Source organism: Cronobacter sp. EKM101R, assembly GCF_963888145.1.
GTDB lineage: Bacteria > Pseudomonadota > Gammaproteobacteria > Enterobacterales > Enterobacteriaceae > Cronobacter > Cronobacter turicensis.
The window spans coordinates 55,350-169,788 of record NZ_CAWPHW010000042.1 but is presented as its reverse complement, the minus strand read 5'-3'; the positions used below and the strand labels follow the sequence as shown (position 1 = coordinate 169,788).

Sequence of the window (114,439 nt, the reverse complement as noted above, 5' to 3'; positions counted from 1 at the left end):
AAAGGGGAAGCAGACGCTTCCCCTTCTTTTTACCTGCGGCGCAGATGAGCGCTTAGCGCATCGTTACAAACTCTTCCGCGGCGGTCGGGTGGATGGCGACGGTGTTGTCGAAGTCTTTTTTGGTCGCGCCCATTTTCAGCGCCACCGCAAAGCCCTGCAGCATTTCGTCCATGCCGAAACCGATCCCGTGAATGCCGACGATTTTCTCCTCCGGCCCGACGCAGACCAGCTTCATGCGGCACGGCTGGCGGTGCGTGGTCACAGCGGTGTACATCGCGGTAAACGACGATTTATAGATTTTCACCTCCGCGTCGCCATACTGCTCGCGCGCCTGCGGCTCGGTGAGCCCGACGGTGCCGATGGGCGGGTGGCTGAAGACCACGGTCGGGATGTTGGTATAATCCAGATGCTCATCCGGCTTGTTGTTAAACAGGCGCTCGGAGAGGCGACGGCCTGCCGCGACCGCGACTGGCGTCAGCTCCACCGCGCCGGTATTATCGCCGACGGCGTAAATACCCGGTACGTTAGTGTTCTGGTATTTATCAACGACGATATAGCCTTTTTCGTTAGTTTTAACGCCCGTTGCCGCCAGGTTAACGTTGTCGGTTTCCGGTTCGCGGCCAATCGCCCAGATCAGCGCGTCGACGGTTTCTGAACGGCCATCTTCCAGGCGCAGCGTCAGGCTGCCATCGCTGTTTTTCTCCACGGCTTTCGGCGTCGCATGGGTATGCAGCTGCGGGCCTTCGGCCTGCATCACTTCCACCAGCGTTTCGGAAAGCATCGGATCGAACGTGCGCAGCGGCGCGTGCTTACGCACAAACAGGTGCGTCTTTGCGCCCAGCGCGTTGATAACGCCCGCCAGTTCGACGGCGATATAGCCCGCGCCGACGACCGCCACGCGTTGCGGCATCGCCGACAGCGCGAAGAAACCGTCAGAATCGATACCGTATTCCGCGCCCGGAATATCCGGATGGCTCGGACGGCCGCCGGTCGCGATCAGGATATGATCGGCGGTGATCCGCTCGCCGTTCACTTCAACGGTATGCGCGTCCACAAAGCGGGCGTAACCCTGAATCACATCGACGTTATTCTTGCCCAGCACGTTGTCATACGACGTATGGATGCGATCGATATACGCGGTGCGGCTCGCCACCAGCTTCTGCCAGTCAAAATGATTGACGGTGGTGTCGAACCCGTAATCCGGGCCGTAAAGATGGATAGCCTCGGCGATTTGCGCGGCGTGCCACATGATTTTTTTCGGTACGCAGCCCACGTTGACGCAGGTGCCGCCCAGCGCTTTGGCTTCAATCAGGGCGCATTTCTGGCCGTACATGGCCGCACGGTTGACAGAAGCGATACCGCCACTGCCGCCGCCGATGGCGAGGTAGTCGTAGTGTCTGGTCATGGCTGTTACCTTTTAATAATGATGCGAATTAACGCGATTGTAGTCCTGACGAGCCAGGGTTCCACCTATAGCTGCGATTACTCCGGCACAACCCATTTAAGCGTCGTGTGGCCGGTGCCCGCCGGAACCAGCGCCTTATGCAGCCACGGCAGCAGCGTCGCCATTTGCTGCTCAAGCTTCCACGGCGGGTTGATAACCACCATGCCCGAGGCGGTCATGCCGCGCTGATCGCTGTCCGGGCGTACCGCCAGCTCGATTTGCAGAATGCGGCGGATGCCGGTGGATTCCAGATCGTTCATCATACGCTTGATTTGGTTGCGTAATACTACCGGATACCAGAGGGCATAGACGCCCGTCGCAAAGCGTTTGTAGCCTTCGTTGATTCCCTGAACCACCGCCTGGTAGTCGGTTTTGATTTCGTACGGCGGGTCGATCAGGATCAGGCCGCGGCGCGAAGCGGGCGGCAGCTTCGATTTCAGCTGCTGATAACCGTCGGCGCGCTCGACGCGGGCGCGTTCATCTTTCTGAAATTCGCCGCGCAGCAGCGGGAAATCGCTCGGGTGCAGCTCGGTCAGTTGCAGGCTGTCCTGCGGGCGCAGCAGCTGGCGCGCGATAAGCGGCGAGCCGGGGTAGTAGCGCAGCTGGCCGCTGCGGTTGAAATGCGATACCGCGCTGATGTATGGCTCAAGCTCGGCGGGCAGATCGTCCCGCTGCCAGATGCGCGCGATGCCTTCAAGATATTCCCCCGTGCGCTCGGCGTGTTCGCCGCTCAGCAGATAGCGCCCGGCGCCCGCGTGGGTATCCAGATACAGAAACGGTTTGTCCTTCTCTTTGAGCGATTCAATGATCAGGCTCTGGACGGTATGTTTGAGGACATCGGCGTGGTTGCCGGCGTGGAAGCTGTGGCGGTAACTGAGCATGGAGGATGGGTTTCCAAAAGGCGTAAATGAACATCGATTTTGGACAGTATACCGGAAAGTGGGCGCTTACGGGATGTGCTGTCGTTGCGGGTAAAGCCCAGCGCCAGGCATTGAAATTAACTACACTAAACCCCATGCTACAAGACATTGTCGCTGCAAGATGCGCTTAACAACACTAATCAGGACGCGCTTATGACCAATCCATTACTGACGCCTTTTGAACTGCCGCCGTTTTCCTCCCTTAAACCCGAGCATGTGGTGCCAGCCGTGACAAAGGCGCTGGAAGATTGCCGCGCGCAGGTGGAGGCGGTAGTCGGCCGCGGCGCGCCTTACAGCTGGGAATCGCTCTGCCAGCCGCTGGCGGAAACCGACGACCGACTGGGCCGTATTTTCTCGCCGGTCAGTCATCTGAACTCCGTGAAAAACAGCCCGGAGTTGCGCGAAGCCTATGAGCAGACGCTGCCGCTGCTCTCTGAATACAGCACCTGGGTGGGTCAGCACGAAGGGCTTTACCAGGCCTATCGCGATTTACGCGACGGCGAGAACTACGCGAAGCTCGACACCGCGCAGAAAAAAGCGGTCGATAACGCGCTGCGCGATTTCGAGCTTTCCGGCATTGGCCTGCCGAAAGAGAAGCAAAAACGCTACGGCGAAATCGCCTCGCGTCTCTCTGAGCTTGGCTCGCTCTACAGCAATAACGTGCTGGACGCGACGCAGGGCTGGACGAAGCTGATTACCGATGAATCCGAGCTTTCCGGGATGCCGGAAAGCGCGCTGGCGGCGGCGAAAGCGATGGCCGAAGCCAAAGAGCAGGAAGGCTTCCTGCTGACGCTGGATATCCCAAGCTACCTGCCGGTGATGACCTACTGCGACAACCAGGCGCTTCGCGAAGAGATGTACCGCGCCTACAGCACGCGCGCCTCCGATCAGGGGCCGAACGCGGGCAAATGGGACAACACGCCGGTGATGGAAGAGATCCTCGCGCTGCGTCACGAACTGGCGCAACTGCTGGGCTTTGACAGCTATGCCGACAAATCCCTTGCCACCAAAATGGCGGAAAACCCGCAGCAGGTGCTGGATTTCTTAACCGATCTGGCCAAACGCGCGCGTCCGCAGGGCGAAAAAGAGCTCGCCCAGCTGCGCGCCTTCGCCAAAGCGCACTTCAGCGTCGACGAGCTGCAACCGTGGGATATCGCGTACTACAGCGAAAAACAGAAGCAGCATCTCTACAGCATCAGCGATGAGCAGCTGCGCCCGTATTTCCCGGAAAACAAAGCGGTTAATGGCCTGTTTGAGGTGGTGAAGCGCATTTACGGCATCAGCGCCAAAGAGCGCAAAGATATCGACGTCTGGCATCCTGACGTGCGCTTCTTCGAGCTGTATGACGAGAGCGGCGAGCTGCGCGGCAGCTTTTACCTTGACCTCTACGCGCGTGAGAACAAGCGCGGCGGGGCGTGGATGGATGACTGCGTCGGCCAGATGCGCAAAGCGGACGGCTCGCTGCAAAAACCGGTCGCCTACCTCACCTGTAACTTTAACCGCCCGGTGAGCGGCAAACCGGCGCTGTTCACCCATGACGAAGTGATCACGCTGTTCCATGAATTTGGTCACGGCCTGCACCATATGCTGACCCGCATCGAAACCCCAGGGGTGGCGGGTATCAGCGGCGTGCCGTGGGATGCCGTCGAGCTGCCGAGCCAGTTTATGGAAAACTGGTGCTGGGAGCCGGAGGCGCTGGCGTTTATCTCTGGTCACTATGAAACCGGCGAGCCGCTGCCGCAGGCGCTGCTGGATAAAATGCTGGCCGCGAAAAACTACCAGGCGGCGATGTTCATCCTGCGCCAGCTGGAGTTCGGTCTGTTCGATTTCCGTCTGCATGCGCAGTTCAGCCCGGAGCAGGGCGCGAAAGTGCTGGAGACGCTTGCGGAGATCAAGAAACAGGTCGCCGTGGTGCCGGGCCCGACCTGGGGCCGCTTCCCGCACGCGTTCAGCCATATCTTCGCGGGTGGCTATGCCGCTGGCTACTACAGCTACCTGTGGGCCGACGTACTGGCGGCGGATGCGTATTCCCGCTTTGAAGAAGAGGGGATTTTCAACCGCGAAACCGGGCAGGCGTTCCTTGATAACATCCTGACGCGCGGCGGCTCCGAAGAACCGATGGAACTGTTCAAGCGCTTCCGCGGCCGCGAGCCGCAGCTCGACGCGATGCTGGAACACTACGGCATCCAGGGCTGACAATACGCGTGAACATTTGTCTTATTGATGAAACAGGCGCCGGAGACGGCGCCTTATCTGTTCTGGCGGCCCGCTGGGGGCTGACGCACGACGCGGATAACCCGATGGCGCTGGTGATGACGCCTGCGCATCTTGAACTGCGCAAGCGCGACGAGCCAAAGCTTGGCGGGATTTTTGTCGATTTCGTCGAGGGCGCGATGGCGCACCGGCGTAAGTTCGGCGGCGGACGCGGCGAGGCGGTGGCGAAAGCGGTCGGCATTAAGGGCGGCTACCTGCCGCAGGTGGTGGACGCCACGGCGGGGCTTGGACGCGACGCGTTCGTGCTGGCGTCGGTGGGGTGTCACGTGCGGATGCTGGAGCGTAACCCGGTCGTCGCGGCGCTGCTGGACGACGGCCTGGCGCGCGGCTATCAGGATGCGGAGATCGGGCCGTGGCTGCGCGAGCGCTTACAGCTTATTCACGCCTCCAGCCTGACGGCGCTTGACGCGATAACGCCGCGCCCGGATGTGGTCTATCTCGATCCGATGTTTCCGCATAAGCAGAAAAGCGCGCTGGTGAAAAAGGAGATGCGGGTGTTTCAGTCGCTGGTGGGGCCGGATCTCGATGCAGACGGCTTGCTGGCGCCCGCCCGCAGGCTCGCCATGAAGCGCGTGGTCGTCAAACGCCCGGATTACGCGCCGCCGCTCGGCGACGTCGCGACGCCCAACGCCGTAGTGACGAAAGGCCACCGGTTTGATATCTACGCAGGCACGCCAGCCTGACAACGATTGGCTTCAGTGTGGCGCTGCCGGACGGCAGCGCCTTTTTCACGGTTAAAGGCTTCGTAGGGCGGGTAAGCGTCGCGCACCCGCCGCCACCCTTACGCTTCTTCGTCGTCGCGCAGCGGGACGATCAGCATATCGATATGAACGGTGTTGATGAGCTGACGGGCGGAAGACATCAGCTTGCTCCAGAAATCCTGATGATGTCCGCACACCACCAGATCCACATCGTATTTCTTAATGGCGTCGACCAGCACCTGACCCAGATCGCCGCTGCCGCTCAGGGTTTCGGTAATCGGATAGCCCGCATTGGTGGAAAGCTCAGTCAGCGCGTGGTGCGTCTCTTCAGAGATACGCTTCTGCATGTCGCCCAGGTTAACGTCGATCAACCCGGTGTAAAGATCGGAATAATTCACATCGACATGAATCAGAGAAATTTTCGCGTTGTAGGGACGCGCCATGGATACCGCTTTATCTACCAGTACCTTACTTTCAGGGGACAGATCGACCGCGATAAGAATATGTTTATAAGCCATAGTGTTACTCCTTCCATAAGATGTCGATGACCAGTGGACTGGATGGCGCAAGCTACCTGCGGCGTCATCCCCGTGCCCGCGTCCTGCGTACCACAATCGCGGGAACTCATTCCGGCGTAAAGACTTAGTGCTAAAGCTAATTTTACCTTATAGCGCCCTGGTACATCCGTCAATCCGCCGGGGTCGCATACATTTAAGCGGAAAATGGGTCAGCAAGCGTTGATAAGGATTAACGATGTGGTAAAAAAATTACCGGATCTCCTACACTATTAAAAAAGCCGTTCGGGTGAATAAATGTGAACCCGATCGACTTTCACGCATGCACGCTTCACAGAACAGTCTTTCAGGTATTGGGGAGCCATTGCTTTCCAGGCGAGTCGTCGGGGGGAAGGTATGATCAGCACCGTCGCGCTGTTTTGGGCCTTATTCTTGGTTTGCGTTATTAATATGGCGCGTTATTTCTCATCGTTACGCGCGCTGCTGGTGGTGCTACGGGGATGCGATCCGCTGCTGTATCAGTATGTGGATGGCGGCGGCTTTTTTACCGCGCATGGTCAGCCGAGTAAGCAGATTCGCCTCGTCTGGTATATCTACTGGCAGCGTTATCTCGATCATCATGACGACGAATTTATTCGCCGCTGCGAACGTGTGCGCCGCTTGTTTATTTTGACCAGCGCCTTATGCGGGTTGGTGATTATTAGCTTAATCGGCCTGATGATTTGGCATTAAAAAAGCGGGTCAGTTTCCTGACCCGCTTCTTACCGTTCACGCCAATTCGCTTATACGAAACGCAACGCAATCCAGTACAGCACGCCTGAGAGCAGGATAGATGCCGGCAGGGTGAAGACCCATGCCATCAGGATGCTGGTAACGGTTTTGCGCTGCAGACCGCCGCCGTCGACGATCATGGTGCCCGCGACAGACGATGACAGCACGTGCGTCGTGGAAACCGGCATACCGGTGTAGCTCGCGATGCCGATGGACACTGCCGCCGTCATCTGCGCCGACATGCCCTGTGCGTAGGTCATGCCTTTCTTACCGATTTTCTCGCCGATGGTCGTCGCCACGCGGCGCCAGCCAATCATCGTACCCACGCCAAGCGCCAGCGCGACCGCCATGATTATCCATACCGGCGCATACTCGATGGTGCTGAGCATGTCGGCTTTCAGGTTCTTCAGCAGACGCTTATCGTCCGCGCTGGTTTCTTTGAGCTTCGCCACTTTATCGGTGGTGTCAGAGATGCACAGCATGATGCGGCGCAGATGGCTGCGCTGCTCCACGGTCAGCTTGTCATAGCTGTCGATATTGTTAAGCATCGTTTTGGCGCGATCCAGCGCCACGATGGCGCGGCTGGCGTCGCAGTGGAACTCCTTCGGATTATCCGTCGGGTTCACCTGCTCCGGCGTCGGGATCACCGGCTCTGTGCCTGCGACCTGACGCAGCGCCGCCGGGTGCTGCTGGAAGTACGTTTCAACGTTGCTGATAGCATCGCGGGTGCGGGTGATGTCATAGCCGGAGGCGTTCATGTTCACCACAAAGCCCGCAGGCGCCACGCCAATCAGCACCAGCATAATCAGGCCGATGCCTTTCTGACCGTCGTTCGCGCCGTGCGAGAAACTCACGCCGATAGCGGAGAGGATCAGCGCAATGCGGGTCCAGAACGGCGGTTTTTTCTTACCGTCTTTCTTTTCACGCTCGGCGGGCGTCAGATGGATGCGGGCGCGTTTTTTGGTGCCGTTCCAGTAGCGACGCAACAGGAACACCAGGCCGCCCGCGAACACCAGGCCGACAATCGGCGAAATGATCAGGGAGCCGAAAATGTTCAGCACTTTCGGGATATTCAGCGCATCCACCACAGAGGTGCCGGTCATCAGGGCGTTGGTGAGGCCAATCCCGATGATAGCGCCGATGAGCGTATGGGAACTGGACGCCGGGAGGCCCAGATACCAGGTGCCAAGGTTCCAGATAATCGCGGCCAGCAGCATGGAAAAGACCATCGCCAGGCCATGGGCGGAGCCTACGTTAAGCAGCAGATCGGTCGGCAGCATATGCACAATCGCATAGGCTACGCTTAAGCCGCCAAGCAGAACACCGAGGAAGTTAAAGAGAGCCGCCATAGCCACCGCAAGCTGCGATCGCATAGCGCGTGTGTAGATAACCGTTGCGACTGCGTTTGCCGTATCATGGAAGCCGTTGATAGCTTCATAAAACAGTACAAATCCCAGAGCAAGCAATAGTAACAGGCCAGTGTGTAAATCCAGCCCGGCAAACAAATGTAGCATAGGACGTTACGCCATTTTGAGGACATGAACGCGGCGCATTATCTAAGACAACGGCGGCGTGGGCAAAGTGAAATATAGACTTTTTTTAATCGGTGTCACTGAAGCGCCAATTTCACTAAAGAGATTACCTTTTAAATTCAATTTATTAGAATTTGTAACAGGGTTTTGTCTGGTGCGACCAGAGAGGAAACTTTACAATTCGCGGCCTTAACGGCAATGAGGAAGGGTTGTGGAACAGTTTGATGCCATCATCGTAGGGGCGGGCGCGGCAGGATTATTCTGCGCGGCGCTGGCAGGGCAGGCGGGGCGCCGGGTGTTAGTGCTGGATAACGGCAAAAAACCGGGGCGTAAAATCTTGATGTCCGGCGGCGGACGCTGCAATTTTACCAACCTCTACGTTGAGCCAGCCGCTTACCTCAGCGCCAATCCGCACTTCTGTAAATCGGCGCTGGCGCGCTACACCCAGTGGGATTTTATCGATCTGGTGGGCAAGCATGGCATCGCCTGGCATGAGAAAACCCTCGGGCAGCTTTTCTGCGACGACTCTGCGGAACAGATCGTCGTCATGCTGATGGCGGAGTGCGACAAAGGCGGCGTGACCGTGCGGCTGCGTAGTGAAGTGCTGGAGATCGCGCGCGACGACAGCGGTTATACCCTGACGCTCAATGGCGGCGCGGTGCAGACGCCGAAGCTGGTCATCGCCAGCGGCGGTCTGTCGATGCCGGGCCTCGGCGCCACGCCGTTTGGCTATAAAGTGGCGGAGCAGTTCGGCCTGAAGGTATTGCCGACCCGCGCGGGCCTGGTGCCGTTTACGCTGCATAAGCCGTTGCTTGAGCAGATCCAGACGCTTTCCGGCGTCTCGGTGCCTGCAGTGGTCACCGCCGATAACGGCACCGTCTTTCGCGAAAGCATTCTCTTTACCCATCGCGGGCTTTCCGGCCCGGCGATTTTGCAGATCTCCAGCTACTGGCAGCCGGGGGAGTGGGTCACCGTTAACCTGCTGCCGGATACGGACGCCGGGGCGTTTCTCGACGAACAGCGCGTCGCGCACCCGAATCAGAGCCTGAAAAACACGCTCGCCATGCTGCTGCCGAAGCGGCTGGTGGAGTGCCTGCAAAGCCTCGGGCAACTCCCGGATGTGACGCTGAAACAGCTCAACAGCCGTCAGCAGCAGGAACTCCTGGAGACGCTGCACGGCTGGCGCGTCCAGCCCAACGGCACCGAAGGCTACCGCACCGCGGAAGTGACGCTTGGCGGGGTGGATACCCACGAGCTTTCCTCCCGCACCATGGAGGCGCGCAACGTGCCGGGGCTCTATTTTATCGGCGAAGTCGTGGACGTCACCGGCTGGCTGGGCGGTTATAACTTCCAGTGGGCCTGGAGCTCTGCCTGGGCCTGCGCCCAGGCGCTTGCCGAATAACATCCTCAGTAGAGATTCTGCGGCGTGAAAATACCGCGCTGGCGTGGAAAGCGCGGCGGCGCGGGCATGCCATCCAGCGCGTCGAGAAAGGCGCTCGCCCACCACTGATTATCATACTGTCGCACCTGCGTGAGCAGCGCCGCATGGCGCTGTTTTCGCTCCGCCAGCGGCATCGCGAGCGCCGAATGCAGCGCTTCGCTAAGCTCGCTGGCGTCATACGGATTGACCACCATCGCGCCTTTCAGCTGCTCCGCCGTGCCGCTGCACTGCGAGAGGATCAGCACGCCCGGATCGGCGGCGTCCTGCGCCAGGACATAGGCTTTCGCGCTCAGGCTCACGCCTTCTGACAGCGGCGTAAACAGCGCGGCGCGGGAGCGTGCGTAAATCCCGGCGATAGCGCGCCGGTTCAGCGCGTCGTTATGCAGATAATTCACCGGAAACCAGCTCAAATCGCCAAACGCGCCGTTCACTTCGCTGCAAAAGCGCGCCAGCTGCCGCTCAAGCTGCGGCGAGAAGTGCGGGTACTCTTTCGCCGGGTCGCTCAGCTGCAACAGCGTGACGTCGCGCAGGTATTGCGGATGGTTGTTCAGCAGGTTACGCATGGCGTCGATACGGTAGTGAATGCCGCTGATATCGTTTATCACATCGTCGCTGACGATAAGCTTACGCGAATATAACGCGCCGTTTTTTGGGGCGAGCGGCGCGTGGCGCGTCGGGCGATGCGTCGCCACGCCGCAGGGAAACACGCCGACGTTAATAATGTGGCCGTTGACCCGAAGCGTGGTGGCGGACAGCCGCTCCGTGCGGTAATGGCGCATCACGCACAGCAGGAAATTATTCACATCGCTGCCGGACTGAAAGCCAATCAGATCGTAGTAAAAGAGCGAGCGCATCAGCCAGTCATGCTCCGGCAGCGTTCTGAACACATCGCCTGGCGGGAACGGCTGATGCAAAAAGAAACCACACGGGTTCAGCAGTCCCGCTTCTTTCAGGCCGCGTCCGAGGGGGATCAGGTGGTAATCCTGCACCCAGACGATGTCATCCGGGCAGATCTCCTCGGTCGCCATCTCCGCCACCGCCTCGTTCCACGCTTTATAGGCGCTGAACGCGCTTTTCTGGTGTGCAGCGAGATCGGGGCGGTTATGGAACACCGGCCACAGCGCCTGATGCACGTAGCCGTGGTAGTAACCGGCGTATTCCGCAGGCGACATATCCCAGCGCTGGCGCGTATAGCCCGCCGTTTCCCGCATCGCGATGCGGCGCGGTTCCCCGGCAAGGCCGACAGCGCCGCTCCAGCCCATCCACAGGCCGCCGCGCTGGCGCATGATGTCGTGCAGGGCTTCCGCCTGCGCATCGGCGCCGTGCGGCACGCCGCAGCGGCTGGATATCATGACTAAGCGAGACATGACTCACCTCTTTTTTCCGCGTGATTAATGGTGGTGGGCGCGTATTTCCGCGTCGGTAACTTCACTTTCGAACCGGGCCAGCTCCTGACGTTTGCAGGCAAGCCAGGCGTCGCTGAACGGCGCGCCCAGCTGTTGCCGAAGCCAGTCCGCCTCCTGAAAACGCGCGAGCGCGTCCGGCCAGAAGAGCGGCAGGGCGGGCAAATCCGTATTCATGCCCGCCTCTGGCAGGGGTAAGGGGCGATCAAGGCCATAGAGAATGCCCGCGAGCGCCGCGGCCGCCACGAGATACGGGTTGGCGTCGGCGCTCGCCAGCCGGTATTCGATGCGCTGACGGGTCGGGTCCGCGCAGGGCAGGCGCAGCGCCGCCGAGCGATCGTTATAGCCCCACGAAGAAAACAGCGGTTCGTTCAGGCTCTTACGCAGCCGCCGGAAGGCATTCGCGCCCGGCGTCACCAGCGCGACGCTTGCGGGCATCAGCGCCAGCAGGCCGCTCAGGCTGCGGCGCATCATTACGTTCGGAGTGCCCGCGTCGCCCGTGAAAAGGTTATTGCCCTGCGCGTCGTTCAGGCTGATATGAACGTGCAGGCCGCTGCCTGACAGTCTGGCGTGCGGTTTGGCCATAAAGCTTGCGCGATAGCCCTGTTTTTCCGCCACCTGATGCACCAGCCGTCGCGCCGCCAGCACCCGATCGCACATCTCCACCACGCGTGGGGTGTGGTTAAAATTGAGTTCGAACTGGCCCGCTTCCGCTTCCGCCACGATGCCGCAGACAGGCAAACCCTGGCGCCGCGCTTCGGTTTCCATCGCCTCCAGCAGCGCGCTGTCGCGGCCCGGCATGTCGATATCAAAACAGCGCGACGTTGGCGGCGCGCCGTCCTGCGCCTGCAGATAAAACTCCACCTCCGGCGCGATGACCGGATAGATGCCGCGCGCGTGGAACTGCGCCAGCAGGCGCTCCAGCACGACGCGCGGCTCCAGCGCGCAGCCTGCGCCGTCAGGGTCTTGCATCGCGAGCAGTAACTGGGCGTGATGTTCCGGATCGCTTGCGCAGGGGCGCAGCGTGCCGCTGACCGGCAGGCAGAGCCTGTCCGGCTCGTGCCGGGCAACCGCGCTTTCAACAACGAGCCCCTCGGTATCCATGGCATACACCGACAGCGGGAAATAGCAGCCCTGCGCCAGCGCGCGCAGGCTCTCGGCGCTGATGCGCTTGCCGCGACGGCAGCCATTCAGATCGTGCAGATAAATATCGACGTGGCGGGTATGCGGATATTCACGCAGGTAAGCGTCGGCTTCCTGGCGAAAGGAAACCGGCGTGCCGTGCGGCGCGCCCGCCAGCATCCAGGTATTAAGCAACGTAGAGAACATAATCGGTTCCTGACCGGAAGGCGCCACTGTCGGGCTCAGGGGTTTAAACCAGGGAGTAAGGGCAAAGGAGAACATAGGTCACGCTTCTTGTGAGCCGCTCGGGCGATGGTCAAAGGCTAGCGTTTTCCGGCAGGCGGCGGTGTAAAAATCCCGTAAAAAGAACGGCCTGGCGTATAAAAATGGCGTTTATTCTTCGGCGAATGAATGGGTTGCGCAGCGCGTGTCGGGGTCGATGAAAGAGGAGTAACAAACGAATGTAGTGAGAGTCGATAGTCTGTTTTATCGCCAGCCGTTAACGTTGCGCCCCGTCAGAGGAAGCACATACGGAGCGCACTTCCTGACCGGGTAAGGAGCAACAACACGAGACGGTAACGATCGCGATGCGTTTTTTAATGATGTTTTTTTATTTTACCTCACTGCTTGCAGCCCCGGCCTTCAGCGCCGCGCTGCCCCCGTCCTGGCATTATCACGATGCCGCGCCGGGCTTCTCCTCTCGCTTGCACACCGCCACGCCGCAGCACCCGCGGCTTAAACACGCATTGTTAAGCCGTTATGCGGGCTGGAAAGGCACCCGCTATCACTTAGGCGGCACGACGCACCGCGGCGTCGATTGCTCCGCGCTGATGCAGCATCTGTTTGCTGAATCGGCAAGCGTTTCACTGCCGCGCACGACCTTGCAGCAGCTTAAAAAGGGCAAAGCGGTAAGAAAAACGGCGCTGCAACCGGGCGATCTGGTGTTTTTCAGCACCGGCCCGCGACAGCGCCACGTGGGGGTTTATATCGGCGATGATCAGTTCATCCACGCCTCGAAAGAAAAAGGCGTGACCATCTCCAGCCTCAGCAACGGCTACTGGCGCGCACGTTATCTCGCGGCGCGGCGCGTGGTGTGATTCGTTAAAGCGAGGCGAGCGTCAGGGATTCGAGGCGTTTGCCGATATCCTTGCACGGCACGCAGGCGCAAACCGCTATCTGTAAATCCTCAACGCGGCAATCACTGAGAAAAACGCCTTCAGGCGGCGTGAGAATAGCTGGCGCCTGTAAGAGTTCCCACACGGCGCCGCCTCGCTGTTTGAGAAGCGCTTCACGCCGGGTCCAGCATTGCCAGAACGCCGGCAGCCTGGCTTCCTCAGGCAGCGCGGATAACATCGCCTGCTCCTCTTCGCTGAATATCGCGCGTGCCAGCGATGGCCAGCTCCGCCGCGGGCGGATCCTTTCGATATCGCAGCCCACCGCTCCCGCATCGCTAAGGGTCAGCGCCACAACGCCATCGCTGTGGCTCAGGTTAAAGGCCAGCTCCGGACGGTGCGGCAGAAAAGGTTTGCCGTGGGAGTCTGTTTCAAGCGGCGGCAGCCCGCGCGTACCGACAGCCCAGGCCAGCATCACTCGTCCGGCAAGCCAGCTCGCCTGACGTTTGCCCGACGGCTGTTGCGCGCGCAGGGCAGGCGACAGCCAGCGCGCAACCGCCTGAGGGGTACTGAGCGGGGGGATGTCACCGATAATGACGCGCAGCACGGTTAAGACCAGCGACGCAGTACCAGCGAGGTATTGATGCCCCCAAAGGCAAAGTTGTTGGTCTGGATAAATTCGCAATCGATAGCGCGTGACTCGCCCATAATGTAATCAAGCGCGCCGCACTGCTCATCGGGCTGACGCAGATTAAGCGTTGGCGCAAACCAGCCTTCTCGCATCATTTCAAGGCTCATCCAGGCCTCCAGCGCGCCGCAGGCCCCCAGCGTATGGCCGAAATAACTTTTCAGCGAAGAAAGGGGGGTGTGCTCGCCAAACACGGCGGCGGTCGCCTGCGATTCGGCGATATCACCCCGGTCAGTCGCGGTGCCATGCGCGCAGATATAACCGATATCACGCGCGTCAAGTTCCGCCATTTTCAGCGCCCGTTCAATGCAGATCTGCATCGTTTCCCGCTGCGGCTGCGTAATATGCGCCGCGTCGCAGTTGGTGTAAAAGCTCACGATCTCGCCATAAATGGTGGCGCCGCGTGCTTTGGCATGCTCCAGCTCTTCCAGGATTAACGTCCCGGCGCCTTCGCCAATCACCAGGCCGTCGCGGTCTTTATCGAACGGCGCGGGCGTGGTTTTCGGCGCATCGTTGCGCTGGCTGGTGGCGAACAGCGTGTCGAATACCGCTGCTTCGGATGGGCATAACTCTTCCGCGCCGCCTGCGACCATCACCGTCTGGTAACCGTGGCGAATCGCCTCCCAGGCATAACCAATGGCCTGGCTGCCGGAGGTGCAGGCGCTGGATGTCGGGATCACGCGGCCTTTCAGCCCAAAAAAGAGACCGGTATTGACGGCGGTGGTATGCGGCATCATCTGTACATAGGTGGTGCCGGTAATATTGTTGGTGTGCTTTTCCGTCAGCATGGTGGCGAATTCACTCACCGGGCCAGTACTTCCTGTGGAAGATCCATAGGCGATGCCGGTTTCGCCGTTGGTCAGGACGGGGGCGTCAAGCAGGCCCGCCATCTCCAGCGCCAGCTCCGTTGCGCGGGTCGACATCAGCGAGACCCGGCCCATGGAGCGAATGCGTTTGCGGGTATAGTGCTCCGGCGTGACAAAATCGTCGATCGGCGCGCCCAGCAGCGTATGCAGCCCGTCGTAGACCTGCCATTCCGGCATTTTACGCACCGCGTTTTCGCCCGCCTTCAGACGCTGCGCCACGCTGTGCCAGGTTTCGCCAAAGGCGGTAACGCCCGCCATACCGGTAATCACGACGCGGCGCATCATAACATGCCTCCATTGATGGAAATGACCTGGCGGGTAACGTAGCCTGCGATATCTGACATCAGATAGCTGGCGAGGCCCGCGACTTCTTCCGCCTGCCCCATACGTTTCATTGGAATGATGCTCATCGCCTCTTTTAACGCGGCCTCTTCCATCTCAATCATGCCGGTGTCGATAAGCCCCGGCGCGATGCAGTTGACGGTAATTTTGCGTTTCGCAAGCTCGATGGCCAGCGCTTTGGTCGCGCCGATAATGCCCGCTTTAGCCGCGCTGTAATTGACCTGTCCACGGTTGCCCATGATGCCGGACACAGAGGAGACGGTGACTATTCTTCCCCCCTGACGAGCGGCGATCATCGGCATAATGCAGGGCTGCACCACGTTATAGAAACTGTCGAGGTTGGTATGGATAACGTCGTCCCAGTCGCTGTCGCTGAGCGCCGGGAAGGCGGCGTCGCGCGTAATACCCGCGTTGCTGACGACACCATACCAGGCGCCGTGTTGCGCCATATCGGCTTCAAGCGTCTCGCGGCACGCCTCACGCTGGCTCACGTCGAAACAGAGCAAACGGCCTGCGCCGCCTGCCTCGATAATCTCGCGCAGCGTCTCCTGCGCGCCGTGTTCATCACGGTGATAATGCACCCCGACGGTAAAACCATCGGCAGCCAGCTGACGAGCAATCGCCCGGCCAATGCCTTTGCTGGCCCCGGTAACCAGAACGGAACGACTCATGTTGGGGCTCCCTGAGAAAATAGCTGGTTCAGCTCGGCGCTATCCGGCTGAAAGGTGTTAATGCGCCCGCGGGCGAAGCAGATCTCGCCGCAATGAATCGTGGCCTCGAAGCTGCCAAACTTTTCATCCTGCAAAAGCAGCGTGACGTCGATATCAAGGGTGCTGCCATGCGGGAATGCGCTGTGCTGGCATTGCAGATCGCGTGCGCCCAGAATCATGCCGAGCGCGATGCCCGGTTCGCCGCGCGAAATACGATGCCAGCCCGACCATACGCCCACCGTCTGCGCCATCAGTTCCATCGCATACCACGCGGGCAATTCGCCTTCCGCCGTCAGAAACGGCGCCAGTACCCCTTGCGGCGATACCGTCACGCGACAACGTGCCAGGTTTTCGCTGACGGCAAGGACGCTTTCCAGCAGCAGCATTGGCGTTTCATGGGGTAAATAGGCGCCAGGCGCCAGGTAAGGGGTCACGACATCCTCCCGAATAACAGGCTGGTATTATTCCCGCCAAAAGCGAATGAGTTAGAAAGCACGTAAGGCCGACGCAGTGGCGCAGGGGCATGCAGAATGCCGCAATCGGGCAGCGTTTCATCGGGCGAATAACGTGCAAAATCTTGTGATGGCAGCGGCAGCGAACGCGCCAGGATAAGCGCGCTTATGACCGCTTCGCAAATCCCGGCGGCGCCCAGCGTATGACCGGTGAGGTGCTTGGTCGAACTACAGGGCACGCGGTTGCCGAAGATCCTGTGCACGACGCGCGATTCAATTTTATCATTGAGCGGCGTGGCGGTGCCGTGCAGGTTGATATAGCCGATATCGTCCGGGGCCAGCCCTGCTTCGCGCAGCGCCTGGTCGATAGCGCGAATGGCACCTTCGCCTTCCGGATGCGGAGCGGAAATATGATAGGCGTCGCTGGATTCGCCTGTACCGAGCAGCGCAATAGCCTGCGGCTCGGCCGTCAGCAGCATGAGTCCCGCGCCTTCGCCGATGGTAATGCCGCAGCGGTCGCGGCCAAAAGGCTCGCACAGGCGCGCGGAGAAAGACTCCAGACTGTCGAAGCCATTCACCGGCATCCGGCTTAACGTATCGGCGCCGCCGACGATAGCGACGTCCGCAAGCCCCGCGTTAATCAGTCGCTTACCGCTGATAACCGCTCTGGCGCTTGAGGAGCAGGCCGTGGAAAGCGTAAACGCCGGGCCATGCAGACTCAGCCACGCGGCAAGAAACCGCGATGGATCGCCTAACTCTTGCTGATAGTAGTGCCAGTCGGTCGCGTCGCCTTCGTTCAGGTGAGCTTCCAGGTGTCGGTCGCTTTCATCCAGGCCAGAGGTACTGGTGCCCAGCACGACGGCTACCCGATCGCGACCGTAGCGCGCAATCGCCTCGTCAACCTGCGGCTGGATTTGCGCCAGCGCCGCCAGCAGGAGCTGATTATTGCGGGAGCGGTGCGCGCGAAACGCATCCGGGACAGGCGGCAGCGGGCCTTCAACGCCGCCCAGCACGGCCTCCTGGTCTTGCTGCAGCCAGCCTTTGCGCGCTTTCATGCCGGGTACGACGCCGCTTTGCAGGCTTGCCGCAGTTTCATCAAGCGAGGTGCCGAGCGCGCTCACCATGCCCATGGCGGAAACGTAAATCATCTCAGTCGTCCAGATATTGAATCGTGATGTGATAGTGGAAGACCTTCTGCTCAATACTGATGGGCTCACGACGTGTGCCGCGTTGCAGATAGGTAATCTGTGTCACCACGTGCCCGTTGTTATCGCGCAGCTCGCGGCGTAAACCCCGATCTTCCAGCGTCCAGCCTGCCGGTAAGCGGGAGCGCCAGGCGTCAACCGGCCAGTGGCTCAGCATAATATCGGCCAATACCTGGCTTGCAGGCGGCAACTGTGGAACGACGATAGATTGCTCGGTGTGGATGCCGCGACTGTCGTAAGTGGCCAGAAACAGGCGAATACCGACGGACGAGAGCCCCGCCAGCGTGATTTTTTCATGGTCGGCATTAAGCATCACCAGCAGCGATTGCTTTTGTCCGTTGAACTCGCCTGTCAGCAACTGCTGGCTGCTGACGGCAGGCGTTATGCCCGGCGGCGGCAGCGTGACGCGCACGCCCGGTTTCAGCCATGCCTGCGGATGCGGGTCATTCTGCCCGTCTGAATGGGGCGCGCATCCGCCAAGCAGTGATAACGCGAGCAGCATGCCCGCCTGCCAGAGGCTATTTTTCATCGTGATTTTCTCGCTTTGCGACGTTCCGGCATGGCCAGAGGAGATAATAAAAAGGCGACAAAGATGCCGCTGCACAGCACCGTGCCGAAGCCGCTAATCGCCTGTGTGGCGCTGAAGACCAGCATGCCCAGCGTCAGCAGGGTGGTGATCATGGCAAGCGTAATGGCGACCAGAGAGGTCAATGGCGTACCGCGCGGGTTGCTGAAAAAGAGCGTGTAGTTAATGCCAATGCCCAGGACCAGCACCAGCGCCAGCAACGAAAAGATATTCAGCGGCTGACCGGTAAAGGCGAGCGCGGCCAGTCCCGCGCCCAGCGAAAGCAGCGACGGCAGCAGGCTTATCAGTCCTTTGCGCCATCCCAGGCGTATCACGGCGCCGAGCGCGATAATAATTAACGCCACGCCTAACAGGCCTGTCAGCACATGGCGGTAGAGCGAAAAGAGCGCGTCAAACGACGCTTTCCGGTCTACCCAGGCGGCGCCGGGCTGACGCGCCGCCAGCGTGCTTAACGCCGCGCTGTCGCGCACGCCGTCCACGGGCACCAGCGCGCCGCTGGTGCCGTCGGGCAGCGTCAGCCACATCAGACGCCAGCCTTCGCTGGCCGGGCTGGCGAGCCACGCCTCAAGCGTTACGGGCATCGCGGACGTATTGATGGAGGGAACCGTAATGCCCGTCTGCGAAAGCGTGGCGTTGATGGTCGGCGCGGCGGCCTGGATCAAGGCCAGATCGCGCTGCTGGCGGGCGCTGGAATTTATTGGAATCAGACGGTATTGCGTCAGTAAACCTTCCTTCCGCGCTTTTTCCAGCACAGGGGCGAAAGCCTCCATACGCTGCAAGGTTTCTTCCGGCGTCCTGCCATAGATAACGAACCATTTTTGATCGCTGCCCTGGCCTGTGAGCGCGGCGATCGTTTTCTCCTGAGCCAGTAAACCCGCCGGAAGCGCCTGCAACTGCGCGATATCATCATCGACGCGCAGCGTGGCGATCCCGGCGGCCGACAGCAGGGCAATGACAACCGGCAGCCCGACAATAAGCCGCTTATCGCGCCGCCAGGCGGCAAGCGCGGGCAGTAGCAGCGATATCGCGGGCGCCGGGCGCACTGGCAGACCCCGGCACAGCAGCGGATGCCAGAAAATCACCGTCAGGCAGGAGGCGCTCAGCCCGACGGCCGCGAACAGCGCCATCTGACGGATGCCCGGGAAGGGGGCAAGCATCATCACCAGGTACGCCGCGACGGTGGTCAGCAGCGCCTGCAACAGCGTTTTGCCGACCTTCGCCATGCTTTGCTGCGCCGAGGCCTCCTGCCCGTGGATCATCCTTTCGGTCAGATAATAGAGCGTGTAGTCCGCGGAGATGCCGATAATGCTGACGCTCATGACCAGCGTCATCAGGTGCAGTTCGCCGAAAACCAGCAGCGTCACGGCGCTACCCGCCAGCGCCCCGGTACCGACAGAAAGCAGGCACAGCACCAGCGGGCGCAGCGAGCGAAAGGTCGCCACGATAAGCGCAATAACGCCAAGGATGGTCGCCAGCCCTAACGTAGAGACATCCTGTTTCGCCTGCTGGCTGGCGTAATCGCTATAAAACGCCGTGCCGCGCGAGAGCACATCGGCATGGGGGAACGCGGCTTTCAGCGCCTGCTCGCGCGCTTTGAGTGTGGTGACTATTTCATGCGTCTGGCGCATATCGAAGGACGAGCCGGCCAGTTCGCCATGCAGCAGGTACCAGTAATTGCCCCGATCGTCCTGCGCCGTCAGCCAGCCCTGCATCAGGCGCAGACGGCTGGTATTTTGCGCCATGGCCATTTGCGCGCCGCGCACCAGCATCAGCGGGTCGTTTTGTAACTCTTTGCCGCTAACGCCAGAAAACGCCGAATAGAGCTGCGACAAAATCCATTGCGCCTGCGCTTCGCCGCCCTTTTCCAGGCGGCTGCGGGTTTGCGCATCCAGATTGCCGTTGCGGTGTTGAAAGAAAAACGCGCCCCATGCCTGCTGCTGAGCGGCATCCATCGGGCCTTTGACGTCGCGCAGAAAGGGCTGGCGACGCAGCTCGTCCAGCCAGCGTTGCGCCACCTGCGGGTCCGGCGTTTTTCCTGGGCTGACCATCCACACCACCTGGCGGTCGAGACGCTGCATAAAGCCGTCATGCAGCGCAGGCGGGATCTCGCCTAATGTCTGTTGCGGCAACAGCGCCAGCACGCTGCTGTTAATACGCGCGTGCGGCAGCAGCGCACAGAGCGTTGCCGCCAGCAGCAGACAGAGGCCAAGCCAGGCCCAGGCGAAACGCCGTGGGTATTCAGAAAGCAAAACGTTGACGTTCATCATCGGTCAGTGTCGCAGGCTCAAGGCGGTGCTGGCTAAAGACGATCCCGGTCTGGTCGCCTTGTTTGTCAGATAAGTTAATGGTTTCCAGATAATCGCGTCCTTTCAGTTCGATAGAGGCGAAAATTTTATCCAGCGGGGTCGTGACGGGCGTCAGCATTAGCCGCCAGCGTCCCTGACCGTTGTCCTGAAAATCGATGCGGAAATTCTGCTCCAGCACCTGTCGATCCGCCTGAAAAAGCGCGCGGAGCAGGTGATTGAACTGGAACATCTGCGGGTTGTTTTGCGCCGTGACGACCTGCGGCGGCTGGTCGTTGATTTGCTGCGCCATCCGCGCGTCGTCCAGCAACAGGGTCATCGGGAAGGGGCGCGTCTGCCGCCAGAGCAAGCCTTTATCGCGCGCGATAATCATCTCGCCCTGCGAACGCAGCGGCTGAGGCATATCTTTAATGGTGCGGGTTTGTTCGAAATGGGCGCGAACAACCGGTTGCTGCGTAAAACGCTGCTGGAGTTCATCAAGCGTCACGGCGCTGGCGAACGGCCCGCAAAGCAGCAAGAAAAGCGGCCAGAATCTCATAATGTCACTCCCATTCGCTCGAACAGAATGGCCGGGCTGACGAAACACAGCTCCCGGCTCGCTTCTTCAACAGCGACCTGAATGGTGTAGCCCGTCGTGGTGCGCTTATGGGTTTGCGCATCGAAAATCGTGTAACCGATACGCAAGCGGTTTTCATACTCTTCGATGACGGCGCGTACCCGGATGCGTTGCTCAAAGGTCAGGGCATCGCGATATTTCACCCGCGTATCAACGACCGGCCATACGTAGCCGGAGGCTTTCATCTGCCGGTATCCATAATTGAACTGGTTAAGTAACGCCTCGCGGGCGATTTCAAAATAGCGAAAGTAGTTGCCATGCCAGACCACGCCCATTGAATCGACGTCGTGAAAAGGGATGGCGAGCTCCACTTCTGCGGTGAAACGCGGATCGTTTAACACGTTAAGACTCCTTTTTCCGGTCATCCGCCGCGTCGGGCAGGCGCCAGAAATCATAAAAGTTGAACCATTCGAGCGGCGCCTGAAGCGCGTAATGCTCCAGGCGTGCGGCATAGTGGTCAACCGCGTCCTGTAGCGCCTGCTCGCGCTGGCCGCGCGGCAGCTTCAGCGGGTCGGCGAAAGGCTCCAGGAACAGATGCAGTTTTCCTTTAAGATGTAGCGCGAAGACCAGATCGACCGGGCAACGGAGCGCGGCGGCGAGGATGAAAGGCCCCTGAGGAAAAGGCGCGGGCTGGCCCATAAACGCGCTCCAGATAACGCGCCACTGGCCGCCGCGCTGCGGATTCACCGCGATGCGATCGCCGACGATCGCCACCCATTCGCCGCGATCGAGTTTTTCTTTCAGCAGCATCGCCGTGTCGGGGCCGATATCCGTTACAGAGATGAGATTGACCCCGGCGCGCGGCGCGACCTCTTCCATGATTTGCTTAAAACGCTGCGCATTTTCGCTAAAAACCAGCGCATTAATAACGAGATTGCCGTGTCGTTCCGCCAGCGCGCGGCAGGCTTCGACATCGCCCAGGTGCGAGGCCAGCAAGAGCCGTCCCCGTTGGGGCGTTTCGGCGATCGCCTCCTGCGCTTGCGGCGAAATAACCACCTTGCTGCCAGGGCGTAATTCACCGCGCCAGCTGGCGATTTTATTGAGCATGGCCTCGCCGAAACGTAAAAAGTGGCGATAGCTGCTAAGCGGCTCCGGCGCGTTCTGCTGGCGCATCGCCAGGGTTTGTTGAACGCGGGAAAGCCACTGGCGCGATGCCTGACGGGCCTCACCGGCGCTGAGCCAGTACACGGCCACCACGGGGCGCAGCAGCGCATCAAACGCTCCGCGTCCCAGAAGGCGCCAGACCGCGATCATAATGCGCATCCCCAGCAAGCCTTTTCTTTCCTTCTGGCGCGCCCAGTGTTGCTGGCGTCGACGCCATAACAGCCCCGGCGCGCGCGGCAACATGCCGAAGAAAAGGCGCGTATGCATCCAGGAGATCCGGCAGTTATCGCGCAGCGCATCGAAATGCGATATGCCATCCTGCGGATAGGTGACGCGGGTGGGAATAAAGTACGTGGGATGGCCCCGCCAGTAGAGGCGCACCATGATCTCCGTATCGAAATCCATCCGTTTGCCGGGCGGATGGCGCTGCGCCAGCGCGAGCGTCGGCGCGATCGGATAGACGCGAAATCCACACATGCTGTCTTTCAGGGAGAGCGACAGCGTTTCTATCCAGACCCAGACATGCGTGACCCAACGCCCGTAGCGCCGGGCGCGCGGCATCGAGGCGTCATACACCGGATGACCGGAGATCAGCGCGTCGGGATGGCGTTGCGCCAGCGATAAAAAGGCCGGGATATCTTCAATGGCATGCTGTCCGTCGGCATCGACTTGCACCGCGTGCGTAAAACCCTGCTGCGCGACGTGGCGCAGCCCTTCCATCACCGCGACACCTTTGCCTGAATTACGGGCGAGACGCACCAGCGTCAGCGAGGGATAGCGTTGCGGCAGCTCGTCCAGCGCGGCGCGCGTGGTCTCATCGCTGCCGTCATCAATGATGAAGCAAGGCAGCGCAAAGGGCGCCAGGCGCTGCAACACCTTTTCAATCAGGCTGCCATGGTTGTAACACGGGATCACCACACACGGACGAAAGGAAGCGGCAGTCAGCGACATAGCTTGATTTTCCCGCTGCTGGAGAGAATGCGCGCGTCGCCCGCCAGCCGGTGATAGCTGAAGCTCAGCACGCCGCGCGCCTCATTCCAGTCGAGCGAAAGCAGGACATCGCAGCCCGGCAGTAGCGGCGCCTGAAACTTCACATTCTGAATGCCATGAAACCGGTAGCCGGGCGCAACGAGTTCAGCGGCATAGCGCATGACCCAGTCCAGCTGCGCCACGCCTGGCAGCAACGGCTGCACCGGGAAATGCCCTTTAAACCAGAAAAGCGTGGGATCAAGGCGCAACACGATGTCAGCCTGCGCGGGCGACGGCTGGTGTCGTTGGATTTCAGGAGGGGTCATGAAAGAGTTCCTCTAATTGCGCATAGACACGCTTGTTCATACTGTTGACCGGAATTTCATCCACGATGCGCCAGTAACGGGGGATAGCGACGGGCTCAAGCCACGGGAGCAGAGCGCGGCGCCATGACAGCTCAAGCTGTTTGCCGGTGCTGTGCTGTTGCTGGCGAGCGCCTTCGCCATTGAGGACGACCAGAACCCCGACGCCCTGACGGCCGCCGCGCGTGACCGGCAACGCCGCGACCTCATGGATGCCCTCAATCATGAGCATCCGGCGTTCTATATCGCTTAATGAAACTCTTTTTTCTTCGATTTTAACGACACGCCCCTGGCGCCCCGCCAGATGAAACTGTCCGCTCTCCAGCACATGGAGCGCATCGTCCAGCAGCAGCCCTTCGCGCTCGGGAATGATGTCTGAGAACACGCGCCAGCATGCCTGCTCTTGCCTGAGGACGACGCCCGGAAAAGGCTGCCAGGGAGCATCATCCTGCGCACGGTAGCGCCACGCGAGCACCCCCGTCTCGGTACTGCCGTAGATCTCATCCGGCGTGACGTCAGTCCAGTCCACGGTATGCTGAACATCCTGCCAGGGCAGCATGCCGCCTGCGGAAATAATCAACGACAGCGACGGCGCGACGAGCTGTTTATCGAGACGTTTAAGGAATGCCGGGCTGCTGATAAAGGCGTATGTGTGACCGCAAGGCAGCGCGGCAAGCTGCTCGGCGTAATAGAGCATCGCGGTATGCAGCGGCAGACCAAGCGCCATGGGCAACATGATGCGAAATGTCAGGCCATAGAGATGTTGCGGCACGACCGACGCCACCACGCGACATCCTTCCAGGCGATGCGCGAAGCGCTGCGCCAGCAAAGCGGCTTCGTTATCAAGACAGGCGACGGGTTTGCGTACCCGCCGCGGTTGACCGGTCGATCCGGACGTGAACAGCTCGACATAGCTGTCCGGCGTTAACGGCGGCAGCGCGGGCGGCGGCGCGTCATCCGGCGTGCCTGCCGCAACGATAAGCGTCGGGCCGCCCCAGTCCATCGGATGATCGGTCAGAATGCCGCTGAATAACCCGTGCTGCTCCCGTAATACCGCGATGCGGCGATGGCCCGGAATGACCGGCACCTTACCCGCATGGAGCGCCGCCAGCAGCGCGGTAGTAAACAGGTAGCTGTCTTCAAAGCAGAGCGCCCAGCGTTCGCCAGGCTGCGCCAGCAGCGTCTGCGTGAGTCGTGAAACGTCAGTGCGTAATTGCCCCAGCGTCCATTCTCGTTCGCACGACCAGGCGACAACGGTATCGTCAGGCCGCGGCGCGCTCAGCCACTCGGCCACAGGCAACGTAGAGGAGGTCATACGGCGCTCCGCTGAATAATACGACGACGCACCAGCCATTCACCCGCCATCAAAAGCCCCATGAGCAGATAAGCGATGGCGCCGTTCCAGAGCGTCCATAGCGACATATCGCCAGCGAGGCAGGTAGCGGCGGCTATCGCGCCGTTGAAAATAAAAAAGAGGCACCAGATTTGCGTGACCCGACGGGTGTAGCTCACGGCGCGCGGAGGCAGTTCAGGGTCGCGCAACCGCGCGAGGCGCTCGACCAGCGGCATACCGCGCCAGAGCGAACCGCCGAACAGCATCAGCATCACCGCATTCACCACAACCGGATACCACAACAGGAGAGCGTGCTGTCTGAGCGTGAGGCTCGCGAGGCATAACGCGATACCCGCGAGCGCGACGCCGGCGGACATAAAGCGTCCCGGCCCGGCAAGCCGTCGCGCCTGATACAGCCTGGCCACCAGCAACAGCGCCATCACCGGAATCATCCAGCGCATGATGTTAAGCCTGATGCCGAGCAGGATAACGAAAGGCCATGCCAGGGTGAGGACCACCGTCACCGGGGCGCTCACGCGACGCAACGCTGTCAGGATACCGGTCATGCGCGCTTATTCTTCGCTCAGCAGACGCTCAACCGCGTCCACCACATCCTGAACGGTGCGGACGGATTTAAAAATCTCCGGCTTAATTTTTTTGCCGGTCTTTTTTTGCAGATGGACAACCATATCCACTGCATCAATGCTGTCCAGCTCCAGGTCTTCATACAGTCTGGCCTGCGGGGTAATGTCCGCCGGATCGATTTCGAATAATTTGACGAGGAGGCCGGAAACTTCCTGATAAATAGCGTGTTGATCAACCATAACAAACTCGTTTTATGCGCGTTGTGAATGAATAAAGGACGCCAGCGAGGCGACAGAGAAAAAGTGCTGCCGCATCTCTTCGCTTTCTGCGGAAAGCACAACGCCGTACTGGTTTTTGACCGCCAGACCTAACTCAAGCGCATCGATGGAATCGAGACCCAGACCGTCGCCAAAGAGGGCCGCATCGGTTTCGATATCCTCGGCGCTCAGTTCTTCCAGATTGAGCGTGTTGATAATCAGATTTTTAATTTCAAGATAAAGCGCTTGCATCGTTGTGGATTCCTGCCAAAGGTGGGGTTTGCTGTGATAACTGGTACAAGAGATGGCGGTTGAGCTGACGAGCCGCCAGCGCAGGCTCGAACGCCTCCTGAGCCTCACAAAACTCTGCGGTATTGATTCGCTCGCCGACCATGACCCTAAACTGCGGCTTGTGCGCCGGCACGTGATACCATTTGCTCTGCTTATCAAGCAGATGTTCGCTGCAATGAATCGTGACCACTCGCAAGTCGGCACGGCAACGCACGGCGATATTGGCCGCGCCGCGTTGCAGCGTCATGGGCTCGCCAACGCGGGTACGAGTGCCTTCCGGGAAAATGAGCAGCGTATCGCCGTTGCGCAGACGTCTCTCGCTTTGCGGCAGCAGACGGTCAGCCTGGCTATTAATCAGGTAATCCGCCGCCCGGATAACGCCGCTGACAAACGGGTTACGCAGCAGATCGCCTTTTACGAGGCAGTCGGTTTCCGGCATAACGGACGCGATGAGCACGTAATCAATCAGCGTCGGATGGTTGGCGACCACCAGACAGCCGCGCTCTTCGCGCAGCGTCTGCGCGCCGTCAATCGCGTAATCCAGCACGCCTACAGCCTTCGCCACGCGCAGAAAAAAGCGGAAACTGGCGGCGATGCTGCGTCTTGCAATACGTCGCCGCCGCTGACTGTCTCGCTCTGCAAGATTAAGCAGATTGAACCAGACGACGGACAGCAGCAGACCGCCTGCGCCAAATAGCGAAAAACAAAAGCCGGTCATCAGCAAACGCCAGAGCCAGTCGAGACGCGCCAGCAGGGTATTCATCGGCGGCTCCAGTGCCAGAGCATCCGCTCGCCCTGCAACGTGAATTCTGACTGGTCGCGCAGACAGTGACGCAAAAATTGCAGGCTTTGTGAAAGCGCCGGTTCCGGGGCAGGCGCACAGGGTTGCGTCTGGCAGCGCAGTGCGTCGCCGGGTTCAATCACCAGCGCGACGGCATAGGCAAAAATCGGCATATTTTGCGGGACGCGCCCGTGATAAAACTCAGGCAGCGCGCCATCGAAATCGACCATCAGAACGCGCTGATAGCCTGCCTGCATCAGACACATAACTTCGCACAGCCCTTGCTGAAAGGTATCGACCCCTGCCGAGAGCGACGACGAGACCAGAGGCTGGCTGGCGGCAATGGTGAGATTGCCGACGGCTGAGTTATGGACCGACATGGCGAAATCGGTTGGGGAGAGCGGCTGTCGGGACGCAAGCGACGTCAGAATGCGGAAATTACGCTCCAGTTCGCCATGGCGGCTGGTAAAGAGGACGGCGTCAATGGCATGACGGCGCAGCATCGTCAGACCGCACTCTACCGCCAGACGGCTGCCGGAGGCGAGGCGACGCGCGGTCATCATCGGCAGGGCGGTCAGCTTCGCCTGCGGCGCTGTCGGATCGATAGCCTGGCAGCCGTGCGCCCAGTCTGACCACTGAGTCGGTTCGCTGAGCCCCGGCGCTCTCGCCTGCCAGTCAACAAGGTTTAATGCAAAGTTCATTCACGCGCTTCCGCCGCACACTGTTTTTTTCTGACTCAGAAGCATCAGGAAAAGGGTGCTGCGACCATTTTACTGTGACTCAAAATCATCGGTGACGTCTCAGGTTTTCTGGCATATCAATAAGGTATGCCCGGTACCGAGATGGTCGAGTTGTTGTTTAACGTGAAAACCTGCCGCCTCAAGCCAGGCGGTAAATTTCACGACGCTATAAAAACGGCTGTTGCCGTTTGCCATACAGGTGAAGTAAAGCGAAGACGCGTTCAGACTGAACGAGGCCGCCTCAAACTTCTGCGCATCCCAGAAGAGTTCCATGACGCATAAATGGGCGCCTGGCTTCATAACGCTGGCGACGCGCGTCAGCATGGCGACAATCTGCTCGGGTGAGAAACAGTCCAGAAACTGGCTCATCCACCAGATATCCGCGTCGCCCGGCAGCGGCGTGGGCGTCAGCATGTTCGCCGGGTGAAAATCGATACGATCCGCCATCCCCGCCGTGCTCACCGCTTCACGCGCCAGCGCGATTTGCTCCGGCAAATCCAGCAGCGTTACGTGTACATCTTTGTTATATCGGCAGCAACGCAGCGCCCATTTACCGGTATTTCCGCCTACGTCATAAATTAAATTTGGGTTCAGGGCGAAAACGTGCGGCAATACGGCGTCAAACGCGGCGTCAGAGTAGTAATGATCGAAGGCGAACCAGCTGCTTTTCGCGGGCTCCGGCAGTTGCGACAGCGCCGGATAAATCGTCGGCCATTCGCCAAAGACTTTCAGGCCTTCTGGCGTGCCTTTTTCCAGGGCGTCGCGCAGGTAATAAAGCCCCTGATAACAGACGTCCTGCGTAAAATCCATGTTGACCCGCGTCATGGCGTCATGCAGCAGAAAATGGCCGGTTTTAGCCAGGAAATAGCGATCGTCGCGTTCGAAAATAATGCGGCCGCTCAGACCCATATCCAGCAGAAGACTGATAGCGTAAGGGCTTAATGCGCAGGATTCGGCAATCTCATCCAGCGTCGCGCCCTGGCGGTTTTTGCCATCGAGAAACGCAAGAATGCCGGAATCGCGAAGGTTGATCGCCGCCTGAAAGAGCATGGGTGCAAACGCAATACGCTGGGCTTCCGTAATCGCTTCCAGCGCGCTCAGAGAATCACTGTTGTAATGAGCGGACACAAAACTTTCCTTAGTATTTCACGCAGAAAAAGCCGGAGCCCGCAGGCCCGGCTTACGTCATAAGCGATTAAAGATCCGCACCCGTGGAGAGATTCAGCTGGATGTCTTTATCGAGGTTATTGACCCAACGGTTATAGTTTTTGTGGATTTTGCCGTCGCTTGCTTTGAGGTTCATGCTGCCGACGTAATTGATGGAATAGCCGTTGGCACTGTAAGGAATACGAATTTCAGCGGAGTGATCGCGGTTTTTCAGGCGACCAGTAATCACACCCGGGCCTGCGTCAGTCATCATCCATTCACGCTGTTTCCCGGCTTTCAGGATAGCGGTGCGGACCTGCTGCGCCGTGTGCGTGCCGCTCACGGTGGACTGAATATTATCGACAGGCGCCGTACGCGCGCAGCCTGCCAGAGCGCCCATGACCGCCAGCGCGGCGACCCATTTAGTGACCTTTTTCATACAATCTCCATATTTCATTTATGAGTAACGCAACAGGGCGACGAGACGCTGTGTTGGTCCCGCCACACAAAATTTCGCCAGCACTCTGCTGGCGTCGCCGTCTGGCGTTAAGGTCGTTCAGTAAATTATCTAAAAAGGCGGGCTATCTTCTGGCAACGAGGCGGGCGATAAGACGTCCGGTGTGACGTAAGATGCTATTACTTTTTAAAATCAGAATTTACTTATTTTTATAAATAGTAAAATAATGTTTACGCGTAAGCAATAGCCTGTCGTTAATAACGCTTTTTACCGCAAGGTTTTTGTAAGGTGCTGTTTTTTATAGAGTAGATGAGGGTTTTTTACTGCGGAAGGGAAACGCTGACGGGAACGGCATTTAAAAACTCATTGATTGTTCAAGAAAATAATAACTATAAAAAACATTTGTGAAACAATTGAAACTAATGCATTTGAATGTATTTGAACGTGAAATGTAATTCACCGAAATAATTTACAGACGCTACACAAAATTAGCACATGAAAAAGCGGGCGCTATTTTGCCCGCTCGCAATCCAGTCATCCCTTCTCTGATACGTCAGCCGTACTACCCGGGTAGCCGCGTTTTCGGGCGACCGGGGCCAAGAAGGACGGCGATTTTGCTGCCGCCGTGCGTGGTTTCCATCCAGATTTTACAGACGCTGGTAAGCGGCACCGAAAGCAGCATGCCGACCGGCCCGAGTAACCACCCCCAGAACAGCAGAGAGAGGAACACCACCATCGTGGACATCCCGAGGCGATGGCCCATCATGCGCGGCTCCACGATATTCCCCAGGATCATATGCACCAGCAGGAACAACACCCCCACCATGACGACTTCATACACGCCATTGAACAGTAGCGCCTGGATCATAGGCGGTATTGCCGAGAGCACCGCGCCGATGTTGGGAATGTAATTGAGCAAAAACCCAAGCACGCCCCACATCAGCGCGAACTGGATGTCGAGCAACGTCAGGCCGAGCCAGATGATCACGCCGGTCCAGAGGCTGATGAGCGTTTTTAACGCCAGATAGTGGCTGACGCCTTTTAACGCCCGATGTAGCCCGGCGATGTGCAGTTGCGGGTTAGCGAGCGCGAAGCGCAGCTTATAAGGCACGTGGCGCACTTCAAACAGCATGAAGACGACGGTCATCACCAGCAGCACGGCACTGGCCATCGCGCCGGAGAGCTGCGTCATCAGCGTGGTGGCGAAGGTAACCATCTTGTCGGAATCCATGCGCTGTAGCATACGCTCCGGCGAAAGGTGCAGGTGCATGAAGGGTACCATTTCCTGTAGATGCAGGAGTTTTCGCGTCAGTTCCTTATTATATTTCGGCATTAACGCGATAAATTCATTAAATGACGCCGCCAGTACGCCCAGCAGCAGCGTCAGGCCTATCAGCATCACAAACACGACGATAGTTATCGCGACAGGGCGGCGAAAGCCCCGGCGCATAAACCAGGTCACCAGAGGGTTGAGCACTATAGCCAGAAACAGCGCCAGCAGCAGCGGCACAATCACATCTGCCGCGGCGTGAATGCCAGCCAGAATAATGACCAGCGCCGCCAGCTTTTGCAGCATATGCAGGCCGACTTTATCTTGTTGGGGTTGGGGTCGTTGTGGACCAATCATAACCAATTCCTTTTATGAGGGCTTTCTTAGTGTAGTGTGGAACCGGCATTGCGCCGCAGGGAGGAAATCTGAAACGCGGGCGTTTCCGTTGAAGGAAATTTCAGGTTTATACTGACGCTACCGCTGTTGCCAAAAAAGTGAAATGTCATGCCGGATGTCTGCGCCGAACCCGCGTTAAGCGGCCTGCGGCTGAACCTGAAAATCGTCTCCATTGTTATCTTCAACTTCGCTACCTTTCTGACTATCGGTCTGCCGCTCGCGGTACTGCCGGGCTATGTCCATGATGTGATGGGGTTTAGCCCGTTCTGGGCGGGGCTGGTTATCAGCCTTCAGTATATCGCCACGCTGATAAGTCGTCCTCATGCCGGGCGTTACGCCGATCTCTGGGGACCGAAAACGGTAGTCATTGTCGGCATGTTCGGCTGTCTGCTGAGCGGCGCGAGCTATTTTCTGGCGTGGTGGAGCGGCGGCTTGCCGCTGGCGTCGTTGGCGCTGCTGTGTCTCGGGCGTGTGGTGCTGGGTTTTGGACAGAGCTGCGCGGGCACCGGCTCGACGCTCTGGGGCGTCGGCGTGGTCGGTTCGACGCATATCGGCAAAGTGATCTCCTGGAACGGCGTCGTCACCTACGGCGCGATGGCCGTGGGCGCGCCGCTCGGGGCGCTGCTGTACCGGCTGGGCGGCCTGCCGCTGGTGGCGGGCGTTATTATGGGCGTGGCGCTGCTCGGGATTGTATTGGCGCTGCCGCGCCCGGCCGTGAAGGCGAGTAAGGGCAAACCGCTGCCGTTTCGCGCGGTGCTCGGCAAGGTCTGGCCGTTCGGCATGGCGCTGGCGCTTACCACCTCCGGCTTTGGGGTGATCGCCACGTTTATCACGCTGTTCTACCAGGCCAAAGGCTGGGACGGCGCGGCCTTCGCCCTGACACTCTTCAGCGGCGCGTTTGTCGGCACGCGTTTGTTATTCCCGAATGCGATTAACCGGCTGGGCGGCATTAACGTGACGCTACTCTGCGGCGTGGTGGAAACGCTTGGGCTGCTGTTGGTTGGGCTGGCGGTGGATCCGTGGATGGCGAAAGTGGGGACGTTTCTCGCTGGCGCCGGGTTCTCGCTGGTGTTCCCGGCGCTCGGCGTCGTGGCCGTGAAAGCGGTGCCCCAGAGCAATCAGGGCGCGGCGCTCGCCACCTATACGCTGTTTATGGATTTGTCGCTCGGGATAACCGGGCCGGCGGCAGGCGTGCTGATGGCCTGGGCGGGCGTACCGGCGATTTATCTGGCGGCTGCGGGGCTGGTGTTGCTCGCTATTCTGTTAAGCGCGCAGTTAAAAAAACGGCCCGCCCCGTAAAGGGCAGGCCGCTGTTGTAAGCGCGTTTTTACCGCGGATTACTTCACCACGATGGTGTTGATGATGTTCTCTGCGGTGCTCTGCGCCTGCTGCTGGTTATCGGCAGGCAGCGTGATTTGCAGGGTCAGCAGTTTGTCATCAACATTGCCCAGCACCACGGAGGAGTAAGCGGTCTGGCCTTTGGCGGAGATGACGGTATCAAGCTGCTGCATCTTCTGGCCTTTGATTTCAATCGCTTTATTGGTCACGACCTGCAGTTGCGGGTCGCGGGCGCGCTGCTGATCTTCCAGACGCTTCGCCAGCACTTCCAGCGATTCCTGGCTTTTCTCGCCGACGATGACGATCACGGCTTTCTGGCCGGTCTGATCGGAGTAGACATGCATGTTGTTCGCCTGGGTGCCCACTTTACCGCTCTGATCGGTCATATCCGCCGGCAGGGAGAAGCTCAGTTTGCCGTCCAGCAGACTGACCGGCTGCCCGGAGGCTTCGCTCTGTGAGGCACCGGCGCTTGCCGGCGCGTTGCTGTCTTTGTTGTCGCAGGCGGCAAGCCCCATCACCAGCAGGCCAATACCGACATATTTCACCAGATTGCGCATTCACTTATTCCTTTACAAGAGACGGTCAACACGACCCATCTCTGCATCTTAACACAAGAAATTCCGCGAACCTTTACCCGCGCTGTAGCACGCGGAAATCGGATTTATCCGCCAGCTTTTTCAACAGCATATTCAGCAGCACGCCATACATCGGCAGGAAGAACACCAGGCTGATAAGCACCTTAAAGGTGTAATCCACCAGCGCGATTTCCATCCAGTGTTCGGCCATGAACGGGTCCGGGCTGCGCCAGAACGCGATAAAGAAGAATGACAGCGTGTCGCTGACGTTGCCGAGCAGCAAGGACGCGCCCGGCGCCAGCCACCAGCGCGGGCTCTGACGCAGACGATTAAAGACATGCACGTCGAGGATCTGCCCCAGCGCATAGGCCATAAAGCTGGCGGTCGCGATGCGCGCGACGAACAGATTAAAGTGCGACAGCGCGCCAAATCCTTGCCAGCTCCCCATATAAAACAGCGAGGAGATCACATAGGAGACCAGCAGCGCAGGCACCATCACCGCGAAAATAATGCGACGAGCCAGCGGCGCGCCAAAAATGCGCACGGTCAGATCGGTGGCGAGGAAAATAAACGGAAAGCTAAACGCGCCCCAGGTGGTGTGAAAACCAAAGATGGAGACCGGCAGCTGCACCAGATAGTTACTGGAGGTGATCACCAGCAAATGAAACAACGAAAGCCAGACGAGCGCGTTGCGGCGCTGACCAGACGTAAACGGAGTCATATTGTGACCTTTTTGTTAGTTGGGGTGAGGGAACCCAGTTCATCTTCATGCTAAGGCAGACGCGGCGCGTTTGCGCAAAGCCGCCGCATGATACTGCTTTGTATCGTCATTGCAATGGTTAATTTTAACGCAATCGTTCACATGAGTTGCGTCACGAAAAACGGGGGGTAAACTAAGGCGGTTTTTCACAACCCCGAGAGAAGCATGACCGATCTGTTCGCCAACCCTGACCATACCCTGGACGCCCTCGGGCTGCGCTGCCCTGAGCCGGTAATGATGGTGCGTAAAACCGTGCGCCATATGCAGCCTGGCGAAACGCTGCTCATTGTGGCCGATGACCCGGCGACGACGCGCGATATCCCTGGCTTCTGCCGCTTTATGGAGCATGAGCTGGTGGCCTCGCACACCGAAACGCTGCCGTATCGCTATTTGCTGCGTAAAAATCAGTAATTCCTGCCGTAAGCCGCCATCATGCGGCTTTCTGAACTCACGTCACATTCTTTTTAAACCCTTGTTTCAGAGTTGTTGCTTTTGTGAGGCGCTTCACCCCGGCTTTACAGGACGTCGTCTAGTTTATAACCGACAAATCAAAACACCGTTTTATAACGACCCTGTCCTTATCCTCTGGAGCGACCCGATGAAAAAGCGATTTATCCCGGCGTTTGCCGGTCTTTGCCTGTCCACCGCGTCACTGCTGTTTGCGCCCGCTCTGCATGCGCAAGTGATTAAAGCGGCCGATGTTCACCCGCAGGGGTATCCGAATGTCGTCGCCGTGCAAAACATGGGTGAAAAATTAAAACAACAAACCAACGGCGAGCTGGAAATTAAAACGTTTCCGGGCGGCGTGCTGGGCGATGAGAAGCAGATGATCGAACAGGCGCAGATGGGCGCAATCGACATGATCCGCGTTTCAATGGCGCCAGTCGCGGCGATTTTGCCGGAGATCGAAGTGTTTACGCTGCCGTATGTGTTTCGTGATGAAGACCATATGCATAAGGTCATTGATGGCGATATCGGCAAGCAAATCGGCGATAAACTCACCAGCAACCCGAAATCGCGGCTGGTCTTTTTAGGCTGGATGGACTCCGGCACCCGCAACTTAATCACCAAAAACCCGGTCGTGAAGCCGGACGATCTGAAGGGCATGAAAATTCGCGTACAGGGTAGCCCTGTCGCCATCGGCACGCTGAAAGCGATGGGCGCGAACGCCGTGGCGATGGGCGTGAGCGAAGTCTACAGCGGCCTGCAAACCGGCGTTATCGACGGCGCTGAAAATAACCCGCCGACCTATATCGCTCATAACTACCTGCCGGTCGCGAAGCATTACACCCTGAGCGGCCACTTTATCATTCCCGAAATGCTGCTCTACTCGAAAGTGAAGTGGGACAAGCTCAAGCCCGAGCAGCAACAGAAAATCCTGACGCTCGCCCGCGAGGCGCAGATGGAACAGCGTGAGCTGTGGAATGCCTATAACAAGCAGGCGCTCGACAAAATGAAAGCGGGCGGCGTGCAGTTCCACGACATCGATAAGGCGTATTTCGTTACCGCGACCGCCCCGGTGCGCGACCAGTATGGCGCGAAGCATCAGGACCTGATGAAAGCCATCGCCGACGTCAAATAATCGCTTACGCCGGGCTGGCCCCGGCGTCTCATCCTCTGCGGAGTCTTTATGTCCCGATTCTTTCTGGTCTGGATGGATCGCCTGTACCTGCTCGCCATGATGGTGGCTGGGTTCGCGCTGTTGATCATGACAGTCGTGATCCCGATAGGGATTTTCTCGCGTTACGTGCTTAACCGGGGGGAATCCTGGCCTGAGCCGGTCGCCATTATCTGCATGGTGACGTTTACCTTCATCGGCGCGGCGGTAGGCTACCGCGCGGGCTCGCACATCGCGGTAAACATGCTGACCGATCGCCTGCCGCCGTTTGCGCAGCGGGTCTGCGCGCGCGTGGTCGATCTGCTGATGCTGGTCATCTCGCTGGTGATGTTTTACTACAGCGCCCTGTTGTGTATGGAGCTGTGGGAGCAGCCCGTCGCGGAATTTCCGGTACTGACCTCCGGAGAAAGCTATCTCCCGCTGCCCATCGGTTCAGCGGTGATGATTTTGTTTGTGATCGAGCGGCTGCTGTGGGGCTCTCAGGAGAACCGTCCGGTCGTGCTCATTGGCAACCATAGCTGACGGAGAACACCATGGACGCATTTATCTTACTGGCCACGCTGGCCGTGCTACTGGCGCTGGGGATGCCGGTCGCTTTCGCGGTGGGCCTGAGCGCCATCGTGGGCGCGCTCTGGATAGATCTGCCGCTGGAGGCGTTGATGATCCAGATAACCAGCGGCGTCAACAAATTCACGCTGCTGGCGATCCCGTTTTTTATCCTGGCGGGCGCGATTATGGCCGAAGGCGGCATCGCCCGGCGGCTGGTTAACTTCGCCTATCTGTTTGTGGGCTTTATCCGCGGCGGGCTGTCGCTGGTAAATATTGTCGCCTCGACGTTTTTCGGCGCGATTTCCGGCTCGTCGGTGGCGGATACCGCGTCCATCGGCAGCGTGATGATCCCGGAGATGGAAAAAAAGGGATACCCGCGCGAATACGCCGCAGCGGTCACGGCGAGCGGCTCGGTGCAGGCGATTCTTATCCCGCCCAGCCATAACTCGGTTATCTATTCGCTGGCGGCGGGCGGCACCGTGTCTATCGCGACGCTGTTTATCGCGGGGGTTTTACCAGGACTGCTGCTGGGGATGAGCCTGATGGTGCTTTGCATCGCCTTCGCCCGGCGGCGCGGCTATCCGAAAGGCGAGCGGATCCCGCTGAAGCAGGCGCTGAAAATTTTCATCGATGCGCTGTGGGGACTGATGACGGTCGTGATTATCCTGGGCGGCATTCTCACCGGCGTGTTTACGGCGACGGAATCGGCGGCGGTGGCCTGTCTGTGGGCCTTTTTTGTGACGATGTTTATCTATCGCGATTACAAATGGAATGAGCTGCCGAAGCTGATGTTCCGCACCGTGAAAACGGTGACGATCGTGATGATCCTCATTGGGTTTGCCGCGGCGTTCGGCGCGGTGATGACCTATATGCAACTGCCGACGCGCATTACGGAGTTCTTTACGACGCTGTCGGATAACAAATACGTCATCCTGATGTATCTCAACGTTATGCTGCTGTTGATTGGCACGCTGATGGACATGGCGCCGATCATTTTGATCCTGACGCCGGTATTGCTGCCGGTCACCAATCAGCTCGGCATCGATCCGGTGCATTTCGGAATGATCATGATGGTGAATCTCGGGATCGGGCTGATTACGCCGCCGGTGGGGTCGGTGCTGTTTGTGGCGAGCGCCGTGAGCAAGCAGAATATCGAAACCGTGGTGCGCGCCATGCTGCCGTTTTATGGGGTGTTGCTTGTCGTGCTGGCGATGGTGACCTACATTCCGGCCATTTCGCTCTGGCTGCCGCGGATATTAGGGATGATGTAAGGGCGATGGCGGGTGTTCAGGTTGAAGTGGCGGGTGCACTTCGTTTACCCGCCCTACAGCTGGTCTGGATGTGGGGAGTTGGTTTTGTAGGGTGGGTAAGCGTAGCGCACCCACCGTGTTTGTTCCCCGTCAGCCGCGCTTACGCAACAGCCTTAACGCATTGGCGGTTACCAGCACCGTCGCACCCGTATCGGCCAGCACGGCCAGCCACAGACCGGTCAACCCAAGCAGCGTCGTCACCAGAAAAACGGCCTTTAACCCCAGCGCAATCGTGATGTTCTGGCGAATATTGCGGTGCGTGGCGCGGGCAAGCGCGATCATCTCCGGCAGCGCCGCCAACCGGTTGTGCGTCAGCGCCGCGTCGGCGGCTTCCAGCGCCACATCGGTGCCGCTGCCCATCGCAATACCGATGGTCGCGGCTTTCATCGCCGGCGCGTCATTGATGCCGTCGCCCACCACCGCCAGCGGCGCGCGGGCGTTGAGCTCATTGACTGCCGTCACCTTATCCGCAGGCAGCAGCCCCGCGCGATAGTCCATTCCCAACTCTGTGGCAATTGCCGCCGCCGCGCGCGGGTTATCGCCGGTCAGCATCACACTCCCCACGCCCAGCGCCCGGAGTTTCTCCACCGCGTCGCGCGCGTCGGCGCGTTGCGTATCGCGCAGCGCCAGCGTGCCGAGAAGCCGATCGCTTGCGGTCACCACGATCACCGTCTGGCCCTGCGCTTCCTGCTCGCGGATGCGCGCCTGCCACTCCGCGGGAAGCTCAATAGTCACTTTATCCGGCGCGCTGATGCGAAGCAGGCGGCCCTCCACCTGCGCTTCAACCCCGGCGCCCGCCAGCGTGCGCTGCGCACCGGCGCGCAGCGTCGCCACGCCGCGCGCGTTCGCCTCGCGCACCACCGCCTGGGCCAGCGGATGCGTGCTCCCCTGCTCAACGGCTGCGGCGTACGCCAGCAGCGCGTCGGCCTCCAGCCCGTCGACCGGATCGATTGCCGTCACTTGCGGCGTGCCCGCCGTCAGCGTGCCGGTTTTATCGAAAGCTATCTGCTCAACGCGCCCCAGCGCCTCCAGCGCGGCGCCGCCTTTAATCAGCGCGCCGAAACGCGTGGCGGCCGCCAGGCCCGATGTGATTGCCGCAGGTGTGGAAATCACCAGCGCGCACGGACAGCCAATCAGCAGCAGCGCCAGCGCTTTGTAGATCCACGGCAGCCAGGGCGCGGCAAACAGCAGCGGCGGGATAAGCGCCGTCAGCAGCGCCGCCGCCATAATGACGGGGGTATAAATACGGCTGAAGCGATCGATAAAACGCTCAATCGGCGCGCGTTTTGATTCCGCCTCTTCAATCAGATGCAGAATACGGTCAATGGCGCTGTCGCCGGGGCGCGAGGTCACCTCCAGCGACACCAGACGATCCACGCTGGTGGCGCCTGCGGGGACTTTTTCACCCGGCTGGCGCTCAACCGGCAGCGATTCGCCGGTCAGCGCGCTCTCATCGAAACTTGCTGCCGCGGCGAGCAGCTTGCCATCGGCCGGTAGCCTGCCGCCCGCGGCTACTTCAATCACATCGCCGGGCCGGAGTTCGCTTATCGCGACGGTTTCACGCGCGTCGCCGCGCAGGCGCACCGCCGTTTCGGGGCGCAACGCCACCAGCGCGCTGACGCCGCTGCGCGCGCGATTCGCCGCCCAGCCTTCCAGTCGTTCGCCCACCAAAAAGAGCAGCAGCACCATCGCCGCCTCTTCGCTGGCGCCGATAATCAGCGCGCCGAGGGCGGCCACGCTCATCAGCGTTTCAATGGCGAACGGGTTACCGCTGCGGATAAGACGCCAGGCCTGACGCGCGACCGGAAACAGCCCGACCAGCGTGGTGAGAGTAAACGCGATGCGTCCCGCCAGCGGATGGAACTGCTCCAGCGCCCAGCTCAGCGCCATAAAGACGGCGATAACGATAATCGGCAGGTTTTCCCGCAAGCCTGACGTCGCCGCCGGGGCAGGCGCATGGGCGTCGCGCAGCGTATAACCGGCGGCGCGTACCGCCTGTTCGATGGCCTCGCGCTGAGAGGCGGGCGCGTCCACCACCAGTTTTTCGGTTGCGAACAGCACCTGCACCTGACGCACCTCGGGGACCTGGCGCACCGCATTTTCCACTTTGCGGGCGCAGGCGGCGCAGTCCATACCGGCGACCTGCCAGCTTAGCGCGCCTGTTGTTTCTATCGCAGGCGACGTTTCGCCGTCTGCGCGTTCACAACAGGATGCCGCGCTGATGGCAGGCTTTTGCGGCGCAGGCGTCAGCGTCATTTTCGCGAATTGCGGCGTGGCGTGGGGCTTTTCAGAAGGGGTGCGCATGGCGTCCTCCGGTAATGATAATTTTCTCATTACCGGAGCTTACACTCTGGAGTCGACTCCAGAGTCAAGAGAATTGTGGGCGGAATTTCACCGCCCGTCGTTCAAAGGTACAGCGAGCGGACAATCATAAAGTGGCCCGCGAAATAGCAGGCGGCGGCGATGGCGCTGTCCGCAGTAAAGCGCTTACGGTAGTGGCTGCCGAGCCAGACAATCGCGTTCAGCAACAACAGCACGGCCCCGACGAAGCCGGAGAAGCTGGTGTCTATCGGACGGAAGAAATAGAGTTCCCCCGCGAGCCAGACCATCACCAGCGTCATGCCGATATAGGTGCAAATCGGCCAGCGGAGATCGCCAAGGCGGGTCCAGATGGTCGCGATCAGCGCTGCGCCTATCACCAGCAGCGCCAGCGGCAGCGGCCAGAAAAAGGAGAGCGTCATCTGGCTGGCGAACCAGACGGTATAAAGCAGGTGCGACAGGAAAAACGCCCCGAAGGCGTACAGCAACTGCTGGCGCGGCAGCAGCATGAGCGCGTCGCCTGCGAGCGTCGCCACCAGACCCGCCAGCACCAGATAACCCGTTGGGCTCGCGAGCGGCGCCTGCCAGCCCAGCAAGAGTAACAGCAGCAACGTTAATGGCTTAAACAGCCAACGTTGCCAGGTCGCGCCGCGGTAAGACGCATCGACATACAGCCAACCGGATAAAAAGACAGCAATAAACGACCAAAGCATGATAAGTCCCTGATTCAGTTATTGTAACGTACGCACGCAGCGCACGGCCCTTGATTTCAGTCTAGTGGTCAGACGGGCGGGATGACAACGCCTGGCGCTGCGGGGTATTCTTAAAAAGAGATAAGCCGCCGGGATCTGTCATGAGTAAGCCACCGCTTTTTTTCATTATTATCATTGCGTTAATCGTCGCGGCCGCCTCATTTCGCTATGTGCAGCAGCGGCGCGAGAAAACAGAAAATGACGCGGCCCCGGTCACGCAGCAAAACGTGGTGGTGGCCAGCAAGCGGGAAAAACCGGTTAACGGGCGGCGTTCGCGTGAGCAACAGGTTGCGCCGCCTGCGCAAACCGTGCGGTATGAGGCGACGTTTCGCCCACAGGAAGGCGGGGCGGAGATGCGGTTTCGGCTGGATGAGGCTCATTATCACCAGCTGACGGTCGGCGACCGGGGACAGCTGGTGTATCAGGGGACGCGGTTTATGGAGTTTGTCCCCGCGCCCGCGCGTTAACCTGGCATGGCGGGTGCGCGTCGCTTACCCGCCCTACAGAAATAACCTGCCCGCGCGTTAACGCGGCTTCTTCTGGTTTTTTTGCCAGGCAATCAGTTCAAATACGCCGAAGATAAAAATACGCGCCTGCTGGAAACGGCTTAACGGCGGGGCGTCTTTGGGCTGCGTGGCGCGCAGCAGCGATAATTGCAGAATATGCATGATTATCATGAAAAATAGCGCCACGTTAACGAAAATATTCAGCGGACGCGGGAACGGCTGGATCAGATTCAGTACCAGAAAGCCCCACACGCCCAGCATCAGCAGGCGCCCCAGATTAATCAGCATTTTGCTCTCCTTGTGATTCGCGCAGATAAAGCCGGTACGCCACCTGGCCCGCCACTTTTTCGCGGTGCAGTTGCCAGCTGGCTGGCACCGGCGGCAGGCCGTTTTCCACTTCGCTTTCAACGTATATCAGCGCCTGCGGCGCCAGCCAGCCGCGCGTCTCCAGCAGGTTTAGCGTCTCTTCCAGCAGCCCTTTGCGAAACGGCGGGTCAACAAACACGATGTCGTGCGGCTCGCCATTCTGGCTCAGAAAATTGAGTGTGTTAGTGTTCACTACCTTGGCAGCGCTGGATTTGAGCGTAGCAAGGTTTTTCTGAAGCTGCTGCGCGACGCCGCGCTCCATCTCCAGAAGCGTGGCGTTGGCCGCGTAGCGGGAGAGCGCCTCCAGACCCAGCGCGCCGCTGCCAGCGAAGCAATCCAGGCAGCGCGCGCCGACCAGATACGGCGCCAGCCAGTTAAATAAGGTTTCGCGCACGCGGTCAGTGGTGGGGCGCAGGCCGGGGCTGTCCGGCACCGGCAGCTTCCTGCCGCGCCACTGTCCGCCAATAATGCGGATCTGGCCGCTACCCGAGGAGGTTGGTTTCTTCATTATGCTCACACGCTTTTCTGTTCAGGCTGCTATTCTAGCGGCGCAAACGGGCGGGCGAAACCTCCGTGCGGCGGTATGCCGCCCCGGCGGGAAAGTGGTAGACTAACTTATTCATTCGCAATTTTTTTCAGTACCCTGAGCCAGACGACGGGACTGCGCCATGTATTAACCGCGAGGAGTGCATTCGCCAATGGCAAAAGAGAAGAAACGTGGCTTTTTTTCCTGGCTGGGTTTTGGCCAGAAAGAGCAGGCAGAAACTGAAGCCGAACAACAAAAAGTAACAGAACAACCCGCGGCGACAGAAGAGCGCGTTGAGCCTGACTCGCAGACAGCGGCTGATGAGACCCCCCATTCCCTGGCGGAGTCTGAAAAATTCGCCGATGAGGTGGTGGCCGTCAGCGAAAGCGTGGTGCATGAAGAGCAGCAGGCTGCGCAGCCGGAAACGGTCGAGACGCCGGTTCAGCCAGAGCCAGCGCTGAAAACGGAGCCGGAAGCTGTAAACCCGCCGGTTGCACAAGCTGAAGAGTGGCTGCCGGAGCAGGAAGAAAACCGCGCGCCGGTAACGCTTGCGCCGGAGCCTGTCGCTGAGCCTCAGCCCGAAACGGTTGCGGAAACGATCGTCGAAGAAGACGTCATCGAAGAAGCGGCGGCTATTGAAGCGCCCGTTGTGGAAGAGGCGGCGGTAGCGCCTGCGGCGGCTGACGCCCCGTACGATGAAGACGAAATTGCAGAAGACGCGCCGGTTAGCGAAGAAGAGCTGGCTGCGCTGGCGGCTGACCCGGAAGCGGCGCTGGAAGTCGAGCCGGAAGCCTCAGAAGACGTCGCGCCGGTGGTGGAGCAGGAGAAGCCGACCAAAGAAGGTTTCTTCGCGCGTCTTAAACGCAGCCTCCTGAAAACGAAAGAAAATCTCGGTTCCGGATTTATCAGTCTGTTCCGCGGCAAAAAAATCGACGACGATCTGTTCGAGGAGCTCGAAGAGCAGTTGCTGATTGCCGACGTAGGCGTGGATACCACCCGTAAAATCATCGCCAACCTCACCGAAGGCGCGAGCCGTAAGCAGTTGCGCGATGCCGAGGCGCTCTACGGCCTTCTGAAAGAAGAGATGGGCGATATCCTCGCTAAAGTGGACGAGCCGCTGAGTGTCGAAGGGAAAACGCCGTTTGTTATCCTGATGGTCGGCGTCAACGGCGTAGGTAAAACTACCACCATCGGCAAGCTGGCGCGTCAGTTCGAGCAGCAGGGTAAATCGGTGATGCTGGCGGCGGGCGATACCTTCCGCGCAGCCGCGGTCGAGCAGCTCCAGGTCTGGGGCCAGCGCAATAACATTCCGGTTATCGCGCAGCATACCGGCGCGGATTCCGCCTCCGTAATTTTCGACGCCATCCAGGCGGCGAAAGCGCGCGGCGTAGACGTGCTGATTGCCGATACCGCCGGGCGTTTGCAGAATAAATCGCACCTGATGGAAGAGCTGAAAAAAATCGTCCGCGTGATGAAAAAGCTCGACGAGAACGCGCCGCATGAAGTGATGCTGACTATCGACGCCAGCACCGGGCAGAACGCCGTCAGTCAGGCGAAGCTGTTCCACGAGGCGGTAGGGCTTACCGGCATTACGCTCACCAAGCTGGATGGCACCGCGAAAGGCGGCGTGATCTTCTCGGTGGCCGATCAGTTTGGCATTCCGATTCGCTACATTGGTGTGGGCGAACGTATTGAAGATTTGCGTCCGTTTAACGCGGGCGACTTTATTGAGGCACTTTTTGCCCGAGAGGATTAACCATGATTCGCTTTGAACATGTCAGCAAAGCCTATCTCGGTGGGAGACAAGCGCTGCAGGGGGTGACTTTCCACCTGCGGCCTGGCGAGATGTCATTTCTTACCGGCCACTCCGGCGCCGGTAAGAGTACGCTGCTGAAGCTGATTTGCGGTATCGAACGGCCGAGCGCCGGGAAAATCTGGTTCGGCGGTCACGATATCAGCCGCCTGAAAAACCGCGAAGTGCCGTTTCTGCGTCGTCAGATCGGTATGATTTTCCAGGATCACCATCTGCTGATGGACAGAACGGTCTACGATAATGTGGCGATCCCGCTGATCATCGCGGGCGCCAGCGGCGAAGACATTCGCCGTCGCGTATCGGCGGCGCTGGATAAAGTAGGGCTGCTGGACAAAGCGAAAAATTTCCCGATTCAGCTCTCTGGCGGTGAACAGCAGCGCGTGGGCATCGCCCGCGCGGTGGTCAATAAACCTGCCGTATTGCTGGCGGATGAACCGACGGGCAACCTGGATGACGCCCTCTCGGAAGGCATTCTGCGTCTTTTCGAAGAGTTTAACCGCGTCGGGGTGACCGTATTAATGGCGACGCACGACACCGGGCTTATCTCACGGCGCAGCTACCCGGTGCTCACCCTGAGCGAAGGGCATTTGCATGGAGGCCGTGTTGGTGAATAAACGTGACGCGCTGAATGAAATCCGGCGCTTTAGCAACAAACTGGATAATTTCCGTAAACAGCGTTCTTCCGGTGAAACAGGACGGCCTGTGCAGAAGCGAAATAAAGGCTCCAACGTCAAAGGCAAATCGCGGCAGGGCGGCATCAATGAGCAGGTGCGCTACGCCTGGCAGGGCGCGCTTGCCGATCTGAAAAGCAAGCCGCTCGCCACGTTTTTAACGGTGATGGTGATTGCCATTTCGCTGACGCTGCCGAGCGTCTGCTACATGGTGTATAAAAACGTCAGCGAGGCCGCGACGCAGTATTATCCGTCGCCGCAGATAACGGTCTATCTCGACAAGACGCTTGATGACAGCGCTGCGCAGCAGGTGGTGGGGCAGCTTCAGGCCGAGCCGGGCGTGGCGAAGGTCAATTACCTGTCGCGCGACGAGGCGCTCGGTGAATTCCGCAACTGGTCGGGCTTTGGCGGCGCGCTGGATATGCTGGAAGAAAACCCGCTGCCAGCCGTGGTGGTGGTCGAGCCGAAGCTCGATTTTCAGAGCAGCGAGGCGCTCAATACGCTGCGCGACCGCGTGGCGAAACTTCAGGGTGTTGACGAAGTGCGTATGGATGACAGCTGGTTTGCGCGGCTTTCCGCGCTCACCGGGCTGGTCGGGCGCGTGGCGGCGATGATTGGCGTGCTGATGGTAGCGGCCGTGTTCCTGGTTATCGGCAACAGCGTGCGCCTGAGCATTTTCGCGCGCCGCGACACTATCAACGTGCAGAAACTCATTGGCGCGACGGATGGTTTCATCCTGCGACCGTTCCTTTACGGCGGCGCGCTGCTCGGGTTTACGGGCGCATTGCTTTCACTGATTCTGTCAGAAATCCTGGTGATGCGGTTATCCGCCGCGGTGACGGATGTCGCGAAAGTGTTCGGTACTACATTTGAAATCAGTGGGTTATCTTTCGATGAGTGCCTGTTGTTGCTGCTGGTCTGTTCCATGATCGGTTGGGCGGCCGCCTGGCTTGCCACCGTGCAACATTTACGTCACTTTACCCCCGAATAAAAAATATTTGTTATAATCATCCCCTGCTACGAGTTCCCGTCAGCAGGGGATGCGTACCGATGAACTTCTGCTTCTCCTGCCCACGCTTTTTCATAGCAATGTCACATTTTGTGCGTAATTTATTCACAAGCCTACAGGGAACTTGTGGATAAAATCACGGTCTGATAAAAGAGTGGCTGATATTCTCGTTGCTCAAACACACTGGCCCGTTTGTTGCCTGACCAGGGACGAACGCCAGTTCGATGTCGATTGAGAGGATTTGAATGACCAAAGAAATGCAAACTTTAGCTTTAGCCCCGGTCGGTAACCTGGATTCCTATATCCGGGCGGCCAACGCCTGGCCGATGTTGTCGGCAGACGAAGAGCGGGCACTGGCTGAAAAGCTGCATTACCAGGGCGATCTGGAAGCAGCGAAAAAGCTGATCCTGTCTCACCTGCGTTTTGTTGTTCATATCGCTCGTAACTATGCGGGCTATGGCCTGCCGCAGGCGGACCTGATCCAGGAAGGCAATATCGGCCTGATGAAAGCGGTACGTCGCTTCAACCCGGAAGTGGGCGTGCGTCTGGTTTCCTTCGCCGTGCACTGGATCAAAGCTGAAATTCACGAGTATGTGCTGCGTAACTGGCGCATCGTGAAAGTCGCCACCACCAAAGCGCAGCGTAAGCTGTTCTTTAACCTGCGTAAAACCAAGCAGCGTCTGGGCTGGTTTAACCAGGATGAAGTGGAAATGGTGGCCCGCGAGCTGGGCGTTTCCAGCAAAGATGTGCGTGAAATGGAATCACGTATGGCCGCGCAGGACATGACTTTTGACATGTCCCCGGATGACGACGCGGGTGACAGCCAGCCGATGGCTCCGGTGCTGTTCCTTCAGGATAAGTCTTCTAACTTTGCCGATGGCATTGAAGATGACAACTGGGAAGAACACGCCGCCGACAAACTGACCGACGCCATGCAGGGTCTCGACGAGCGCAGCCAGCAGATCATTCGCGCGCGCTGGCTGGATGAAGACAACAAAAGCACGTTGCAGGAACTGGCCAATCGCTACGGCGTCTCTGCCGAACGCGTGCGTCAGCTTGAAAAAAACGCGATGAAAAAACTGCGTGCCGCGATAGAAGCGTAAGTCGCGTCAGTCTGATGACACACCCCGCCTTAAGCGGGGTGTTTTGTTTTATGCGCGGCGCGAAAGCGTCGGGTAAGCCGTCTCGATACAGGTCAGCAGCGCTTTAAATGCCCCCTCCATTTTCTCCTCCGCCACGCAGGCGAACCCCATCAGCAGGCCGCGACGCCGGTTCTCCGTCAGGTAGTAGCGCGACAGCGGGCGCACCAGAATGTCGCGCGCGTTGGCAAGACGGGCAATCTCTACGTCGTCCGCGTCATCCGGTAGATTCAGCACCAGATGCAGTCCGGCGTTATCGCTGAAATCTGACAGCGCCTCCGGCCCCAGATAACGTGTTATCAGCGCCGTCAGAAACGCCCGACGGCGGCCATACAGCAGCCGCATCCGGCGGATATGGGCGCTGTAATGCCCGGCCTCGATAAACTCCGCCAGCGCCGCCTGGATAATCGAATGGCCGCCGCGATAAAGCTCGGCATGCGCGGTTTTCATCTCCTGCGCCAGCGCGCGCGGCAGCACCACATAGCCGATACGCAGGCCCGGATAGAGCGTTTTGCTGAAGGTGCCGATGTAAATCACCGGCGGGTCCGCCACCAGCCCCTGCAACGCCGGAATAGGCTGGCCGGAAAAGCGAAATTCGCTGTCGTAGTCGTCTTCCACAATCCAGCTGCCGGTCTGGCGCGCCAGCGTTAACAGGCGCTGGCGACGCTCAAGGCTCATGACGGCGCCCAGCGGATACTGGTGAGACGGCGTGACGAAAATCAGCCGCGGCGGCGTCTCCTGGCCCTCCGGCGGCACCATGCCGGCGCGGTCGACCGTCACCGGCGTAATGTTCACCTCATTCATCTGCAACACATGGCGGATGCCCCAGTACGACGGCTCTTCCACCCACGCCGTATCGCCGCTGTCGCACAACATACGCGCCACCAGATCGATCGCCTGATGAATACCTTCGGTGATCAACACCTGATCCGCCGCGCAGTGAACCGAACGCGACACCCGCAGATAATCCACCAGCGCGCGCTGTAACTCCGGCGTGCCGCCCTGACAACTGTAGGTGAGGCGCTGCGGGCTGGGACGGCGGCTGATCCGCGCCTGAATTTTGCTGAACAGCTGATGCGGAAACGCCTGTACATCCGGCACGCCGGGAATAAACGCGCCCCACTGTTTCGGGCTGGCGCTGACCTGCCCAAGTAGCGTTTTGCCGCGTGATGAGAACTCCGCGTGCGCAACGCGATCGTGCTGCCCCTGGGCCACCGGCGGCGCAGATAACAGGCTGTCCGGCAGCATTCTGGCAACGAACGTTCCGCTACCGGCGCGAGACGTCACATATCCTTCTGCAAGTAATTGTTCATAAACTGTTAATACGGTGTTGCGAGAAAGACCAAGCTGTTGCGCGAGATCCCGCGAGGCGGGAAGACGGCTTTGCGCGGGCAGGCTACCGTCGAGAATAGTCAGGCGCAGCGCGTTATAGAGCCGCTTATGCAGGCGTTCGTCGCGCTGTTCGCCGAGGCGAAGCAATAAGAGATCGGACACTAAAGAATGCAATTGGATCCCTCATTTATTCAAAACTGGTACTCGATTATAGGGCCATAGGTTGGGTAAATAAACGTCACTGTTTCAGGTTTGTTGCTAAAAAGTGACGTTTATCAGCAGGAGAATGCGGGTGAAAAATTCAGAATTGAACCAACGTCGTCAGAGCGCCACCCCACGCGGCGTCGGCGTCATGTGCGGCTTCTATGCCGAAAAAGCCGACAACGCCACCCTGTGGGACGTGGAAGGCAACGAGATTATCGACTTCGCGGCAGGGATCGCAGTGCTGAACACCGGCCATCGCCATCCGCGCGTGGTGGAGGCTATCGAAAATCAGCTGCGCGCCTTTACGCACACGGCTTATCAGATAGTTCCTTACGAAAGTTATGTGTCGCTTGCGGAGCGCATCAACGACTGCGCGCCGATTGACGGCCCGGCGAAAACCGCGTTCTTCACCACCGGCGCGGAAGCGGTGGAAAACGCCGTGAAAATCGCGCGTGCGTATACCCGTCGCCCCGGCTTAATCACCTTTGGCGGCGGCTTCCACGGACGCACGTTTATGACGATGGCGCTCACCGGCAAAGTGGCGCCATACAAAATCGGCTTCGGCCCGTTCCCTGGGTCTGTTTTCCACGCGCAATACCCGAACGCGCTGCACGGCGTGTCGGTGGATGACGCGATGGCGAGCCTGGAGCGTATTTTCAAAGCCGATATCGCACCGGATCAGGTGGCGGCCATCGTGCTGGAGCCGGTACAGGGCGAAGGCGGTTTCAACGTCGCGCCGCCTGCGTTTATGGAGGCCCTGCGCGCGCTGTGCGACGAGCACGGCATTCTGTTGATTGCCGATGAAGTGCAGAGCGGCTTTGCCCGCACCGGCAAATTGTTCGCGATGGAGCATTACAGCGTGAAGCCGGATCTGCTGACGATGGCGAAAAGCCTCGCGGGCGGGATGCCGCTCTCGGGCGTGGTCGGGCGTGCGGAGGTGATGGACGCGCCTGCGCCGGGCGGCCTTGGCGGCACCTACGCCGGTAACCCGCTGGCGGTCGCGGCGGCGCACGCGGTGCTGGATGTGATTGAACAGGAAAACCTGTGCCAGCGCGCGAACGAGCTGGGCCAGCATCTGCAGGAGGTGCTTAACCAGGCGCGCACCTATTGCCCGGCGATTGCCGAGGTACGCGGACAGGGCTCGATGGTGGCGGTGGAGTTTAACGATCCGCAGACCGGCAAGCCGTCGCCTGAATTTACGCAGGAGGTGCTGACGCGCGCCCGCGAAGAGGGGCTGCTGCTGCTGAGCTGCGGCGTTTACGGCAACGTTATCCGTTTCCTTTACCCGTTAACCATCCCGGATGCGCAGTTCAGCAAGGCGCTGGAGATCCTTTCGCGCGCGCTGGGGCGTTGAACCTGGGGGCTGGAACGGCGGGTGCGCACGGCTTACCCGCCCTACATAAAAGCACAGCCCCTGATGTGTAGGGTGGGTAAGCGCAGCGCACCCACCGTGTAAGGCAGACCAAGCCGTGCTACAAAACGACACAGGACTTACCCCGAGGGCGCCCGCCTTATGGTCTGGCCGCCGCGCAGCAGCGGGCCATAACGGCGCGTCTTTGGGGTGACCTGCGAAGGAGCGCGCTTCGGGAGGCTGACAGGCCCGAAGCTTAAATATCTCACTTGCTAACACAACAACACACCGTGAACACAACCGCTTCCGGTGGTGATAGCCGCCGGATATTTAAGGAAGAACTATGTCTGAAAACACGACTTCCGCCTCACTGTGGGCGTCCCGAGAGCGGGCAGCGTCATCCCCTAAATCCCTGAGCTTCGTTGAAGGCGTCGCGATGATCGTCGGCACCAACATCGGGGCAGGCGTACTCTCTATCGCCTACGCTTCCAGCAAAGCGGGCTTTATGCCGCTCCTCTTCTGGCTCGCTCTCGTCGGCGTGCTGACTACCATCACTATGCTTTATGTCGCGGAAGCGACGCTGCGCACCCGCGCGCATTTACAGCTCAGCGGCCTCGCCGGGCGTTATGTCGGGCGCATCGGCGCCTGGCTGATGTTCGCGTCGGTGTGCGTCAACAGCGTCGGCGCGCTCACCGCCTACATGACCGGCAGCGGCAAACTGCTAAGCTCGCTTATCGGCGTCTCGCCCGCCATCGGCAGCCTGATTTTCTTTATTCCGGCGGCAGGCATTCTCTGGCTCGGGCTGAAGGCTATCGGCCGCGGCGAGAAATTTATCAGTATCGGCATGGTGGTGATGATTGCCGTGCTGGTGGTCGCCACGCTTTTACATGAATCGACGCAGATGCGCTGGCTGCTTGATGGCGACTGGCGCTACATGGTGCCGGTGTTTAACGTCACCGCGTTCTGCTTCGCCGCGCAGTACATCGTGCCGGAGATGGCGCGCGGGTTTGCCGATAAACCCGAAAAGCTGCCGAAAGCGATTATCGTCGGGATGGTCATCACCTTTACGCTGCTGGCGCTGGTGCCGCTGTCGGTCATTGCGCTAAGCGGGCTCGATAATATCTCTGAAGTGGCGACCATCTCCTGGGGCCGGGCGCTCGGCGAGTGGGCGTTCTTTTCCGCTAATATTTTCGCCCTGTGCGCGATGCTCACTTCTTACTGGGGGCTTGGCGGGAGTTTTCTGACCAATATTTTCGATAAGTTCCGTCTGGGTGACGACGCGCAGCCGCTCAAGCGGCTCGGTGTGCTGGCGGTCGTGGCGCTGCCGCCGTTCGCGCTGGCTTACAGCGGGCTGGTCTCTTTTGTGAACGCGCTCTACTTTGCGGGCGTCTTCAGCGGCGTGATCCTCTCCATTATGCCTATGCTTATTTTGCGCGGCGCGCGCCGTCACGGGGAGATAACGCCCCGCTGGCAGTGTAGCTGGAGCACGCATCCGCTCATCCAGGGGCTGATTGTGCTGCTCTATATCGCCAGCGCCATTTACGCGGTGCTTTCCGCCTTCGGTTATCTGCCCGCGGGCTGGTAAAACCCGATAACCCGCCGCGTGACAGGCGCGGCGGACGTTTTTTCGCCACTTCCCACCATAATTGACGTGAAAAATAGTGATTCCAAATTCATAAAAATGGGGTATGTTTTTAGCAGAGTATGCTGCTTTTGGCCGGGCGGCAGGGCTTAAAACTAATATTAAATGCTGCGCTAATAAGCGAAGCGGAAATAAAGTAGCGAAAAACAACAACATCACAACTGCAATAACCACAAGAATGGGGAACCTCAGGATGAAAATGAAGGGCAAAGCGTTACTGGCAGGCGCAATTGCGCTGGCGATGAGCAGCATGGCGATGGCAGAAGACATCAAAATTGCCGTAGTGGGCGCCATGTCTGGCCCGGTAGCGCAATACGGCGACCAGGAGTTTACCGGCGCCGAGCAGGCGGTTGCTGACATCAACGCCAAAGGCGGCATCAAAGGCAACAAACTGGTTATCACCAAATATGACGACGCCTGCGACCCGAAACAAGCGGTGGCGGTGGCGAACAAAGTGGTGAATGACGGCGTGAAATATGTCATCGGCCACCTGTGTTCCTCTTCTACCCAGCCCGCGTCTGATATCTATGAAGACGAAGGCATTCTGATGATCACGCCTGCCGCCACGGCGCCGGAGCTGACCGCGCGCGGTTACCAGCTGATCCTGCGCACCACTGGTCTGGATTCCGATCAGGGCCCGACGGCGGCGAAATACATTCTCAGTACCGTGAAGCCGAAGCGCATCGCTATCATTCATGACAAACAGCAGTACGGCGAAGGCCTGGCCCGCGCGGTACAGGATGGCCTGAAGAAAGGCGGCGCGAACGTGGTGTTCTTTGACGGTATTACCGCGGGCGAAAAAGATTTCTCCACGCTGGTGGCGCGTCTGAAGAAAGAAAACATCGATTTTGTTTACTACGGCGGCTATCACCCGGAGATGGGGCAGATCCTGCGCCAGGCGCGCTCCGCTGGCCTGAAAACCCAGTTTATGGGCCCGGAAGGCGTAGCGAACGTGTCGCTGTCTAACATCGCGGGCGATTCCGCCGAAGGCATGTTAGTCACCAAGCCGAAGAACTACGATCAGGTCCCGGCGAACAAACCGATTGTGGACGCTATCAAGGCGAAGAAACAGGATCCGAGCGGCGCGTTCGTGTGGACCACCTACGCCGCGCTGCAGTCGCTGGCCGCAGGCCTGAACCAGAGCCAGGATCCGGCAGCTATCGCCAAATACCTGAAAGCGAACTCTGTCGATACCGTGATGGGCCCGCTCACCTGGGATTCGAAAGGCGATCTGAAAGGGTTTGAGTTCGGCGTGTTTACCTGGCATGCCAATGGTACGGCGACCGACGCCAAATAATTTCACGGGCGTCTTTCGCACTACAGCGGCGTTGGCTGCACCCTTCAACCCCGGTCACTTACTGATGTAAGCTCCCGGGGATTTCAGGGTTTGCCGCCTTGCTGTAGCACGAAAACCTTGGAGAAATAGGCTATTGCGTCCTCTGCACCACAGTGCGTAAGGTGGGTAAGCGAAACGCACCCACCTTACAGGCCACCCGGCGGGTGCGCAGGCTTACCCGCCCTACAAGGGTAGGTCGAGATGGTGAGAATGTAGGGGGGCAGGTAAGCGAAGCGCACCCACCTTACATGCCACCCGGCGGGTGCGCAGGCTTACCCGCCCTACAAGGGTAGGTTGAGGTGGTGAGAATGTAGGGGGGCAGGTAAGCGAAACGCACCCACCTTACATGCCACCCGGCGGGTGCGCGGGCTTACCCGCCCTGGAGCTGGATATTGAAGGGGTTGTAGGGCAGGTAAGCGCAGCGCACCTGCCTTTTTATCAACGGCTACGTCAGCGTCACGCCTCTAACCGCTTCACCCAGCCATCCTGCTGCGCCGCAAATCCCAGCGTCTGCATAAACGCGTTCATCACGTTGTAATCTTCCACGCCAATATCCATCACCCACCAGTCCGTCATCGACGGGTTATCGCGGATCGTCTCTTCAATCAGATAATGCCCGACGCCGCGTCGGCGCGTCACTTCGCGCACCCGCAGGGAATCCATCGCGCCTTCGGTGCCGCGCAGCGTCACGCGCACCGCGCCCAACAGCCGGTCGTTAAAGCGCGCGGCGTAAATTCGATGGTTCTCATCAAGACGTAACGATTCAGAAGGATATTCCGGCCAGATTTTCGCGAGGTCGATTTTGTCCTGTTCGCTCAGGGTATGCAGACGAAGAATGGTGAGTTTCATAACAGCCTTTCCGCCAGGGATGAATCTCTGAGTTTACCCGATTTTTTTCAGCTGCTGGACGCCCCGGCAAGATCTATTCGGTAGCTGATTAGTTTTTGTCTTATTCATTAGGTAGCTTGAAAGCGCGGGGAATGAAATTTAACCAGCACATAACGCTGAAAGGTAGCGTTTTATCTGGCTAATAATGCCGATATTTTATGCTATCCGCTGCGCTTTTTTTTGTTTATCTCGGGTATATTTCAGAATATTATCTTTGCTTAATAGACTGAAAAATAGATGTTTTAATTATAGTTTCGCCAAAAACCACTCTAACCCATTAAAGAGACAGGTAAAAGTAGCGTTGTCTATTAAATCAACAGAATATTTTTTAACCATAATAAAACTAATCAGCAACACACACATCACGAATGGGGATTCTGAGAATGAACAGCAACGCAAAGCGCTGGCTTGCGGGGATGGTTGCGCTGGCGCTATCTCAGGCAGTCAATGCGATGACAGTGAACACGGCGGCCAGGCGGGGCGTTAAAAACGCGCTGTGCGCCGCGCTAACAGGAAACCGACACGCACGCGGCGCGCATGCCGTAACCGGGCCGCTGAACTGGGATGAAAAAAGCGATCTGAAAGGATTTTTCTCTGGCGTTTTTAAGTGGCAGGCCACGGGCCGGTAATCGTTGTAATAAACGCGCCGTCGTTGCTCTGTAATAAAGCATACCCATGTTCATCCCGCCTGTCGGCACCTCGTCCGACAGGGTTTAATAAGGTTACGTTATGTCCGAGCAGTTTCTCTATTTTCTGCAGCAGATGTTTAACGGCGTCACGCTGGGCAGTACCTACGCGCTGATCGCCATCGGCTACACCATGGTTTACGGCATTATCGGCATGATCAACTTCGCCCACGGCGAGGTGTATATGATTGGCAGCTACGTGTCATTCATGATCATCGCCGCGCTGATGATGATGGGTATCGACGCCAGCTGGCTGCTGGTCGGCGCCGCGTTTATCGGCGCGATTGTCGTCTCCAGCGCCTATGGCTGGAGCATTGAGCGCGTGGCGTATCGCCCCGTGCGCAGCTCCAAACGCCTGATTGCGCTGATCTCCGCCATCGGGATGTCTATCTTCCTGCAAAACTACGTCAGCCTGACGCAGGGCTCGCGCGACGTCGCGCTTCCGAGCCTGTTTAATGGCCAGTGGACCATCGGCAGCAGCGAAAACTTCGCGGCCAGCATCACCACGATGCAGTTGGTTATCTGGGTCGTGACGTTTCTCGCGATGCTGGCGCTCACGCTGTTTATCCGTTACTCCCGCATGGGCCGCGCCTGCCGCGCCTGTGCTGAAGATCTGAAAATGGCGAGCCTGCTTGGCATCAATACCGACCGCGTTATCGCGCTGACCTTTGTGATTGGCGCGGCGATGGCGGCGGTGGCGGGCGTGCTGCTCGGCCAGTTCTACGGCGTGATTAACCCCTACATCGGCTTTATGGCCGGGATGAAAGCCTTCACCGCAGCGGTGCTTGGCGGCATCGGCAGTATTCCGGGCGCGATGATAGGCGGCCTGATCCTGGGCGTGACCGAATCGCTCTGCTCGGCTTATCTCAGCACCGAATATAAAGATGTGGTGTCGTTTGCCCTGTTAATCGGCGTTCTGCTGGTGATGCCGACCGGTATTCTGGGCCGCCCGGAGGTAGAAAAAGTATGAAACCGATGCATTTTGTGGCGGCGCTGCTGGCCGCCGCCATGTTCTGCCTGCTGGCGGGTATTTTTATGGGCGTTCAGCTGGAGCTGGACGGCACGCGTCTTGTGGTCGACACCGCCGACAGCATTCGCTGGGAGTGGATCGCCATCGGCACTGGCGTGGTCTTTTTATTCCAGCTTTTGCGCCCGCTGTTCCAGAAGGGCCTGAAAAACCTCTCCGGGCCGAAGTTTATTCTGCCGGCGATTGACGGCTCGACGGTGAAACAGAAACTGTTCCTGGTGGCGCTGCTCCTGGTCGCCGTGGCGTGGCCGTTTATGGTGTCGCGCGGGACGGTGGATATCGCCACGCTCACCATGATTTACGTGATCCTGGGCCTCGGCCTGAACGTGGTCGTCGGGCTCTCCGGTCTGCTGGTGCTGGGCTACGGCGGTTTTTACGCCATTGGCGCTTATACCTTCGCGCTGCTGAACCACTACTACGGACTGGGCTTCTGGACCTGTCTGCCGCTGGCGGGCCTGGTGTCCGCCGCCGCCGGTTTCCTGCTCGGCTTCCCGGTGCTGCGCCTGCGCGGCGACTATCTGGCGATCGTGACCTTAGGCTTTGGCGAGATTGTCCGTATTCTGCTGCTGAATAACACAGAGATCACCGGCGGCCCGAACGGCATCAGCCAGATCCCGAAACCGACCTTCTTCGGCCTGGAGTTTAGCCGCACCGCGCGCGAAGGCGGCTGGGACACCTTCAGCAACTTTTTCGGCGTGAAGTATGACCCGAGCGATCGCGTGATTTGGCTCTATCTGGTGGCGTTGCTGCTGGTGGTGTTCTCGCTGTTCGTGATTAACCGTCTGCTGCGTATGCCGCTGGGCCGCGCCTGGGAAGCGCTGCGCGAGGATGAGATCGCCTGCCGTTCGCTCGGCCTGAACCCGACGCGCATCAAGCTGACCGCGTTTACCATCAGCGCCGCGTTCGCGGGCTTCGCCGGGACGCTGTTCGCGGCGCGCCAGGGCTTTGTCAGCCCGGAGTCGTTCACTTTCGCGGAATCCGCGTTCGTGCTGGCGATTGTGGTGCTCGGCGGAATGGGCTCGCAGTTCGCTGTGATCCTGGCGGCTGTTCTGCTGGTGGTGTCGCGCGAGCTGATGCGTGATTTGAACGAATACAGCATGCTGGTGCTGGGCGGCCTGATGGTGCTGATGATGATCTGGCGCCCGCAGGGATTACTGCCGATGACGCGCCCGCAGCTGAAACTGAAAAATGGTGTGAGCAGTAAAGGAGAGCAGGCATGAGTCAGCCTTTATTATCCGTCAGCGGCCTGATGATGCGCTTTGGCGGCCTGCTTGCCGTCAATAATGTCTCTCTTGAGCTGCGCGAGCGTGAAATTGTCTCGCTGATTGGCCCGAACGGCGCCGGCAAGACCACGGTATTCAACTGCCTGACCGGCTTCTATAAACCAACCGGCGGCACCATTATGCTGCGCGACCAGCATCTCGAAGGGCTGCCGGGTCAGCAAATCGCCCGCCTGGGCGTGGTGCGTACCTTCCAGCATGTGCGTCTGTTCCGTGAAATGACGGTGATTGAAAACCTGCTGGTGGCGCAACACCAGCAGCTTAAATCGGGTCTTTTTTCCGGACTGCTGAAAACCCCGGCGTTTCGCCGCGCACACAGCGAGGCGCTCGATCGCGCCGCCACCTGGCTTGAGCGTATCAACCTGTTGCAGCACGCCAACCGCCAGGCGGGCAACCTGGCGTATGGCGACCAGCGCCGTCTGGAGATCGCCCGCTGCATGGTGACGCAGCCCGCCATTCTGATGCTCGACGAACCGGCGGCGGGCCTGAACCCGAAAGAGACCAAAGAGCTGGACGAGCTTATCGTGGAGCTGCGCAACCATCACAACACGACCATTCTGCTGATTGAGCACGACATGAAACTGGTGATGGGCATTTCAGACCGTATTTACGTGGTAAACCAGGGGACGCCGCTTGCCAACGGCACGCCGGAGCAGATCCGCAACAACCCCGACGTGATTCGCGCATACCTGGGTGAGGCATAAGATGGAAAACGTGATGTTATCTTTTGACAGGGTGAGCGCGCACTACGGCAAAATCCAGGCGCTGCATGAGGTCAGTCTGCATATCCGGCAGGGTGAAATCGTCACCCTTATCGGCGCGAACGGCGCCGGTAAAACCACGCTGCTCGGCACGCTGTGCGGCGATCCGCGCGCGAGCACCGGGAAAATCGTCTTTGACGGTAAAGACATTACCGACTGGCAGACCGCGAAAATCATGCGCGAGGCGGTGGCGATTGTGCCGGAAGGGCGCCGCGTCTTTTCCCGCATGACGGTGGAAGAGAACCTGGCGATGGGCGGCTTCTTCGCTGACCGCTCGCAGTATCAGGAACGTATTCAGCGCGTGTACGATCTCTTTCCGCGCCTGCACGAGCGCCGCATTCAGCGCGCCGGGACGATGTCCGGCGGCGAACAGCAGATGCTGGCGATTGGCCGCGCGCTGATGAGCCAGCCGCGCCTGCTGTTGCTGGATGAACCGTCGCTCGGTCTGGCGCCGATCATCATCCAGCAGATTTTCGACACCATCGAGCAGCTGCGCAAAGAGGGGATGACGATTTTCCTGGTTGAGCAGAACGCCAACCAGGCGCTGAAGCTCGCCGATCGCGGCTACGTGCTGGAGAACGGTCACGTGGTGCTGGAAGATACCGGCGAAGCGCTGCTCGCTAACGAAGCGGTGCGCAGCGCGTATCTCGGCGGTTGATTCGCCTGTACGGCCCGGCGGCGCAACGCGTGCCGGGCCACACATTGGTTTGCTTTAAGCCGGGTAAGGCGACGTCGCCGCCCGGCTTTTGTTTTATGTACGTCTTACTTGTACAATTGACTTGTACCTGAGAGGAGGGCCTATGCGCACCATGAACTATAGCGAAGCGAGACAGCAACTGGCGTCGGCACTGGAATCTGCGGCGGCCGGTACGCCGGTAACAATCACCCGCCGTGGCCACAAATCAGCGGTAATGATTAGCGCAGAAGAATTCGAGCGTTATCAGGCTGCGAAGCTGGACGCGGAATTTGCGGAAATTATGGCCGTGCATGGTCATGAGATCAGGGAGCTTGCGGATAAATAATGACGATTCACTTTATCTCAGCGGAAGAGATAGTCCGTTTCCATGACCGCCTGTTGCAAGTCACGCCTGGCGTTACGGGTATGCCAGACCCCGGGCGGGCCGAAGCGCTGATGTACCGCGTGCACAATAAATATGAGTATGAGGGCGTTAACGATATCTGGCTGCTGACGGCCATGCATTTGCTGACGATTGCGCGCGGCCATATTTTTAATGATGGCAACAAACGCACGGCGCTATTTATTACGTTGTTGTTTCTTAAGCGAAACGGGATTTCTGTCGCCGCTAACCCAGCTTTTGTCGAGATGACCGTCAACGCGGCGGCAGGGAGTCTGTCGCTGGAAGAGATCGCCGCCCAACTTCGCGTTTAATCTGCGTCACCAGACCATCACCGGCGCGTCATTTCTCTGCCGCTGTTGCGTCACTATCTTGTCACTATTCAGTTATTTTTCTGTCATACGCGCATGTCATGTTAGCTCGCGAGCATAAAACGCGTGATTTCGCGCATCTCAAACGACGCATAATCAGAGAGATAACAGACATGACAGCTTCGTTACGACGTACAGCAATTTGTGTGGCTCTGGGATGGGCGCTGAGCAGCCAGGCGATGGCCGCCACCACCATTCCATTCTGGCATTCGATGGAAGGGGAACTGGGCAAAGAGGTGAATTCGCTGGCGCAGCGGTTCAACCAGGCGCACCCGGAATACAAAATCGAGCCGGTTTATAAAGGTAACTACGAGCAGAGCCTGGCGGCCGGGATCGCCGCTTTCCGTACCGGCAATGCGCCCGCGATTTTGCAGGTCTACGAAGTAGGCACCGCCACCATGATGGCGTCCAAAGCCATCAAACCTGTGTACGAAGTGTTCAACGATGCTGGCATTACATTCGATGAGTCGCAGTTTGTGCCGACCGTGTCTGGCTATTACACCGACGCGAAAAGCGGCCATCTGCTCTCCCAGCCGTTCAACAGCTCGACGCCTGTGCTCTATTACAACAAAGACGCGTTCAAAAAAGCGGGCTTAGATCCTGAGCAGCCGCCGAAAACCTGGCAGGATCTCGCGGCCTATACCGCGAAGCTGAAAGCCTCTGGCATGAAGTGCGGCTACGCCAGCGGCTGGCAGGGCTGGATCCAGATTGAAAACTTCAGCGCCTGGCATGGCCTGCCGGTCGCCACCAAAAACAACGGCTTTGACGGCGCTGACGCGGTGCTGGAATTCAACAAGCCGGAGCAGGTGAAGCATATCGCTCTGCTTGAAGATCTGAACAAGAAAGGCGATTTCAGCTACTTCGGGCGCAAGGATGAGTCCACCGAGAAGTTCTACAACGGCGATTGCGCCATCACCACCGCCTCTTCCGGCTCACTCGCGGATATCCGCCACTACGCCAAATTCAACTACGGCGTGGGCATGATGCCCTACGACGCCGACGTGAAAGGCGCGCCGCAGAACGCCATTATCGGCGGGGCGAGCCTGTGGGTGATGCAGGGCAAAGACAAGGAGATGTACAAAGGCGTGGCGGAGTTCCTGAGCTTCCTCGCGCAGCCGGAAAATGCCGCGCAATGGCATCAGAAAACCGGTTATTTGCCTATCACCAAAGCCGCTTACGATCTGACCCGCCAGCAGGGCTTCTATGAGAAGAACCCGGGCGCGGATATCGCGACGCGTCAGATGCTGAATAAGCCGCCGTTGCCGTTCACCAAAGGGCTGCGTCTGGGCAATATGCCGCAGATCCGCACCGTGGTTGACGAAGAGCTGGAAAGCGTCTGGACCGGTAAGAAAACCCCGCAGCAGGCGCTGGATTCCGCCGTTGAGCGTGGTAATCAGCTGTTGCGCCGCTTCGAGCAGTCGACGAAATCGTAACGCTGGTAGTGGGTTGGCGTGGCGGGTGTCGTTGCTAACGGCGGGTGCGCTTCGCTTACCCGCCCTACAAAAAAGCACCAGAAATCGTACCGCTGGTAGCGGGTTGGCGTGGCGGGTGCCGTTGCTAACGGCGGGTGCGCTTCGCTTACCTGCCCTACAAAGCACCAGCGCGGCGGATGCGGCTCTGCCTTGCCCGCCCAGGATTACATTGTAGGCCGGGTAAGGCGCAGCCGCACCCGGCATTTTTCAGGAAAGCGTTTCTCTATGTCATCATCCCGTCCGGTGTTTCGTTCAGGCTGGCTGCCCTATGCGTTACTGGCGCCGCAGCTGATTATCACCGTCATCTTTTTTATCTGGCCTGCGGGCGAGGCGCTCTGGTACTCCGTACAGAGCATCGATCCGTTCGGGCTATCGAGCCAGTTTGTCGGGCTGGCGAACTTTACCCAGCTGTTGCACGACAGCTACTACCTGGATTCCTTCTGGACCACCATTAAATTCAGCACGCTGGTGACCGTCAGCGGGTTGCTGATATCGCTGTTTTTCGCCGCCCTTGTGGATTACGTGGTGCGCGGCAGCCGTTTCTATCAAACGCTAATGCTGCTGCCGTACGCCGTTGCGCCCGCTATCGCCGCCGTACTGTGGATTTTCCTCTTTAACCCCGGACGCGGGCTTATCACTCATGTGCTGGAGCAGATGGGTTACTACTGGAACCACTCGCAAAACAGCGGCCAGGCGATGTTTCTGGTGGTGTTCGCCTCAGTCTGGAAGCAAATCAGCTACAACTTTCTGTTCTTCTTCGCCGCGTTGCAGTCGATCCCGCGCTCGCTGGTCGAGGCGGCCGCCATCGACGGCGCAGGCCCGGTGCGCCGCTTCTTTAAGCTGTCGCTGCCGCTTATCGCGCCGGTGAGCTTTTTCCTGCTGGTGGTGAACCTGGTCTACGCCTTTTTCGATACCTTCCCGGTCATCGACGCCGCTACCGCGGGCGGGCCGGTGCAGGCCACCACCACGCTGATTTACAAGATTTACCGCGAAGGGTTCGCCGGGCTGGATCTCTCCACCTCCGCCGCGCAGTCGGTGGTGCTGATGGTGCTGGTGATTATTCTCACCGTGGTGCAGTTCCGCTATGTGGAAAGTAAGGTGCGTTACCAATGATTGAAAACCGCCCTGGGCTGACGATTTTCAGCCATACCATTTTGATTCTTGGCATCGCCGCGATTCTCTTTCCGCTCTACGTGGCGTTTGTCGCGGCGACGCTCGATAACCAGGCCGTGTTCGCCACGCCGATGACGCTGATCCCCGGCACGCACCTGTGGGAAAACCTGAAGGATATCTGGGTGAACGGCGTCGGGGCCAACAGCGCGCCGTTCTGGCTGATGCTGCTTAACAGTTTCATCATGGCGTTCAGCATTACCGTCGGGAAAATCGCGGTGTCGATGCTCTCGGCGTTCGCCATCGTCTGGTTTCGCTTCCCGCTGCGTAACCTCTTCTTCTGGATGATTTTTATTACGCTGATGCTGCCGGTGGAAGTGCGCATTTTCCCGACGGTGGAGGTGATAGCCAACCTGAAGATGATGGACAGCTACACCGGCCTCACGCTGCCGCTGATGGCGTCCGCGACCGCCACCTTTCTTTTCCGCCAGTTCTTTATGACGCTGCCTGACGAGCTGATGGAAGCGGCGCGCATTGACGGCGCTTCGCCGATGCGATTTTTCCGCGACATCGTGCTGCCGCTTTCCAAAACCAACCTCGCGGCGCTGTTCGTCATTACGTTTATCTACGGCTGGAACCAGTATCTCTGGCCGCTGCTGATTGTCAGCGATCCGTCGCTCGGCACGGCGGTGGCGGGCATTAAAGGCATGATTTCGGTGGGCGAGGGCAGCACGCAGTGGAACCAAGTGATGGCGGCGATGCTGCTGACGCTTATCCCGCCGGTGGTGATTGTTTTAGTGATGCAGCGCGCGTTTGTTCGCGGGCTGGTGGATAGCGAGAAATAAGATGGCAGGACTCAAATTACAGGCAGTCACCAAAAGCTGGGACAACGGCAAAACGCAGGTCATTCAGCCGCTGACGGTGGACGTCGCGGATGGCGAATTTATCGTGATGGTCGGCCCGTCCGGCTGCGGTAAATCGACGTTGCTGCGTATGGTGGCCGGGCTTGAGCGCGTGAGTAGCGGCGATATCTGGATAGACCGCCAGCGCGTCACCGAGATGGAGCCGAAAGAGCGCGGCATCGCCATGGTGTTCCAGAATTACGCGCTCTACCCGCATATGAATGTCGAAGAGAACATGGCCTGGGGCCTGAAAATTCGCGGGATGGGTAAAGCGCATATCGCCGAGCGCGTCAAAGAAGCGGCGCGCATTCTGGAGCTGGATGGGCTGTTAAAACGCCGCCCGCGCGAGCTCTCCGGCGGCCAGCGCCAGCGCGTGGCGATGGGCCGCGCGATTGTACGCGATCCGGCGGTATTCCTCTTCGATGAACCGCTTTCAAACCTCGACGCTAAGCTGCGCGTGCAGATGCGCCTTGAGCTGCAACAGTTGCACCGTCGCCTGCGCACCACGTCGCTGTATGTAACGCACGATCAGGTCGAGGCGATGACGCTCGCCCAGCGCGTGATGGTGATGAATAAAGGTGTGGCGGAGCAGATAGGCACGCCGGTGGAAGTCTACGAAAAGCCCGCCAGCCGCTTTGTGGCGAGCTTTATCGGCAGCCCGGCGATGAACCTGCTGGAAGGGCGGGTGAATACCGAAGGCACCCATTTTGACGTCGACGGCGGGCTTTCCCTGCCGCTCGGGCGGCTGCATAAAACGCTCGCCGGGCGCAAGGTGACGCTGGGTATCCGCCCGGAACATATTGCGCTAAGCTCACAGGCCGCAGGCGGCGTGCCGTTGCCGCTCAATACGCTGGAGATGCTGGGCGCGGATAATCTCGCGCATGGCCGCTGGGGCAGCCAGAAAGTGGTGGCGCGCCTGGCGCATCAGGAGCGTCCGCAGCCGGGCAGCCAGCTGTGGCTGCACCTGCCGGAAAATCATCTGCACTTTTTTGATGGTGAAACAGGACAACGTTTATGAGCAACTGGCCATATCCTCCCATCGTCGCCCACCGCGGCGGCGGCCGACTGGCGCCGGAAAACACCCTGGCGGCGATTGAAACCGGCGCGCGCCTGGGCCACGCCATGATTGAGTTTGACGTGAAGCTCTCGAAAGACGGCCAGATTTTCCTGCTGCATGACGACACGCTGGAGCGCACCAGCAACGGCTGGGGCGTGGCGGGCGAGCTGAACTGGGATGCGCTGCTGAAAGTGGACGCCGGCAGCTGGTTCAGCGGCGCATTTAAAGGCGAGAGGCTGGCGCTGATGAGCGACGTGGCGCAGCGCTGCCGCGAGCATCATATGATGGCGAATATTGAGATCAAACCGACGACCGGCGCGGATGCCGAAACCGGACGCGTAGTGGCGCTGGCCGCGCGCGCGCTCTGGGAAGGCATGACCGCGCCGCTGCTCTCGTCGTTCTCCATCGAGGCGCTGGAGGCGGCGCAACAGGCCGCGCCGGAGCTGCCGCGCGGGTTGCTGCTGGATGAGTGGCGCGACGACTGGCAGGCGCTGACCACGCGTCTCGGCTGCGTGTCTATTCATCTGAACCATAAGCTGCTGGATCAGGCGCGCGTCGCGCAACTGAAAGACGCTGGTCTGCGTATTCTGGTCTATACCGTGAATTCGCCCCGGCGCGCGCTGGAGCTGCTCGCCTGGGGCGTGGACTGCATCTGCACTGATGCGATTGACGAGATCGGGCCGGATTTTCGCGCTTAAGGCGTGACGGCGCTCTGCGTATTCAGCGTGGTGCCGCTTTGCCGCAGCATATCGCCGTTCTGACGCGGCTCAATCATGTGCGTCTGCGACGTACTGTTCAGCGTCGCGCCGTTGCTGTTGAGCATATGCTGCGTGCTGCCGCTACTGCTATTCAGCGTCGCGCCATTGCTGTTGAGCATGTGCTGTGAGCTGCCGCTACTGCTATTCAGCATGCCGCCGTTGGTGTTCGGCAGCACCTGTTCCCGCTGCGGGTTTAGGTTCCCCGGCTGGTTCTGCTGAATACGCTCAACGTTATTATTCATCTGAGTTTGCAACTGCTGCTGTTGCAGGCGGCTTTGCGTCTGGATCTGCTGATTAAGCATCCCTTTTTGCTGAATCTGCTGGCTTTGCATTTGCGTCTGCAAGCGCTGCTGGCTGGGGTTCACATACCCCGGCTGGTTAGGGTTGTTGATGACGTTAATCGGTTCGGCAAGCGCCGCCAGCGGAAGCGCCGCGGCAATCAGTAAATAGCGTTTCATGGTGTTTCCCTCCCCTGTGGAAGATCTTTTCAGTTTACCTCCTCTGTGACAGCACGATGATCTTTTAAGAGTTGTGAACCAGACTTATTCCGGGAAGCGTCCCGGATAATAAGCGGAGAACAATAATGATGATGCAGTGGAAAACCGTACGCCAGAGCGTGATAGCGGCGCTGGCGGTCACCTGTAGTTTTATGGCGGGGGCCGCGCCACCGCCTGTCGCAGCGCCTGCGCCCGTCTCTTATGGCGTGGAAGAAGATGTCTTTCATCCGGTGCGTGCCGAACACGGCATGGTGGCCTCGGTGGACGCCGCGGCGACGCAGGTGGGCGTCGATGTGCTAAAGCAGGGCGGTAACGCGGTGGATGCGGCGGTCGCGGTGGGGTTCGCCCTGGCGGTAACGCATCCGCAGGCCGGTAATCTCGGCGGCGGCGGCTTTATGATGCTGCGCACCAAAGACGGCAACGTCACGGCGATCGATTTCCGCGAAATGGCGCCGGAGAAAGCCACGCGCGATATGTTCCTCGACGCGCAGGGCAACGCCGACAGCAAAAAATCGCTCACCTCGCATCTCGCCTCCGGCACGCCGGGCAGCGTCGCGGGCTTCACGCTGGCGCTGCAAAAATATGGCACGATGCCGCTCGATAAAGTTATTCAGCCCGCCATTACACTTGCGCGCGACGGGTTTACGGTCAATGACGCGCTGGCCATCGATTTAAAAACCTACGGCGTGGAGACGCTCCCGAATCACCCGACCAGCAAGGCGATTTTCTGGAAACAGGACGGTAATCCGTATCAGAAGGGCGACAAGCTGGTGCAGGCGAATCTTGCAAAGAGCCTTGAGCTTATCGCCAAAGATGGCCCCGACGCCTTCTATAAAGGCCCGATTGCCGACCAGATAGCCGACGAGATGGCGAAAAACGGCGGTCTTATCACCAAAGCCGATCTGGCGAATTACAAAGCGGTGGAGCGCACGCCTGTGAGCGGCGACTACCGTGGTTATCAGGTCTATTCGATGCCGCCGCCGTCGTCGGGCGGGATCCACATCGTGCAGATCCTGAATATCCTTGAAAATTTCGACCTGCATAAATATGGCTTTGGCAGCGCCGACGCGATGCAGATCATGGCCGAGGCGGAAAAATACGCCTACGCCGACCGCTCGGAGTATCTGGGAGACCCGGATTTCGTGAAGGTGCCGTGGCAGGCGCTGACCAGCAAGGCCTACGCGAAATCGCTGGCGCAGCAGATCGATGTGAATAAGGCGCGTCCGTCGAAAGAGATTAAACCGGGCAATCTCGCGCCTTATGAGAGCAACCAGACCACGCATTTTTCTGTCGTCGATAAAGACGGCAATGCGGTGGCGGTGACCTATACGCTTAACACCACCTTCGGCAGCGGCATTGTGGCGGGCGATACCGGCATTCTGATGAATAACCAGATGGACGATTTCTCCGCCAAGCCGGGGACGCCGAACGTTTATGGCCTGGTGGGCGGCGATGCGAACGCAGTGGGGCCGAAGAAACGCCCGCTGTCGTCGATGTCGCCGACGATTGTCGTGAAGGATGGCAAGACGTGGCTGGTGACCGGCAGCCCGGGCGGTAGCCGCATTATCACCACCGTATTGCAGATGGTGGTGAATACGATTGATTACGGCATGAACGTGGCGGAAGCCACCAACGCGCCGCGATTCCATCACCAGTGGCTGCCGGATGAGCTGCGGGTGGAGAAGGGTTTTAGCCCGGATACGCTGAAGCTGCTGCGTGAGAAAGGACAGAACGTGGCGGTGAAAGAGGCGATGGGCAGCACCCAGAGCATTATGATTGGCCCGGACGGGGCGCTTTACGGCGCGTCCGACCCGCGCAGCGTCGATGATTTAACGGCGGGGTATTAATGTAGCGTCCGCCGCGTCATGACCAGAAAGGGTCGCGCAATGTAAATGGTGGGTGCGCTGCGCTTACCCACCCTACGAATTGAAACATCCAATTGTATGTTGTTTGTAGGGCGGGGAAGCCACGCGCACCCGCCGTGTGGCGCAGTTTATACATCTCAGTGTTTGTTGTTTGTAGGGCGGGTAAGCCACGCGCACCCGCCGTGTCGCGCAGTTTACACATCCCAGCGTTTGTTGTTTGTAGTGCGGGTAAGCCACGCGCACCCGCCATGCCGCGCAATTTACACGTCCCAGTGTTTGTTGTTTGTAGGGCGGGTAAGCCACGCGCACCCGCCGTGTCGCGCAGTTTATACATCCCAGCGTTTGTTGTTTGTAGGGCGGGTAAGCCACGCGCACCCGCCGTGTCGCGCAATTTACACGTCCCAGTGTTTGTTGTTTGTAGGGTGGGTAAGCGTAGCGCACCCGCCATGCCGCGCAGTTTATACATCTCAGTGTTTGCTGTTTGTAGGGCGGGTAAGCCACGCGCAACCGCCGTGTCGCGCAGTTTATACATCCCAGAAACGGCGGTGGAACTATCAACCCGCCTTTACCCGCGCCATAAAATACGCGTCGACGTACTCGCCGTTACGCAGGCCGTAACGCTTGCCGGTGCCTTCCGTCTCAAACCCGAACTTGCGGTACACCGCCAGCGCAGGCGCATTATCGACAAACACCGTCAGCTCGATCCGCTCGATGCGCAGCCAGTTATCACACAGGTTTACCATTTCACCCATCAGCGCCGACGCCACGCCGCGGTTGCGCCAGTCGGGGTGAACGCTCATCCCGAACGTAGCCACATGGCTGCGGCGGGGATTTTGCTCCACCGTTAAGGCCAGATGCCCGACGACCTCGCCATCAATACACGCGACCAGCTGACGACGCCCCGGCTGCGGCGCGCCGAGCCGGTCTCGCCACATCGCGAGCGACGGATGCGGAATTTGCAGCGTGTTGTGGATGATTTCCGGCATCGTGTGGATCTGCTGCAACGCCTGCGCGTCTTCCGCTTCCGCATGTCTTACAACTATCTCATTCATGGCGCGCTCCCGCTGTGGTCGGAGAATGTAAAGGCGAGGGCGCATGGCTTACCCGCCCGGGAAAAGAAAATCCCTTTCAACATCAATGGTTTTTTCCTGCCGGTCAATTCCCAAATTTTTTTCAAAAAAGTCTGGACACATGCGAATGATAATGATTATTATTGTCATGCGTTCAGGGGGAACCCCAACGGATCATCCTGAAAGCACGACATTGCTCACATTGCTTCCAGTATTTCTTAGCCAGCCGGGTGCTGGCTTTTTTTTTGCCTGATGATCTATGGTTAACACAATGGGTTAACTCGCGATAAGGATTGGGCAATGACGATTAACTGCGCTTTTATTGGGTTTGGCAAAAGCACCACCCGCTACCATCTTCCCTACGTTTTACACCGCAAAGAGACGTTTCACGTCGCGCATATCTTCCGTCGCCACCCCAAACCGGAGCTGGAAAGCCACCCGCGTTATCAGCACATTCACTTTACGAGCGATCTGGATGACATCCTGAATGACGCCTCGGTGAAACTGGTGGTGATCTGTACGCATGCCGACAGCCACTTCGAGTATGCGAAACGCGCGCTGGAAGCCGGGAAAAACGTGCTGGTGGAAAAACCGTTCACGACAAGCGTCGCAGAGGCGCGCCTGCTCCAGGATCTGGCGAGGAGCAAGGGGCTTGTGGTCACGCCATATCAGAACCGCCGCTTTGATTCGTGTTTTCTTACCGCACGTAAGGTCATTGAGAGCGGCAAGCTTGGCGAGATTGTCGAAATCGAAAGCCATTTCGACTACTACCGACCCGAGGCGGAAACCAAACCGGGCCTGCCGGAAGACGGCATGTTTTTCGGGCTCGGCGTGCATACGATGGATCAGATCATTTCACTGTTTGGCCGCCCCGATCACGTCAGCTATGACATCCGCAGCCTGCGTAATAAAGCCAACCCGGATGACACCTTCGAGGCGCAGCTCTTTTATGGCGATCTGAAAGCTATCGTGAAGACCAGCCATTACGTCAAAATCGACTACCCGAAATTCATCGTCCACGGCAAAAAAGGCTCATTTATCAAATATGGCATCGACCAGCAGGAAACCAGCCTGAAGGCCGGGATTATGCCAGGCGAGCCAGGCTTTGCGGCGGATGACAGCATCGGGCGTCTGGAGTATGTCAACGAGCGCGGCGAAACGGTGCGTGAAGAGATCAAACCGGAAGAGGGCGACTATGGCCGCGTCTATGACGCGCTCTATGACACCCTCGTCAATGGCGCGCCAAATTATGTCAGGGAATCTGATGTGCTTACCAACCTGGAGATCCTCGAACGCGGCTTCGAGCAGGCGTCTCCCGCCACGGTAACCCTTGCGAAATAAGGGCTACCGGCTCCTCTGTTCTTATTCACAAAATTTGAACAGAGGAGTCAATTTTCACCCTCTATGATCGCGAACGTAACAGGTCCACACTTACCCCATCAAATCGCTAAGGGGGTACACGATGATCTATTTACGCAAAGCAAACGACCGCGGTCATGCGAATCACGGCTGGCTGGATTCCTGGCACACCTTCTCGTTCGCTAATTACTACGACCCGAATTTCATGGGTTTTTCCGCCCTGCGGGTGATTAACGACGACGTTATCGACGCAGGCAAGGGTTTCGGTACCCACCCGCATAAAGACATGGAAATTCTGACTTACGTGCTCGAAGGCGCGGTTGAGCATCAGGACAGCATGGGCAATAAAGAGCAGGTGCCTGCCGGCGAGTTCCAGATAATGAGCGCGGGGACCGGCGTGCGCCACTCCGAGTACAACCCGAGCGCCACCGAGCGTCTGCGTCTGTACCAGATCTGGATTATGCCGTCTGAAAATGGCATTGAGCCGCGCTACGAGCAGCGCCGCTTCGACGCCGCCCAGGGCCGCCAGCTAGTGCTGTCCCCGGATGCCCGCGACGGCTCGCTGAAAGTGCATCAGGATATGGAGCTGTCGCGCTGGGCGCTGCTGAATGACGAAGACGGGCAGTACGTGCCTGCCGATGGCCGCCGCGTCTGGATCCAGGTGGTGAAGGGCGAAGTGACCATCAACGGCACCCGCGCGACCACCAGCGATGGCCTGGCTATCTGGGACGAAGCCACCCTTGCCATCCACGCCGACAGCGACAGCGAAATCCTGTTGTTCGATCTGCCGCCGGTCTGATAAATCTTTAACCTCACTCGCAACCTTCCTCTAAACAGGGGAAGGTTGTTGCACGTCCGTGATAAACTGGTTATTACCCATGATCTTATCCCCCCTTCAGGACGATGAAAAAGAGAAGACCGGTACTCCAGGATGTGGCCGATCGCGTCGGCGTGACCAAAATGACCATCAGCCGCTACCTGCGCAACCCCGAGCAAGTCTCGCTGGCGCTGCGCAGCAAAATCGCGGCGGCGCTGGATGAGCTTGGCTACATTCCCAACCGCGCGCCGGATATTCTCTCCAACGCGACCAGCCGCGCCATCGGCGTGCTGCTGCCCTCCCTGACCAACCAGGTTTTCGCTGAAGTCTTACGCGGCATCGAAAGCGTCATCGACGCGCACGGCTACCAGACTATGCTGGCCCACTACGGCTATAAGCCGGAGCTGGAAGAGGAGCGCCTGGAGTCGATGCTCTCCTGGAATATCGACGGCCTGATTTTAACCGAGCGCAACCACACGCCGCGCACCCTCAAAATGATTGAAGTGGCGGGCATTCCGGTGGTGGAGCTAATGGACAGCATCTCGCCGTGTCTGGATATCGCCGTGGGGTTTGATAACTTTGACGCCGCCCGCCAGATGACGGCGGCTATCATCGCCCGCGGTCATCGGCACGTAGCGTATCTTGGCGCGCGCCTCGATGAGCGCACCATCATGAAACAGAAAGGCTACGAGCAGGCGATGCTCGACGCTGGCCTGACGCCCTACAGCGTGATGGTCGAACACTCTTCGTCTTTCTCGACCGGCAGCGAACTGCTGCGCCAGGCGCGCCGGGAGTATCCGCAGCTCGACAGTATCTTCTGCACCAATGACGATCTCGCGATCGGCGCCGCGTTCGAGTGCCAGCGTCTGGGCCTGCGTATTCCTGACGATATGGCGATTGCCGGTTTTCACGGCCACGATATCGGCCAGGTGATGGAGCCGCAGCTCGCCAGCGTGCTCACGCCGCGCGAACGTATGGGACGCATCGGCGCGGAGCGTCTGCTGGCGCGTATCCGCGGCGAAACGGTCACCCCGCAAATGCTCGATCTCGGTTTTACGCTCTCGCCAGGCGGTTCAATTTAATCCCACAAATTTGAACTGGCTCACATTTATTCATGCTGAGAGCCTGCGGAAATTGCTAATTTTCAGTGTGAGCCAGACAATGTTACCGTTAACAGTTACCCGTAACATTATCCGTAATGCCTTTGCCAGGGGAGTACTGCAATGAGCACGACCAATCATGATCACCATATTTATATCCTGATGGGCGTTTCCGGCAGCGGGAAATCCGTTGTCGCCAGCGAAGTCGCGCACCGTCTGAAAGCCGCGTTTCTTGATGGCGACTTTCTGCATCCGCGCCGCAACATCATGAAAATGGCGGCGGGCGATCCGCTGAACGATGACGATCGCACGCCGTGGTTGCAGGCGCTCAACGACGCCGCTTTCGCCATGCAGCGCACCAACAAAGTATCGCTCATCGTCTGCTCGGCGCTGAAAAAACGCTATCGCGACATCCTGCGCAGCGGCAACCCGAACCTCTCTTTCATCTGGCTGAAAGGCGATTTTGAAGTGATCGAGAACCGCCTGCGCGCGCGTAAAGGGCACTTCTTCAAGCCGCAAATGCTGGTCACCCAGTTCGAGGCGCTGGAAGCCCCGCAGGAAGATGAAAAAGATGTGCTGTTTGTGGATATCAACCAGTCGCTCGACGGCGTTATCGACAGCACCATCGCGCTTATCAACAAAGGCGAGTAAGCCGTGAATACATTAACCCTCGTTTTAACGGCAGTAGGGTCCGTTTTACTTCTGTTGTTCCTGGTGATGAAGGCGCGTATGCACGCCTTTGTCGCGCTGATGGTCGTTTCCATTGGCGCCGGGCTTTTCTCCGGCATGCCGCTCGATAAAATCGCGTCCACTATGGAAAAGGGTATGGGCGGCACGCTCGGCTTTCTGGCGGTGGTCGTGGCGCTGGGCGCGATGTTCGGCAAAATCCTGCATGAGACCGGCGCGGTCGATCAGATTGCGGTCAAGATGCTGAAATCCTTCGGCCACAGCCGCGCGCACTACGCTATTGGCCTGGCGGGCCTGATTTGCGCGCTGCCGCTGTTTTTCGAAGTGGCGATTGTGCTGCTGATTAGCGTCGCGTTTTCGATGGCGCGCCACACCGGCACCAATCTCGTGAAGCTTGTGATCCCGCTGTTTGCGGGCGTCGCGGCCGCCGCGGCGTTTCTGTTGCCGGGGCCTGCGCCGATGCTGCTGGCCTCCCAGATGCACGCCGATTTTGGCTGGATGATTTTAATCGGCCTGTGCGCCGCTATCCCTGGCATGCTGGTGGCGGGGCCGCTTTTCGGTAACTTCATCAGCCGCCATGTCGAGCTGTACACGCCTGACGATATCAGCGAACCGCACCTCGGCGAAGGCAAACTGCCGTCCTTCGGTTTCAGCCTCTCGCTCATTCTGCTGCCGCTGGTGCTGGTGGGTCTGAAAACCATCGCGGCGCGTTTTACCGAGCCAGGCTCGACGCTCTATGAATGGCTGCAGTTTATCGGCCATCCGTTTACCGCGATCCTGGTCGCCTGTCTGGTGGCGATCTATGGCCTGGCGCGGCGTCAGGGGATGGAAAAAGAGAAAGTCATGGCGATTTGCGGCCAGGCGCTGCAACCGGCGGGCATTATTCTGCTGGTGATTGGCGCAGGCGGCGTGTTTAAGCAGGTGCTGGTGGATTCCGGCGTCGGACCGGCGCTCGGCGGCGCGCTGACCGGCATGGGTCTGCCGATTGCCTTGACCTGCTTTGTGCTGGCCGCCGCGGTGCGCATTATTCAGGGCTCCGCGACCGTCGCCTGCCTGACTGCGGTTGGGCTGGTGATGCCGGTTATCGATCAGCTGCATTTCTCCGGCGCGCAGCTTGCCGCGCTGTCGATCTGCATCGCGGGCGGCTCGATTGTGGTAAGCCACGTCAACGACGCCGGTTTCTGGCTGTTTGGTAAATTCACCGGCGCTACCGAAGCGCAAACCCTCAAAACCTGGACGATGATGGAAACGCTGCTCGGCACCACCGGCGCGATTGTCGGGATGATTGCGTTTACGCTGCTTTCCTGAATCCCCAACACAAAAGGGCTTCCCGTCGGAAGCCCTTTTTTTACTTTTCGCTGTCTTCGGAAAAGTAATACTTTCTCATCAGATACAGGTTTTTAATTTCAGGGTCGTTCAGGCTGTGATAGGTAATATCTTCTTTATCCAGGCCATCCAGTCCCTTAATGCCGCCAATCATTTCAGGCCATTCGTCGCGGCTGGAAATATCCACGACAAAGGGTTGTAAATAGCGGTCGAGACAGCCTTTGCTCGGGTCGTCAATTTCAGCGCTCAGCGCACTCAGGTAATCATCTTTGTTGGTTCTGGACCAGTCTATGGAGAAACCCGCACGGTAAGAGAGTTCCATATAGAACAGCAAAAGAGTTCTTCCATTACCGTCAAGAAAAGGATGCGCCAGCGCCAGCGCTCCCATTACTTCCCCCGGCCGTTTCCTGAACCGCTTACTGTCAGAGGCTAATTGCAACGCATAATCGACGGCACGCTTAATCTCTTTGGGATGCGCAAAAACCGTATGGCGGGGGTTTTCAGCGCTTCCTTTAAAGATGGCGAGATCGGGGACAAGCTCATGGCGATCGTGGCCCGCCCAGGGATAAAAGCCTGAAAAAAGAATCTCGTGAACCTTTAAAATAGCCGCGTAATCCAGGGAGGCTTGCTCAGCGAGAAACTGGAGCGCTTCTTCGATCCCCAGTTCAAAAACGAAATGCTCAGATTGTTTAACGTCACCAGGGTTTTTCAACCCTAAGGTATTTTGTAAGTAACCCGCCGTTTCGAAGTCACCAAAAGGATCGAAGATCACGCACGCACTTTCCTTCTGGACTGACGTTTTTCTTCCAGATAATCGGCCTGCAGTGAAAGACTTTCGGCTTTAGTCAGGACGCCTTTTCTTTTGAGATTAACGAGCAGTTGCTCGACGTTATCAAGAACCACTGTATCACCAGAGAGACGGGTAATCGTTGTCGCCATACGACTCGTACTGTCACAGCTGGCTGAAATATTATGAACGGCAGCAAGGTGTCGGACCTTGCTGGCAACGCTGGGAGACGCATTTTTCGGCATAAAAATTACCTCCGGTATTGTACAAATTTTAGCACATCGCGTTTTGGGTTCCTAACCCTTCATCCACGCCCGAATCCCGTCCAGGAACATCTGGGTGGCGAGCATCACCAGCACCAGCCCCATCAGGCGCTCCAGCGCGTTGACGCCTTTCTCGCCGAGCAGCCGTAAAAAGAGCGAAGACTGCAACAGGATAACAAACGTGCCGCCCCAGGCGAGCAGCAGCGCGATGACCAGATGCCCCATCTGGTTCGGGTACTGGTGCGACAGCAGCATCAGGGTCGCGAGCAGCGTGGGGCCTGCGACCAGCGGAATCGCCAGCGGCACGATAAACGGCTCCTCACCTGCAGGCAGGCCGGTACTGTTGCCTTCCTGGCTTGGGAAAATCATCTTGATGGCGATAAGGAACAGAATAATGCCGCCGGAAATAGAGACGGTCTCGGCGCGCAGATTCAGGAACGCCAGGATGTTCTCGCCCGCGAACAGGAAGATAAGCATCAGCAGCAGCGCGATAAACAGCTCGCGCACCATAATCGCCCGACGGCGTTTCGGCTCGGTATGCTTGAGCACCGACATGAAAATCGGCAGGTTGCCCAGCGGATCCATAATCAGAATCAGCAGGACGGCGGCGGAGAGAATGTCATTCATGAAAGAGTCCTGATAACGGTAAACGTGACGCCTGATTAGCTCTGTTTCTGATGTTCAGGCGATCATTGATTAATTTCACTTGCCACTTTAGCTGCATTTTGTATGGTGAAAGTATCTCCGGGGCTCTCCCGTCACGCACACAAAGCACATCTCGCAGGAACACGGGTTATGAAAAATGTTGGTTTTATCGGCTGGCGCGGTATGGTCGGCTCTGTACTCATGCAACGCATGGTGGAAGAGCGCGATTTTGACGCCATTCGTCCTGTCTTTTTCTCTACTTCCCAGCTCGGCCAGCCCGCGCCCGCCTTTGGCGCGCAGGGCGGCGGCACGCTTCAGGACGCTTACAATCTTGAAGCGCTGAAGGCGCTGGACATTATCGTGACCTGCCAGGGCGGCGATTATACCAACGAAATCTATCCAAAGCTTCGTGAAAGCGGCTGGCAGGGCTACTGGATTGATGCGGCCTCTTCGCTGCGCATGAAAGACGACGCCATTATCATCCTCGACCCGGTGAACCAGCATGTGATTGCCGATGGGCTGAATAAAGGCGTGAAAACCTTTGTCGGCGGCAACTGCACCGTCAGCCTGATGCTGATGTCGCTGGGCGGCCTGTTCGCGGAAAACCTGGTGGAATGGGCGTCCGTGGCGACTTATCAGGCGGCCTCCGGCGGCGGCGCGCGCCATATGCGCGAACTGCTGACCCAGATGGGCCTGCTGCAACAGCACGTCGCGGCGGAACTCGCCGACCCGGCCTCCGCTATCCTGGATATCGAACGCAAAGTCACGGCGCTTACTCGCAGCGGCGACTTGCCGGTCGATAATTTCGGCGTACCGCTGGCGGGCGGGCTTATCCCGTGGATCGACAAACAGCTCGATAACGGCCAGAGCCGTGAAGAGTGGAAAGGCCAGGCGGAGACCAACAAAATTCTCGGCACCGCGTCCACCATTCCGGTCGATGGTCTGTGCGTGCGTATCGGCGCGCTGCGCTGCCACAGCCAGGCGTTTACGCTGAAGCTGAAAAAAGATGTGTCGCTTGCGACTATCGAATCCCTGCTGGCGGGCCATAACGACTGGGTAAAAGTGGTGCCGAACGACCGCGACATCACCGTGCGTGAATTAACGCCGGCGGCGGTCACCGGCACGCTGAGCACGCCGGTCGGACGCCTGCGTAAGCTCAACATGGGGCCGGAATATCTCTCGGCGTTCACGGTGGGCGACCAGCTCCTGTGGGGGGCCGCCGAACCGCTGCGGCGTATGTTGCGTCAACTGGCGTAAACAAATTTAAAGAAAGAGCGCTTCGGCGCTCTTTTTTAATGTCCATCAATAAAGAAAAGACGAATGTTTCATATTTTCTGAGGGGTAACAGAATCCCTTGGCTATGCTTAGCATAAGGCGGGCTCTACTCGTCATACTTCCAGGTGGAACGGCACAGCCGCAGGAATGCATCAGGCTCTGCCCGTTCAGGTCATTAAGAGTGTCGCTACCGGACGCGAAGGCGTAAGGCTGGAATGGGGCGACACCAAATAAACAGGATGATAACCATGTCTGATCGTGTCTCAAGAGACGTGATTAATGCGCTGATTGCGGGCCATTTTTCGGATCCTTTCTCCGTTCTGGGCATGCACACTACCGACGCCGGGATCGAAGTCCGCGCGCTCCTTCCCGATGCCACAGAAGTCTGGGTCGTTGAACCTAAGACCGGGCGTAAAGTGGGTAAGCTTGAGTGTCTGGATTCTCGCGGTTTCTTCAGCGGCGTGGTGCCGCGTCGTAAAAACCCTTTTCGCTATCAGCTGGCCGTGATCTGGCACGGACAGCAAAACCTGATTGATGACCCCTATCGCTTCGGGCCGCTGCTTCAGGAGCTGGATGTCTGGCTGCTTTCCGAAGGCACGCATTTGCGGCCTTATGAAACGCTCGGCGCGCACCCGGATACGATGGATGGCGTCACCGGCACGCGCTTTTCCGTCTGGGCGCCTAATGCGCAGCGCGTCTCTGTGGTGGGGCAGTTTAATTACTGGGACGGTCGCCGCCACCCGATGCGCCTGCGTAAAGAAAGCGGCATCTGGGAGCTGTTTATCCCCGGCGCGCACAACGGCCAGCTCTACAAATATGAAATGATCGACGCGCACGGCCATCTGCGCATGAAATCCGACCCGTACGCGTTCGAGGCGCAAATGCGCCCGGAAACCGCGTCGCTTATCTGCGGTCTGCCGGAAAAAGTGGAGCCGAATACGGCGCGCCAGGAGGCTAACCGCTTCGATGCGCCGATTTCCATTTACGAAGTGCATCTTGGTTCATGGCGTCGCCATACCGACAATAATTTCTGGCTCAGCTACCGTGAACTGGCCGATCAGCTGATCCCGTATGTGAAGTGGATGGGCTTTACCCATATCGAACTGCTGCCGATAAACGAACATCCATTTGATGGCAGCTGGGGCTACCAGCCGACGGGGCTCTATGCGCCAACCCGCCGTTTCGGCACGCGCGAAGAGTTCCGCTATTTCATCAACGCCGCGCACGCCGCCGGCCTTAACGTCATTCTCGACTGGGTGCCGGGCCACTTCCCGTCCGATGATTTCGCGCTGGCGAATTTCGACGGCACCGCGCTGTACGAACATGGCGACCCGCGCGAAGGTTATCACCAGGACTGGAATACCCTTATCTACAACTACGGCCGCCGCGAAGTGAGCAACTTCCTGGTGGGCAACGCGCTGTACTGGACGGAGCGTTTCGGCATTGACGCGCTGCGCGTGGACGCCGTCGCCTCAATGATTTATCGCGATTACAGCCGTAAAGAAGGCGAGTGGATCCCTAACCAGTACGGCGGGCGCGAAAACCTGGAGGCGATGGAGTTTCTGCGCAACACCAACCGCATTATCGGCGAGCAGGTGAACGGCGCGGTGACGATGGCGGAAGAGTCCACTGATTTCCCGGGCGTCTCCCGTCCGCCGGAAACCGGCGGTCTCGGCTTCTGGTACAAGTGGAACCTGGGCTGGATGCACGACACGCTCGACTACATGAAGCTCGACCCGGTCTTCCGTCAGTACCATCACCACAAAATGACCTTCGGGATGATTTACAACTACACCGAAAACTTCGTCCTGCCGCTGTCGCACGATGAAGTGGTGCATGGCAAAAAATCGATCCTCGACCGTATGCCGGGCGACGCCTGGCAGAAATTCGCCAATCTGCGCGCCTACTACGCCTGGATGTGGGGCTTCCCGGGTAAAAAACTGCTGTTCATGGGCAACGAGTTTGCGCAGGGACGGGAGTGGAACCACGACGCCAGCCTCGACTGGCACCTGCTGGAAGGCGACGACAACTGGCATCACGGCGTGCAAAGACTGGTGCGGGATCTCAATTCCACGTATCGCCAGCATAAAGCGCTGCATGAACTTGATTTCGATCCTTACGGCTTCGAATGGTTAGTGGTAGAGGATACTCAGAACTCCGTATTTATCTTCGTGCGCCGCGATTCGCAGGGCAATGAAATCATTGTCGCAAGCAACTTCACGCCGGTGGTGCGCCACGACTATCGCTTCGGTATTAACCAGCCGGGCGAATGGCGCGAAATCCTGAATACTGATTCGCAGCACTATCATGGCAGTAACGCCGGGAATGGCGGCAAGGTGCGCAGTGAGGCGATTGCCAGCCACGGGCGCGATAACTCGCTCTCCCTGACGCTGCCGCCGCTTGCCACAATCTGGCTGGTTCGAGAGGCAGACGATGCAGCTTAACGCAGGCCATTCCGCTCCGCCTGGCGCCTGGTTTGACGGCGCTGGCGTAAATTTCACGCTGTTTTCCGCCCATGCGGAAAAGGTGGAGCTGTGCCTGTTTGATGAAAGCGGCAACGAAACGCGTTACGCGCTGCCCGCCCGCAGCGGCGATATCTGGCACGGTTATCTGCCAGAAGCCCGTCCTGGCCTGCGTTACGGTTACCGGGTACATGGCCCGTGGAGCCCGGCGCAGGGCCATCGCTTTAACCCGGCGAAACTGTTGCTCGACCCGTGCGCCCGCGGCGTGGACGGCGAGGTTATCGACGATCCGCGTCTGTATGGCGGTATCGAGACGCCAGACCCGCGCGATAACCACGAGGTGATGCCGAAATCGGTGGTGATGGATGACCGCTACGACTGGGAAGACGACGCGCCGCCCGCGACGGCCTGGGGCGAGACGGTGATTTACGAGGCGCATGTGCGCGGCTTAACGCGCCTGCATCCGGATATCCCGCCTGCGCTGCGCGGCACCTATGCGGCGCTCGGCCACCCGACGATGATCGCCTATTTCCGCCAGCTCGGCATTACGGCGCTGGAGTTACAACCTGTTGCGAAATTCTGCAGCGAGCCGCGTCTGCAACGTCTCGGCCTCGCTAATTACTGGGGCTATAACCCGCTGGCGCTGTGGGCCGTCGAGACGCGTTACGCCTCGCAGACCGCGCCGCAGGCCGCGCTTAATGAATTTCGCGATGCCGTTAAAGCGCTGCATAAAGCCGGTATCGAGGTGATCCTCGACGTCGTGCTTAACCACAGCGCTGAACTGGATCTCGAAGGACCGACCTTCTCCCTGCGCGGAATTGATAACCGTAGCTATTATTGGATACAGGACCACGGCGATTATCACAACTGGACGGGCTGCGGTAACACGTTAAACCTGAGTCATCCGGCGGTGGTGGACTACGCCCTCGGCTGCCTGAAGTTCTGGGTCGAGCAGTGTCACGTTGATGGTTTCCGGTTTGATCTGGCGACAGTCATGGGCCGTACGCCGGAATTTCGCCAGGACGCGCCGCTTTTTGAAGCGATGCGCCGCGACCCGACGCTATCAGGGGTGAAGCTTATCGTCGAGCCGTGGGATATCGGCCCCGGCGGCTATCAGGTGGGCAACTACCCGCCGCCTTTTGCCGAGTGGAACGATCGCTTTCGCGACGATATGCGCCGCTTCTGGCTGCGCCGCGAGCAGGATGTAGGCGAATTCGCCACGCGCTTTGCCGCGTCGGCGGATGTCTACCGGCAGGGCGCACGCGAGCCGTGGGCGAGCGTCAATCTGGTGACGGCGCATGACGGTTTTACGCTGCGCGATTGCGTGTCGTTTAACGACAAGCATAACGAAGCGAACGGCGAGGATAACCGCGACGGCGCGTGGGAAAACCACAGCAATAATCACGGTTACGAAGGCCTGGGCGGCGGGCTGAGCGTTCAGGATGCGCGGCGTGCGAGCACGCATGCGCTGCTGGCGTCGCTGCTGCTGTCGCAGGGCACGCCGATGCTGCTGGCGGGCGATGAACATGGCCACAGCCAGCATGGCAATAACAATGCGTATTGCCAGGATAACGAACTGACCTGGTTTGACTGGTCGCAGGCCGATGAGGGGCTTATCGCGTATACCGCGGCGCTGATTCGCCTGCGCAAGCAAATCCCGGCCCTTACCGCCTCGCGGTGGTGGGAAGAGAACGACGGCAACGTCCGCTGGCTGAACGCTGCTGGCGCGCCGATGCGACCCGAGGAGTGGCACAGCGGCGCACGCCAGCTGCAAATCCTCTTGTCCGATCGCTGGCTTGTTACCCTTAACGGCCGCGATGAAGTAAGCGAGATCGTATTACCTGAAGGGGAATGGCGCGCCGTTCCTCCGTTTGCCGGAGAGGATAATCCGGTTGTCATGGCTGTATGGCATGGGCCTGCGCACGGTGTGTGCGTCTTCCGGAAGTCATAAACAGGAGTTCGTCATGGTCAGGCTTGAAAAGAAAGATCCGTTGATGCTGGCAAGACAATTGCCAATGAAATCCGTGGCGCTGATCCTGGCGGGGGGGCGCGGCACGCGGTTGAAAGACTTGACCGCGACCCGCGCCAAGCCCGCCGTTCATTTCGGCGGCAAGTTCCGCATTATCGACTTCGCGCTCTCGAACTGCCTGAACTCCGGCATTCGTCGCATCGGGGTTATCACGCAGTACCAGTCTCACACGCTGGTGCAGCACATCCAGCGCGGCTGGTCGTTCTTTAGCGAAGAGATGAACGAGTTTGTCGATCTCCTGCCCGCGCAGCAGCGCGTACATGGCGAAACCTGGTACCGCGGCACCGCCGACGCCGTGACCCAGAACCTCGACATCATTCGTCGCTATAAAGCGGAGTATGTGGTGATCCTTGCGGGCGACCATATCTACAAGCAGGACTACTCGCGCATGCTTATCGACCATGTCGAGAAAGGCGCCCGCTGTACCGTGGCCTGTCTGCCGGTGCCGGTGGCCGAGGCGCGCGCGTTCGGAGTAATGGCGGTTGATGAAAACAGCAAAGTCATCGACTTCGTCGAAAAACCGGCGAACCCGCCTTCTATGCCTGGCGACGACACCAGAGCGCTCGCCAGCATGGGCATCTATATTTTTAATGCTGACTATCTTTACGAGTTGCTGGAAGAGGATGACAAAAATGAATCTTCCAGCCATGACTTTGGGAAAGACATTATCCCGAAAGTCACGTACAGCGGCGAAGCCTACGCGCATCCGTTCCCGCTCTCGTGTGTGCAGTCCGATCCTAACGCCGAACCGTACTGGCGCGACGTCGGGACGCTGGAGGCGTACTGGAAGGCGAATCTGGATCTGGCTTCGGTGACCCCGGAACTGGATATGTATGACCAGGACTGGCCTATCCGTACGCATATGGAGTCGCTGCCGCCCGCCAAGTTCGTGCAGGACCGCTCCGGCAGCCACGGCATGACGCTGAACTCGCTGGTGTCCGGCGGCTGCATTATTTCCGGATCGGTGGTGGTGCAGTCGGTGCTGTTCCCGCGCGTGCGTGTGAACTCGTTCTGCAATATTGATTCTGCGGTGCTGCTGCCTGATGTCTGGGTTGGCCGCTCCTGCCGCCTGCGTCGCTGCATCATCGACCGGGCCTGTGTTATCCCTGAAGGAATGGTGATTGGCGAAAACGCCGAAGAGGATGCTCGCCGTTTCTACCGCTCCGAAGAGGGAATTGTTTTGGTGACCCGCGACATGCTGGCGCGTTTGTCAGACTGAGTCGCACAAGGATTACGTGCGCACGGACGAGAATTTCCGCGCGCGATTGTTTCGCGTTCGGCGCGCCTGTTGCGCTGTGACTTTCAACGGGAGAGATAATGCAGGTCTTACATGTATGTTCTGAACTTTTTCCGCTGCTGAAAACGGGTGGTCTGGCGGATGTCCTTGGCGCGTTGCCTGCTGCGCAGATTGCCGAAGGTGTGGATACGCGCGTATTGCTGCCGGGCTTCCCCGATCTCCGTCGCGGCGTCGCGGATGCCAAAGTGATTACGCGCCGCGATACCTTCGCTGGGCCTATCTCTTTGTTATTCGGACATTTTAACGGTGTCGGCATCTATCTTATCGATGCGCCGCATCTCTATGACCGTCCGGGCAGCCCTTATCATGACACGAACCTGTACGCGTACAGCGACAACGTTATCCGCTTCGCCCTGCTGGGCTGGGTGGGCAGCGAAATGGCCGCTGGCCTCGATCCGTTCTGGCGTCCTGACATCGTTCACGCGCATGACTGGCATGCGGGCCTGACGCCTGCGTATCTGGCGGCGCGCGGTCGTCCGGCCAAGTCCGTGTTCACCGTGCATAACCTTGCCTACAAAGGCATGTTTTACGCGCATCACATGGATGACATCGGATTGCCATGGTCGATGTTTAACATGAATGGTCTGGAGTTCAATGGCGAGATTTCGTTCCTCAAGGCGGGCCTCTACTATGCCGATCATATTACGGCGGTGAGCCCGACCTACGCGCGCGAAATTACCGAGCCGCAGTTCTCTTACGGTCTGGAAGGGTTGCTGAAACAGCGCCACAGCGAAGGGCGGCTGTCGGGCATTCTGAACGGCGTGGATGAAAACATCTGGAACCCGGCGCACGATCTGCTGCTGGCCTCACGCTACACCCGCGATACGCTGGAAGAGAAGGCTGAGAACAAACGTCAGCTCCAGATTGCGATGGGCCTGAAGGTGAATGACAAAGCGCCGCTGTTCGCGGTGGTCAGCCGCCTCACCAGCCAGAAAGGGCTGGACCTGGTGCTGGAGGCCTTGCCGGGACTGCTGGAGCAGGGCGGACAGCTGGCGCTGTTGGGCGCAGGCGATCCGGTGCTTCAGGAAGGCTTCCTCGCGGCTGCGGCTGAACACCCAGGCCAGGTCGGCGTGCAGATTGGCTATCACGAAGCCTTCTCGCACCGCATCATGGGCGGCGCGGATGTGATTCTGGTGCCGAGCCGCTTTGAACCGTGCGGGTTGACGCAGCTTTATGGTCTGAAATACGGCACGCTGCCGCTGGTGCGCCGTACTGGCGGGCTTGCGGATACAGTGTCCGACAGCTCGCTGGAAAACCTGGCGGACGGCATCGCCAGCGGCTTTGTCTTTGAAGACAGCAATGCCTGGTCGCTGTTGCGGGCCATCCGACGCGCTTTCGTATTGTGGTCCCGTCCGTCTCTCTGGCGTTTTGTGCAGCGCCAGGCCATGGGGATGGACTTTAGCTGGCAGGTCGCGGCGAAGTCGTACCGCGAACTTTATCAACGCTTGTTGTAAAGGAACACGTGGATGAATGAACCCTTTAGCTACGCGTCGCCAACCCTGAGCGTGGAGGCGTTAAAACACTCTATCGCTTACAAGCTGATGTTCACCATCGGTAAAGATCCGGCTATCGCTAACAAACATGAGTGGCTGAACGCCACGCTGTTTGCCGTGCGCGACCGCATGGTGGAGCGCTGGCTGCGCTCCACGCGCGCGCAACTCTCGCAGGAAGTGCGTCAGGTGTACTATCTGTCGATGGAGTTTCTGATTGGCCGCACGCTCTCAAACGCGCTGTTGTCGCTTGGCATCTATGAAGATGTACAGGACGCGCTGGAGGGAATGGGTCTGAGTCTTGAAGAACTCATCGACGAAGAAAACGACCCCGGACTTGGCAACGGCGGCCTCGGGCGTCTTGCGGCCTGCTTCCTGGATTCGCTGGCGACGCTGGGCCTGCCGGGCCGCGGCTATGGCATTCGCTACGACTACGGCATGTTTAAGCAGAACATCGTTGACGGGCGTCAGAAAGAATCGCCGGATTACTGGCTGGAATATGGCAACCCGTGGGAGTTCCAGCGCCACAATACGCGCTATAAAGTGCGTTTCGGCGGCCGTATTCAGCAGGAAGGCAAAAAGACCCGCTGGGTGGAAACCGAAGAAATCATCGCGGTCGCTTCTGACCAGATCGTGCCCGGCTACGATACCGACGCTACCAATACGCTGCGGCTCTGGAGCGCGCAGGCCAGTAGCGCCATTAACCTCGGTAAGTTTAACCAGGGCGATTACTTTGCGGCGGTGGAAGATAAAAACCACTCCGAGAACGTGTCGCGCGTGCTTTACCCGGACGACTCCACCTATTCGGGGCGCGAGCTGCGTCTGCGTCAGGAATATTTCCTGGTGTCCGCCACCGTGCAGGACATCTTAAGTCGCCACTATATGATGCATAAAACCTACGCCAACCTGGCGCAGAAAGTGGCGATTCACCTGAATGACACCCACCCCGTGCTGTCGATTCCTGAACTGATGCGTCTGCTTATCGACGAGCATAAGTTCACCTGGGATGAGGCGTTCGAGGTGACGTGTCAGGTGTTCTCCTACACCAACCATACGCTGATGAGCGAGGCGCTGGAGACCTGGCCTGTGGATATGCTCGGCAAGATCCTGCCGCGTCATCTGCAGATTATTTTTGAAATTAACGACTATTTCCTGCGTACCGTTCAGGAGCAATACCCGAACGATACCGCGCTGTTAAGCCGCGTGTCGATTGTCGATGAGTCGGGCGGGCGTCGCGTGCGCATGGCCTGGCTGGCGGTGATTATCAGCCATAAGGTCAACGGCGTTTCTGAATTGCACTCGAACCTGATGGTGCAGTCGCTCTTCGCCGATTTTGCGAAGATCTTCCCGATGCGGTTCCTGAACGTCACCAACGGCGTGACGCCGCGCCGCTGGCTGGCGCTGGCGAACCCGGCGCTCTCAGAGGTGCTGGATGAGAATATCGGTCGCACCTGGCGCACCGATCTCAGCCAGCTGAGCGAGCTGGAGCAGCACATCGACTACCCGACGGTGAACCAGCAGGTGCGCGAAGCCAAGCTTGAGAATAAAAGGCGCCTGGCGATTTACATCGCGCAGCATCTCAATGTGGTGGTAAATCCGAAAGCGCTGTTTGACGTGCAGATCAAACGTATTCACGAGTACAAGCGCCAGTTAATGAACGTGCTGCATGTCATTACGCGCTATAACCGCATCAAGGCCGATCCCGAGGCGGACTGGGTGCCGCGCGTGAATATTTTCGCCGGTAAAGCCGCCTCGGCGTATTACATGGCGAAGCACATTATTCACCTGGTTAACGATGTGGCGAAGGTTATCAACAACGATGCGGAAGTGAAGGATCGGCTGAAAGTGGTCTTTATCCCGAACTACAGCGTCAGCCTTGCGCAGCTCATCATTCCGGCGGCGGATCTCTCAGAGCAGATTTCGCTCGCGGGCACCGAGGCATCCGGCACCAGTAACATGAAGTTTGCGCTCAACGGCGCGCTGACCATTGGCACGCTCGATGGCGCGAACGTGGAGATGCAGGAGCATGTCGGCGAAGAGAACATTTTCATCTTCGGCAACACCGCAGATGAAGTGGAAGCGCTGCGCCGCGCCGGCTACAATCCGCGCGATTACTATGAGCAGGACGAAGAGCTGCGCCAGGTGCTGACCCAGATAGCCACCGGCGTGTTCAGCCCTGAAGAGCCGAGCCGCTACCGGGATCTGGTGGATTCGCTGATTAACTTTGGCGATCACTATCAGGTGCTGGCGGATTATCGCAGCTATGTGGATTGTCAGGATCAGGTGGACGAACTTTATCTTCAGCCGGAAGTGTGGACCACCCGCGCGATGCATAACATCGCCAACATGGGCTACTTCTCCTCTGACCGCACGATTCAGGAGTATGCGGAAAATATCTGGCATATCAATCCTGTACGCCTGTAAGATCGCTGCGTTATCAACACAACCAGAGTGGTGACACTCTGGTTTTTTTATGGGTGCGAAAGGCAAGGATGACGAAGAAAAACACAGGGGTGGGTGCGCTGCTTGTATCGCTGATAGGTGCGCCATTACTGGCTCAGGTCTATGGGGCGGTGGCGGATATCGCGCTTTCCGGCGTGATGCGCACATTCGCCTCAGCAAACATCGGCATCGCCGTGCTGGCGTTGCTGCAAGGGGTATCACTGGCGCTGCTTGGGAAACATCAGGCGACGCGGCGGCCCCACAGCGCACGCGCGTTCTGGGCTGTCTTTGGCTGGTATCTGCTGTGCGCGGCCGTGTTTAGTACCAGGGCGGCGTTTTTGCCCGACGCGCCGCGTGGCGCGTTATTCTTCGTCGGCTGGCTCCCGAGCGCGTACATGTGGCTGCTCGCGAAGGACGTTATCGCGGCGTGGCCGCTGTGGATCCCCGCGCTGGGACAGGGCATTGTGCTGGTAGGGTTTTATTACGGCCGACGCCGCGCCGCTTAAGCGCGTTACGCCTGGTACGACGCATCCATCAGAATGTGGCTCACACCTGCCGCGCCCACCACGCAGTTGCGGCCCGCGCGCTTCGCCTGATAAAGCGCGTCGTCCGCCCGGTTCTTCAGCGTTTCGCCGTTGACGTCCTCACCTGTGACGGTGGCGGCGCCTGCGCTTATCGTCAGCACTTTCTCTTCCCTCGGCGTCGCCGGGTGCGACAGTCGGGCGTGATGGATAGCTTCAAGCGCGCGTAGCGCCACACGCTGTGCGGCATGCGCGTCCGCGCCGGGCAGAATAATCGCAAACTCTTCGCCGCCGTAGCGCGCGACTCTGTCGGTATTGTGCAGCGGCAGGTGACGCAGAATGTCGCCCACCGCTTTCAGGCAGGCATCGCCCGCCACATGTCCCTGGGTGTCGTTATAGATTTTAAAGTAGTCGATATCGCACATCACCAGCGAGACCGGCGCGCCGGTCTCCTGCGCGCGCGTGATGCACTGCTCCAGATAGATATCGAACTGGCGGCGGTTAGCCAGCCCCGTTAAGCCATCCAGCAGCGCCAGATCCTGCAAAATATGGTTCGAGCGCGTCAGATCGTCACGCAGCCCGATAAGCTCTCGCTGATAACGCAGGCTGGCACGGATTTGCCGCAGCACCAGCACCCCGAAAACCAGCACTACGCCAAGCAGTACGGCATTAAGCGCCAGCGTGGGAATATTGTTACGCCACCAGGCGGCGCGCAGTTCGTCAACGTCATAACCTGCCGACACCACCAGCGGATAGCGTTCAAGCGTGGCATAGCCAAAAATGCGCGGCACGCCGTCAATTGCCGATTTCCAGGCGCCGCCGCCGGTTGGGGCGATTTTCAGCATCCGGGTAAAGAGTGGGCTGGAGGAGAGGGTGCGGTTGATGTAGGAGTCGGGAAACGGGCGCACATACAGCACCGTGCTGTCCGCGAAGGTGATCCCCAGCGTGTCGCTCGGCCCCATCTCGTAATAGCCGTAAAACTGGCGGAAATAGTCGAGCTTCACCGTCGCCAGTAGCACGCCGCGAAAGCGCCCCTCGCGGTTATTCAGCCGCACCGAGACCGGTACGACCAGCTCGCCGGTGGAGCGGCTGCGGATCACATGACCAATATGAATGCCGGTATCGCTGTGCTGTGTGTGCCAGCGAAAATAGTCGCGGTCGGCATTATTGGCCTGCGCCGGATAGACGCTGGCGGACGTGGCTATCCAGTCGCCACTGGCATCGTAGACAAACAACCCGTGCAACTGCGGCAGCTGGCGCTGCTGCTGGGCAAGCAGGCCACGCGAGCCGTTCCAGTCGGCGGGCTGTAGGAAAATGTCCTCTGAGCGGCGCACCAGTTCATCCAGCGTTAACTGCACCTGAAGAAATGTATCTTCCGCCTGTCGCGCCAGCGAAATGGACTGGTTACGCGCCTGTCGCTCCGTCTCTTCGACGCTGTGTTGCCACGATTGCCATAGCGAACTGCCGCTGACCGCTATCACCAGCAGCGAAATCAGCAGCAAAAAAGCCAGCATGACGGCATCCGGCGACCGGGATGTTGCCTTGCGCAAGCGGCGCTCTCCTGAGGGCAGGGTCAATAACCCATAGTAATACGATGTTATTAAGTGTAGCGACAGAAAAACACGTCAATGCGGGGGTTTAGCAGATAAAAAGACGCGGCCGCGCAGGAGTAAACGCGGCCGCGAAAGGGAAAGCATTACGAAGCGAGCGAGAGCGTCACGTTCGCTTTTTTACCGACGTTTTCGGTCAGCCACTGCGCCACGCGCGACTGTTCTTCAGCATTGAGCCACATGCCGAGTTTGGTACGGCGCCAGATGGCGTCGTCCAGGCGGCGCACCCATTCGTGTTCCACCAGATAACGCAGCTCCGCTTCGTAGAACTCATGGCCAAAGTGCTCGCCCAGCGCGTTAATATCGGCGGCATCGCCCAGAATCAGTTCGCTGTTGCTGCCGTAGGTGCGGGCATAGTGTCGCGCCAGTGCTTCGCTGATGAACGGATAGCGGCGACGCAGCTGCGCGGCGTAGTCGTCGCGCTCGCCCTGGAAAGCGCCGCCCGGCAACACCGCGTTACGGGTCCACGCCTGACCGATATTGCTGTAATAGGACGACAGTTTTTCCATCGCGTGTTCGGCAAGCTTACGGTATGTCGTGAGTTTACCGCCGAAGACCGACAGCAGCGGCGCCTGGCCGTTTTCATCGTGAATATCGAGCGTGTAATCACGGGTGATCGCCTGCGGCGAATCGGATTCGTCATCGCACAGCGGACGCACGCCAGAGTAAGTCCAGACCACATCTTCGCGGGTCAGCTGTTTTTTGAAGTGCGCGTTATACACTTTCAGCAGATAACCGATTTCTGACTCATCGATCGCCACTTCTTTCGGATCGCCTTTGTATTCGACATCGGTGGTGCCGATTATCGAAAACTCTTCCATCCACGGAATAACAAACACGATGCGTTTATCTTCGTTCTGCAGAATGTAAGCCTGTTTCTGGGTGTGCACGCGCGGCACCACGATATGGCTGCCTTTGATCAGGCGGATGCCGTAAGGCGATTTCAGTTTCAGGCCGTCATCGAAGAAGTTTTTCACCCACGGACCGGTGGCGTTTACTAAGCCGCGCGCCTGCCAGGTGTAGGTTTTGCCGGTATCGATATCTTCCGCTTCCACAATCCACATGCCGTTTTCGCGGCGCGCGGAGGTCGCGCGGGTGCGGGTCAGCACTTCGCCGCCTTTTTTCACGACCATCTGAGCGTTCGCCAGCACCAGACGGGCGTCATCGACCCAACAGTCGGAATATTCGAAACCGCGCACGATTTCCGGTTTAAGAACGGAGTCTGCGCCAAAACGCAAACCGGTAGAGCCCGGCAGGCTGGTGCGTTTGCCGAGGTGATCGTACATAAACAGGCCGGTGCGGATCATCCACGCCGGACGCAGATGCGGGCGGTGCGGCAGGCGAAAGCGCATCGGGAAGGCGATGTGCGGCGCCATTTTCAGCAGCACTTCGCGCTCGGCCAGCGCTTCGCTCACCAGGCGGAACTCGTAATGTTCCAGGTAGCGCAGGCCGCCGTGGATCAATTTGGAGCTGGCGGAAGAGGTGGCACATGCCAGATCCTGCGCTTCCAGCATCAGCACAGATAATCCACGCCCTGCGGCGTCTGCCGCGATACCGGCACCGTTGATGCCCCCACCTATCACAATCAGATCTTTGGTTTCCATGCTGCTGCCCTCACGCACTTTCGTTAAAGCTCATAAATGTTCGTTATCGCTCATAATAGCAAACAAACGCGCTTTTGATAACAACAAAAAAACATTTCAGTGTGATGTGAATAACATTATGGCGTTACAGACGGAGGAAGCCTTACACTTACGTTATTATCGGCATAACGCATCGTGCGTCGTTGGCCAGCCTTACGCCCCTTTAAAGATGAAAGAGAGCACCATGGATCAGTTTGAATGTATTAATGTCGAAGAAGCGCACCAGAAGCTCCAGCAGGGGAGCGCCGTGCTGGTGGATATTCGCGATCCGCAAAGCTATGCGATGGGCCACACGCCCGGCGCGTTTCATTTAACCAACGCCACGCTGCCCGCTTTTATGCAGCAGACCGATTTCGATGTGCCGGTGCTGGTGATGTGCTATCACGGCAACAGCAGCAAAGGCGCGGCGCAATATCTGCTCCATCAGGGGTTTGATCAGGTCTACAGCGTGGACGGCGGTTTCGACGCCTGGCATCGTCATTTCCCCGCAGAAGTGGCGCACGGAGAGAGTTAAGCATCGTGTCCGCGTCGTTCGCAGGTATACTGTTTTCCTCGTGTGGAGATACCTTTCTGAAAAGAACGACTTGCTATGTTGATGATTAACTCGTTTGACAACCCGCGTCTGGCGCAGGCGTTTGTTGACTATATGGCCACCCAGGGCGTGATACTGGAAATCCAGCGGCATGACACCTGGGATATCTGGCTTGCCGATGAAGCACAAGCGGAGAAGGTCAAAGCGGAGCTGAGCTATTTTCTCTCGCATCCGAGCGATCCGCGTTATCTCTCCGCCAGCTGGCAGACCGGGCAGTTGAACGCGGGTTTGCGCTACCGTTCTTATCCTTTTATGGCCACCGTGCGCGCCCATGCGGGCCCGTTGACGCTCGGCATGATGGCGCTGTGCGTCGTCGCGTATCTCGCGATGAGCGTTATCGGTTATGCGCAAGTGGCCGTCTGGCTTGCATGGCCTTTCGATCCCTCTCTCAAATTTCAACTCTGGCGTTATGTCAGCCCGCTGCTGCTGCACTTTTCCCTGCTGAGCCTGATCTTCAATCTGCTATGGTGGTGGTATCTTGCCGGTCCGCTGGAGAAGACCGCCGGCAGCGGTAAACTGCTGACGCTGACGCTGGTCACCGCGCTGGTGGGCGGCGTTATCCAGTATCAAATCGCGGGCCCGTGGTTCGGCGGCCTTGGCGGCGTAGTCTATGCGCTGGTGGGATACGTCTGGCTGCGCGGCGAACGCGAACCGGAAAGCGGGCTGCATCTGCCCCGCGGCATTCTGGTGTTTATGCTGTTGTGGCTCGCCATCGGCGGACTGGGGTTGTTTGGCAACAAGACGGCGAATGCCGATCTGGTGGCGGGGATGCTGATTGGCCTGGCGATGGCCATGACGGATACCCTGCATGCGCGAAAACGAAAATAATACGGCAACACGTCAGGAGAAGGGTGTGAAGCAAACACAACGTCACGATGCCATTATTGAACTGGTAAAAAAACAGGGCTATGTGAGTACCGAAGAGCTGGTGGAGCAGTTTGACGTCAGCCCGCAAACCATCCGCCGCGATCTCAACGATCTCGCCGAACAAAACATGATCCTGCGCCACCACGGCGGCGCGGCGTTGCCGTCGAGCTCAGTCAACACCTCCTGGCATGACCGCAAGGCGACCCAGACGGCGGAAAAAGAGCGCATCGCCTACAGAGTGGCGAGCCAGATCCCCAACGGCGCGACGCTGTTTATCGATATCGGCACTACGCCGGAGGCAGTGGCGCATGCGCTGTTGAACCATGAGAACCTGCGTATCGTGACCAATAACCTCAACGTGGCGAATACGCTGATGGTGAAGGACGATTTCCGCATCATTCTGGCGGGTGGCGAACTGCGCAGCCGCGACGGCGGGATTATTGGCGAGGCGACGCTCGATTTTATCTCTCAGTTCCGGCTCGATTTCGGCATTCTGGGTATCAGCGGCATCGACAGCGACGGTTCGCTGCTGGAGTTCGATTATCACGAGGTGCGCACCAAGCGCGCGATTATTGAGAACTCGCGTCACGTGATGCTGGTGGTGGATCACTCCAAATTTGGCCGTAACGCGATGGTGAATCTGGGCAGTATTAGCCTTGTGGACGCGGTGTATACCGACATTATGCCGCCCGCCGGCGTGATGCAGGTGATTAACGCCAATAAGGTGCAGTTAGAGTTGTGCTGATGTGGTGAGTTTTGCGGCGACGTTGTCCGCGGAACGGCGGGTGCGCTGCGCTTACCCGCCCTACGATGCCTGGTAGGGTGGGTAAGCGCAGCGCACCCACCATTAACGCGGATTACTGCTCACCCTAAACCCCATACCCCATCATCTTCAACAACTGCTGGGCGTGCTGAACGGCATCCTGACGGTGCGCCACGCCGAGCTTCTGATACAAATTCCGGATATGGGTTTTAATCGTGGTGGCCGCCACATCAAGCTCGCCGGCAATCTGATCGTTGCTGTAACCGGAATAGATAAGCCCCAGCACCTGCCATTCACGCTGCGTCAGCGGGCTGGTGCGAATTAACTCCGGCACTTCCGGGTGATTCAGCAGCTTATTGACGAAATTCTCATCAAAATGCGCAAACTTGTGGCGATGATGCTGGTTAATATCGCGCAAAATACGCTGCGCGCGATGCTGTTCGATCTCCGGCAGCGTATTGAGCTGCAACAGCTGACGCAACTGCTGCGCCATCGCTTCGCCTTCAATCACGAAATGGCTGATAAACCCGGTGCGGTTCGCCAGCGTTAACGCCTCCATCAGCACCCGCTGGGCGTCGCTTTTCCGCCCGGCATTCCAGTAAAGCTGGTTCAGCAACAGCAGGTTGCGGTTGATATCGCTCATCAGACGCAGGCTGCGGGCGTTTTCATTCAGCTCTTCCAGCACCATCTCCGCGGGCTCGTAATCGCCAAGCAGGATCTGGACGCGGGCGATATTGCGCCACTGGCTTTGCAGGAAATGGTTATTGGCGAAGGCCGGTTTCGGCGTCTGGCGCAGCCAGGCCGCTGCCGCGGCTTTGTCGCCGGTCATCTGCCAGTAAATCACCCGCACTTTGTCGGCGTTAGAGACCCAGTCGCTGTGGTAATGCCCGTTACCGAGCAGGTTTTCGAGACGGTTCAGATGGCTGCGGGCGTTGTCGAGATCGCCGCGCGCCAGCGAGCACTGCACCAGCAGCGCCAGGCACTGCAACTGCTGCTGCGGCTGGTAGTTCGCCAGCACGGTCATGCCCGTACGCGCGCAGGCTTCCGCTTCATCCAGCCGCGCCCAGGCCCACAGCAGCTGCGCGCGAATGCGCAGCAGGAATTCATGCAGCGGCAGCTGTTCGAGATGCTGCTCCTGAATCAAGATGAACGCCTTCTCCTGCGTCTCCCAGGCGGCCTGTAAAAAGCCCTGGGCGAAGAGAATTTCGCTCTGCTGGATAAGGCTCCAGAGCGCGTAATGCCAGACATCGTGACGGCGCGCCATCAGTTCAGTTTGCTGCATCACCGACAGCGATTTCGTTAAATCGCCTTTGCAGTGCAGCACTTCGCCGTGTACCGACGTCGCCACTATGCGACTGTAGAAATTCGCCAGCGGCAGCGTCTCCAGCGCGACCATCGCCAGCCGCTCGGCCTCGTCCGGGTCGCCGTCGTTAATCGCCACCTGCGCGCGCAGGGCGTTGAATTCGCCATGCAGCGTGTCGTCCATTTCGCCTTTCATCTCCTGCTCGGCGCGCGCCAGCAGAGTATTGACTTCGCTGTAGCGGTGCTGGCTCTGCATCAGCCAGGCCTGCAACAGCACGAGGCGCGGGTTCGCCAGCAGGCTCTCCCAGGGCAGGGCTTTTAAAGACTGTTCCAGCAGAGTGAGTTCACTGTGGTTGAACAGCCCCCAGGCGTGATTGAGCAGAATATCGCGCAGCATATTGGCATCGCCCGCGGCAAGCGCGTGGTGGATGGCTTCACTCGGGAAGCCTTGCGCCATCCAGCTCTCCGCCGCCGCGCGGTGGATATCCGGCAGCTCTGTCGATAGCTCCCACTGGCAGCGCTGACGCAGGAAGTTACCGAACAGCGGGTGATAGCTGAACCATTCACCGGAATCATCCATACGCTGCAAAAACAGCCCCTGACGCTCGATCTCCTCCAGCCGCATCTGACCGTTTTCTTCGCCGGTTACGCGCACAATGAGCGCGTCGTTCATCGAGCGCAGCAGGGCGCTTTTCAGTAAAAACTGACGGGTATCGTTATCGACGTTGTTCAGGACTTCATCGACCAGATAATCGGAGAGATGGCTGGCGTTAATGCCCGCCAGGCGGCGCGCCGACTGATGCACCGCGCCGGTATTCTGGCGCGCCGACAGGGCGATAAGTTGCAGGGCGGTGGCCCAGCCTGCGACATCGTCGCAAAGGCGGCTGCTCTGCGCCGGTTCGATGGGCTGGCTCAGGCGGCAGTCGAAAAACTGACGCGCTTCCTGGTGCGTAAAGGCGAGCTGCTGGCTGCCGATTTCGAGTAACTGTTCGCGCACGCGCAGGTTGGCGATGCCCAACTGCGGCAGGTTACGCGACAGGACTACCAGCGTCAGGTGGTCAGGCTGATGGCGCAGGAAGAAGCGCATCGCCTCGTGGATAGCTGGGTTGGTGATAAGGTGGTAATCATCAATCACCAGAAAAAGCGGGCGCGGCCAGTCCGCCAGCTCAATGAAAAGCTGGGCGAAAAGCGACGAGAGGCTCGCGTACTGGCGTTTTTGGGCCATCACTTCGCTACTGGCGCAGTGGCCGCCGGTGGCCTGCTGGATGGCGGCGATAAGATAGCTGGCGAAGCGCTCCGGCTGGTTGTCGCCTTCATCAAGCGAATACCACCCCAGTTCGGTTTTACCTGCGGCCCACTGGGAAATTAACGTCGTTTTTCCGTAGCCGGCGGGGCTGGTGATAAGCGCCAGCCGGTAGTTGCTAGCGCCGGATAATTTAGCCAGCAGACGTTCACGAACCACAGTGTGTTCAAGACGAACCGGGCGACTTAACTTAGACGGTATCAACATAGGATCACTTCACTGTGCAGGAGGCAAAGAGATGACGATTTTTTTTGAGCTTCGTAATTAATACTAAATTAAGGTCGGACAGAATCGGGCTGAATGCAAGTTATGTCCTTTTTTGGGCATCTTAAAGTTGCACTCTGTCACATTTCCATTTTTTCTGTGAATATTTCAGCCCCGTGCGTCTGCGAAGGCCGTTGGCTCTGGCTTTGCGTTCTGTCGCGGCTGATTTTTATTTCGCCACCGGCGCAGTAAACTTTGCAAACCGGGAGCCGTTTTGCCGGTTTTTGTGCGCGAAATCACCGTAAAAAAGCGTCAGAACCGGGCTGAAGCGTTATTTTTAGTGAGAATTCATTTCTGCGGTAACCGCGTATCTGGCGGGGTGGCGGTGTCAGATTACAACGCGGCGTACAGGGGCCGAAGGCGTAGTATTTCCTGCGTGTTTTACCGCTTTCCGTGTGGGTTTTAGTGCCCGGGATCACAGTTTTTGCTACTACCCGTTCCTCCTCCCTCGCTAATCCTGCGCAGGATGAGGAATTCGCAAAGGGGGCCGGGCAAACTAGCGGAAATTCTCCTTATTTTTGCTACAGGACCCCGATTCACTATGTCACAGCCCACCTTTAACCCGGTCGAATTCGAGGCTGCTCTGACCCGTCAGTGGCAGCGTTTTGGTTTACACAGCGCCAAAGAAATGACGCAGCGCCAGTGGTGGCAGGCGGTCAGCGGCGCGCTTTCAGACATGCTCGTCGCGATCCCGCCGCACCAGCCGCAGGCGAAACAGCGTCACGTGAACTATATCTCGATGGAGTTTCTGATTGGCCGTCTGACCGGCAACAACCTGCTCAACCTTGGCTGGCACGATGAGGTGAGCCGCATTCTGGAAAGCCATAATATTCATCTGGGCGATTTGCTGGAGCAGGAAACCGATCCGGCGCTGGGGAACGGCGGTCTGGGGCGTCTGGCGGCCTGCTTCCTGGATTCCATGGCGACCGTCGGGCAATCGGCGACCGGCTATGGCCTGAACTACCAGTACGGCCTGTTCCGCCAGTCTTTCGAAGACGGCAAACAGATGGAGGCGCCGGACGACTGGCACCGCCGCAGCTACCCGTGGTTCACCCATAACGAGGCGCTGGATGTGCAGGTGGGCATCGGCGGTAAAGTGATTAAAGACGGGAAAACCGCGCGCTGGGTGCCGGGGTTCGTCATTACCGGCGAAGCGTGGGATCTGCCGGTGGTGGGTTACCGTAACAGCGTGGCGCAGCCGCTGCGTCTGTGGCAGGCGACGCACGCCCATCCGTTCGATCTGACCAAATTCAACGACGGCGATTTCCTGCGCGCTGAGCAGCAGGGCATCGACGCGGAAAAACTGACCAAAGTCCTCTACCCGAACGACAACCATCAGGCAGGCAAAAAACTGCGTCTGATGCAGCAATATTTCCAGTGCGCCTGCTCCGTTGCCGATATTCTGCGTCGTCATCATCTGGCGGGCCGCAAACTGGCTGAGCTGCCGGATTACGAAGTCATCCAGCTTAACGATACGCACCCGACCATCGCTATTCCTGAACTGCTGCGCGTGCTTATTGACGAGCATCAACTGAGCTGGGACGACGCCTGGGCGATCACCAGCCGCACCTTCGCCTACACCAACCATACCCTGATGCCGGAAGCGCTGGAGTGCTGGGACGAGCGCCTGATCCGCACGCTGCTGCCGCGTCATATGCAGATTATCAAAGAGATCAATACGCGCTTTAAAAAGCAGGTGACGAAAACCTGGCCGGGCGACGAGGCGGTCTGGGCGAAACTGGCCGTGGTACACAACGGCCAGGTACGTATGGCGAACCTCTGCGTGGTGAGCGGTTTTGCGGTGAACGGCGTGGCGGCGCTGCACTCCGATCTGGTCGTCAAAGATCTGTTCCCGGAATACCACCAGCTGTGGCCGAATAAATTCCACAACGTCACCAACGGCATCACGCCGCGCCGCTGGATGAAGCAGTGCAACCCGGCGCTGGCCGCGCTTATCGACAAATCGCTGAAAAAAGAGTGGGTGAACGATCTCGACGCGCTGGCCGGGCTTGAGAAATATGCCGACGACGCCGCGTTCTGCAAGGCGTACCGCACTATCAAGCAGGAAAACAAACAGCGTCTGGCGGCGTATATCCACGCCCGTACCGGCATTGAAATCAACCCGAACGCGCTGTTTGACGTGCAGATCAAACGTCTGCATGAGTACAAACGTCAGCACCTCAACCTGCTGCACATCGTGGCGCTGTACAAAGAAATTCGCGAAAACCCGAACGCGAACCGCGTGCCGCGCGTCTTCCTGTTTGGCGCAAAAGCCGCACCGGGTTACTACCTCGCGAAAAATATCATCTACGCTATCAACAAAGTGGCGCAGGCGGTGAATAACGATCCGCGGGTCGGCGATAAGCTGAAAGTGGTCTTCCTGCCGGATTACAACGTCTCGGTCGCCGAGATGATGATCCCGGCGGCGGATATCTCCGAGCAGATCTCTACCGCCGGTAAAGAAGCGTCCGGCACCGGCAACATGAAGCTGGCGCTGAACGGCGCGCTCACCGTCGGTACGCTGGATGGCGCGAACGTCGAGATTGCCGAACAGGTGGGCGAAGAGAACATCTTTATCTTCGGCCATACCGTCGAAGAAGTGAAAGCGCTGAAAGCCAAAGGGTATGATCCGGTGAAATGGCGCAAAAAAGACAAACTGCTGGATGAAGTGCTCAAAGAGCTGGAAAAAGGCGTCTACGCGGATGGCGATAAACACGCTTTCGATCAGATGCTGCACAGCCTTGGCAAACAGGGCGGCGACCCGTACCTGGTGATGGCGGACTTCTCGGCTTATGTTGAAGCCCAGAAGCAGGTGGATGTGCTCTACCGCGACCAGGAAGCCTGGACCCGCGCGGCAATTCTCAACACCGCGCGCTGCGGCATGTTCAGCTCTGACCGCTCCATCCAGGATTATCAGCAACGTATCTGGCAGGCAAAACGCTAAAGGAGCCGCCATGGAAAGCAAACGCCTTGACTCCTCCGCCCTTGCGGCGGGGATTAGCCCTAACTACATCAATGCGCACGGCAAACCGCAGGCGATTGGCGCTGAGACCAAACGGCGTTTGCTGGAAGCGATGAACCCTGAGGCCGCCCCAAAAGCGGCCGATAAATCGCCGCTGCCGCCGGTGAAAGTGGTGACGAAAAGCCGCCGTATGCAGTTAACGCCGCAAGGCCGCGGTGACTACCACTGGCTGCTGACCAGCGAAACCGGCGAGCAGTTTAGCGGCAACGCGCGCGGCGGCGAGGCGCTGACACTGCCTGCGAAGCTGGAAGAGGGGTATCACACGCTGACGCTTACGCGTGACGATAATCGCTGGCACTGTCGGCTTATCGTCGCGCCGAAGCGTTGCTATGAGCCGCAGCCGCTGCGTGAGGGTAAAAAACTCTGGGGCGCGTGCGTACAGCTTTACACGCTGCGCTCGCAGAACAACTGGGGCATCGGGGATTTCGGCGATCTGAAAGCGATGCTGAATGAAGTGGGCCCGCGCGGCGGCGCGTTTATCGGCTTAAACCCGATCCATGCGCTCTACCCGGCGAACCCGGAAAGCGCGAGCCCGTACAGCCCGTCGTCCCGCCGCTGGCTTAATGTTATCTATATTGACGTTAACGCCGTGGAAGATTTTCGGCGTAGCGATGAGGCGCAGACCTGGTGGAAGCGCGACGCCACGCAGCAGGCGCTGAAAGCGGCCCGCGAGTCGCAGTGGGTCGATTACTCGACCGTGACCATGCTGAAGCTCACGGCGCTGCGGATGGCCTGGACGCGTTTCTCCACGCGCGGCCCGGATGATGACGATGTGGTGGCGTTTCGCGATTTCGTGGCCCGCTCGGGCGAAAGCCTTTACTGGCAGGCGGCGTTCGACGCGATTCACGCCTGGCAGGCGCAGGAAGATCCGATGCGCTGGGGCTGGCCGGCCTGGCCGAAAGCGTATCAGAACACCAGCAGCCCGGAAGTGCAGGCGTTTTGCAAAAAACGGGCGGATGAGGTCGATTTTTATCTCTGGCTGCAATGGCTCGCGTATGAGCAGTTTGCCCGCTGCTGGGAGACCAGCCAGTCATACGACATGCCGATCGGGCTGTATCGCGATCTGGCGGTCGGCGTGGCGGAAGGCGGCGCGGAAACCTGGTGCGACCGCGAGCTTTACTGCCTGAAGGCGTCGGTCGGCGCGCCGCCGGATATCCTGGGGCCGCTTGGCCAGAACTGGGGCCTGCCGCCGATGGATCCGCACGTGATGCAGGCGCGCGCCTACGAGCCGTTTATCGAACTCCTGCGCGCCAATATGACCCACTGCGGCGCGCTGCGCATCGACCATGTCATGTCGCTGCTGCGTCTGTGGTGGATCCCGTACGGCGAAACAGCAGATAACGGCGCTTACGTGCAGTATCCGGTCGACGATCTGCTGGCGATCCTCGCGCTCGAAAGCCAGCGCCACCGCTGCATGGTGATCGGCGAAGATCTCGGTACGGTTCCGGCGGAAATCGTCGGCAAGCTGCGCGACAGCGGCGTCTACTCGTACAAAGTCCTGTACTTTGAAAACGAAGGGGGCAGCCGCTTCCGCGCGCCGAAACGCTGGACGTCGCAGGCGATGGCGGTTGCGACCACTCACGATCTGCCGACGCTGCGCGGCTACTGGGAAAGCGGCGATTTAACCCTTGGGAAAACGCTGGGGCTCTATCCCGATGAAGAGGTGTTAGAAGGGCTGTACGCCGATCGCGAGCGGGCGAAACAGGGGCTGCTGGAGAGTCTGCATCAGCATGGCTGCCTGCCGAAACGCGCAGGACACCACGCCGCGCGCATGAAAATGGGCGCCACGCTGAACCGCGCGCTCCAGCGCTATATCGCCGACAGCAACAGCGCGCTGCTCGGGCTTCAGCCGGAAGACTGGCTGGATATGGCGCAGCCGGTGAACGTGCCAGGCACCAGCTATCAGTACCAAAACTGGCGTCGCAAGCTCACCGTCGATCTGGAAACCATGTTTGCTGACGACACCGTTAACCGGCTGATCAAAGACCTTGATAAACGTCGCCGCGCCGCATCGGCGGTAAAGCGTAAATAACAGTTCGCCCCTGCGCGTCGCGAAACGCGCGCAGGGGCGACTATTTTTGCCTCCCTCAATAAAAAGCTTGCTTTGTGGGAGCCAGCATGCGTTAATGCACTCCTCGGTTTGCGAGACAGACCCGTCGAAAAGCAGTTTAGTAAAGCAGTTCTCATTTCAAGTGTTATCCCAAGATATCCCTTCTTTTTGAGTCTCCTCCATAAGCGCTAAGTAAATTCTGTTATGCAGGCCACGCAACGCCGTAAGGCTCAATGATTTTTTAAGGTGATAACATGTCTGATAAAATGACTGGTTTAGTAAAATGGTTTAACGCGGAAAAAGGTTTCGGCTTCATTACTCCGGACAACGGTAGCAAGGACGTTTTCGTTCACTTCTCCGCAATCCAGGACAACGGCTTCAAAACCCTGGAAGAAGGCCAGAAGGTCTCTTTCACCGTTGAAAGCGGCGCGAAAGGCCCGGCAGCTGCGAACGTAACTGCCATTTAATCGCTCCCCTTGCGCGGTTTCCGACAGCGATGACGGGTTAACCCTGAGCAGTGAAATCGACGCAAAAAAGAACCCGCCTTGTGCGGGTTTTTTTATTCCGAGCATACGCGAAAAAAAAGCCCGCTTAAAGCGGGCTTTTTTACTGGCTTGCGATCGCGCTTAGTAGTAAGAGTGCTCGCCGCGCTGGTGCTCGGTGAGATCGCGCACGCCTTTAAGTTCCGGGAACTCGTTCAGCAGCTGCTTCTCGATACCTTCTTTCAGGGTCACGTCCACCATGGAGCAGCCGTTGCAGCCGCCGCCGAATTGCAGAATGGCGTAGCCTTCGTCGGTGATCTCCATCAGCGTAACGCGACCGCCGTGGCCTGCCAGCTGCGGGTTGATCTGCGACTGCAGTAAATATTCCACGCGCTCCATCAGCGGCGCGTCATCCGCCACTTTACGCATTTTCGCGTTAGGCGCTTTCAGCGTGAGCTGCGAGCCCAGCTGGTCGGTCACGAAATCGATTTCCGCATCTTCCAGATACGGCGCGCTCAGCTCGTCGATATAGGCGGTGAGCAGGTCGAATTTCAGTGCGGTATCCGTAGCTTCCACGGCGTCGGGCGGGCAGTAGGACACGCCGCATTCAGCGTTCGGGGTGCCTGGGTTGATAACGAATACGCGGATCTGCGTCCCTTCTTCCTGGCTTGCCAGTAGCTTGGCAAAGTGTGCCTGGGCGGCATCGGAAATACGGATCATAGCAATGGCCTAATAGTTGACTATTTTAGTTGGTTATAATACGCCCATCATCGAGGCTCTACAAGGTTCGACACAGGCACCATACCTGGACAGTCGCCGCGCCGTTGCGCTTAAGCAGGCGCGCGATCTGGGCAACAGTACTCCCTGTCGTGACGACATCATCCACAATAACGATATGGAGACCCGCCACCGGTAATTCAACCCGGAAGGCGTTTTTCAGGTTGCTGCGCCGCTGCCGGGCGTTGAGCTGCCGCTGGGGCGGAGCGGCTTTGATGCGCGCTACCGCGTCCGGCGCATAGCGTATCCCGAGCCAGCGTGACAGCGCCCTGGCGATAAGTGCGCTTTGGTTAAAACCGCGTCGCCAGACGCGTGTGCGGTGCAGCGGCACGCTGATGAGCAGATCCGCCGCGGGAAGCGCGCCGCTGCGCTTCGTGGCAAGAATTTTCAACAGCAACAGGCGGGCGAGCGCGGGCGCCAGCGCCGTACATCCTTGAAATTTAAACTGATGCACCAGTCCGCTTACCGGCGGCGCGTATTCGCTCGCGGCGAGTAGCCGCTGCCAGACGGGCGGCTTTTGCAGGCAGCGGCCGCACGGCTGTGTCTCACACGCGGCAGGCAGCCCGCACTGCGGGCATACGGGTATCTGCCGCAACCGCTGGCAGCGCGAACAAATTCCCCAGTCCGGCACGCGCAGCGGCATCCGGCATAGCCAACACATCCCCGGTATTGTTAGCATGGCAACCTCCTTGTACATCAATCATGAGAAGAGTAACGGATGAATGACCTCTGGTGGCAGACCACGGGCGAAGGAAATTGTCATCTTGTGCTGCTGCACGGGTGGGGGCTGAATGCCGAAGTGTGGCGTTGCATTTCGCAGGAATTACGCTCGCACTTTACGCTGCATCTGGTCGACTTGCCGGGCTACGGGCGCAGCCAGGGCTTTGGCGCGCTGACGCTTGACGAAATGGCGCGCCTGGTGGCGAGCCGCGCGCCTGAACGCGCCGTCTGGCTGGGCTGGAGCCTTGGCGGGCTGGTGGCAAGCCAGGTGGCGCTCAATGAACCGTCGCGCGTCGACGCGCTGGTGACGGTCGCCTCGTCGCCCTGTTTTCAGGCAGGCGACGACTGGCCCGGCATTAAGCCCGAAGTGCTAAGCGGGTTTCAGCGTCAGCTGAGTGAAGATTTTCAGCGCACGGTGGAGCGTTTTCTGGCGCTGCAAACGCTCGGCACCGAGACGGCGCGCCAGGATGCGCGCGTGCTGAAATCTATCGTACTGGCGCAACCGATGCCCGGTGCCGAGGTATTAAACGGCGGGCTGGAGATCCTGAAAACCGCCGATCTGCGAGAGGCGCTCACCGCCTGGCAGGGGCCGTTTTTACGCCTATACGGGCGTCTTGACGGGCTGGTGCCGCGCAAGGTCGCCGCGCTGCTTGATGAGCGCTTTCCTGAAAGCGAATCGCTGGTCTTTGATAAAGCCGCCCACGCGCCGTTTATTTCTCACCCGCGCGAATTCTGCGACGCGCTGCTGGCGTTAAAGGCTCGCCTGGCAAACCCGTGAAAGCGCGCCATACTTTAGATGTCATTGTTATCGGGGCGTTTTTATCCCGCCCTTAACATCATCTGAGCAGGGAGTCATTCTTATGAAATTACGCACCGGTATGCTGTTGTCTGTGGTTCTGGGTTCGCTCTCTTTTGGCGCGCTGGCCGCGCAAGAGCTGCAGAAAGATAAAGTCAAAGAGATGAATCTCACCAAAATCGGCACTATCGTCTCTGACAAAGGCACCGCGCCGATGGACGCGAAAGAAGAACTGATTAAGAAAGCCGATGAAATGGGTGGCAAATATTATGTCATCACCAGCGGCGAGAAAACCGGTAAGGATATCCACGCCACGGCGGATGTTTACAAGTAAGCGGTTTATCAATAAGAAAAGGGGCGGGCACGATGCCCGCCCTGTCGGTTAACGCAGCCGCCACACCTCTTTACGGCACGCCTTGCCCTCCGGGCAGTGGCGACAGCTGCCGCTCAGGCAGCCCGACAGCCACTCCTCCTGACGTTCCGCTTTCCCCATCGCCTCCAGACGACTGAGCATGGCATTGACCAGCGGCAGCGGCGTCGCGAGCTGTTCACTGATACGCTGCGCGTCCATTCTTCCCGAGAGCGCCAGCAGATCCCGCACCTCAATCAGCGTGGCCATCAGTGACACTCCCCGGCGGTCGTTTCGCAGCAGCGGGCCTCGCGACGCGGTGTCAGCAGGCTCACATCCACCCGGCTGCGCGCCCGACGTAGTGCCGTGAGCAGCGCGATATTAAACAGAACGACCGCCAGCATCGCCGTAAGGCTATAGAGCGGATGCGCCTGGAATGTCGCGCCCTGATAGAACAGCGTCGCCAGTGAATACGCGATATTCAGCCCCCAGAGAATCGAAAAGCCCATCCAGCCGCGGCTTGATTCGCGGGCGATGGCGCCCATCACCGAGATGCAGGGGATATAGAGCAACACAAACACCAGATAGCTGTAAGCAGCGGCTTCGCTGCCAAATTTCGCGCTCATCACGCCCATCGCCCCGGTCGCCATCTCACCGTCGCCTTTGCTCGCTTCGATGGGGTTCGCCAGCACGCTCAGGCTGAAGGTGTCTTTCAGGCTCTGCCAGGTTTCCGCCAGCGCGCCAGTCAGTTCATCCTTCAGGCTAAAGCTCGCGGCATCGAACGGTGCCTCGTGGATGTTTTCGGCGGTATAAAGCGTGTTCAGCGTGCCGACCACCACTTCTTTCGCCATCGCGCCGGTGAATAACCCGACGGTGGCCTGCCAGTTGTCTTCCTGCACGCCGATGGGTTTTAACAGCGGCGTCAGTACGCGGCTGACGGAGGCCAGCGCGGAGTCGTTAATGTTGTCCACGGTCTTGCCGCTGAACGAAAAGCTATTCAGCGCGCCAATGAACACACTGACAATGACGATGACTTTCCCGGCGCGCAGCACAAAGCCTTTCAGGCGCTGCCAGGTTTGCAGCAGCAGGCTTTTCAGGTGCGGCACGTGATATACCGGCAGCTCCATCACAAACGGCGTGGCTTCGCCGCGCATGATCGTAAACTTCAGCATCAGGCCGGTCAGGATCGCCATGACGATGCCAAGCAGATAGAGCGAAAAGACCACCAGCGCGCCCTGCTGGCCAAAAAAGGCGGCGGCGAATACCGCGAAAATCGCCAGCCGCGCGCCGCAGGACATAAACGGCGCCATCATGATAGTCATCAACCGTTCGCGCGGCGCGTCCAGCGTACGGGCGCCCATCACCGACGGCACGTTGCAGCCAAAGCCGACAATCAGCGGAACGAACGATTTACCCGGCAGACCCAACGCCTGCATCAGGCGATCCATCACAAACGCCGCGCGGGCCATATAACCGGAATCTTCAAGAAACGACAGAAACAGGTACATCATGCCGATTTGCGGCACGAGCGGCAGCACGGTGTTGATGCCGCCGCCAATCCCCTGGGCGAGGAACAGCGTCAGCCAGGTGGGGAAATGCAGCGTATAGCCGACCCATTGCAGCCCGTGAATGAAAATCGCCACGGAGCCCGCGTCGAAAATCGGCTGCAACGCGCCGCCGATGTTAATGGCAAGCAGGAACATCAGGTACATCACGCCGAGAAAGACCGGCAGACCCAGAAAACGGTTGAGAATAATGTTATCCAGCGCGGCTGTGAGGCGGTGCGGCTCGGCGGTGAGGCTGTTGCTGACGGCGTCGCAAATCGTCGAAATGCTCTGATAGCGGGCGTCAACGATATGCAGCGCCGGGTCATCAAGCTGGCTTTCAAGCTGTGCCTGAATGTGCGGGAGCCGTGCGGCGGCGTCGCCCGCCACGCTGTGGCTGTAGATATCGCCTTCGAGCATTTGCAGCCCGAGCCAGCGGCGTTGCTGGGCGGAGAGATCGCCGGGCATCGCCGCCGCCAGAGTCTCAGCCGCTTCAGAAAGCGGCGCCGGGTAATGGACGCGCTCAATCGTCTGATTACGCTTGTGGCGGTCAATGGCGAGCTTCAGGCTGTCGATGCCGCGGGCGCGCGTAGAAACCAGCGGCACGACCGGGCAGCCGAGGCGGTTCGCCAGCGCGTCGATATCAATGCGGATGTTTTGTTTGTCGGCGATATCCAGCATGTTCAGCGCGACCACGCACGGAATGCCGAGCTCCAGCAGTTGCAGCGTCAGGTAGAGGTTGCGCTCAAGGTTGGAGGCGTCCACCACGTTTATCAGCATGTCCGCATCGCCGCTGAGGATGTAGTGACAGGCGATTTGTTCATCGAGCGAGGTTTGCGAGGAGATGGTGGTCAGAGAGTAGGTGCCAGGCAGATCGACCAGCGTCACCTGGTGATCGGTCGTCGCGAAGCTGCCCTCTTTACGCTCTACCGTCACGCCCGCCCAGTTGCCCACGCGCTGCCGCGCGCCGGTGAGCTGATTAAATAGCGTCGTTTTGCCGGAGTTCGGATTGCCGATTAAGCCAATGGTTAATTTTTTCATTTGCGTTAACTCAACACAGAAAGAGGTCAGCGGGTCGCTTCAACCTGCAAAAGCGCCAGATCTTTTTTTCGCAGCACCAGGCTTACGCGTCGGGTTTCGATATGAATCGGGTCACCCAGGGGAGCCACGCGTTTTACCTCAAACGATGAACCCGGCAGCATGCCGAGCGACAGTAACTTCTGGCGGTAGGCCGGGCTGATTTCCCGGGCGAAACCCGTGATTTTCCAGCTGCTGTTAGGTGTGAATTGCATAGGACCTGCTTATTCCGAATGCGCTCAGCGGCGGTGAGCCGTAGCGATACAACGGCCAGGAGCCGATTATTGCGCGGGAAAGGGTTGTTTATCTGAGTAAGATGGTAATGAGAATGGTTTTTATCTGCAATGCAATAATGCGGCGTAACGATACTTTCTGATGTTTATTTGTTCTGGCGCAAAAAAACGCGGTCACCCGCGTTTTCAACAGACATGGTCAAATTATTTATTCTTTATTTTTCATTTAATTAAAATTAAAAGCAGCCAGAGATTATTGTGGCGTCTTTTATAAGTGTTATTTAGTTGTTCCAGTTGTTGTTTAAATGAAAAATGTAACCGCGTTCATATTTGATTTTATTTCTGAATGTGGATTTTTAAATACGTTTTGCGGTACGGGTAAGGAATGACAGGTGGGTGCGCTGCGCTTACCCGCCCTACAGAATCAACTCGTCTGTCAAAACGTAGGGCGGGTAAGCGTAGCGCACCCGCCACTGGCATCACCCGAAAAACCAATAAAAAAGGCCGGTTTCCCGGCCTTATGTGTTGTGCTGCGGCTTAACGCTTTTTGCCGAACGCGGCGGCGAGCGCATCGCTCATCGCGCTGTTGCCGCCCGCGCCGCTGTCGCGCGCCGGTTTGCGGTTATTCTGCGCCGGACGCTTCTGCGGCTCGCGGCTATTGCCGCCGCTGCCGCGCCGCGCGTTGCCTTCGCCCGGCTGCTCGTCGAGACGCATGGTCAGCGCGATACGCTTACGCGGTAAATCCACTTCCAACACCTTCACCTTCACGATATCGCCCGCTTTCACCACGGTGTGCGGATCCTCGACGAATTTGTCGGAGAGCGAGGAGATATGCACCAGACCATCCTGATGCACGCCGATGTCCACAAACGCGCCGAAATTGGTCACGTTGGTCACCGCGCCTTCCAGCACCATGCCCGGCTGGAGATCGTTCATCGTCTCCACGCCCTCGGCGAACTGGGCGGTTTTAAATTCCGGACGCGGATCGCGCCCCGGTTTTTCCAGCTCTTTAATAATGTCGGTCACGGTCGGCACGCCGAAACGCTCATCGGTAAAATCCACCGCTTTCACGTTACGCAGCGCGCTGCTGTTGCCCATCAGATCGCGCAGCGACTGCTCCGTCGCCGCCAGAATGCGCTCCACCACCGGGTAGGCTTCCGGGTGAACCGTGGAGGCGTCGAGCGGGTTATCGCCGTGGTTAATACGCAGGAAGCCCGCGCACTGCTCAAACGCTTTCGGCCCCAGACGGCTGACTTTCAGCAACTGCTGGCGGTTGCGGAACTGGCCGTTCTCGTCGCGCCACGACACAATGTTCTGCGCCATCATACGCGTCAGGCCCGCCACGCGGGTCAGCAGCGGCACCGAGGCGGTGTTGAGATCGACGCCCACGGCGTTCACGCAGTCTTCCACGACCGCATCGAGTTTGCGCGCCAGCTGGCTCTGACTGACGTCATGCTGATACTGGCCCACGCCGATGGATTTCGGATCGATTTTCACCAGCTCCGCCAGCGGATCCTGCAGACGGCGGGCGATAGATACCGCGCCGCGCAGCGACACGTCGAGATCCGGGAACTCCAGCGCCGCCAGTTCGGAGGCGGAGTACACCGACGCCCCCGCTTCGCTGACAATCACTTTCTGCGCGGTCACTTTCGGGAACTGCTTCTGCACGTCGAGGAAGAAACGTTCGGTTTCGCGCGACGCGGTGCCGTTGCCGATAGCCACCAGCTCCACATTATGCTTCTCGCACAGCGCGGCGATGACGACCGCCGCTTTGGCCGCCTGGCCGGTATGCGGATAGACGGTATCGGTCGCGACCAGCTTGCCGGTGGCGTCAACCACCGCCACTTTCACGCCGGTACGCAGGCCCGGATCGAGGCCCATCGTGGCGCGCAGCCCGGCGGGCGCGGCCATCAGCAGGTCATGCAGGTTACGGGCGAACACGTTAATCGCCTCGTCTTCGGCGCGCTCGCGCAGCGTGCTCATCAGCTCGGTTTCCAGATGCATCAGCACTTTGATGCGCCAGGTCCAGCTCACTACGCCTTTACGCCAGCTGTCGGCCGGGGCGTTATTCAGGCGCAGGCCGAGGTGATCGGTAATAATCTGCTCGCAGTAGCTTTCGCGGGGCGGCTCGTCGAACTGCGGGTCGGCGTTGAGCGAAAGCTGCAATACGCCCTCGTTGCGCCCGCGGAACATCGCCAGCGCGCGGTGCGACGGCACCGTGGCAATCGGTTCATGATGGGAGAAGTAGTCACGGAATTTCGCGCCTTCTTCCTCTTTGCCTGGCACCACGGCGGAGACCAGATGGGCGTTCTTCCACAGGTAATCGCGCACTTTGGCGAGCAGCGCCGCGTCTTCGGCAAAGCGCTCCATCAGGATATAGCGCGCGCCGTCAAGCGCGGCTTTGGTGTCGGCCACGCCGTTGTCAGCGTTGATAAATTTCGCGGCTTCCGCTTCCGGCTCGTGGGACGGCTCGTTCCACAGCAAATCGGCAAGCGGCTCAAGGCCCGCTTCGATCGCTATCTGCCCGCGGGTGCGACGCTTCGGCTTGTAAGGCAGGTAAAGGTCTTCAAGCTCGGTTTTGCTCTGGGTGCCGGTAATGGCCGCCTGAAGTTCATCGGTGAGTTTGCCCTGATCGGCAATCGATTTGAGGATAGCCGCACGGCGCTCTTCGAGTTCGCGCAGATAACCCAGACGCGTCTCCAGCTGGCGCAACTGGGTGTCGTCCAGACCGCCAGTGACCTCCTTACGATAGCGTGCGATAAACGGCACGGTGTTCCCTTCATCAAGCAGGCGAATGGCAGCGTCTACCTGTTCAGCCCTGGCCTGAAGCTCACTGGCGATAATACGACTGAGCGAATCATTCATCATGGCAATATCATCTGTTATGTACAAAAAGTCAGGGCACAGTTATACGGACTGAAGGGTAAAAATGCCAGCCGTAGCCGCGCCCGTGGCGGGTTTCGGAGCTATCCGCAAAGGGTTACTTCACATACTCGATGGCGTTCACATACCAGGTGGCTTCGCCGCCCGGCGTCTGGACGGTCGCCACGTCGCCTTCCTCTTTTTTGAGCAGCGCGCGGGCCATAGGGGAGTCGATGGAGATGTAATCTTTGCGCCCGAAAATCTCGTCATAGCCGACGATACGAAAACGCTTTACGTCGCCATCGTCATTTTCCACCTCAACCCAGGCGCCGAAAAAGACTTTGCCTTCCTGCTGCGGCGAATAGTCGACGATTTTCAGGTTCTCAAGGCATTTGGTGAGGTAGCGCACGCGGCGGTCGATTTCGCGCAGTCGCTTTTTGTTGTACTGGTAATCGGCGTTTTCACTGCGATCGCCAAGGCTTGCCGCCCAGGTCACTTTTTTAGTGACTTCGGGCCGCTCCTCGCGCCACAGATAGTCGAGCTCTTTTTTGAGTTTTTCGTAGCCTTCGCGGGTAATTAACGGCGTTTTCATCGGCTGGCCTTCGCAGAGAATTTTAACGTCCGTACCTTAGCGGGCGTGGTGGCGAATGTGAAGCGCCGGACGCGTGAAAACACGGCTGATTCACGCGCCTGAAACCGCAGGGCCCGCATACGAAATGCGCCAGTTCGTTTATGATTAGGGCTGAGGTCGGCAGCGTCGTCATGTCGCGCTTTAGCGATACGCCGGTTTTGTGATGAAAAGTGAAGATAAGCTGCTGTTAAATATGCTTTGTAACAATTTCGACTACAATATATACCAGATTTAACTCACCGGCTGACGCACACTTTTTTAGAATGGCGTTACAACTGTTTGAGCCTTTGGGAGTAAACACAATGCAAGAAAATTACAAGATTCTGGTGGTGGATGACGATATGCGTCTGCGCGCGCTGCTTGAGCGTTACCTCACCGAGCAAGGCTTCCAGGTGCGCAGCGTGGCAAACGCCGAACAGATGGATCGCCTGCTGACCCGCGAGTCCTTCCACCTGATGGTGCTTGATCTGATGCTTCCTGGCGAAGACGGACTGTCGATTTGCCGCCGTCTGCGCAGCCAAAGCAACCCGATGCCGATCATCATGGTCACCGCCAAAGGCGAAGAGGTCGATCGTATCGTGGGGCTGGAAATCGGCGCCGACGACTATATCCCTAAACCGTTCAACCCGCGTGAACTGCTCGCTCGCATCCGCGCCGTACTGCGCCGTCAGGCCAACGAGCTGCCGGGCGCGCCGTCGCAGGAAGAAGCGGTCATCGCTTTCGGGAAATTCAAACTCAACCTCGGCACGCGCGAAATGTTTCGTGAAGATGAGCCGATGCCGCTCACCAGCGGGGAATTCGCCGTCCTGAAAGCGCTGGTCAGCCACCCGCGCGAGCCGCTGTCGCGCGATAAGCTGATGAACCTGGCGCGCGGCCGTGAATACTCGGCGATGGAACGCTCCATCGACGTGCAGATCTCCCGCCTGCGCCGCATGGTGGAAGAAGATCCGGCGCATCCGCGCTATATCCAGACCGTCTGGGGCCTGGGCTACGTCTTTGTGCCGGACGGCGCTAAAGCATGAGGAAGCTGCGCTTCTCGCCTCGCAGTTCTTTTGCCCGCACGCTGCTTCTCATCGTCACCCTGCTGTTCGCAAGCCTGGTGACGACCTACCTGGTGGTGCTTAACTTCGCCATCCTGCCGAGCCTCCAGCAGTTTAATAAAGTCCTGGCCTACGAAGTCCGTATGCTGATGACCGATAAACTTCAGCTGGAGGACGGGACGCAACTGGTGGTGCCGCCGGCGTTTCGCCGCGAAATCTACCGCGAGCTTGGGATTTCGCTTTACTCCAACGAGGCGGCGGAAGAGGCGGGATTGCGCTGGGCGCAGCATTATGAGTTTTTAAGCCAGCAGATGGCGCAGCAGCTTGGCGGCCCGACGGAAGTGCGCGTCGAGGTCAATAAAAGCTCGCCGGTGGTGTGGCTGAAAACCTGGCTGTCGCCCAACATCTGGGTGCGCGTGCCGCTGACCGAAATTCATCAGGGCGATTTCTCGCCGCTGTTTCGCTATACGCTGGCGATTATGCTGCTGGCGATTGGCGGGGCCTGGCTGTTTATCCGCATCCAGAACCGGCCTTTGGTGGAGCTGGAACACGCCGCGTTGCAGGTCGGTAAAGGCATTATTCCGCCGCCGCTGCGTGAATATGGGGCGTCCGAAGTGCGTTCGGTGACGCGCGCGTTTAACCATATGGCGGCAGGTGTAAAACAGCTGGCAGACGACCGCACGCTGCTGATGGCGGGTGTCAGTCATGATTTACGCACGCCGCTGACGCGTATTCGTCTGGCGACCGAGATGATGAGCGAAGGCGACGGCTATCTGGCGGAATCTATCAATAAAGATATCGAAGAGTGCAACGCCATCATCGAGCAGTTTATCGACTACCTGCGCACCGGGCAGGAGATGCCGCTGGAAACGGCGGATCTCAACGCGGTGCTGGGTGAGGTGATCGCCTCGGAAAGCGGCTATGAGCGCGAGATAGAAACGGCGCTGCAAAGCGGCGAAATCCCGCTGCGCATTCATCCGCTGTCCATCAAGCGCGCTGTGGCGAATATGGTGGTGAATGCCGCGCGCTACGGCAACGGCTGGATCAAAGTGAGTAGCGGCACGGAACTCAACCGCGCCTGGTTCCAGGTGGAAGATGACGGGCCGGGCATTGACCCTGCCCAGCTCAAGCATCTGCTGCAACCGTTTGTGCGCGGCGACAGCGCGCGCAGCACCAGCGGCACCGGACTGGGGCTGGCGATTGTGCAGCGTATTATCGATAACCACCACGGGCTGCTCGATATCGGCAAGAGCGAGCGGGGCGGGTTGCGCATCCGCGCCTGGCTGCCGGTGCCGGTAGGTACGACGGTGGTTAAAAACAGCTAATTTTCTGCTCTTCACACCATAAAAAAACGGCTCCTTTACGGAGCCGTTTTTACATTCAACCCTTTAGCGCTGCGGGCCTGCGCTCACCAGCGCGGCGCCGGCAGGCGTGTCGGTGTATTTCTCGAAGTTGCTGATAAACAGCTGCGCCAGCTGCTGCGCTTTCTCCTGCCACTGTTCCGGCGAGGCATAGGTATTGCGCGGGTCGAGAATGCGCTCGTCAACGCCTGGCAGGCTGGTCGGGATAGCCAGGTTAAAGAGCGGCAGCGTGAAGGTTTCCGCATCGTCCAGCGAGCCGTTCAGGATGGCGTCGATAATCGCGCGCGTGTCTTTAATGGAAATACGTTTGCCAGTGCCGTTCCAGCCGGTATTCACCAGATACGCCTGCGCGCCGGCCGCCTGCATACGTTTCACCAGCACTTCGGAGTACTGCGTCGGGTGAAGCATCAGGAAGGCCGCGCCGAAACAGGCCGAGAAGGTCGGGGTCGGCTCGGTTACGCCGCGCTCGGTGCCCGCGAGTTTCGCCGTAAAGCCCGAGAGGAAGTGATACTGCGTCTGGCTGGCCGTCAGGCGCGAGACCGGCGGCAGCACGCCGAACGCATCGGCGGTCAGGAAGATCACTTTCGTCGCGTGGCCCGCCTTCGACACGGGCTTCACAATGTTATCGATGTGGTAAATGGGGTAGGAAACGCGGGTGTTTTCCGTTTTGGACGCGTCGTCAAAATCGATACTGCCGTCGTCGCGCACGGTGACGTTTTCCAGCAGCGCGTCGCGGCGAATGGCGTGATAGATATCCGGCTCGGCTTCTTCAGACAGGCGAATGGTTTTGGCATAGCAGCCGCCTTCGAAGTTAAACACGCCGTCATCGTCCCAGCCGTGCTCGTCATCGCCGATAAGGCGGCGTTTCGGATCGGTCGAGAGCGTGGTTTTGCCGGTACCGGAGAGGCCGAAGAACACCGCGACATCGCCTTTTTCGCCGACGTTCGCCGAGCAGTGCATTGAAGCGATGCCTTTCAGCGGCAGCAGGTAGTTCATGATGGAGAACATGCCTTTTTTCATCTCGCCGCCGTACCAGGTGCCGCCGATAAGCTGCATCCGCTCGGTCAGGTTAAAGGCCACGAAGTTCTCAGAGTTCAGCCCCTGCGTCTGCCAGTCCGGGTTGGTGCACTTCGCGCCGTTCATCACGATAAAATCGGGCTCGAAACCCTCCAGTTCATCATCAGACGGGCGAATAAACATGTTTTTAACGAAATGCGCCTGCCAGGCCACTTCGGTAATAAAACGCACCGCCAGGCGGCTGTCCGGGTTGGCGCCGCAAAAAGCGTCAACGATGAACAGGCGTTTACCGGAAAGCTGCCGCGTCACCAGGCCCTTCAGATGCTGCCAGGTTTCCGGCGTCAGCGGTTTGTTGTCGTTTTTGCCTTTGCCCTTATCGGACCACCAGAGCGTATCGCGCGTGGTGTCGTCGCGCACGACGTATTTATCTTTCGGCGAACGACCGGTAAAAATGCCCGTGTCGACGGCGACCGCTCCCAGATCAGTTAGCACCCCGCGCTCATAACCCTCCAGTGACGGGTCGAGCTCTTCGCGATAAAGCGTGTCGTAATCGGGGTTATAAACCACCTCCTGGACGTCGTTAATACCGTAAGCCTTGAGATCCTGCGGGGTTATGCCTGTAACTCGCATTTCACTGCTCCTTAGCCAATTTATACTAACTGAAAGTGTAGGGTCATTCCGGGGATGTTAACCGCGACAGGCTTCATAGATTTACGTTACTGATGGGTCGCCAGGCGCGCCATAGTGGAAAATTCTGTGAGACCGGTCACGACGGGACTCAGAGTATGGCAACATTTTATCTGTGTACGCGTTAATTGTTCCGAATATGTTATAAAAGCCGCCCGCTAAACCCGCACTTTGTGACTGTAAGCGCTTTCCTGAAGAAAATTATCTTTTCTGTGAAAACCAAAACCGGCGGGCGATCGCACAGGATAAACGTGCTTTTGCGGATACGCGTACGGCTCCGGCGCCTGAAACCTGTCTTTTTCCACTTCACGCTCACTTCACGAAGGCGAATTATCTTCATCACGTGAATGCGTTTTTAAAGGATTATCCCCATGTCTGAACTCCATCCCCTGGCGCCCGCGACGCGCTGGGGTATCGTGATGATTGCCGCGATCTGCGGTCTGCTGATGTTTTTAACCGGCCCGCGCAGCTTGATCGTGATGAGCCAGGGCTCAGCGCTGGTGCTGCACTCGCTGGCCATCACGCTATGCGCGAGCGTGGCGCTTGCCGCGACCCGCCTGCGCGCGCTGCGTTTCTGGTTAATGACGGGCGCGCTGCTGGCGCTGGTCGGCATGATGGCGGGCTGGATGCGCTGGTCTGTCACGGGCGTGGATGAGCTGGATGCCGCAGAGATGGTCGCGAACTGGTATTTCCACCTGGCGGCCACGCTTTTTATGGCGCTGCCCTGGCTACAGCGCGACAGCGTATCCGGCGAGCCCGTCCCACGCCGCCTGATGCTGTGGAATAACGGCGTCGCGCTGCTGCTGGCGCTGGCGCTCGCTGGCCTATTCTGGGGCGTGCTGCTGCTGTGGGCGAAGCTCTTCAGCGCGGTGAATATCCACTTTTTCGACGATCTGTTTTTTGACAAGCCGCTGTTCGGCTACGTGATGGTGACCGTTTCCGGCGCGGTATGTTTGCTGCTGTGCCGCAGCCAGACGCGCATTACCGAGGCGCTGATCCGCTTTCTGACGCTGGTGGCGTCCGGCCTGCTGCCGCTTGCCGCTCTCATCGCGCTGCTGTTTCTTGTGACGCTGCCGTTTGTTGGCCTGAGCGGTCTTGCGGCGCGCACCTCCTGCACCGCGCTGCTGGATACGCTGGCGCTGGTCTTGCTGTCGCTTTCAGGCCTGGCCTGCGCGCCCTGGCGCAGCGCGCCGCCGCCGCACAAGGCGCTGCGTCTGCTGAACGCCGCCGGGCTTATCGCGACGCCGCTCTTTTCGGCGCTGGCCGGGTGGTCGCTGTGGCTGCGCGTGCAGCAATATGGCTGGACGCCGTCGCGCGTTTACGCGGCGCTTATCACGGCGACCGTGCTGTGCTGGGCCGTGTGCGCGGCGCTGCAGGTGGCGCGGCGGATGAAGAGCAGTGAACCCGTCAGCGATCGCGGCGGCCGGGTCGTCATGCTGTTTTCGCTCGCGCTATTAGTATTAAGCCATTCGCCGGTGCTCGACCCGTGGCGCATTAGCGTTGAGAGTCAGATGGCGCGCTATGAGAGCGGGGCGCAAAAGGCTGATTTAATGAGCCTGTATATGCTGCAACATGCCGGGCGACGCGGCCAGGCGGCCCTGAAAAAACTTCGCAATAACACGGCTTTCATGGCGGATCGTGAAAACCGTCAGGCGCTGCGCGATATGCTGGACGGGGATCCGTCGTCGGCGGTGAACGAGGCCGATCTGCGCGACGTCATTGCGCTTGCCTCAGGCGCGCAGGCGCCCGCGGAAAGCTGGTGGCAGTGGGTGCGCAAAGAGGATACCTACAGCATGCGCGGCTGTTTATATGAGAAAGGCAGTTGCGTCGTGGCGGCGCTCGATCTCAACCACGACGGTCAGAACGAAGTGCTGCTGTGCAGTAGCGACACGCGCAGCTGTAGCGTGACGATGCACGAGAACGGCCAGTGGCGGCAGGCGGGCTGGAGCCTTGAGGTGCCCGGCAGCCTGACCCGCGAAAAATTCGACAAGGCGCTGCGCGAAAACCAAATCAAAGGAAAAGATAAAACCTGGCAGGATGTGGAAATCGGCGGGGTGAGAATACCGATCAGTTATCAGTAAGCGTATAGCAGGAAACGCTTCCCGCCGGCCGGCGGGAAGCGTCAGCAGGGTTTAGTGCACCTGCGGATCGGCCGGGGAGACGTTTTTGCGGATCCCGGCGATATCCATCGCGTCAAACACGTAGTGGTTACCGCAGTAGTCGCAATGCATATCCACTTCGCCGTCTTCTTCCAGAATCTGTGCGATTTCTTCATCCGGCAGCGTACGGAGCGCATCGGCGCAGCGCTCACGCGAGC

At 58.9% G+C, this 114,439-nt stretch carries 106 protein-coding genes (1 of these 106 running past the window's edge); 55 read left to right on the top strand and 51 right to left on the bottom strand.

Features of this window, described 5'->3' with window-relative positions; genetic code table 11:
- Positions 1–52: 52 nt before the first annotated feature.
- Both gorA and AACV31_RS18225 read right to left on the bottom strand, forming a co-directional pair.
- On the bottom strand, positions 53–1,405 hold the full coding sequence (gene gorA / locus AACV31_RS18230) for a glutathione-disulfide reductase (protein WP_075197164.1): 1,353 nt from the start codon (positions 1,403–1,405) through the stop codon (positions 53–55).
- A 77-nt stretch (positions 1,406–1,482) separates the two neighbouring features.
- Positions 1,483–2,325: a 23S rRNA (adenine(2030)-N(6))-methyltransferase RlmJ gene (locus AACV31_RS18225; protein WP_007765213.1), complete on the bottom strand. Its 843-nt coding sequence runs from the start codon at positions 2,323–2,325 to the stop codon at positions 1,483–1,485.
- A 192-nt stretch (positions 2,326–2,517) separates the two neighbouring features.
- On the opposite strand from AACV31_RS18225, the gene prlC reads away from it, so the two are divergent.
- Together prlC and rsmJ are read left to right on the top strand one after the other, a co-directional pair.
- The gene (gene prlC, locus AACV31_RS18220; protein WP_165155175.1) at positions 2,518–4,560 is read left to right on the top strand and encodes an oligopeptidase A; all 2,043 of its coding nucleotides are present in this window, start codon (positions 2,518–2,520) and stop codon (positions 4,558–4,560) included.
- A gap of 8 nt (positions 4,561–4,568) precedes the next feature.
- Complete coding sequence (gene rsmJ / locus AACV31_RS18215) at positions 4,569–5,321, top strand: 16S rRNA (guanine(1516)-N(2))-methyltransferase RsmJ (protein WP_161589823.1); 753 nt, start codon at positions 4,569–4,571, stop codon at positions 5,319–5,321.
- Positions 5,322–5,419: 98 nt separating this feature from the next.
- On the opposite strand, the gene uspA is transcribed toward rsmJ, so the two are convergent.
- Positions 5,420–5,857 carry a universal stress protein UspA gene (gene uspA / locus AACV31_RS18210; protein WP_004388310.1) on the bottom strand — a complete coding sequence of 146 codons (438 nt, stop codon included), beginning with the start codon at positions 5,855–5,857 and terminating at the stop codon, positions 5,420–5,422.
- 393 nt (positions 5,858–6,250) lie between these two features.
- Between uspA and uspB the strand changes: the two genes are divergently transcribed.
- Positions 6,251–6,586 (top strand): universal stress protein UspB, encoded by a 336-nt coding sequence (uspB, locus tag AACV31_RS18205; protein WP_015742837.1) that lies wholly within the window; start codon positions 6,251–6,253, stop codon positions 6,584–6,586.
- A gap of 50 nt (positions 6,587–6,636) precedes the next feature.
- On the opposite strand, the gene pitA is transcribed toward uspB, so the two are convergent.
- Entirely contained in the window at positions 6,637–8,139 is a 1,503-nt protein-coding gene (pitA, locus tag AACV31_RS18200; RefSeq protein ID WP_165155177.1) for an inorganic phosphate transporter PitA, read from the bottom strand.
- Between the two features lie 229 nt (positions 8,140–8,368).
- Between pitA and AACV31_RS18195 the strand changes: the two genes are divergently transcribed.
- The gene (locus tag AACV31_RS18195; protein WP_165155179.1) at positions 8,369–9,559 is read left to right on the top strand and encodes an NAD(P)/FAD-dependent oxidoreductase; all 1,191 of its coding nucleotides are present in this window, start codon (positions 8,369–8,371) and stop codon (positions 9,557–9,559) included.
- A 5-nt stretch (positions 9,560–9,564) separates the two neighbouring features.
- Here AACV31_RS18195 and AACV31_RS18190 read toward each other — a convergent pair whose 3' ends face one another.
- Entirely contained in the window at positions 9,565–10,965 is a 1,401-nt protein-coding gene (locus tag AACV31_RS18190; protein WP_165155181.1) for an alpha,alpha-trehalose-phosphate synthase (UDP-forming), read from the bottom strand.
- 24 nt (positions 10,966–10,989) lie between these two features.
- Positions 10,990–12,405, bottom strand: a complete 1,416-nt coding sequence (locus AACV31_RS18185) for a glutamine synthetase family protein (protein WP_165155183.1) — start codon at positions 12,403–12,405, stop codon at positions 10,990–10,992.
- A 305-nt stretch (positions 12,406–12,710) separates the two neighbouring features.
- Between AACV31_RS18185 and AACV31_RS18180 the strand changes: the two genes are divergently transcribed.
- On the top strand, positions 12,711–13,220 hold the full coding sequence (locus AACV31_RS18180; protein WP_165155185.1) for an NlpC/P60 family protein: 510 nt from the start codon (positions 12,711–12,713) through the stop codon (positions 13,218–13,220).
- 4 nt (positions 13,221–13,224) lie between these two features.
- On the opposite strand, the gene acpT is transcribed toward AACV31_RS18180, so the two are convergent.
- The 20 genes from acpT to AACV31_RS18080 form a co-directional block, all read right to left on the bottom strand.
- Positions 13,225–13,842 carry a 4'-phosphopantetheinyl transferase AcpT gene (acpT, locus tag AACV31_RS18175; RefSeq protein ID WP_075197156.1) on the bottom strand — a complete coding sequence of 206 codons (618 nt, stop codon included), beginning with the start codon at positions 13,840–13,842 and terminating at the stop codon, positions 13,225–13,227.
- Between the two features lie 2 nt (positions 13,843–13,844).
- Entirely contained in the window at positions 13,845–15,074 is a 1,230-nt protein-coding gene (locus AACV31_RS18170) for a beta-ketoacyl-ACP synthase (RefSeq protein ID WP_007765193.1), read from the bottom strand.
- Complete coding sequence (locus AACV31_RS18165) at positions 15,071–15,802, bottom strand: 3-ketoacyl-ACP reductase FabG2 (protein WP_075197154.1); 732 nt, start codon at positions 15,800–15,802, stop codon at positions 15,071–15,073. Before AACV31_RS18165 ends, AACV31_RS18170 begins: the two co-directional genes overlap by 4 nt.
- Complete coding sequence (locus tag AACV31_RS18160) at positions 15,799–16,275, bottom strand: ApeP family dehydratase (RefSeq protein WP_165155187.1); 477 nt, start codon at positions 16,273–16,275, stop codon at positions 15,799–15,801. The genes AACV31_RS18165 and AACV31_RS18160 overlap by 4 nt, the downstream gene beginning before the upstream one ends.
- Positions 16,272–17,441, bottom strand: coding sequence for a beta-ketoacyl-[acyl-carrier-protein] synthase family protein (locus AACV31_RS18155; protein ID WP_015742827.1), 1,170 nt, complete (start codon positions 17,439–17,441; stop codon positions 16,272–16,274). Before AACV31_RS18155 ends, AACV31_RS18160 begins: the two co-directional genes overlap by 4 nt.
- A gap of 1 nt (position 17,442) precedes the next feature.
- Positions 17,443–18,027, bottom strand: coding sequence for a DUF3261 domain-containing protein (locus tag AACV31_RS18150; protein WP_075197152.1), 585 nt, complete (start codon positions 18,025–18,027; stop codon positions 17,443–17,445).
- Positions 18,024–20,351: an MMPL family transporter gene (locus tag AACV31_RS18145; RefSeq protein ID WP_165155189.1), complete on the bottom strand. Its 2,328-nt coding sequence runs from the start codon at positions 20,349–20,351 to the stop codon at positions 18,024–18,026. Before AACV31_RS18145 ends, AACV31_RS18150 begins: the two co-directional genes overlap by 4 nt.
- On the bottom strand, positions 20,323–20,925 hold the full coding sequence (locus AACV31_RS18140; protein ID WP_161589814.1) for an outer membrane lipoprotein carrier protein LolA: 603 nt from the start codon (positions 20,923–20,925) through the stop codon (positions 20,323–20,325). Before AACV31_RS18140 ends, AACV31_RS18145 begins: the two co-directional genes overlap by 29 nt.
- Positions 20,922–21,344: an acyl-CoA thioesterase gene (locus AACV31_RS18135; RefSeq protein WP_007765180.1), complete on the bottom strand. Its 423-nt coding sequence runs from the start codon at positions 21,342–21,344 to the stop codon at positions 20,922–20,924. The genes AACV31_RS18140 and AACV31_RS18135 overlap by 4 nt, the downstream gene beginning before the upstream one ends.
- A gap of 1 nt (position 21,345) precedes the next feature.
- Positions 21,346–23,058, bottom strand: coding sequence for a glycosyltransferase family 2 protein (locus AACV31_RS18130; protein WP_165155191.1), 1,713 nt, complete (start codon positions 23,056–23,058; stop codon positions 21,346–21,348).
- Complete coding sequence (locus AACV31_RS18125; protein ID WP_165155193.1) at positions 23,049–23,402, bottom strand: ApeI family dehydratase; 354 nt, start codon at positions 23,400–23,402, stop codon at positions 23,049–23,051. The genes AACV31_RS18130 and AACV31_RS18125 overlap by 10 nt, the downstream gene beginning before the upstream one ends.
- On the bottom strand, positions 23,389–24,753 hold the full coding sequence (locus AACV31_RS18120) for an acyl-CoA synthetase (protein WP_165155195.1): 1,365 nt from the start codon (positions 24,751–24,753) through the stop codon (positions 23,389–23,391). The genes AACV31_RS18125 and AACV31_RS18120 overlap by 14 nt, the downstream gene beginning before the upstream one ends.
- Positions 24,750–25,337 carry a hypothetical protein gene (locus AACV31_RS18115; RefSeq protein ID WP_075197146.1) on the bottom strand — a complete coding sequence of 196 codons (588 nt, stop codon included), beginning with the start codon at positions 25,335–25,337 and terminating at the stop codon, positions 24,750–24,752. Before AACV31_RS18115 ends, AACV31_RS18120 begins: the two co-directional genes overlap by 4 nt.
- A 6-nt stretch (positions 25,338–25,343) precedes the next feature.
- Positions 25,344–25,595, bottom strand: coding sequence for an acyl carrier protein (locus tag AACV31_RS18110; protein ID WP_007765163.1), 252 nt, complete (start codon positions 25,593–25,595; stop codon positions 25,344–25,346).
- Positions 25,596–25,607: 12 nt separating this feature from the next.
- On the bottom strand, positions 25,608–25,865 hold the full coding sequence (locus AACV31_RS18105; RefSeq protein ID WP_007765160.1) for a phosphopantetheine-binding protein: 258 nt from the start codon (positions 25,863–25,865) through the stop codon (positions 25,608–25,610).
- Entirely contained in the window at positions 25,846–26,667 is an 822-nt protein-coding gene (locus AACV31_RS18100; RefSeq protein ID WP_075197145.1) for a lysophospholipid acyltransferase family protein, read from the bottom strand. The genes AACV31_RS18105 and AACV31_RS18100 overlap by 20 nt, the downstream gene beginning before the upstream one ends.
- Complete coding sequence (locus AACV31_RS18095) at positions 26,664–27,386, bottom strand: beta-ketoacyl synthase chain length factor (RefSeq protein ID WP_075197144.1); 723 nt, start codon at positions 27,384–27,386, stop codon at positions 26,664–26,666. Before AACV31_RS18095 ends, AACV31_RS18100 begins: the two co-directional genes overlap by 4 nt.
- Positions 27,387–27,485: 99 nt before the next feature.
- Complete coding sequence (locus tag AACV31_RS18090) at positions 27,486–28,553, bottom strand: methyltransferase (RefSeq protein WP_165155197.1); 1,068 nt, start codon at positions 28,551–28,553, stop codon at positions 27,486–27,488.
- Between the two features lie 67 nt (positions 28,554–28,620).
- Entirely contained in the window at positions 28,621–29,010 is a 390-nt protein-coding gene (locus AACV31_RS18085) for a hypothetical protein (protein ID WP_007765156.1), read from the bottom strand.
- Between the two features lie 580 nt (positions 29,011–29,590).
- Entirely contained in the window at positions 29,591–30,655 is a 1,065-nt protein-coding gene (locus tag AACV31_RS18080) for an AI-2E family transporter (protein ID WP_007765155.1), read from the bottom strand.
- Positions 30,656–30,802: 147 nt separating this feature from the next.
- Here AACV31_RS18080 and AACV31_RS18075 point away from each other — a divergent pair, with 147 nt between their 5' ends.
- Positions 30,803–31,993 carry an MFS transporter gene (locus AACV31_RS18075; RefSeq protein ID WP_015742815.1) on the top strand — a complete coding sequence of 397 codons (1,191 nt, stop codon included), beginning with the start codon at positions 30,803–30,805 and terminating at the stop codon, positions 31,991–31,993.
- A 38-nt stretch (positions 31,994–32,031) separates the two neighbouring features.
- Here the strand turns inward: AACV31_RS18075 and AACV31_RS18070 are convergent, their stop codons facing one another.
- Entirely contained in the window at positions 32,032–32,589 is a 558-nt protein-coding gene (locus AACV31_RS18070; RefSeq protein WP_007765151.1) for a DcrB family lipoprotein, read from the bottom strand.
- Between the two features lie 73 nt (positions 32,590–32,662).
- A complete protein-coding gene (locus AACV31_RS18065; protein ID WP_007702888.1) occupies positions 32,663–33,328 on the bottom strand; it encodes a 7-cyano-7-deazaguanine/7-aminomethyl-7-deazaguanine transporter in 666 nt (221 codons plus the stop codon).
- Positions 33,329–33,532: 204 nt separating this feature from the next.
- Here AACV31_RS18065 and tusA point away from each other — a divergent pair, with 204 nt between their 5' ends.
- The 4 genes from tusA to AACV31_RS18045 all read left to right on the top strand — a co-directional run bounded on the left by tusA (position 33,533) and on the right by AACV31_RS18045 (position 36,805).
- Positions 33,533–33,778: a sulfurtransferase TusA gene (tusA, locus tag AACV31_RS18060; protein ID WP_105538418.1), complete on the top strand. Its 246-nt coding sequence runs from the start codon at positions 33,533–33,535 to the stop codon at positions 33,776–33,778.
- A 187-nt stretch (positions 33,779–33,965) separates the two neighbouring features.
- Positions 33,966–34,949 (top strand): TRAP transporter substrate-binding protein, encoded by a 984-nt coding sequence (locus AACV31_RS18055; RefSeq protein ID WP_105538419.1) that lies wholly within the window; start codon positions 33,966–33,968, stop codon positions 34,947–34,949.
- Between the two features lie 48 nt (positions 34,950–34,997).
- Complete coding sequence (locus AACV31_RS18050; RefSeq protein WP_007765141.1) at positions 34,998–35,507, top strand: TRAP transporter small permease; 510 nt, start codon at positions 34,998–35,000, stop codon at positions 35,505–35,507.
- Between the two features lie 11 nt (positions 35,508–35,518).
- The gene (locus AACV31_RS18045; protein ID WP_007765140.1) at positions 35,519–36,805 is read left to right on the top strand and encodes a TRAP transporter large permease; all 1,287 of its coding nucleotides are present in this window, start codon (positions 35,519–35,521) and stop codon (positions 36,803–36,805) included.
- A gap of 129 nt (positions 36,806–36,934) precedes the next feature.
- On the opposite strand, the gene zntA is transcribed toward AACV31_RS18045, so the two are convergent.
- Positions 36,935–39,148: a Zn(II)/Cd(II)/Pb(II) translocating P-type ATPase ZntA gene (gene zntA / locus AACV31_RS18040; RefSeq protein WP_165155199.1), complete on the bottom strand. Its 2,214-nt coding sequence runs from the start codon at positions 39,146–39,148 to the stop codon at positions 36,935–36,937.
- A gap of 101 nt (positions 39,149–39,249) precedes the next feature.
- Entirely contained in the window at positions 39,250–39,876 is a 627-nt protein-coding gene (locus AACV31_RS18035) for a lysoplasmalogenase (RefSeq protein WP_015742807.1), read from the bottom strand.
- A 140-nt stretch (positions 39,877–40,016) separates the two neighbouring features.
- On the opposite strand from AACV31_RS18035, the gene AACV31_RS18030 reads away from it, so the two are divergent.
- Entirely contained in the window at positions 40,017–40,382 is a 366-nt protein-coding gene (locus AACV31_RS18030; protein ID WP_165155201.1) for a DUF2500 domain-containing protein, read from the top strand.
- A gap of 57 nt (positions 40,383–40,439) precedes the next feature.
- On the opposite strand, the gene AACV31_RS18025 is transcribed toward AACV31_RS18030, so the two are convergent.
- Positions 40,440–40,709, bottom strand: coding sequence for a DUF1145 family protein (locus AACV31_RS18025; protein ID WP_075197140.1), 270 nt, complete (start codon positions 40,707–40,709; stop codon positions 40,440–40,442).
- Complete coding sequence (gene rsmD, locus AACV31_RS18020) at positions 40,699–41,295, bottom strand: 16S rRNA (guanine(966)-N(2))-methyltransferase (protein WP_075197139.1); 597 nt, start codon at positions 41,293–41,295, stop codon at positions 40,699–40,701. The genes AACV31_RS18025 and rsmD overlap by 11 nt, the downstream gene beginning before the upstream one ends.
- 190 nt (positions 41,296–41,485) lie before the next feature.
- On the opposite strand from rsmD, the gene ftsY reads away from it, so the two are divergent.
- The 4 genes from ftsY to rpoH all read left to right on the top strand — a co-directional run bounded on the left by ftsY (position 41,486) and on the right by rpoH (position 45,909).
- Positions 41,486–43,069: a signal recognition particle-docking protein FtsY gene (gene ftsY, locus AACV31_RS18015; protein WP_165155203.1), complete on the top strand. Its 1,584-nt coding sequence runs from the start codon at positions 41,486–41,488 to the stop codon at positions 43,067–43,069.
- 2 nt (positions 43,070–43,071) lie between these two features.
- The gene (gene ftsE, locus AACV31_RS18010) at positions 43,072–43,740 is read left to right on the top strand and encodes a cell division ATP-binding protein FtsE (protein WP_015742802.1); all 669 of its coding nucleotides are present in this window, start codon (positions 43,072–43,074) and stop codon (positions 43,738–43,740) included.
- The gene (ftsX, locus tag AACV31_RS18005) at positions 43,733–44,788 is read left to right on the top strand and encodes a permease-like cell division protein FtsX (RefSeq protein ID WP_207552692.1); all 1,056 of its coding nucleotides are present in this window, start codon (positions 43,733–43,735) and stop codon (positions 44,786–44,788) included. Before ftsE ends, ftsX begins: the two co-directional genes overlap by 8 nt.
- Before the next feature lie 263 nt (positions 44,789–45,051).
- Entirely contained in the window at positions 45,052–45,909 is an 858-nt protein-coding gene (rpoH, locus tag AACV31_RS18000) for an RNA polymerase sigma factor RpoH (RefSeq protein ID WP_004384844.1), read from the top strand.
- A gap of 48 nt (positions 45,910–45,957) precedes the next feature.
- Here the strand turns inward: rpoH and pdxR are convergent, their stop codons facing one another.
- The gene (gene pdxR / locus AACV31_RS17995; RefSeq protein WP_165155205.1) at positions 45,958–47,451 is read right to left on the bottom strand and encodes a MocR-like pyridoxine biosynthesis transcription factor PdxR; all 1,494 of its coding nucleotides are present in this window, start codon (positions 47,449–47,451) and stop codon (positions 45,958–45,960) included.
- Positions 47,452–47,569: 118 nt separating this feature from the next.
- Between pdxR and AACV31_RS17990 the strand changes: the two genes are divergently transcribed.
- From AACV31_RS17990 to AACV31_RS17980, 3 genes are all read left to right on the top strand, one after another.
- Complete coding sequence (locus AACV31_RS17990) at positions 47,570–48,835, top strand: 4-aminobutyrate--2-oxoglutarate transaminase (RefSeq protein WP_165155207.1); 1,266 nt, start codon at positions 47,570–47,572, stop codon at positions 48,833–48,835.
- Between the two features lie 340 nt (positions 48,836–49,175).
- Entirely contained in the window at positions 49,176–50,417 is a 1,242-nt protein-coding gene (locus AACV31_RS17985) for an aromatic amino acid transport family protein (protein ID WP_041924016.1), read from the top strand.
- Positions 50,418–50,667: 250 nt separating this feature from the next.
- A complete protein-coding gene (locus AACV31_RS17980; RefSeq protein ID WP_158683109.1) occupies positions 50,668–51,771 on the top strand; it encodes a branched-chain amino acid ABC transporter substrate-binding protein in 1,104 nt (367 codons plus the stop codon).
- Between the two features lie 495 nt (positions 51,772–52,266).
- Here the strand turns inward: AACV31_RS17980 and panM are convergent, their stop codons facing one another.
- Positions 52,267–52,659, bottom strand: coding sequence for an aspartate 1-decarboxylase autocleavage activator PanM (gene panM, locus AACV31_RS17975; protein ID WP_007765109.1), 393 nt, complete (start codon positions 52,657–52,659; stop codon positions 52,267–52,269).
- Positions 52,660–53,081: 422 nt separating this feature from the next.
- Here panM and AACV31_RS17970 point away from each other — a divergent pair, with 422 nt between their 5' ends.
- The 12 genes from AACV31_RS17970 (at position 53,082) to ugpQ (ending at position 63,138) form a co-directional block, all read left to right on the top strand.
- Positions 53,082–53,327 carry a hypothetical protein gene (locus AACV31_RS17970; RefSeq protein WP_165155209.1) on the top strand — a complete coding sequence of 82 codons (246 nt, stop codon included), beginning with the start codon at positions 53,082–53,084 and terminating at the stop codon, positions 53,325–53,327.
- Positions 53,328–53,427: 100 nt separating this feature from the next.
- On the top strand, positions 53,428–54,354 hold the full coding sequence (livH, locus tag AACV31_RS17965; protein WP_054625490.1) for a high-affinity branched-chain amino acid ABC transporter permease LivH: 927 nt from the start codon (positions 53,428–53,430) through the stop codon (positions 54,352–54,354).
- The gene (locus AACV31_RS17960) at positions 54,351–55,631 is read left to right on the top strand and encodes a high-affinity branched-chain amino acid ABC transporter permease LivM (protein WP_165155211.1); all 1,281 of its coding nucleotides are present in this window, start codon (positions 54,351–54,353) and stop codon (positions 55,629–55,631) included. Before livH ends, AACV31_RS17960 begins: the two co-directional genes overlap by 4 nt.
- Positions 55,628–56,395: a high-affinity branched-chain amino acid ABC transporter ATP-binding protein LivG gene (gene livG / locus AACV31_RS17955; protein ID WP_004384853.1), complete on the top strand. Its 768-nt coding sequence runs from the start codon at positions 55,628–55,630 to the stop codon at positions 56,393–56,395. The genes AACV31_RS17960 and livG overlap by 4 nt, the downstream gene beginning before the upstream one ends.
- A gap of 1 nt (position 56,396) precedes the next feature.
- Positions 56,397–57,110: a high-affinity branched-chain amino acid ABC transporter ATP-binding protein LivF gene (livF, locus tag AACV31_RS17950; RefSeq protein ID WP_041924014.1), complete on the top strand. Its 714-nt coding sequence runs from the start codon at positions 56,397–56,399 to the stop codon at positions 57,108–57,110.
- A 142-nt stretch (positions 57,111–57,252) separates the two neighbouring features.
- The gene (locus AACV31_RS17945) at positions 57,253–57,474 is read left to right on the top strand and encodes a type II toxin-antitoxin system Phd/YefM family antitoxin (protein WP_007765088.1); all 222 of its coding nucleotides are present in this window, start codon (positions 57,253–57,255) and stop codon (positions 57,472–57,474) included.
- Positions 57,474–57,842: a type II toxin-antitoxin system death-on-curing family toxin gene (locus AACV31_RS17940; RefSeq protein WP_105538436.1), complete on the top strand. Its 369-nt coding sequence runs from the start codon at positions 57,474–57,476 to the stop codon at positions 57,840–57,842. Before AACV31_RS17945 ends, AACV31_RS17940 begins: the two co-directional genes overlap by 1 nt.
- A 170-nt stretch (positions 57,843–58,012) precedes the next feature.
- Positions 58,013–59,332 carry a sn-glycerol-3-phosphate ABC transporter substrate-binding protein UgpB gene (ugpB, locus tag AACV31_RS17935; RefSeq protein WP_165155213.1) on the top strand — a complete coding sequence of 440 codons (1,320 nt, stop codon included), beginning with the start codon at positions 58,013–58,015 and terminating at the stop codon, positions 59,330–59,332.
- Positions 59,333–59,596: 264 nt separating this feature from the next.
- The gene (ugpA, locus tag AACV31_RS17930) at positions 59,597–60,484 is read left to right on the top strand and encodes a sn-glycerol-3-phosphate ABC transporter permease UgpA (protein ID WP_015742791.1); all 888 of its coding nucleotides are present in this window, start codon (positions 59,597–59,599) and stop codon (positions 60,482–60,484) included.
- A complete protein-coding gene (gene ugpE, locus AACV31_RS17925; RefSeq protein ID WP_007765070.1) occupies positions 60,481–61,326 on the top strand; it encodes a sn-glycerol-3-phosphate ABC transporter permease UgpE in 846 nt (281 codons plus the stop codon). The genes ugpA and ugpE overlap by 4 nt, the downstream gene beginning before the upstream one ends.
- A 1-nt stretch (position 61,327) precedes the next feature.
- The gene (locus AACV31_RS17920) at positions 61,328–62,401 is read left to right on the top strand and encodes a sn-glycerol-3-phosphate import ATP-binding protein UgpC (RefSeq protein ID WP_105538435.1); all 1,074 of its coding nucleotides are present in this window, start codon (positions 61,328–61,330) and stop codon (positions 62,399–62,401) included.
- Complete coding sequence (gene ugpQ, locus AACV31_RS17915) at positions 62,398–63,138, top strand: glycerophosphodiester phosphodiesterase (RefSeq protein WP_007765064.1); 741 nt, start codon at positions 62,398–62,400, stop codon at positions 63,136–63,138. Before AACV31_RS17920 ends, ugpQ begins: the two co-directional genes overlap by 4 nt.
- On the opposite strand, the gene AACV31_RS17910 is transcribed toward ugpQ, so the two are convergent.
- Positions 63,135–63,656 (bottom strand): DUF2756 family protein, encoded by a 522-nt coding sequence (locus AACV31_RS17910; protein ID WP_165155215.1) that lies wholly within the window; start codon positions 63,654–63,656, stop codon positions 63,135–63,137. The two genes, ugpQ and AACV31_RS17910, sit on opposite strands and share 4 nt — an antisense overlap.
- 125 nt (positions 63,657–63,781) lie before the next feature.
- On the opposite strand from AACV31_RS17910, the gene ggt reads away from it, so the two are divergent.
- Positions 63,782–65,542: a gamma-glutamyltransferase gene (gene ggt, locus AACV31_RS17905; RefSeq protein WP_007765059.1), complete on the top strand. Its 1,761-nt coding sequence runs from the start codon at positions 63,782–63,784 to the stop codon at positions 65,540–65,542.
- Between the two features lie 572 nt (positions 65,543–66,114).
- Here ggt and yhhY read toward each other — a convergent pair.
- Positions 66,115–66,612, bottom strand: a complete 498-nt coding sequence (gene yhhY, locus AACV31_RS17900) for an N-acetyltransferase (RefSeq protein ID WP_075197125.1) — start codon at positions 66,610–66,612, stop codon at positions 66,115–66,117.
- A 43-nt stretch (positions 66,613–66,655) separates the two neighbouring features.
- Between yhhY and AACV31_RS17895 the strand changes: the two genes are divergently transcribed.
- The 6 genes from AACV31_RS17895 to gntU all read left to right on the top strand — a co-directional run bounded on the left by AACV31_RS17895 (position 66,656) and on the right by gntU (position 71,901).
- Entirely contained in the window at positions 66,656–66,883 is a 228-nt protein-coding gene (locus AACV31_RS17895) for a hypothetical protein (RefSeq protein WP_165155008.1), read from the top strand.
- Between the two features lie 47 nt (positions 66,884–66,930).
- Entirely contained in the window at positions 66,931–67,971 is a 1,041-nt protein-coding gene (locus tag AACV31_RS17890; RefSeq protein WP_015742785.1) for an oxidoreductase, read from the top strand.
- A gap of 121 nt (positions 67,972–68,092) precedes the next feature.
- A complete protein-coding gene (locus AACV31_RS17885; protein ID WP_165155217.1) occupies positions 68,093–68,788 on the top strand; it encodes a pirin family protein in 696 nt (231 codons plus the stop codon).
- Between the two features lie 104 nt (positions 68,789–68,892).
- Positions 68,893–69,888, top strand: coding sequence for a gluconate operon transcriptional repressor GntR (gene gntR / locus AACV31_RS17880; RefSeq protein ID WP_165155219.1), 996 nt, complete (start codon positions 68,893–68,895; stop codon positions 69,886–69,888).
- Between the two features lie 141 nt (positions 69,889–70,029).
- Entirely contained in the window at positions 70,030–70,557 is a 528-nt protein-coding gene (gntK, locus tag AACV31_RS17875; protein WP_007765040.1) for a gluconokinase, read from the top strand.
- Between the two features lie 3 nt (positions 70,558–70,560).
- Positions 70,561–71,901 (top strand): gluconate transporter, encoded by a 1,341-nt coding sequence (gene gntU, locus AACV31_RS17870; protein ID WP_161589796.1) that lies wholly within the window; start codon positions 70,561–70,563, stop codon positions 71,899–71,901.
- 40 nt (positions 71,902–71,941) lie between these two features.
- Here gntU and AACV31_RS17865 read toward each other — a convergent pair whose 3' ends face one another.
- From AACV31_RS17865 to AACV31_RS17855, 3 genes are read right to left on the bottom strand one after another with little or no spacing between them, the layout of a single operon-like run.
- Positions 71,942–72,691 (bottom strand): Fic/DOC family protein, encoded by a 750-nt coding sequence (locus AACV31_RS17865; RefSeq protein WP_075197121.1) that lies wholly within the window; start codon positions 72,689–72,691, stop codon positions 71,942–71,944.
- On the bottom strand, positions 72,688–72,951 hold the full coding sequence (locus tag AACV31_RS17860) for a hypothetical protein (protein WP_165155010.1): 264 nt from the start codon (positions 72,949–72,951) through the stop codon (positions 72,688–72,690). The genes AACV31_RS17865 and AACV31_RS17860 overlap by 4 nt, the downstream gene beginning before the upstream one ends.
- A 51-nt stretch (positions 72,952–73,002) precedes the next feature.
- Positions 73,003–73,596: a YhgN family NAAT transporter gene (locus AACV31_RS17855; protein ID WP_007765032.1), complete on the bottom strand. Its 594-nt coding sequence runs from the start codon at positions 73,594–73,596 to the stop codon at positions 73,003–73,005.
- A gap of 168 nt (positions 73,597–73,764) precedes the next feature.
- Between AACV31_RS17855 and asd the strand changes: the two genes are divergently transcribed.
- The 7 genes from asd (at position 73,765) to AACV31_RS17820 (ending at position 85,115) form a co-directional block, all read left to right on the top strand.
- A complete protein-coding gene (gene asd, locus AACV31_RS17850; protein WP_075197119.1) occupies positions 73,765–74,871 on the top strand; it encodes an aspartate-semialdehyde dehydrogenase in 1,107 nt (368 codons plus the stop codon).
- Between the two features lie 266 nt (positions 74,872–75,137).
- The gene (gene glgB, locus AACV31_RS17845) at positions 75,138–77,333 is read left to right on the top strand and encodes a 1,4-alpha-glucan branching enzyme (RefSeq protein ID WP_105580556.1); all 2,196 of its coding nucleotides are present in this window, start codon (positions 75,138–75,140) and stop codon (positions 77,331–77,333) included.
- The gene (gene glgX, locus AACV31_RS17840) at positions 77,323–79,302 is read left to right on the top strand and encodes a glycogen debranching protein GlgX (protein ID WP_165155221.1); all 1,980 of its coding nucleotides are present in this window, start codon (positions 77,323–77,325) and stop codon (positions 79,300–79,302) included. Before glgB ends, glgX begins: the two co-directional genes overlap by 11 nt.
- Before the next feature lie 13 nt (positions 79,303–79,315).
- The gene (gene glgC, locus AACV31_RS17835; protein ID WP_075197117.1) at positions 79,316–80,599 is read left to right on the top strand and encodes a glucose-1-phosphate adenylyltransferase; all 1,284 of its coding nucleotides are present in this window, start codon (positions 79,316–79,318) and stop codon (positions 80,597–80,599) included.
- Positions 80,600–80,697: 98 nt separating this feature from the next.
- Positions 80,698–82,131: a glycogen synthase GlgA gene (glgA, locus tag AACV31_RS17830; protein ID WP_007765022.1), complete on the top strand. Its 1,434-nt coding sequence runs from the start codon at positions 80,698–80,700 to the stop codon at positions 82,129–82,131.
- Between the two features lie 12 nt (positions 82,132–82,143).
- Positions 82,144–84,591, top strand: a complete 2,448-nt coding sequence (glgP, locus tag AACV31_RS17825) for a glycogen phosphorylase (RefSeq protein ID WP_075197115.1) — start codon at positions 82,144–82,146, stop codon at positions 84,589–84,591.
- Positions 84,592–84,659: 68 nt separating this feature from the next.
- Positions 84,660–85,115: a hypothetical protein gene (locus AACV31_RS17820; RefSeq protein WP_165155223.1), complete on the top strand. Its 456-nt coding sequence runs from the start codon at positions 84,660–84,662 to the stop codon at positions 85,113–85,115.
- A gap of 5 nt (positions 85,116–85,120) precedes the next feature.
- Here the strand turns inward: AACV31_RS17820 and AACV31_RS17815 are convergent, their stop codons facing one another.
- Positions 85,121–86,680 carry a sensor domain-containing diguanylate cyclase gene (locus tag AACV31_RS17815; protein WP_165155225.1) on the bottom strand — a complete coding sequence of 520 codons (1,560 nt, stop codon included), beginning with the start codon at positions 86,678–86,680 and terminating at the stop codon, positions 85,121–85,123.
- Between the two features lie 146 nt (positions 86,681–86,826).
- Positions 86,827–88,344, bottom strand: a complete 1,518-nt coding sequence (glpD, locus tag AACV31_RS17810; protein ID WP_007765004.1) for a glycerol-3-phosphate dehydrogenase — start codon at positions 88,342–88,344, stop codon at positions 86,827–86,829.
- A gap of 223 nt (positions 88,345–88,567) precedes the next feature.
- On the opposite strand from glpD, the gene glpE reads away from it, so the two are divergent.
- The 3 genes from glpE to AACV31_RS17795 all read left to right on the top strand — a co-directional run bounded on the left by glpE (position 88,568) and on the right by AACV31_RS17795 (position 90,587).
- Positions 88,568–88,897, top strand: coding sequence for a thiosulfate sulfurtransferase GlpE (gene glpE, locus AACV31_RS17805; RefSeq protein WP_032806897.1), 330 nt, complete (start codon positions 88,568–88,570; stop codon positions 88,895–88,897).
- A gap of 75 nt (positions 88,898–88,972) precedes the next feature.
- Complete coding sequence (glpG, locus tag AACV31_RS17800) at positions 88,973–89,803, top strand: rhomboid family intramembrane serine protease GlpG (RefSeq protein WP_007764998.1); 831 nt, start codon at positions 88,973–88,975, stop codon at positions 89,801–89,803.
- Positions 89,804–89,828: 25 nt separating this feature from the next.
- Positions 89,829–90,587 (top strand): DeoR/GlpR family transcriptional regulator, encoded by a 759-nt coding sequence (locus AACV31_RS17795; protein ID WP_007764996.1) that lies wholly within the window; start codon positions 89,829–89,831, stop codon positions 90,585–90,587.
- 124 nt (positions 90,588–90,711) lie between these two features.
- Here the strand turns inward: AACV31_RS17795 and malT are convergent, their stop codons facing one another.
- Positions 90,712–93,417 (bottom strand): HTH-type transcriptional regulator MalT, encoded by a 2,706-nt coding sequence (gene malT / locus AACV31_RS17790; protein ID WP_105538427.1) that lies wholly within the window; start codon positions 93,415–93,417, stop codon positions 90,712–90,714.
- A 598-nt stretch (positions 93,418–94,015) separates the two neighbouring features.
- Here malT and malP point away from each other — a divergent pair.
- The 3 genes from malP (at position 94,016) to cspE (ending at position 99,013) form a co-directional block, all read left to right on the top strand.
- Complete coding sequence (malP, locus tag AACV31_RS17785) at positions 94,016–96,418, top strand: maltodextrin phosphorylase (RefSeq protein WP_165155227.1); 2,403 nt, start codon at positions 94,016–94,018, stop codon at positions 96,416–96,418.
- A 10-nt stretch (positions 96,419–96,428) separates the two neighbouring features.
- Positions 96,429–98,528: a 4-alpha-glucanotransferase gene (malQ, locus tag AACV31_RS17780; protein ID WP_165155229.1), complete on the top strand. Its 2,100-nt coding sequence runs from the start codon at positions 96,429–96,431 to the stop codon at positions 98,526–98,528.
- Between the two features lie 272 nt (positions 98,529–98,800).
- Positions 98,801–99,013: a transcription antiterminator/RNA stability regulator CspE gene (gene cspE, locus AACV31_RS17775; protein ID WP_007764985.1), complete on the top strand. Its 213-nt coding sequence runs from the start codon at positions 98,801–98,803 to the stop codon at positions 99,011–99,013.
- A gap of 159 nt (positions 99,014–99,172) precedes the next feature.
- Here cspE and nfuA read toward each other — a convergent pair whose 3' ends face one another.
- On the bottom strand, positions 99,173–99,748 hold the full coding sequence (nfuA, locus tag AACV31_RS17770; protein WP_165155231.1) for a Fe-S biogenesis protein NfuA: 576 nt from the start codon (positions 99,746–99,748) through the stop codon (positions 99,173–99,175).
- A 58-nt stretch (positions 99,749–99,806) separates the two neighbouring features.
- On the bottom strand, positions 99,807–100,484 hold the full coding sequence (gene gntX / locus AACV31_RS17765) for a DNA utilization protein GntX (protein WP_165155233.1): 678 nt from the start codon (positions 100,482–100,484) through the stop codon (positions 99,807–99,809).
- Positions 100,485–100,523: 39 nt separating this feature from the next.
- Between gntX and bioH the strand changes: the two genes are divergently transcribed.
- Positions 100,524–101,303 (top strand): pimeloyl-ACP methyl ester esterase BioH, encoded by a 780-nt coding sequence (bioH, locus tag AACV31_RS17760; RefSeq protein WP_161589785.1) that lies wholly within the window; start codon positions 100,524–100,526, stop codon positions 101,301–101,303.
- Positions 101,304–101,385: 82 nt separating this feature from the next.
- The gene (locus tag AACV31_RS17755; protein WP_007764970.1) at positions 101,386–101,655 is read left to right on the top strand and encodes a YdgH/BhsA/McbA-like domain containing protein; all 270 of its coding nucleotides are present in this window, start codon (positions 101,386–101,388) and stop codon (positions 101,653–101,655) included.
- A gap of 48 nt (positions 101,656–101,703) precedes the next feature.
- Here the strand turns inward: AACV31_RS17755 and feoC are convergent, their stop codons facing one another.
- The 5 genes from feoC to greB all read right to left on the bottom strand — a co-directional run bounded on the left by feoC (position 101,704) and on the right by greB (position 107,978).
- The gene (gene feoC / locus AACV31_RS17750) at positions 101,704–101,940 is read right to left on the bottom strand and encodes a [Fe-S]-dependent transcriptional repressor FeoC (protein ID WP_007764967.1); all 237 of its coding nucleotides are present in this window, start codon (positions 101,938–101,940) and stop codon (positions 101,704–101,706) included.
- Positions 101,940–104,255: a Fe(2+) transporter permease subunit FeoB gene (gene feoB / locus AACV31_RS17745; protein WP_165155235.1), complete on the bottom strand. Its 2,316-nt coding sequence runs from the start codon at positions 104,253–104,255 to the stop codon at positions 101,940–101,942. Before feoB ends, feoC begins: the two co-directional genes overlap by 1 nt.
- A 26-nt stretch (positions 104,256–104,281) precedes the next feature.
- Positions 104,282–104,506: a ferrous iron transporter A gene (gene feoA / locus AACV31_RS17740; protein WP_007702689.1), complete on the bottom strand. Its 225-nt coding sequence runs from the start codon at positions 104,504–104,506 to the stop codon at positions 104,282–104,284.
- Positions 104,507–105,061: 555 nt separating this feature from the next.
- Positions 105,062–107,392, bottom strand: coding sequence for a Tex family protein (locus AACV31_RS17735; RefSeq protein WP_165155237.1), 2,331 nt, complete (start codon positions 107,390–107,392; stop codon positions 105,062–105,064).
- A 112-nt stretch (positions 107,393–107,504) separates the two neighbouring features.
- Entirely contained in the window at positions 107,505–107,978 is a 474-nt protein-coding gene (gene greB / locus AACV31_RS17730) for a transcription elongation factor GreB (RefSeq protein ID WP_004385524.1), read from the bottom strand.
- Positions 107,979–108,319: 341 nt separating this feature from the next.
- Between greB and ompR the strand changes: the two genes are divergently transcribed.
- Entirely contained in the window at positions 108,320–109,039 is a 720-nt protein-coding gene (gene ompR / locus AACV31_RS17725) for an osmolarity response regulator transcription factor OmpR (RefSeq protein ID WP_006177890.1), read from the top strand.
- Complete coding sequence (gene envZ / locus AACV31_RS17720) at positions 109,036–110,382, top strand: two-component system sensor histidine kinase EnvZ (RefSeq protein WP_007764948.1); 1,347 nt, start codon at positions 109,036–109,038, stop codon at positions 110,380–110,382. Before ompR ends, envZ begins: the two co-directional genes overlap by 4 nt.
- Before the next feature lie 63 nt (positions 110,383–110,445).
- Here the strand turns inward: envZ and pckA are convergent, their stop codons facing one another.
- Entirely contained in the window at positions 110,446–112,065 is a 1,620-nt protein-coding gene (pckA, locus tag AACV31_RS17715; protein ID WP_146378374.1) for a phosphoenolpyruvate carboxykinase (ATP), read from the bottom strand.
- Between the two features lie 428 nt (positions 112,066–112,493).
- Here pckA and AACV31_RS17710 point away from each other — a divergent pair, with 428 nt between their 5' ends.
- Positions 112,494–114,203, top strand: a complete 1,710-nt coding sequence (locus tag AACV31_RS17710; protein ID WP_165155239.1) for a DUF4153 domain-containing protein — start codon at positions 112,494–112,496, stop codon at positions 114,201–114,203.
- A 51-nt stretch (positions 114,204–114,254) separates the two neighbouring features.
- Here AACV31_RS17710 and hslO read toward each other — a convergent pair whose 3' ends face one another.
- Positions 114,255–114,439: the 3' end of an Hsp33 family molecular chaperone HslO gene (gene hslO / locus AACV31_RS17705; RefSeq protein WP_007764936.1), read on the bottom strand. It continues 694 nt past the right edge of the window; 185 of the gene's 879 nt are visible here — the last part of the coding sequence; its start codon lies off the right edge, out of view; the stop codon is at positions 114,255–114,257.

Bases quoted from the DNA above. Each gene is read 5' to 3' on its own strand.
- AACV31_RS17945 (WP_007765088.1), top strand. From the start codon at position 57,253: ATGCGCACCATGAACTATAGCGAAGCGAGACAGCAACTGGCGTCGGCA.
- malP (WP_165155227.1), top strand. From the start codon at position 94,016: ATGTCACAGCCCACCTTTAACCCGGTCGAATTCGAGGCTGCTCTGACC.
- rpoH (WP_004384844.1), top strand. From the start codon at position 45,052: ATGACCAAAGAAATGCAAACTTTAGCTTTAGCCCCGGTCGGTAACCTG.
- feoC (WP_007764967.1), bottom strand. From the start codon at position 101,940: ATGGCCACGCTGATTGAGGTGCGGGATCTGCTGGCGCTCTCGGGAAGA.
- AACV31_RS18065 (WP_007702888.1), bottom strand. From the start codon at position 33,328: ATGACTCCGTTTACGTCTGGTCAGCGCCGCAACGCGCTCGTCTGGCTT.
- AACV31_RS18155 (WP_015742827.1), bottom strand. From the start codon at position 17,441: ATGATTTACGTTTCCGCCATGGGCATGGTGAGCGCGCTCGGCACCTCG.
- feoB (WP_165155235.1), bottom strand. From the start codon at position 104,255: ATGAAAAAATTAACCATTGGCTTAATCGGCAATCCGAACTCCGGCAAA.
- AACV31_RS17895 (WP_165155008.1), top strand. From the start codon at position 66,656: ATGGCTTACCCGCCCGGGAAAAGAAAATCCCTTTCAACATCAATGGTT.
- yhhY (WP_075197125.1), bottom strand. From the start codon at position 66,612: ATGAATGAGATAGTTGTAAGACATGCGGAAGCGGAAGACGCGCAGGCG.
- pckA (WP_146378374.1), bottom strand. From the start codon at position 112,065: ATGCGAGTTACAGGCATAACCCCGCAGGATCTCAAGGCTTACGGTATT.
- bioH (WP_161589785.1), top strand. From the start codon at position 100,524: ATGAATGACCTCTGGTGGCAGACCACGGGCGAAGGAAATTGTCATCTT.
- uspA (WP_004388310.1), bottom strand. From the start codon at position 5,857: ATGGCTTATAAACATATTCTTATCGCGGTCGATCTGTCCCCTGAAAGT.
- panM (WP_007765109.1), bottom strand. From the start codon at position 52,659: ATGAAACTCACCATTCTTCGTCTGCATACCCTGAGCGAACAGGACAAA.
- gntR (WP_165155219.1), top strand. From the start codon at position 68,893: ATGAAAAAGAGAAGACCGGTACTCCAGGATGTGGCCGATCGCGTCGGC.
- greB (WP_004385524.1), bottom strand. From the start codon at position 107,978: ATGAAAACGCCGTTAATTACCCGCGAAGGCTACGAAAAACTCAAAAAA.
- AACV31_RS17855 (WP_007765032.1), bottom strand. From the start codon at position 73,596: ATGAATGACATTCTCTCCGCCGCCGTCCTGCTGATTCTGATTATGGAT.
- gorA (WP_075197164.1), bottom strand. From the start codon at position 1,405: ATGACCAGACACTACGACTACCTCGCCATCGGCGGCGGCAGTGGCGGT.
- AACV31_RS18115 (WP_075197146.1), bottom strand. From the start codon at position 25,337: ATGACCGGTATCCTGACAGCGTTGCGTCGCGTGAGCGCCCCGGTGACG.
- gntK (WP_007765040.1), top strand. From the start codon at position 70,030: ATGAGCACGACCAATCATGATCACCATATTTATATCCTGATGGGCGTT.
- glgX (WP_165155221.1), top strand. From the start codon at position 77,323: ATGCAGCTTAACGCAGGCCATTCCGCTCCGCCTGGCGCCTGGTTTGAC.
- ggt (WP_007765059.1), top strand. From the start codon at position 63,782: ATGATGATGCAGTGGAAAACCGTACGCCAGAGCGTGATAGCGGCGCTG.
- uspB (WP_015742837.1), top strand. From the start codon at position 6,251: ATGATCAGCACCGTCGCGCTGTTTTGGGCCTTATTCTTGGTTTGCGTT.
- AACV31_RS18130 (WP_165155191.1), bottom strand. From the start codon at position 23,058: ATGTCGCTGACTGCCGCTTCCTTTCGTCCGTGTGTGGTGATCCCGTGT.
- AACV31_RS17735 (WP_165155237.1), bottom strand. From the start codon at position 107,392: ATGATGAATGATTCGCTCAGTCGTATTATCGCCAGTGAGCTTCAGGCC.
- glpD (WP_007765004.1), bottom strand. From the start codon at position 88,344: ATGGAAACCAAAGATCTGATTGTGATAGGTGGGGGCATCAACGGTGCC.
- prlC (WP_165155175.1), top strand. From the start codon at position 2,518: ATGACCAATCCATTACTGACGCCTTTTGAACTGCCGCCGTTTTCCTCC.
- AACV31_RS18095 (WP_075197144.1), bottom strand. From the start codon at position 27,386: ATGAACTTTGCATTAAACCTTGTTGACTGGCAGGCGAGAGCGCCGGGG.
- pitA (WP_165155177.1), bottom strand. From the start codon at position 8,139: ATGCTACATTTGTTTGCCGGGCTGGATTTACACACTGGCCTGTTACTA.
- AACV31_RS17970 (WP_165155209.1), top strand. From the start codon at position 53,082: ATGAACAGCAACGCAAAGCGCTGGCTTGCGGGGATGGTTGCGCTGGCG.
- glgC (WP_075197117.1), top strand. From the start codon at position 79,316: ATGGTCAGGCTTGAAAAGAAAGATCCGTTGATGCTGGCAAGACAATTG.
- glgA (WP_007765022.1), top strand. From the start codon at position 80,698: ATGCAGGTCTTACATGTATGTTCTGAACTTTTTCCGCTGCTGAAAACG.
- glgB (WP_105580556.1), top strand. From the start codon at position 75,138: ATGTCTGATCGTGTCTCAAGAGACGTGATTAATGCGCTGATTGCGGGC.
- AACV31_RS18225 (WP_007765213.1), bottom strand. From the start codon at position 2,325: ATGCTCAGTTACCGCCACAGCTTCCACGCCGGCAACCACGCCGATGTC.
- AACV31_RS18125 (WP_165155193.1), bottom strand. From the start codon at position 23,402: ATGACCCCTCCTGAAATCCAACGACACCAGCCGTCGCCCGCGCAGGCT.
- AACV31_RS18035 (WP_015742807.1), bottom strand. From the start codon at position 39,876: ATGCTTTGGTCGTTTATTGCTGTCTTTTTATCCGGTTGGCTGTATGTC.
- AACV31_RS18140 (WP_161589814.1), bottom strand. From the start codon at position 20,925: ATGAGATTCTGGCCGCTTTTCTTGCTGCTTTGCGGGCCGTTCGCCAGC.
- gntX (WP_165155233.1), bottom strand. From the start codon at position 100,484: ATGCTAACAATACCGGGGATGTGTTGGCTATGCCGGATGCCGCTGCGC.
- AACV31_RS18050 (WP_007765141.1), top strand. From the start codon at position 34,998: ATGTCCCGATTCTTTCTGGTCTGGATGGATCGCCTGTACCTGCTCGCC.
- glpG (WP_007764998.1), top strand. From the start codon at position 88,973: ATGTTGATGATTAACTCGTTTGACAACCCGCGTCTGGCGCAGGCGTTT.
- ugpQ (WP_007765064.1), top strand. From the start codon at position 62,398: ATGAGCAACTGGCCATATCCTCCCATCGTCGCCCACCGCGGCGGCGGC.
- ugpE (WP_007765070.1), top strand. From the start codon at position 60,481: ATGATTGAAAACCGCCCTGGGCTGACGATTTTCAGCCATACCATTTTG.
- AACV31_RS18075 (WP_015742815.1), top strand. From the start codon at position 30,803: ATGCCGGATGTCTGCGCCGAACCCGCGTTAAGCGGCCTGCGGCTGAAC.
- envZ (WP_007764948.1), top strand. From the start codon at position 109,036: ATGAGGAAGCTGCGCTTCTCGCCTCGCAGTTCTTTTGCCCGCACGCTG.
- AACV31_RS17920 (WP_105538435.1), top strand. From the start codon at position 61,328: ATGGCAGGACTCAAATTACAGGCAGTCACCAAAAGCTGGGACAACGGC.
- ftsE (WP_015742802.1), top strand. From the start codon at position 43,072: ATGATTCGCTTTGAACATGTCAGCAAAGCCTATCTCGGTGGGAGACAA.
- AACV31_RS17960 (WP_165155211.1), top strand. From the start codon at position 54,351: ATGAAACCGATGCATTTTGTGGCGGCGCTGCTGGCCGCCGCCATGTTC.
- tusA (WP_105538418.1), top strand. From the start codon at position 33,533: ATGACCGATCTGTTCGCCAACCCTGACCATACCCTGGACGCCCTCGGG.
- ugpA (WP_015742791.1), top strand. From the start codon at position 59,597: ATGTCATCATCCCGTCCGGTGTTTCGTTCAGGCTGGCTGCCCTATGCG.
- malT (WP_105538427.1), bottom strand. From the start codon at position 93,417: ATGTTGATACCGTCTAAGTTAAGTCGCCCGGTTCGTCTTGAACACACT.
- feoA (WP_007702689.1), bottom strand. From the start codon at position 104,506: ATGCAATTCACACCTAACAGCAGCTGGAAAATCACGGGTTTCGCCCGG.
- AACV31_RS18170 (WP_007765193.1), bottom strand. From the start codon at position 15,074: ATGATGCGCCGCGTCGTGATTACCGGTATGGCGGGCGTTACCGCCTTT.
- AACV31_RS18025 (WP_075197140.1), bottom strand. From the start codon at position 40,709: ATGCTGATTAATCTGGGGCGCCTGCTGATGCTGGGCGTGTGGGGCTTT.
- AACV31_RS18165 (WP_075197154.1), bottom strand. From the start codon at position 15,802: ATGAGTCGTTCCGTTCTGGTTACCGGGGCCAGCAAAGGCATTGGCCGG.
- AACV31_RS17860 (WP_165155010.1), bottom strand. From the start codon at position 72,951: ATGCCGAAAAATGCGTCTCCCAGCGTTGCCAGCAAGGTCCGACACCTT.
- cspE (WP_007764985.1), top strand. From the start codon at position 98,801: ATGTCTGATAAAATGACTGGTTTAGTAAAATGGTTTAACGCGGAAAAA.
- ompR (WP_006177890.1), top strand. From the start codon at position 108,320: ATGCAAGAAAATTACAAGATTCTGGTGGTGGATGACGATATGCGTCTG.
- AACV31_RS18180 (WP_165155185.1), top strand. From the start codon at position 12,711: ATGCGTTTTTTAATGATGTTTTTTTATTTTACCTCACTGCTTGCAGCC.
- AACV31_RS18120 (WP_165155195.1), bottom strand. From the start codon at position 24,753: ATGACCTCCTCTACGTTGCCTGTGGCCGAGTGGCTGAGCGCGCCGCGG.
- livF (WP_041924014.1), top strand. From the start codon at position 56,397: ATGGAAAACGTGATGTTATCTTTTGACAGGGTGAGCGCGCACTACGGC.
- AACV31_RS18185 (WP_165155183.1), bottom strand. From the start codon at position 12,405: ATGTTCTCCTTTGCCCTTACTCCCTGGTTTAAACCCCTGAGCCCGACA.
- AACV31_RS18150 (WP_075197152.1), bottom strand. From the start codon at position 18,027: ATGAAAAATAGCCTCTGGCAGGCGGGCATGCTGCTCGCGTTATCACTG.
- AACV31_RS17885 (WP_165155217.1), top strand. From the start codon at position 68,093: ATGATCTATTTACGCAAAGCAAACGACCGCGGTCATGCGAATCACGGC.
- AACV31_RS18030 (WP_165155201.1), top strand. From the start codon at position 40,017: ATGAGTAAGCCACCGCTTTTTTTCATTATTATCATTGCGTTAATCGTC.
- AACV31_RS18145 (WP_165155189.1), bottom strand. From the start codon at position 20,351: ATGATGAACGTCAACGTTTTGCTTTCTGAATACCCACGGCGTTTCGCC.
- AACV31_RS18100 (WP_075197145.1), bottom strand. From the start codon at position 26,667: ATGAATACCCTGCTGGCGCGTCTCGACTGGCTCTGGCGTTTGCTGATG.
- glgP (WP_075197115.1), top strand. From the start codon at position 82,144: ATGAATGAACCCTTTAGCTACGCGTCGCCAACCCTGAGCGTGGAGGCG.
- AACV31_RS17980 (WP_158683109.1), top strand. From the start codon at position 50,668: ATGAAAATGAAGGGCAAAGCGTTACTGGCAGGCGCAATTGCGCTGGCG.
- AACV31_RS17710 (WP_165155239.1), top strand. From the start codon at position 112,494: ATGTCTGAACTCCATCCCCTGGCGCCCGCGACGCGCTGGGGTATCGTG.
- rsmD (WP_075197139.1), bottom strand. From the start codon at position 41,295: ATGAAGAAACCAACCTCCTCGGGTAGCGGCCAGATCCGCATTATTGGC.
- glpE (WP_032806897.1), top strand. From the start codon at position 88,568: ATGGATCAGTTTGAATGTATTAATGTCGAAGAAGCGCACCAGAAGCTC.
- ftsY (WP_165155203.1), top strand. From the start codon at position 41,486: ATGGCAAAAGAGAAGAAACGTGGCTTTTTTTCCTGGCTGGGTTTTGGC.
- ugpB (WP_165155213.1), top strand. From the start codon at position 58,013: ATGACAGCTTCGTTACGACGTACAGCAATTTGTGTGGCTCTGGGATGG.
- AACV31_RS18110 (WP_007765163.1), bottom strand. From the start codon at position 25,595: ATGGTTGATCAACACGCTATTTATCAGGAAGTTTCCGGCCTCCTCGTC.
- AACV31_RS17755 (WP_007764970.1), top strand. From the start codon at position 101,386: ATGAAATTACGCACCGGTATGCTGTTGTCTGTGGTTCTGGGTTCGCTC.
- AACV31_RS18190 (WP_165155181.1), bottom strand. From the start codon at position 10,965: ATGTCTCGCTTAGTCATGATATCCAGCCGCTGCGGCGTGCCGCACGGC.
- AACV31_RS17820 (WP_165155223.1), top strand. From the start codon at position 84,660: ATGACGAAGAAAAACACAGGGGTGGGTGCGCTGCTTGTATCGCTGATA.
- livH (WP_054625490.1), top strand. From the start codon at position 53,428: ATGTCCGAGCAGTTTCTCTATTTTCTGCAGCAGATGTTTAACGGCGTC.
- zntA (WP_165155199.1), bottom strand. From the start codon at position 39,148: ATGCGCACCCCTTCTGAAAAGCCCCACGCCACGCCGCAATTCGCGAAA.
- asd (WP_075197119.1), top strand. From the start codon at position 73,765: ATGAAAAATGTTGGTTTTATCGGCTGGCGCGGTATGGTCGGCTCTGTA.
- AACV31_RS18080 (WP_007765155.1), bottom strand. From the start codon at position 30,655: ATGATTGGTCCACAACGACCCCAACCCCAACAAGATAAAGTCGGCCTG.
- AACV31_RS18085 (WP_007765156.1), bottom strand. From the start codon at position 29,010: ATGAAAAAGGTCACTAAATGGGTCGCCGCGCTGGCGGTCATGGGCGCT.
- AACV31_RS17985 (WP_041924016.1), top strand. From the start codon at position 49,176: ATGTCTGAAAACACGACTTCCGCCTCACTGTGGGCGTCCCGAGAGCGG.
- AACV31_RS17910 (WP_165155215.1), bottom strand. From the start codon at position 63,656: ATGAAACGCTATTTACTGATTGCCGCGGCGCTTCCGCTGGCGGCGCTT.
- livG (WP_004384853.1), top strand. From the start codon at position 55,628: ATGAGTCAGCCTTTATTATCCGTCAGCGGCCTGATGATGCGCTTTGGC.
- AACV31_RS18105 (WP_007765160.1), bottom strand. From the start codon at position 25,865: ATGCAAGCGCTTTATCTTGAAATTAAAAATCTGATTATCAACACGCTC.
- AACV31_RS18055 (WP_105538419.1), top strand. From the start codon at position 33,966: ATGAAAAAGCGATTTATCCCGGCGTTTGCCGGTCTTTGCCTGTCCACC.
- AACV31_RS17890 (WP_015742785.1), top strand. From the start codon at position 66,931: ATGACGATTAACTGCGCTTTTATTGGGTTTGGCAAAAGCACCACCCGC.
- nfuA (WP_165155231.1), bottom strand. From the start codon at position 99,748: ATGATCCGTATTTCCGATGCCGCCCAGGCACACTTTGCCAAGCTACTG.
- AACV31_RS18045 (WP_007765140.1), top strand. From the start codon at position 35,519: ATGGACGCATTTATCTTACTGGCCACGCTGGCCGTGCTACTGGCGCTG.
- malQ (WP_165155229.1), top strand. From the start codon at position 96,429: ATGGAAAGCAAACGCCTTGACTCCTCCGCCCTTGCGGCGGGGATTAGC.
- AACV31_RS18070 (WP_007765151.1), bottom strand. From the start codon at position 32,589: ATGCGCAATCTGGTGAAATATGTCGGTATTGGCCTGCTGGTGATGGGG.
- AACV31_RS17940 (WP_105538436.1), top strand. From the start codon at position 57,474: ATGACGATTCACTTTATCTCAGCGGAAGAGATAGTCCGTTTCCATGAC.